Annotated in this window: 81 protein-coding genes and 1 pseudogene; 50 read left to right on the top strand and 32 right to left on the bottom strand. The window is 57.9% G+C overall.

Annotated features, from left to right (window positions below):
- Window positions 1-152 precede the first annotated feature (152 nt).
- From H9646_RS15470 to H9646_RS15415, 12 genes are all read right to left on the bottom strand, one after another.
- The gene (locus H9646_RS15470; protein WP_191724273.1) at window positions 153-290 is read right to left on the bottom strand and encodes a hypothetical protein; all 138 of its coding nucleotides are present in this window, start codon (window positions 288-290) and stop codon (window positions 153-155) included.
- Between the two features lie 141 nt (window positions 291-431).
- The gene (locus H9646_RS15465) at window positions 432-1,493 is read right to left on the bottom strand and encodes a porin (protein ID WP_191724272.1); all 1,062 of its coding nucleotides are present in this window, start codon (window positions 1,491-1,493) and stop codon (window positions 432-434) included.
- A gap of 242 nt (window positions 1,494-1,735) precedes the next feature.
- A complete protein-coding gene (locus tag H9646_RS15460) occupies window positions 1,736-3,424 on the bottom strand; it encodes an MFS transporter (protein ID WP_191724271.1) in 1,689 nt (562 codons plus the stop codon).
- Between the two features lie 206 nt (window positions 3,425-3,630).
- Window positions 3,631-4,272, bottom strand: coding sequence for a DsbA family protein (locus H9646_RS15455; protein WP_191724270.1), 642 nt, complete (start codon window positions 4,270-4,272; stop codon window positions 3,631-3,633).
- A 25-nt stretch (window positions 4,273-4,297) separates the two neighbouring features.
- Window positions 4,298-4,558 carry a DUF1289 domain-containing protein gene (locus tag H9646_RS15450; protein WP_318244933.1) on the bottom strand — a complete coding sequence of 87 codons (261 nt, stop codon included), beginning with the start codon at window positions 4,556-4,558 and terminating at the stop codon, window positions 4,298-4,300.
- Window positions 4,559-5,071, bottom strand: a complete 513-nt coding sequence (locus H9646_RS15445; RefSeq protein ID WP_191724269.1) for a YbaK/EbsC family protein — start codon at window positions 5,069-5,071, stop codon at window positions 4,559-4,561.
- Between the two features lies 1 nt (window position 5,072).
- A complete protein-coding gene (locus H9646_RS15440; RefSeq protein WP_191724268.1) occupies window positions 5,073-6,002 on the bottom strand; it encodes a hydroxymethylglutaryl-CoA lyase in 930 nt (309 codons plus the stop codon).
- A 32-nt stretch (window positions 6,003-6,034) separates the two neighbouring features.
- Window positions 6,035-6,955, bottom strand: coding sequence for a 2-hydroxyacid dehydrogenase (locus H9646_RS15435; RefSeq protein ID WP_191724267.1), 921 nt, complete (start codon window positions 6,953-6,955; stop codon window positions 6,035-6,037).
- A gap of 161 nt (window positions 6,956-7,116) precedes the next feature.
- Window positions 7,117-9,156: an acetyl/propionyl/methylcrotonyl-CoA carboxylase subunit alpha gene (locus H9646_RS15430; protein ID WP_191724266.1), complete on the bottom strand. Its 2,040-nt coding sequence runs from the start codon at window positions 9,154-9,156 to the stop codon at window positions 7,117-7,119.
- Between the two features lie 61 nt (window positions 9,157-9,217).
- Window positions 9,218-9,991 (bottom strand): DUF4126 domain-containing protein, encoded by a 774-nt coding sequence (locus H9646_RS15425; RefSeq protein ID WP_191724265.1) that lies wholly within the window; start codon window positions 9,989-9,991, stop codon window positions 9,218-9,220.
- A gap of 31 nt (window positions 9,992-10,022) precedes the next feature.
- Window positions 10,023-10,805 carry an enoyl-CoA hydratase/isomerase family protein gene (locus H9646_RS15420; RefSeq protein WP_191724264.1) on the bottom strand — a complete coding sequence of 261 codons (783 nt, stop codon included), beginning with the start codon at window positions 10,803-10,805 and terminating at the stop codon, window positions 10,023-10,025.
- 26 nt (window positions 10,806-10,831) lie between these two features.
- A complete protein-coding gene (locus H9646_RS15415) occupies window positions 10,832-12,439 on the bottom strand; it encodes a carboxyl transferase domain-containing protein (protein ID WP_191724263.1) in 1,608 nt (535 codons plus the stop codon).
- A gap of 97 nt (window positions 12,440-12,536) precedes the next feature.
- Between H9646_RS15415 and H9646_RS15410 the strand changes: the two genes are divergently transcribed.
- From H9646_RS15410 to dbpA, 4 genes are all read left to right on the top strand, one after another.
- Window positions 12,537-14,258 carry a Na+/H+ antiporter gene (locus tag H9646_RS15410; RefSeq protein ID WP_191724262.1) on the top strand — a complete coding sequence of 574 codons (1,722 nt, stop codon included), beginning with the start codon at window positions 12,537-12,539 and terminating at the stop codon, window positions 14,256-14,258.
- 155 nt (window positions 14,259-14,413) lie between these two features.
- Complete coding sequence (locus tag H9646_RS15405) at window positions 14,414-15,457, top strand: AraC family transcriptional regulator (protein ID WP_191724261.1); 1,044 nt, start codon at window positions 14,414-14,416, stop codon at window positions 15,455-15,457.
- A gap of 124 nt (window positions 15,458-15,581) precedes the next feature.
- Entirely contained in the window at window positions 15,582-16,535 is a 954-nt protein-coding gene (locus H9646_RS15400; RefSeq protein ID WP_191724260.1) for a cation diffusion facilitator family transporter, read from the top strand.
- Between the two features lie 44 nt (window positions 16,536-16,579).
- Window positions 16,580-17,986, top strand: a complete 1,407-nt coding sequence (gene dbpA / locus H9646_RS15395) for an ATP-dependent RNA helicase DbpA (RefSeq protein ID WP_191724259.1) — start codon at window positions 16,580-16,582, stop codon at window positions 17,984-17,986.
- 494 nt (window positions 17,987-18,480) lie between these two features.
- Here the strand turns inward: dbpA and H9646_RS15390 are convergent, their stop codons facing one another.
- From H9646_RS15390 to H9646_RS15365, 6 genes are all read right to left on the bottom strand, one after another.
- Complete coding sequence (locus H9646_RS15390; RefSeq protein WP_191724258.1) at window positions 18,481-18,975, bottom strand: GlcG/HbpS family heme-binding protein; 495 nt, start codon at window positions 18,973-18,975, stop codon at window positions 18,481-18,483.
- 91 nt (window positions 18,976-19,066) lie between these two features.
- Window positions 19,067-19,750, bottom strand: a complete 684-nt coding sequence (locus H9646_RS15385; RefSeq protein ID WP_191724257.1) for a response regulator transcription factor — start codon at window positions 19,748-19,750, stop codon at window positions 19,067-19,069.
- On the bottom strand, window positions 19,737-21,248 hold the full coding sequence (locus H9646_RS15380; protein WP_318244932.1) for a sensor histidine kinase: 1,512 nt from the start codon (window positions 21,246-21,248) through the stop codon (window positions 19,737-19,739). Before H9646_RS15380 ends, H9646_RS15385 begins: the two co-directional genes overlap by 14 nt.
- Before the next feature lie 204 nt (window positions 21,249-21,452).
- Window positions 21,453-22,232 carry a sulfite exporter TauE/SafE family protein gene (locus H9646_RS15375; protein ID WP_191724256.1) on the bottom strand — a complete coding sequence of 260 codons (780 nt, stop codon included), beginning with the start codon at window positions 22,230-22,232 and terminating at the stop codon, window positions 21,453-21,455.
- A 237-nt stretch (window positions 22,233-22,469) separates the two neighbouring features.
- On the bottom strand, window positions 22,470-22,778 hold the full coding sequence (locus H9646_RS15370; protein ID WP_191724255.1) for a hypothetical protein: 309 nt from the start codon (window positions 22,776-22,778) through the stop codon (window positions 22,470-22,472).
- A 23-nt stretch (window positions 22,779-22,801) separates the two neighbouring features.
- Complete coding sequence (locus H9646_RS15365) at window positions 22,802-23,704, bottom strand: MBL fold metallo-hydrolase (protein WP_191724289.1); 903 nt, start codon at window positions 23,702-23,704, stop codon at window positions 22,802-22,804.
- Window positions 23,705-23,912: 208 nt separating this feature from the next.
- Between H9646_RS15365 and H9646_RS15360 the strand changes: the two genes are divergently transcribed.
- The 5 genes from H9646_RS15360 (at window position 23,913) to H9646_RS15340 (ending at window position 26,136) form a co-directional block, all read left to right on the top strand.
- A complete protein-coding gene (locus tag H9646_RS15360) occupies window positions 23,913-24,110 on the top strand; it encodes a YgaP family membrane protein (RefSeq protein WP_191724254.1) in 198 nt (65 codons plus the stop codon).
- 120 nt (window positions 24,111-24,230) lie between these two features.
- Window positions 24,231-24,578 carry an ArsR/SmtB family transcription factor gene (locus tag H9646_RS15355; RefSeq protein ID WP_191724288.1) on the top strand — a complete coding sequence of 116 codons (348 nt, stop codon included), beginning with the start codon at window positions 24,231-24,233 and terminating at the stop codon, window positions 24,576-24,578.
- Entirely contained in the window at window positions 24,575-25,021 is a 447-nt protein-coding gene (locus H9646_RS15350) for a YeeE/YedE family protein (RefSeq protein ID WP_191724253.1), read from the top strand. The genes H9646_RS15355 and H9646_RS15350 overlap by 4 nt, the downstream gene beginning before the upstream one ends.
- Window positions 25,022-25,023: 2 nt before the next feature.
- Complete coding sequence (locus H9646_RS15345) at window positions 25,024-25,449, top strand: YeeE/YedE family protein (protein WP_191724252.1); 426 nt, start codon at window positions 25,024-25,026, stop codon at window positions 25,447-25,449.
- 90 nt (window positions 25,450-25,539) lie between these two features.
- The gene (locus H9646_RS15340) at window positions 25,540-26,136 is read left to right on the top strand and encodes a DUF599 family protein (protein WP_191724251.1); all 597 of its coding nucleotides are present in this window, start codon (window positions 25,540-25,542) and stop codon (window positions 26,134-26,136) included.
- Between the two features lie 84 nt (window positions 26,137-26,220).
- Here H9646_RS15340 and ybeY read toward each other — a convergent pair whose 3' ends face one another.
- Complete coding sequence (gene ybeY, locus H9646_RS15335) at window positions 26,221-26,682, bottom strand: rRNA maturation RNase YbeY (RefSeq protein WP_191724250.1); 462 nt, start codon at window positions 26,680-26,682, stop codon at window positions 26,221-26,223.
- A 64-nt stretch (window positions 26,683-26,746) separates the two neighbouring features.
- Complete coding sequence (locus H9646_RS15330; protein WP_191724249.1) at window positions 26,747-27,694, bottom strand: PhoH family protein; 948 nt, start codon at window positions 27,692-27,694, stop codon at window positions 26,747-26,749.
- A 51-nt stretch (window positions 27,695-27,745) separates the two neighbouring features.
- On the opposite strand from H9646_RS15330, the gene ruvA reads away from it, so the two are divergent.
- The 5 genes from ruvA (at window position 27,746) to H9646_RS15305 (ending at window position 32,779) form a co-directional block, all read left to right on the top strand.
- Window positions 27,746-28,324, top strand: coding sequence for a Holliday junction branch migration protein RuvA (ruvA, locus tag H9646_RS15325; protein WP_191724248.1), 579 nt, complete (start codon window positions 27,746-27,748; stop codon window positions 28,322-28,324).
- Between the two features lie 6 nt (window positions 28,325-28,330).
- On the top strand, window positions 28,331-29,476 hold the full coding sequence (gene ruvB / locus H9646_RS15320; RefSeq protein WP_191724247.1) for a Holliday junction branch migration DNA helicase RuvB: 1,146 nt from the start codon (window positions 28,331-28,333) through the stop codon (window positions 29,474-29,476).
- 66 nt (window positions 29,477-29,542) lie between these two features.
- A complete protein-coding gene (locus H9646_RS15315; RefSeq protein ID WP_191724246.1) occupies window positions 29,543-30,805 on the top strand; it encodes an efflux RND transporter periplasmic adaptor subunit in 1,263 nt (420 codons plus the stop codon).
- The gene (locus tag H9646_RS15310; RefSeq protein ID WP_191724245.1) at window positions 30,805-32,034 is read left to right on the top strand and encodes an ABC transporter permease; all 1,230 of its coding nucleotides are present in this window, start codon (window positions 30,805-30,807) and stop codon (window positions 32,032-32,034) included. Before H9646_RS15315 ends, H9646_RS15310 begins: the two co-directional genes overlap by 1 nt.
- Window positions 32,035-32,047: 13 nt before the next feature.
- Window positions 32,048-32,779 (top strand): ABC transporter ATP-binding protein, encoded by a 732-nt coding sequence (locus tag H9646_RS15305; protein ID WP_191724244.1) that lies wholly within the window; start codon window positions 32,048-32,050, stop codon window positions 32,777-32,779.
- Window positions 32,780-32,820: 41 nt separating this feature from the next.
- On the opposite strand, the gene H9646_RS15300 is transcribed toward H9646_RS15305, so the two are convergent.
- Entirely contained in the window at window positions 32,821-33,519 is a 699-nt protein-coding gene (locus tag H9646_RS15300) for a lysoplasmalogenase (protein WP_191724243.1), read from the bottom strand.
- A 181-nt stretch (window positions 33,520-33,700) separates the two neighbouring features.
- Here H9646_RS15300 and H9646_RS15295 point away from each other — a divergent pair, with 181 nt between their 5' ends.
- Together H9646_RS15295 and H9646_RS15290 are read left to right on the top strand one after the other, a co-directional pair.
- The gene (locus H9646_RS15295; protein WP_191724242.1) at window positions 33,701-35,329 is read left to right on the top strand and encodes a peptide chain release factor 3; all 1,629 of its coding nucleotides are present in this window, start codon (window positions 33,701-33,703) and stop codon (window positions 35,327-35,329) included.
- Window positions 35,330-35,479: 150 nt separating this feature from the next.
- Complete coding sequence (locus H9646_RS15290) at window positions 35,480-36,274, top strand: HAD-IIB family hydrolase (protein ID WP_191724241.1); 795 nt, start codon at window positions 35,480-35,482, stop codon at window positions 36,272-36,274.
- Window positions 36,275-36,403: 129 nt separating this feature from the next.
- Here the strand turns inward: H9646_RS15290 and H9646_RS15285 are convergent, their stop codons facing one another.
- From H9646_RS15285 to H9646_RS15275, 3 genes are all read right to left on the bottom strand, one after another.
- Window positions 36,404-37,393: a Bug family tripartite tricarboxylate transporter substrate binding protein gene (locus tag H9646_RS15285; protein WP_191724240.1), complete on the bottom strand. Its 990-nt coding sequence runs from the start codon at window positions 37,391-37,393 to the stop codon at window positions 36,404-36,406.
- Window positions 37,394-37,967: 574 nt separating this feature from the next.
- Window positions 37,968-43,886, bottom strand: a complete 5,919-nt coding sequence (gene uvrA, locus H9646_RS15280) for an excinuclease ABC subunit UvrA (RefSeq protein WP_191724239.1) — start codon at window positions 43,884-43,886, stop codon at window positions 37,968-37,970.
- Between the two features lie 163 nt (window positions 43,887-44,049).
- Window positions 44,050-45,381: an MFS transporter gene (locus H9646_RS15275; protein ID WP_191724238.1), complete on the bottom strand. Its 1,332-nt coding sequence runs from the start codon at window positions 45,379-45,381 to the stop codon at window positions 44,050-44,052.
- A gap of 421 nt (window positions 45,382-45,802) precedes the next feature.
- On the opposite strand from H9646_RS15275, the gene cyoA reads away from it, so the two are divergent.
- The 5 genes and pseudogenes from cyoA to H9646_RS15250 all read left to right on the top strand — a co-directional run bounded on the left by cyoA (window position 45,803) and on the right by H9646_RS15250 (window position 50,807).
- On the top strand, window positions 45,803-46,837 hold the full coding sequence (cyoA, locus tag H9646_RS15270; protein WP_191724237.1) for a ubiquinol oxidase subunit II: 1,035 nt from the start codon (window positions 45,803-45,805) through the stop codon (window positions 46,835-46,837).
- 64 nt (window positions 46,838-46,901) lie between these two features.
- Window positions 46,902-48,908 carry a cytochrome o ubiquinol oxidase subunit I gene (cyoB, locus tag H9646_RS15265; protein ID WP_191724236.1) on the top strand — a complete coding sequence of 669 codons (2,007 nt, stop codon included), beginning with the start codon at window positions 46,902-46,904 and terminating at the stop codon, window positions 48,906-48,908.
- Window positions 48,901-49,515, top strand: coding sequence for a cytochrome o ubiquinol oxidase subunit III (cyoC, locus tag H9646_RS15260; RefSeq protein ID WP_191724235.1), 615 nt, complete (start codon window positions 48,901-48,903; stop codon window positions 49,513-49,515). The genes cyoB and cyoC overlap by 8 nt, the downstream gene beginning before the upstream one ends.
- Window positions 49,516-49,938: pseudogene (gene cyoD / locus H9646_RS15255) on the top strand (cytochrome o ubiquinol oxidase subunit IV); the annotation flags it as partial. It lies immediately after the preceding gene.
- Between the two features lie 83 nt (window positions 49,939-50,021).
- Window positions 50,022-50,807 (top strand): SURF1 family protein, encoded by a 786-nt coding sequence (locus H9646_RS15250; protein ID WP_191724233.1) that lies wholly within the window; start codon window positions 50,022-50,024, stop codon window positions 50,805-50,807.
- A 124-nt stretch (window positions 50,808-50,931) separates the two neighbouring features.
- On the opposite strand, the gene cyoE is transcribed toward H9646_RS15250, so the two are convergent.
- From cyoE to H9646_RS15230, 4 genes are all read right to left on the bottom strand, one after another.
- Window positions 50,932-51,834 (bottom strand): heme o synthase, encoded by a 903-nt coding sequence (cyoE, locus tag H9646_RS15245; RefSeq protein WP_191724232.1) that lies wholly within the window; start codon window positions 51,832-51,834, stop codon window positions 50,932-50,934.
- Window positions 51,831-53,006, bottom strand: a complete 1,176-nt coding sequence (locus tag H9646_RS15240; protein ID WP_191724231.1) for a COX15/CtaA family protein — start codon at window positions 53,004-53,006, stop codon at window positions 51,831-51,833. The genes cyoE and H9646_RS15240 overlap by 4 nt, the downstream gene beginning before the upstream one ends.
- 378 nt (window positions 53,007-53,384) lie before the next feature.
- Window positions 53,385-54,065, bottom strand: a complete 681-nt coding sequence (locus tag H9646_RS15235; RefSeq protein WP_191724230.1) for an HAD family hydrolase — start codon at window positions 54,063-54,065, stop codon at window positions 53,385-53,387.
- Window positions 54,066-54,119: 54 nt separating this feature from the next.
- Entirely contained in the window at window positions 54,120-54,530 is a 411-nt protein-coding gene (locus tag H9646_RS15230; RefSeq protein ID WP_191724229.1) for a YchJ family protein, read from the bottom strand.
- A gap of 105 nt (window positions 54,531-54,635) precedes the next feature.
- Between H9646_RS15230 and H9646_RS15225 the strand changes: the two genes are divergently transcribed.
- The 10 genes from H9646_RS15225 (at window position 54,636) to H9646_RS15180 (ending at window position 64,396) form a co-directional block, all read left to right on the top strand.
- A complete protein-coding gene (locus H9646_RS15225) occupies window positions 54,636-55,055 on the top strand; it encodes a MerR family transcriptional regulator (RefSeq protein ID WP_191724228.1) in 420 nt (139 codons plus the stop codon).
- Window positions 55,056-55,123: 68 nt separating this feature from the next.
- Complete coding sequence (locus H9646_RS15220) at window positions 55,124-55,567, top strand: PaaI family thioesterase (protein WP_191724227.1); 444 nt, start codon at window positions 55,124-55,126, stop codon at window positions 55,565-55,567.
- A 50-nt stretch (window positions 55,568-55,617) separates the two neighbouring features.
- Complete coding sequence (locus H9646_RS15215; RefSeq protein ID WP_191724226.1) at window positions 55,618-56,799, top strand: isovaleryl-CoA dehydrogenase; 1,182 nt, start codon at window positions 55,618-55,620, stop codon at window positions 56,797-56,799.
- Window positions 56,800-56,850: 51 nt separating this feature from the next.
- Window positions 56,851-57,516, top strand: a complete 666-nt coding sequence (can, locus tag H9646_RS15210; RefSeq protein ID WP_191724225.1) for a carbonate dehydratase — start codon at window positions 56,851-56,853, stop codon at window positions 57,514-57,516.
- Window positions 57,517-57,553: 37 nt separating this feature from the next.
- Complete coding sequence (aceK, locus tag H9646_RS15205) at window positions 57,554-59,350, top strand: bifunctional isocitrate dehydrogenase kinase/phosphatase (RefSeq protein WP_191724224.1); 1,797 nt, start codon at window positions 57,554-57,556, stop codon at window positions 59,348-59,350.
- 44 nt (window positions 59,351-59,394) lie between these two features.
- Complete coding sequence (locus H9646_RS15200; RefSeq protein WP_191724223.1) at window positions 59,395-60,585, top strand: acetyl-CoA C-acyltransferase; 1,191 nt, start codon at window positions 59,395-59,397, stop codon at window positions 60,583-60,585.
- Window positions 60,586-60,686: 101 nt separating this feature from the next.
- A complete protein-coding gene (locus H9646_RS15195) occupies window positions 60,687-61,796 on the top strand; it encodes a hypothetical protein (RefSeq protein ID WP_191724222.1) in 1,110 nt (369 codons plus the stop codon).
- Window positions 61,793-62,431, top strand: a complete 639-nt coding sequence (locus tag H9646_RS15190) for a pyridoxamine 5'-phosphate oxidase family protein (RefSeq protein WP_191724221.1) — start codon at window positions 61,793-61,795, stop codon at window positions 62,429-62,431. Before H9646_RS15195 ends, H9646_RS15190 begins: the two co-directional genes overlap by 4 nt.
- A 79-nt stretch (window positions 62,432-62,510) precedes the next feature.
- Window positions 62,511-63,176 (top strand): SDR family oxidoreductase, encoded by a 666-nt coding sequence (locus H9646_RS15185; protein ID WP_191724220.1) that lies wholly within the window; start codon window positions 62,511-62,513, stop codon window positions 63,174-63,176.
- 89 nt (window positions 63,177-63,265) lie between these two features.
- Window positions 63,266-64,396 (top strand): acyl-CoA dehydrogenase family protein, encoded by a 1,131-nt coding sequence (locus H9646_RS15180; RefSeq protein ID WP_191724219.1) that lies wholly within the window; start codon window positions 63,266-63,268, stop codon window positions 64,394-64,396.
- 189 nt (window positions 64,397-64,585) lie between these two features.
- On the opposite strand, the gene H9646_RS15175 is transcribed toward H9646_RS15180, so the two are convergent.
- Complete coding sequence (locus H9646_RS15175; RefSeq protein ID WP_191724218.1) at window positions 64,586-65,122, bottom strand: ImmA/IrrE family metallo-endopeptidase; 537 nt, start codon at window positions 65,120-65,122, stop codon at window positions 64,586-64,588.
- A gap of 70 nt (window positions 65,123-65,192) precedes the next feature.
- Between H9646_RS15175 and msrP the strand changes: the two genes are divergently transcribed.
- Both msrP and H9646_RS15165 read left to right on the top strand, forming a co-directional pair.
- Entirely contained in the window at window positions 65,193-66,146 is a 954-nt protein-coding gene (gene msrP / locus H9646_RS15170) for a protein-methionine-sulfoxide reductase catalytic subunit MsrP (protein ID WP_191724217.1), read from the top strand.
- Between the two features lie 26 nt (window positions 66,147-66,172).
- Window positions 66,173-66,784 (top strand): protein-methionine-sulfoxide reductase heme-binding subunit MsrQ, encoded by a 612-nt coding sequence (locus H9646_RS15165; protein ID WP_225214234.1) that lies wholly within the window; start codon window positions 66,173-66,175, stop codon window positions 66,782-66,784.
- On the opposite strand, the gene H9646_RS15160 is transcribed toward H9646_RS15165, so the two are convergent.
- Window positions 66,774-67,607, bottom strand: a complete 834-nt coding sequence (locus H9646_RS15160; RefSeq protein WP_191724215.1) for an oxygen-binding di-iron domain-containing protein — start codon at window positions 67,605-67,607, stop codon at window positions 66,774-66,776. The two genes, H9646_RS15165 and H9646_RS15160, sit on opposite strands and share 11 nt — an antisense overlap.
- A 108-nt stretch (window positions 67,608-67,715) precedes the next feature.
- On the bottom strand, window positions 67,716-67,889 hold the full coding sequence (gene lptM, locus H9646_RS15155) for an LPS translocon maturation chaperone LptM (RefSeq protein WP_191724214.1): 174 nt from the start codon (window positions 67,887-67,889) through the stop codon (window positions 67,716-67,718).
- Between the two features lie 12 nt (window positions 67,890-67,901).
- Here lptM and cyaY point away from each other — a divergent pair, with 12 nt between their 5' ends.
- On the top strand, window positions 67,902-68,240 hold the full coding sequence (cyaY, locus tag H9646_RS15150; RefSeq protein WP_191724213.1) for an iron donor protein CyaY: 339 nt from the start codon (window positions 67,902-67,904) through the stop codon (window positions 68,238-68,240).
- A gap of 66 nt (window positions 68,241-68,306) precedes the next feature.
- Here the strand turns inward: cyaY and H9646_RS15145 are convergent, their stop codons facing one another.
- Window positions 68,307-70,688, bottom strand: coding sequence for a penicillin-binding protein 1A (locus H9646_RS15145; protein WP_191724212.1), 2,382 nt, complete (start codon window positions 70,686-70,688; stop codon window positions 68,307-68,309).
- Window positions 70,689-70,926: 238 nt separating this feature from the next.
- Between H9646_RS15145 and H9646_RS15140 the strand changes: the two genes are divergently transcribed.
- From H9646_RS15140 to H9646_RS15065, 16 genes are all read left to right on the top strand, one after another.
- The gene (locus H9646_RS15140; protein WP_191724211.1) at window positions 70,927-72,003 is read left to right on the top strand and encodes a pilus assembly protein PilM; all 1,077 of its coding nucleotides are present in this window, start codon (window positions 70,927-70,929) and stop codon (window positions 72,001-72,003) included.
- Window positions 72,000-72,620 (top strand): PilN domain-containing protein, encoded by a 621-nt coding sequence (locus tag H9646_RS15135; RefSeq protein WP_191724210.1) that lies wholly within the window; start codon window positions 72,000-72,002, stop codon window positions 72,618-72,620. Before H9646_RS15140 ends, H9646_RS15135 begins: the two co-directional genes overlap by 4 nt.
- Window positions 72,617-73,318 carry a type IV pilus inner membrane component PilO gene (pilO, locus tag H9646_RS15130; protein WP_191724209.1) on the top strand — a complete coding sequence of 234 codons (702 nt, stop codon included), beginning with the start codon at window positions 72,617-72,619 and terminating at the stop codon, window positions 73,316-73,318. The genes H9646_RS15135 and pilO overlap by 4 nt, the downstream gene beginning before the upstream one ends.
- On the top strand, window positions 73,315-73,863 hold the full coding sequence (locus H9646_RS15125) for a pilus assembly protein PilP (protein ID WP_191724208.1): 549 nt from the start codon (window positions 73,315-73,317) through the stop codon (window positions 73,861-73,863). The genes pilO and H9646_RS15125 overlap by 4 nt, the downstream gene beginning before the upstream one ends.
- Complete coding sequence (pilQ, locus tag H9646_RS15120) at window positions 73,863-75,932, top strand: type IV pilus secretin PilQ (RefSeq protein ID WP_191724207.1); 2,070 nt, start codon at window positions 73,863-73,865, stop codon at window positions 75,930-75,932. Before H9646_RS15125 ends, pilQ begins: the two co-directional genes overlap by 1 nt.
- A gap of 72 nt (window positions 75,933-76,004) precedes the next feature.
- A complete protein-coding gene (locus H9646_RS15115) occupies window positions 76,005-76,556 on the top strand; it encodes a shikimate kinase (protein WP_318244931.1) in 552 nt (183 codons plus the stop codon).
- 87 nt (window positions 76,557-76,643) lie between these two features.
- Window positions 76,644-77,777 (top strand): 3-dehydroquinate synthase, encoded by a 1,134-nt coding sequence (gene aroB, locus H9646_RS15110; protein WP_191724286.1) that lies wholly within the window; start codon window positions 76,644-76,646, stop codon window positions 77,775-77,777.
- Window positions 77,778-77,851: 74 nt separating this feature from the next.
- Window positions 77,852-79,018 carry a deoxyguanosinetriphosphate triphosphohydrolase gene (locus H9646_RS15105; protein WP_191724285.1) on the top strand — a complete coding sequence of 389 codons (1,167 nt, stop codon included), beginning with the start codon at window positions 77,852-77,854 and terminating at the stop codon, window positions 79,016-79,018.
- 148 nt (window positions 79,019-79,166) lie between these two features.
- Window positions 79,167-79,787 carry a DUF1415 domain-containing protein gene (locus tag H9646_RS15100; protein WP_191724206.1) on the top strand — a complete coding sequence of 207 codons (621 nt, stop codon included), beginning with the start codon at window positions 79,167-79,169 and terminating at the stop codon, window positions 79,785-79,787.
- Window positions 79,787-80,689 carry a class I SAM-dependent methyltransferase gene (locus H9646_RS15095; protein WP_191724205.1) on the top strand — a complete coding sequence of 301 codons (903 nt, stop codon included), beginning with the start codon at window positions 79,787-79,789 and terminating at the stop codon, window positions 80,687-80,689. The genes H9646_RS15100 and H9646_RS15095 overlap by 1 nt, the downstream gene beginning before the upstream one ends.
- Window positions 80,690-81,053: 364 nt before the next feature.
- The gene (locus tag H9646_RS15090; RefSeq protein ID WP_191724204.1) at window positions 81,054-82,571 is read left to right on the top strand and encodes a TolC family outer membrane protein; all 1,518 of its coding nucleotides are present in this window, start codon (window positions 81,054-81,056) and stop codon (window positions 82,569-82,571) included.
- Between the two features lie 88 nt (window positions 82,572-82,659).
- On the top strand, window positions 82,660-82,896 hold the full coding sequence (locus H9646_RS15085) for a hypothetical protein (protein WP_191724203.1): 237 nt from the start codon (window positions 82,660-82,662) through the stop codon (window positions 82,894-82,896).
- Between the two features lie 49 nt (window positions 82,897-82,945).
- On the top strand, window positions 82,946-85,141 hold the full coding sequence (locus H9646_RS15080) for a type I secretion system permease/ATPase (protein ID WP_191724284.1): 2,196 nt from the start codon (window positions 82,946-82,948) through the stop codon (window positions 85,139-85,141).
- A gap of 71 nt (window positions 85,142-85,212) precedes the next feature.
- Window positions 85,213-86,523, top strand: a complete 1,311-nt coding sequence (locus H9646_RS15075) for an HlyD family type I secretion periplasmic adaptor subunit (RefSeq protein WP_225214240.1) — start codon at window positions 85,213-85,215, stop codon at window positions 86,521-86,523.
- A 159-nt stretch (window positions 86,524-86,682) separates the two neighbouring features.
- On the top strand, window positions 86,683-87,180 hold the full coding sequence (locus H9646_RS15070; protein ID WP_225214232.1) for a response regulator transcription factor: 498 nt from the start codon (window positions 86,683-86,685) through the stop codon (window positions 87,178-87,180).
- 220 nt (window positions 87,181-87,400) lie between these two features.
- Window positions 87,401-89,205, top strand: a 1,805-nt coding sequence (locus H9646_RS15065) for a retention module-containing protein (protein ID WP_191724200.1), incomplete at its 3' end; no start/stop codon positions are given.

The following is an 89,205-nucleotide window of genomic DNA, read 5'->3' as shown; positions in this document are numbered from 1 at the left end:
GCAGGGGTTTTTGTTTTAGCGGTGAGGGAAAGCGTACTTAGTGCTCAAAAGCAAAATCACAAAAAATAAGAGCGCACGTAGTGCGCTCTTATTGAATTTCAGATAGTTATCTATCTAAAACTAAATGCAGGAGCGCGTAGAGCGCTCCTTTTTTATTTGGTTTCTGCGGGTGCATGAATGGCATCTGCGCCATGTTTCTCACCGCTCATATCTACTTGGTCGCCAAATTGCATGATCATATAAAGAGAAATGGCCGCAAAAATGGCGAAACCTACAGCAATTTTCCACATAACAGTCTCCTAAATATCGTATTTAAAAATTTGCGAGCAGGCCATAAAAAAAGCCCCAACTCGAAAGAGTTGAGGCTTAAACCTTGGAGCAAGCCCTGCTTGAATTAAACCAAGCAGGCATTGCAGAGAGCTTACGCTCGCTTAGAACAGGTGGCGAACACCCACTGCGATAGAGCGGAAGTTGTCACCGGCAGTGGTAACGCCATAAGCAGCATCATCACCATTGTTGATTTTGGTGAAGTAGCCGTACACCTTGGTGCGCTTGCTCAGGTTGTAGTTGTAGCCCAGTGTCCACTGGGTAGCAGATGTTTTGGCGCCAGACAGATCGCCCTTGTAAGCTTGTGCACGACCAACGTTGGCGTGGAATTCAGAAGCACCCAGGGTGTACATTGCGGCCAGGCGGTAGGCGTGGCGCTTGGTGTCCAAGTTGATGCCGGTAGCAGATGCATCAGCCTTGTAGTACTGGTAGTAAGCGCCCAGTGTCAGAGCATTGATGGAGTAGCTGGCACGCAGACCCAGTTGCTGCTCTTTCACATCAAAGGCACCGTCAGTCTTGGCACGGGTGTAGCCCAATCCCAGACCCAAGGGGCCGTTGTTGTAGTTCAAAGATGCATCAAAAGCGCCTTTGTGTTCGCCTGCCACTGCGAGCGTGTTTGTGCCATCGCCAGGCAAGGCTGTATTGCGGTTAGCTTTTTCACCAAAGCCGTAGTTGAATTCTGCAGTCATGCCACCGAATTCAGGCGAGCGGTAAGAGATTTGGTTGCCTTCAGGGAAGACATAGGCATACAGCGCATCAGCCGAAGTACCGGTGTCATGGTTGTGCATGCTGATGTAGTCTGCGGTGGCCAAATAAGAGCCAACGTTGAACTTGCCCAAACGCACGGTACCGAAGTTGCCGGACAGATTGATTTCGGAATGGCGTTGGAAGTTGATGCCTGCGCCAGTGCTGCCTGTGCCATCGTCGGAACCGAAGTTGCCTTCCAGTTGGAAGCCTGCCTTCAAACCGTTGCCAAGATCCTCAGTGCCGCGGAAGCCGATGTACGAGGAATTGCTGTTCATGACCGACTTGCTTTCGTCACCAATTTTTTGGTGCTCAACAGTGGTGTTGATACGGCCATACACGTTTACGCTGCTTTGGGCCAGAGCGGCCGATGTGCCGCAGACGGCCAGAACGGCCAACATCAGGCGAGTTGTCTTCGTCATGTTATTTCCTTGGGTGGGTTTGAAGGTAGCCAGTAACTTGGGTGTTAGACACATTCACCGGGCTAGACAAATTCTAGTTTTGTGCGACCTGATAGGGGTAATTCAAGTGAATATTTGATGACATGTGACGCATTGCAACAACAAAGCTGCTTGGCATGCACCATCAAGATTCAGTGCTATCAATAAAACGCCCCGCTAAAGAGCGGGGCGCACCAAAAAGGGTTGGCTTATGAGGTGGCTGATTAGTCGTCAGCGTAGATGTCTACATCCTTGGTGTCACGCAAGAAGAGTGTGCCAACGACGACGGTCACGCCGGCGATGATGATGGGGTACCACAAGCCGTTGTACATATTGCCGGTCTGAGCAACGATGGCAAACGACATAGTCGGCAACAAACCACCAAACCAGCCATTACCAATGTGGTAGGGCATGCTCATGGATGTGTAGCGGATGCGAGTGGGGAACATCTCCACCAGGATGGCAGCGATGGGGCCGTAGACCATGGTGACCAGCAGTACCAGGTAGAACAAGATGCCGATCATCAGCGGCTTGTTCATCTTGGCAGGGTCGGCCTTGTCTGGGTAGCCAGCAGCTTTGAGGGTTTCAGAGACGGCTTTGCTGAATTCGGCGCTCTTGGCTTTGACTTCGTCAGGGCTCAAACCGACGATGCTGTAGCTTGGAATGGTGACATCACCAACCTTGACGACCGCAGTGCTGCCTGCCGGTGCATCTTCAGCGTCATACGACACAGAACGGCTTGCCAGGGCTTGCTTGGCCACATCGCAAGAGCTGGTGAATTTGGCTGTGCCAGTGGGGTTGAACTGGAACGAGCATTCAGCAGGGTTGGCAATGATCACAACGTGCGAGTTCACTTGCGCAGCCGCCAGGTCAGGGTTGGCTGCGTGGGTCAGCGCCTTGAACACAGGGAAGTAGGTGAATACAGCCAACGCGCAGCCCAGCATGATGATGGGCTTGCGGCCAATTTTGTCAGACAGGGTACCGAAGACTACGAAGAAAGGCGTGCCCAACAGCAGAGCTGCTGCAATCATCAGGTTGGCCGTGACTGCGTCTACTTTCAGTTGCTGTGTCAGGAAGAACAGCGCGTAGAACTGACCGGTGTACCAGACCACGGCTTGACCAGCCGTCAGACCGACCAAAGCCAGCAGCACAATCTTCAGGTTTTTCCATTGGCCGAAAGATTCGGTCAGAGGAGCCTTGGAGGTCTTGCCCTCTGCCTTCATCTTCTGGAAGGCTGGGGACTCATGCAAGGTCATGCGGATCCATACCGAAATCGCCAGCAGCAAGATGGAGACCAGGAAAGGAATGCGCCAGCCCCAGTCAACAAACTTTTCTTCGCCCAGGCCAGTGCGTACACCCAAAATTACCAGCAGCGACAGGAATAGACCCAAGGTTGCTGTGGTTTGAATCCACGATGTGTAGGCGCCGCGTTTGCCTTGAGGGGCGTGCTCTGCCACATAGGTGGCAGCACCGCCGTACTCACCACCGAGCGCCAAACCTTGCAGCATGCGCAGGGCAATCAGAATCACCGGAGCTGCAACACCAATGCTGGCGTATGTTGGCAAGATGCCCACGATGAACGTGGAGATACCCATGATCAGGATGGTCACCAAGAAGGTGTACTTGCGACCAATCATGTCACCCAGGCGGCCGAACACCAGCGCACCAAAGGGACGAACGATAAAGCCTGCTGCAAATGCCAGCAGCGCAAAAATGAAGGCGGAGCCTGCATCCAAACCGCTGAAGAACTGCTTGGCAATAATGGCTGCGAGCGAGCCGTAGAGGTAGAAGTCATACCACTCGAACACGGTGCCGAGGGATGAAGCAAAGATCACTTTGCGTTCTTCTGGCGTCATGGGCCGGTGGGCGGCTGCGCCCTTCGGTCCTACGCCGTTTGCAGCGTTGATGGCCATGTTGTTGTCTCCTGAATGTGTTTATGTGAGCCGCTATGTGCGGGCAATCACATTTTTGGAGTCAGTACTGACCGGCTTCTGACGCGAATCCAACATGGGCTTGCGTCAAACTGACGCGGCTCTGACAATTTCAGGTCTAACCCGCGCTTGCCATTTCGCTATGTGGCAAACGGTAAATTGCCTAGAAGCAATGGCCGGATCTGAAATCAGGCCAAACCCGAGGAAATGGTGTTGGCGTTTTCCCATGCCTCGGATTGAAACCAGGGGCTGCCGCTTAAAAAATCGCGCAGCATGGGCAAGCTGTCCAAGCCCCAAAAAATCTGGCCTTTCACCTCGAATGCGGGGACCCCAAAGAGGCCCAGTTCGGAGGCTTTTTCGGTATTGCTGCGCAGCCAGAGTTTGGCTTGTTCTACCGCCTCTGGGGTTGGGGGCAATTGCGCTTGAAGCTGCGCTTGCAGTTGTTGCAAGCGTGCAGTGGAGATGGCATCGTTGCCACCTTCCCAGACATGGCGAAAGATGGTTTCAGTAACAAAACGGTTGGTACTGCCATCAGTGCTGGTTTGCAGTGCCAAACGCAGCAAGGGCAGGGGATTGAATGGGTGTGCAGCAGGCGTTTGCAGGGGAATGCCCATCTGCTGGCCCAGCCATGTTGCATGGCGGTAGGTCCATGCACGCTTTGCTGGAATTCCTACGGGGCCGGGATTACCGTGTTGCTGCAGTAAGGCTGCCAACAGTACAGGCCGATACTCCACCCGGTAGCTCACACCCGCCAGAGTCTGTGGCAACTGCTGAAAAGCCAGCCAGGCATAGGGCGACACAAAATCCAAGTACATGGTGATGTGGTGCATGTCGGCATTCCTCTCGGGTGATGGTTCAGACGGTTGGATAACAACGCTCTTTGATCTTCAGCCAGATCTGGCGCTGGGCGCTGGCGTCACTGCTGCCCCAGGCGCGCAGCTCTTCAAGCGTGCGCAGGCAACCTTCGCAATACTGCCGTGCAGCGTCCATGCGGCACACAGAGACGCAGGGCGACGGTGGTGCAACCGTTGCATCGGGTGCAAGCAGGCGGTTCAACTCGACCGTGCGTAGCTTGCGCAGCAATGCTTTGGGCGCAGGGGGGATGGCATGGGACACTTATACAGACTCCACCACAGGGGGTTGCACGATATCGACGATGGGCGCTTGGGTCAGTGATTGCAGATCCTGCAAGCTGAGCGCGAATACGGCATGGGGGTGGCCCGCAGCAGCCCACAGTACATCAAAACGCTCCAATGTGCTGTCAATCAAGGTTAAGGGTGGGTGCAGGTGCGCGACAGGACTGACGCCGCCAATCGAAAAACCTGTTCGTGCTTTCACAAACTCGGCGTCTGCACGACCAATCTTTCCGATCAAGGCTGCCAGCTTCTTTTCGTCCACACGGCGATCACCTGCGGCGATGACCAGTACGTGGGCCCCATCTTCCTTGCGTTTGAAGATGACGCTTTTGGCCACTTGCCCAACCAAAATGCCCAGCTGGTCTGCCGCCTCCTGGGCGGTACGTGCCGCGCCATTGAGCATCCGAGGGCTGTGAGGGTGGCTGGCCGTCTGCAGAAAATACGCAACGCGTTGCACACTGTCTGGCAAAGGATGCACTTCAGAGCCGCACATATCAAACGGTCTCGCACACCGCAGCACTGGTGCGCTTGGCCAGCAAGGCCTTGGCGACACGTGACTGGGTCGGGCGGCCCAGTGCCTGGCTGATGAACTCGCCGGCATCTACCAGCTTGTCTAAATCCACTCCGGTTTCGATACCCATGCCATGCAGCATGTAGACCACATCTTCAGTAGCAACGTTCCCTGTGGCACCCTTGGCGTACGGGCAGCCACCCAAACCTGCCACGGCAGTATCAAACTGCCAGACACCCATGGCCAGTGCTGCCAGGGTATTGGCAACAGCCTGGCCATAGGTGTCGTGGAAATGGCCTGACACGTCATTGATATCAAAGTGCTGCAAAGTGGCTTCCAGGGCTTTGCGCACCTTGATGGGGGTGCCCACGCCAATGGTGTCTGCCACGCCAATATGCTGCACACCGATGTCTTTCATGAGCTTGGCCAGATAGCCCACTTGTGCGGGGGCGACATCGCCTTCGTAAGGGCAGCCTACCGTGCAGCTCATGGCTCCACGCACATAAATGCCTGCAGCATGGGCGGCGGCTACCACTGGCGCAAAGCGTTCAATGCTTTCAGCGATAGAGCAGTTGATGTTTTTTTGACTGAATGCCTCGCTGGCAGCGCCAAACACCACGATTTCATCGGGTCGGGACAGCAGCGCAGCTTCAAAGCCTTTCATGTTGGGCGTCAGTACCGAATAGCGCACATCCGCACGGCGTGTGATGCCTGCCATGACCTCGGCGTTGTCTGCCATCTGAGGCACCCATTTGGGCGAGACAAAGCTGGTCACTTCAATCTCTTTGTGCCCAGCTTCTTGCAGGCGGTGCACCAGCTCAATCTTGACCGCCGCAGATACGGGCTGCTTTTCATTTTGCAGACCGTCGCGGGGGCCCACTTCAACCAGTTTGACGCGGGTGGGGTAGGACATGTGTGTTTCCTCCTGGGTATGCAAAAAAGTGATCAATAGCCGCGTTGGGTATCGACCATGCCCTGCACGGTTTCGCCACGGCTCATGGCGGCCACTTTGCCCACAATTTGCGCAATGCTTTCTTCGCGCAGGGTGCGGGCAGAGGTGTGCGGGGTCATGGTGATTTGCGGCACCTTCCAGAAAGCGTGGTCGGCAGGCAAGGGTTCCTTGCGGAACACATCCAGCAGAGCGCCCGCCACGTGGCCTTCTTCAATCAGAGCGATCAGGTCTGCATCGACCAAATGCGCGCCGCGCGCTACGTTGATGACGTAGGCACCGGGGAGCAGTTGCTGCAGCGTGCTGCGATTGATGACATTTTCGGTGTCTGGTGTCAGGGGCAGCAGATTGACCAAAATACGTGTGCCACGCAAAAACTCGGTAAAGCCCGCTTCGCCGCTGAAGGTGTGCACGCCATCGATCTGCTTGGCCGAACGGCTCCAGCCGCGCACGGGAAACTCAAACACGCCCAGTGCCTTGGCCACGCGCTCGCCCAGCACACCCAGCCCCATTACGCCGACGGGAAAGTCAGCACGCATCTGGGGCTTGCGAAAGGCCCAGTTGCCCGCTTTCATATCTGCCTCATAGCCATCCAGTTCGCGGAAATGGCGAATGACCGCTTGCGTCACATACTCAGCCATCTGAACCGACATGCCGGCATCGTCTAACCGCACCACCTTGGCATGGGCAGGTAGCTGCAGTTTGAGCAGTCCATCCACCCCGGCACCGATGTTGAACAGGCCTTTGAGGCCCGGCTGTTCATCCATGAATTGCTGGGGCGGTGCCCAGACCACGGCGTAATCTGCCTGTGGTGCGCCGGGCGCCCAAACGTCAACCTCTGCATGCGGCAAGGCCGTACGCAGTCCCTCCAACCAAGGTTCGGCCTTGGTGCCCGTGCAGCAAAAAGTGACTTTCATGGCCGCTGAGGGTACAGGCTGGTGCGCTCGCCGTCTGTCATGCTGGTTATGGTTTTCAAAAAAAGGAGCTGCTAGCGCTTCTGTTTCAAGCATTTCAGATGCATTTGTATTTGAAGATGGCTGTCATCAAGCGCTAGAAGCTCTCATTTTTTTAAGGACTCTCAGGCGGCTGCGGTGGCTTCAATGCGGATCAGCTCCGCTCCTTCGGTGACTTGGTCGCCAGGGGCGTACAGCAGCTCTTGCACCACACCATCGGCTGGGGCGGCAATGGTGTGCTCCATCTTCATGGCTTCCATCACAGCCAGAGGCTGGCCCTTGGTGACCGTGTCGCCAGCCTGCACGGCAAACGACACCACCTTGCCAGGCATGGGCGCTGTCAGGCGACCGCCTTCGCTGTGGCCTTCGCCGGCGTGGGCCAGCGGGTCTTGCAGCTCCAGCATTACCGCGCCACGGGGCGTAAAGATGTGGCGTGCGTCGCCCGCTACATGTACGTGTGCGCTGGTTCGCTCATCGGCAAACATGACTTGCAATCCGCCGCAGGCATTGTCAGTGGCCGCGCGCCACTGCAAATCACCTCGGGTGGTGTTGCCGCCCTCAGTCACCTGTAGTTGCAATGCGCCGTGGCGGCCATACGTCAGTACCGCAGACACGGTGGCGCTGCCATGCAACCATTCAAAGCCGCGCTGCACGGTGGCGTGCGGCTGCCAGCCATCGCGGCGGCTGAACGGGTCATGGCCTTGCAGCGCTTGTTCAGCCTGCAACTGGTGTGCCACGGCCACTGCTGCAGCCAGCGGCAGCGGCAAGGCGGTCTGATCGAACAAGGCGGCTTTCTCGCGCTCGATCAAGGCCGTGTCCAGCTTGGCCTGCGCAAAAGCGTTGCTCTTGACGACATGGCGCAAAAACTGCACGTTGGTGGCCAGACCCACGATCTGCGTGTGTGCCAGTGCAGTGTCCAGTCGTGCCAGTGCCTGCTCACGGGTGTCGCCGCGCACGATGAGCTTGGCAATCATGCTGTCGTAAAACGGGCTGATGGCATCGCCTTCGCGCACACCATCGTCCACGCGCACATCGCTGATGGAAAAACTGCTGCACGCCGGCTTGCGGTACACCTGCAGCGTGCCGGTAGCGGGCAAGAAACCGTTGTCCGGGTTTTCGGCACAAATCCGCGCCTCGATGGCGTGGCCGATGATTTTCAGCTCGGACTGCTGCTTGGGCAGGGCTTGCCCTGCGGCCACGCGCAATTGCCACTCCACCAGGTCTTCGCCAGTGATGGCTTCGGTGACGGGGTGTTCTACCTGCAGCCGCGTGTTCATCTCCATGAAATAAAACTGCATGGCATCGGGCTGGTCGTAGCCGCCGGGCTGCTCAACGATGAATTCCACCGTGCCTGCGCCCACATAGTTCACGGCCTTGGCTGCGGCCACTGCAGCGTTGCCCATTTTCTGGCGCAGCGCTGCGGTCATGCCGGGGGCGGGGGCTTCTTCCAGTACTTTCTGGTGGCGGCGCTGTACTGAGCAATCGCGCTCAAACAGGTACACGCAGTTGCCCTGGGTGTCGCCAAACACCTGAATTTCGATGTGGCGTGGGCGCAGCACGTACTTTTCCACCAGCACCGCGTCGTTGCCGAAACTGTTGATGGCTTCGCGCTGGCAACTGGCCAAGGCTGCGGCAAAGTCCTGGCTGTGCTCGACCAGTCGCATGCCCTTGCCACCGCCACCAGCGCTGGCCTTGATCAGCACCGGGTAACCCATGCGGTCGGCCTCACGTTGCAGCAGGGCAGGATCCTGATCGGCTCCGTGGTAGCCGGGCACCAGTGGCACGCCGGCTTTTTCCATCAATTGCTTGGATTCGGCTTTCAGACCCATGGCGCGGATGGCGCTGGCTGGAGGGCCAATGAACACCAGCCCTGCGGCCTGGCAGGCGTTGGCAAAGTCTTCGTTTTCGCTCAGAAAGCCATAACCGGGGTGAATGGCCTGTGCGCCGGTTTGCTGGGCCGCCTGCAAAATGCGCTCCCAGCGCAAATAGCTGTCTTTGGGCGCACTGCCGCCAATGTGCACGGCCTCGTCGCAGGCTGCAACGTGTTTGGCCTGGGCATCGGCGTCGGAATACACCGCTACGGTCTGGATACCCAGACGGCGTGCCGTTGCGGCAACCCGGCAGGCGATTTCACCGCGATTGGCAATCAAAATCTTTTTAAACATGCTTTGTCTCCGTGTATCTGTATTTTTGGCCTCTAACGCTGATGAAAAAAAGCGCTAGTAGCTATGTTTTGGGAAGGGCTGGAGGTGGGGGCGAATCGTTCGATCCCATCCAAGCTTTGAGCCTGCGAATGGCAGCTTTGAGAAAGCGCCACAGCAACCAAGTGACGATCCACATGGCAATGACGGTCACCACCAGCAGCACGGCGAACACCGCAGGGCTGGTCAGCGCCAGCCACACTGCGCCGACAGCTGCGGTGTCTTCTGCCAAGCTGGCGCCTACGTTGCTAAAGGGTTCGGGGCTGGTGTTGATAAGGGCGCGGGTGGTGGTCTTGGCCGCCTGGCTGGTAGCAGCCAGCGTGCCGCCCATCAGTGCGGCAAAGGTGGCCATGGTGGCGTTGTCGGCGCCAAATACGCCAGCGGCCAGCGCCGCACCGGCGGGTACGCGCAGCACGCTTTGCAGCAAGTCCCACAGCGAATCTACGCCCGGTATCTTGTCGGCGAAAAACTCCACAAACAACATGCCGCCACTGGCCACCAGCATCAGCGGATGCTCCAGCACATGCAGGCCACCGGGCAATACCATCCACCCCGTTGCACCCAGCATGCCAACGACGAACACCACCACATAGAGGCGAAAGCCACTGGCCCAGCCCAAGGCCGCTGCCAAGGCCAGCAGGCTGGCCACATCCATGCCACTGGCCGCCTGGCCAACGGTGGTTGCCACGTCGCTGGCGCTGTTGAGCACCGCCGTGCCCGCTTGCTCTACGGCTTCGCGGTTGGGGTGCAGGCCCACGCTGTGCAGCCATTGGAGGATGGAGTCCCAGACGTTGTTCATGGGGTGGTGCTCTCAGGCAGTTAGAACGCTTTCACGATAACCAAGCCGGCTTGCGTTTGCCCAGAAAAGCTTGCACACCCTCTTTGCCTTCATTGCTGGCGCGGATGTCGGCAATGCTCTCAACGGTCTGGCGTGTGAGCTGGGGGGTGATCTCGCGTTCTGCTGTCTCCAGCACCAGCTGCTTGCAAGCGCGCACAGCGGCTGGCCCGGCTTGCAGCAGGTGTTTGAGCAGGCTGTCCACCGCGTGGTCCAGCTCGTCAGCGCCTACCACCTCATGTACAAAACCCATGCGCAGCGCCTCGGCGGCGTCAAAGCGCTCGCCGGTCAAAAAGTAGCGGTGCCCGGCACGCGGGCCCATGGCACGCAACACATAGGGGGCGATGGTGGCTGGGATCAGGCCAATCTTCACTTCGCTCAGGCAGAACTGGGCTGTCTCCACCGCCACAGCCATGTCGCACGCGGCCACCAGACCCATGCCGCCGGCATACACATCGCCTTGCACGCGGGCAATCGTTGGGTGGGGGCAGGTGTAGATGGTGTGCATCATGGCGGCCAGCTTGCCGGCGTCCACTACGTTTTCTTCGCGGCTGTAATCCGCCATGCGGCGCATCCAGTTGAGGTTGGCTCCAGCACAAAAGGCCGGGCCTTCAGCGGCCAGTATCACGGCGCGCACATCAACATGCTGGGCCACGGTTTCAAAGGCGGCGGTGATTTCGGCAATCACTTCGTCGCTGAACGCATTGCGAATTTCAGGCTGGCTCAGCGTGATAGTGGCAGCGCCAGCGTTGATGGTCAGGGTGACGGGGCGGGTCATGGCTTGCTCCTGGTGGCTGAGGTCTATTACATGCGGAACACGCCAAAACGCGTGTCATCGATAGGCGCATTGCGGCTGGCAGACAACCCCAGCGCCAGCACGCGGCGAGTATCGGCAGGGTCGATCACGCCGTCGTCCCACAGGCGGGCGCTGGCAAAGTAGGGGTGGCCCTGATCTTCGTACTGCTGGCGGATAGGGGCTTTGAAGGCTTCTTCTTCAGCGGCTGACCACTGACCGCCTTTGGCTTCAATGCCGTCACGTTTCACAGTAGCCAGCACGCTGGCGGCCTGCTCGCCACCCATCACGCTGATGCGTGCGTTGGGCCACATCCACAGAAAGCGTGGGCTGAAGGCGCGGCCACACATTCCGTAGTTGCCTGCGCCAAAGCTGCCACCAATGATGACGGTGAACTTGGGCACCGCCGCAGTCGCAACCGCCGTCACCAGCTTGGCGCCGTGGCGTGCAATGCCTTCGTTTTCGTATTTGCGGCCCACCATGAAGCCGGTGATGTTTTGCAGGAATACCAGCGGAATCTTGCGCTGGCAGCACAGTTCGATGAAGTGCGCTCCCTTTACGGCTGATTCGCTGAACAGAATGCCGTTGTTGGCAATGATGCCCACTTGCATGCCCTCGATACGGGCAAAGCCGCACACCAGCGTGCTGCCAAAACGGGCCTTGAATTCGTCAAACACGCTGCCGTCAACCACGCGGGCGATGATCTCGCGCACATCAAACGGCTTGCGGGTGTCGGTGGGGATGACACCGTACAGCTCTTGCGCGTCAAATAGTGGCGCTGCTGGAGCATGATCTGATGGGTTGGCAGCCTTGTTCTTGTTCAAATTCTTCACGGCAGTGCGGGCCAGTGCCAGTGCATGCACGTCGTTTTCTGCCAGATGGTCAGCCACGCCGGACAGGCGCGTATGTACATCACCACCGCCCAGGTCTTCGGCACTGACGACCTCGCCAGTGGCTGCTTTCACCAGCGGGGGGCCGCCCAAGAAGATGGTGCCCTGGTTTTTGACGATGATGGATTCATCGCTCATGGCTGGAACATAGGCACCACCCGCCGTGCACGAACCCATCACTACGGCAATTTGCGCAATGCCTTGCGCACTCATGTTGGCCTGGTTAAAGAAGATGCGACCAAAGTGGTCACGGTCAGGAAAGACATCATCCTGATTGGGCAGGTTGGCGCCGCCGGAGTCCACCAGATAAATGCACGGCAGCTGATTTTGCTGGGCAATCTCTTGGGCGCGCAGGTGTTTTTTGACCGTCATGGGGTAGTAGGTGCCGCCTTTGACGGTGGCGTCGTTGCACACCACCATGCAGTCCACGCCACTGACGCGGCCAATGCCCGCAATCAGGCCTGCACCCGGAGCATCGTTGCTGTACATGTTCAGCGCAGCCAGCGGAGCCAGTTCTAGAAATGGTGTGCCGGGGTCCAGCAGTTGCTGCACGCGGTCGCGCGGCAGCAGCTTGCCGCGTGCCAGGTGCTTGGCGCGTGCGGCTTCACCGCCGCCTTGTGCAATCTGCGTGCAACGTGCGCGCAATTCATCCACAACGGCCTGCATGGCGCGGGCGTTGGACTGAAAGTCCGCCGAGCGCGGATTGAGTTGGCTGGTCAAAATACTCATGCTGTCTCCTGGTGTTTCCTCGGGTTTACCCGATATTTACCCATGGTCTTTGTGCCCGTCTGACACTGGCGCGCGAGTGCACGCCCAAAAATGTTCTATGCATACTGTTGAAACCGTCTTGCTCGTGCTGATGCTGGGGGCCCTTACGGGCATCGCTGCGCGCTATGTCCGAGCCATACCGCTGCCCCTGATTCAGATTGCCATCGGCGCACTGATCGCCTGGCCCCAAAAGGGTTTGCACATTGCGTTTGATCCTGAGCTGTTCATGCTGCTCTTCATTCCGCCGCTGCTGTTTGCCGATGGCTGGCGCATTCCCAAGCGCGAATTCTTTGCTCTGGCCAAGCCCATCTTGCTGCTGGCACTGGTGCTGGTGCTGTTCACGGTACTCGGTCTGGGCTACCTCATCCACTGGATGATTCCCAGCATGCCGCTGCTGGTGGCGTTTGCACTGGCAGCCGTGGTCTCGCCCACCGATGCGGTGGCCGTATCGGCCATCACGCGTAACCTGGGCATGCCGCACAAGACCATGCATATGCTGGAAGGAGAGTCGCTGCTCAACGATGCCTCGGGTCTGGTGGCCGTGAAGTTCGCCGTGGCGGCGGTGCTCACAGGGGTGTTTTCGTGGAGCAATGTTGCCAAGGACTTCATGTGGATGGCCCTGGGCGGCCTGGGCGTGGGCGCTGCCATGGGCTGGGGTTTCAGCTATGCCCGCGACACCATCACCCGCCGGGTGGGTGATGTGGCGGCAACCCAGATGGTGCTGCTGCTGGTGCTGCTGCCGTTTGCCTCGTACATCGTGGGCGAAAAGATTGGCGTATCGGGTATCTTGGCCGCAGTGGCTGCGGGTATTGCTACCAATTTTGCTGATCTGGATCGCTCCAACTTCATCTCGGAGCGGTTGCAGACCGAGGGCACCTGGAGCATGGTGGAATCCGCTTTCAACGGTGCCATCTTCTTGCTGCTGGGCTTGCAGCTGCCTTCCATCATGGGCACGACCATCTTGCACTCCGGTCATGAATGGTGGGCGCTGCTGGGCTATGTGGCGGCCATTTCGTTCGCGCTGCTGTTTGTGCGCTGGCTGTGGATTACCGTTGGCGTGCAGCGCGCACTGCGCAAGGCGCACCAAGAAGGAAAGATGGCCGAGGCCCCCTCCAAATTGCTCAATCTTGCCACCACCATGGCGGGTATTCGCGGTGCGGTCACGCTGGCTGCGGCCTTGTCTATCCCTGTAGCGCTGAGTGATGGCACCCCGTTTCCCGAGCGTGACTTGCTGATCTTTCTGGCCACTGGCGTGATCTTGTTCACGCTGGTGCTGGGTGCCATCAGCCTGCCCCTGATTTTGCGCTGCATGCCCGCGCATGAAGACACCGAAACGCAGCAAGAAGAGCGCTTTGCGCGCACGGCGGCGTGTAAGGCAGCGATTGTCAGCCTGACGATGACCGAAGAAGACTTGCAACAGCACGACGAGCAATGGGTGGCCCAGTACCAGGAGGTGGTGGGGCGCATCACGCAGGAATACCGCAACCGCATTCACTTGCTGGATGACACGGGCATAGCCAATTCCACCGAGGCCCAGCGCGATACGCCGGAAATGGTGCATGAGCGCCGCCATCGCTATGTGAAAGAGATGGAGCTGCGCCTGCACTGCATTCAGGTGGAGCGTGACACGCTGTATGCCGAGCGACAGGCACATCGCATCAACGATGAAACCTTGCGTGGCATGGTCAGTGAGCTGGACATGTCGGAGGTGTCGCTGCGCAAGCGTCTGGCCGTGTCGCGCAAAGCGGCAGGTATCCCTGCCGCAGATGCGGAGCACTGAGGCGGGGGGCGTAGCCATGACGGGGGCGCTGCACATAAACGGCGGTGTCTCCTGAGGATGGGGCGCAGGTTGCAAAACCTGCCGCCTTTTTTATGCCACCAGCTTAGGGCAAGTCAGGGGGCAGAAGGCGTCGCAAAGGTTGCAATAATTGCCACATGAGCACCCCTTTGCTGATTCCGGAAAGTGCCGGTATCCACCCCGCCGTGACGCCCATGGCCTTTGTGCATGCGGTATTACAGGCATATGCACAGCGCGGCATCGTGCCGGACGCCGCCTTGCAGGCGGCACAGATTGCGCCAGCCGCTTTACAAGACCCGCAGGCGCGTATTACCGCGCTGCAGATGGAGCATTTGTGCGGCACGGCAATGCGCGAGCTCGATGACGAGGGGCTGGGCTGGTTCAGCCGTCGTCTGCCCTGGGGCAGTTATGGACTGCTGGCACGGGCCAGCATCAGCAGTCCGTCGCTGGGGCTGGCGATAGCTCGCTGGTGCCGCCACCATGGTCTGCTGGCTGCCGACATCACCCTGCAGCTGCTGGTGGATGGCAGCCAGGCACGCATCACACTGCGTGAGGAGCGCGATCTGGGGGATTTGCGGGAGTTTTGCGTACTTTCGGTGCTGCGCAATCTGCACGGCTTTGCCAGCTGGCTGGTAGACAAGCATCTGCCAGTGCACCAGGCCAGTTTCCCCTACCCAGCCCCGGGACATGCCGATGTGTATGGGCGGCTGTTTGGGGCTCCGGTGCAGTTTGCTGCCCCAATGGCCTGCATTGAGCTGGATGCGCAATGGCTGCAACTGCCCGTAGTGCGCGATGAGGCGGCCCTCAACACCATGCTGCAGCGTGCCTTGCCACTGCAGGTACGCCCCTACAAGCCTGCACAACCTTTGGTGCAGCAGGTGCGGCAAGTGCTGGCCGCGCATCCGCAGTGTCTGCATACGGCGGCCAGTGTCTGCGCCCAGCTACACATCGCGCCGCGCAGCCTGCACCGGCAGTTGCAGGCGCAGGGGAGCAGCCTGCAGCAGCTCAAAGACGATGTGCGCCAGCACCGTGCCCTGCATTTGCTGCAGCGCAGCGACATGCCCATCAAGCGCATTGCCCAGTCCTGCGGTTTTGCAGGAGAGAAAAGTTTTATCCGCGCTTTTCATGGGTGGACGGGGCAAGCCCCGGGTGCTTATCGACAGGCGCAGCGCCGGCGCTGAAGCCTAAGGCTGCTGGCGCTATGCCACACTGAGGGCATTGGCCCCAAGAAAACCATAGCTGGTAGCAGCCGCTGCACCAGCACCAAAGGTCTGCAAGGCTTTCAAAATATTTGTTTGAGGTTGTATGCCCAACGTTGCCCCTGCCAGCGCTTTCTCCCACTGGCTCACACCGCGTAGCTTGCTGCGCATTTCTGTGGTGGTAGCGCTGATCACCATCGTGCTCAAGATGATGGCCTGGCAGCTCACCGGTTCGGTCGGTTTGCTGTCTGATGCGCTGGAGTCATTTGTGAATCTTGCGGGTGCCATGTTTGCGCTGGCCATGGTCACGATTGCCGAGCGCCCAGCCGATGACGAACACCCTTACGGCCACCACAAAGCCGAATACTTTTCTGCAGGCTTTGAGGGTTTGCTGGTGGTGGGGGCCAGCGTTGCCATCATCTGGGCCAGCGTTGACCGCTGGCTGCACCCTCAGCCGCTGGAGCGTCTGGACTGGGGGCTGGGCCTGTCAATGGTCAGCACAGTGCTCAATGGTGGGCTGGCTTGGTTCATGTTTCGCAGTGCGCGTGTGCACCGATCCATGGCTTTGCAGGGCGATGCCAAGCACCTGATGACTGACGTTTACACCTCGGTGGGCGTGGTGCTGGGTTTGGGTCTGGCCCATGTCACAGGCTGGGTCTGGCTGGATGCCGCTGTGGGCTTGCTGGTGGGCCTGAATATTCTGTGGCACGGAGGGCAACTGGTGTGGAATTCCTCGCAGGGGTTGATGGATGTAGCGGTGGAGCCTGCGCAGTTACAAGTGATTGAAGCCGTGCTGACACAGGAAGCGGTGGCGGCGCAGGCCGAAACCGGTGAGCAAATTGTGTTTGACAGCCTTACCACCCGGCAGGCGGGTGAGCGCAGCTTTGTTGACCTGCACCTGCACGTGCCCGGGGCATGGAGCTTGTCGTTGGCTGCCCGCTGGCGCGACCGCACCGAGGCAGCGCTGATGGCCCGCGTGCCCGGGCTGCGCGCCCGCATTGAGCTGCTGCCGCGTGGCGTAGACACCGTGTATGAGCGCCAGGAAAGTGCTGCCGATTGACCCAGCCCCAACGCGGCAAGGGCTGCCCCCGGATAATTGCACCCATGACTACATCGACCAGCGCCCCTAGCGCAAACTCCGGCGCATTCTCGGCGCTGACGCTGCTGCCCTCGACCCTGCAAAATCTGCAGGATCTGGGCTATGTGCAGATGACCCCCATTCAGGCTGCCAGCCTGCCCCTGACACTGGCTGGCCGCGATTTGATCGCCCAGGCCAGCACTGGCAGCGGCAAGACCGCCGCCTTTGGCTTGCCCTTGCTGGAGCGACTGAACCAGCGCTGGTTTGCCGTGCAAGGCCTGGTGCTGTGCCCCACGCGCGAGCTGGCTGACCAGGTGGCTACTGAAATCCGCCGTCTGGCGCGGGCGCAAGAAAACATCAAGGTTGTCACCGTTTACGGTGGCGTGCCCTCGCGCAACCAGATCGCCAGTCTGGAAAACGGTGCCCACATTGTGGTGGGTACTCCCGGGCGTGTGATGGACTTGATTGACCGGGGTGCACTCGATATCTCCAACCTGCAAACGCTGGTGCTGGATGAAGCCGATCGCATGCTGGACATGGGCTTTTACGCCGACATCGAAACCGTGGTTGAGCAATGCCCTGAGCAGCGCCAGACCCTGCTGTTCTCGGCCACCTACCCTGATGGCATTGCCTCGCTGGCCAAACGCTTCATGCGCGAGCCTGAGATGGTCAAAGTGGCCGCCCAGCACAGCGCGCACAAGATTGCCCAGCGCTGGTACGAAGTACCAGCCAAGCAAAAGATCGATGTGGTGGTGCAAATGCTGGCGCACTTTCGCCCTGAATCCACCATCGCGTTCTGCAACACCAAACAGCAGTGCCGCGATGTGGTCACTGAGCTGCAAGCACAGGGCATCAGCGCCCTGGCACTGTTTGGTGAGCTGGAACAGCGCGAACGCGACGAAGTGCTGGTGCAGTTTTCTAATAAGAGCTGCAGCGTACTGGTTGCCACCGATGTGGCCGCACGCGGGCTGGACATTGCCAACCTGTCTGCCGTCATCAACGTCGATGTGACGCCGGACGCCGAAATTCACATCCACCGCATCGGCCGCACGGGCCGCGGTGATGCCGAAGGTCTGGCACTGAACCTGGTCTCCATGGACGAGATGGTGTTCGTGTCCAAGATCGAGCAAATGCAAGAGCGTGCCTCGGAGTGGTTCCCGGTGCAAGAGCTGACGCCTGCAGAAGGTGGCCCGTTGCTGCCACCCATGAGCACCATCCAGATCATCGGTGGCCGCAAGGAAAAAATACGTGCTGGCGACGTCATGGGTGCCATGTGCGCGGACTTCGGCTACAGCCGTGACCAGATCGGCAAGATCAGTGTGAATGACTTTTCCACGTATGTGGCTGTGGATCGACGGATTGCTGCTGCTGCTTGCGACAAGCTCAACAATGGGCGGGTGAAGGGCAAGAGCGTACGTGCTCGGGTGCTGTAAAAATCTTTTCAGGTTTCGCTCGAAGGCTCATAACTTAGGTTGTGAGCCTTTTTTGTTTTATGACTGTCTTTGAGGTCTGGCGCTTATTTGGCTGTCGCTAGTGGCTCTGTTTTTATTGTTGTTGTGGCATTGCTGTTCGAGGCCGGTAGTCGACCGGCAGCGACCCGGTTTCTTTTGTCTTGCCAAAAGAATCCAGGCAAAGAAAAGGCGCGCCTTGCAGACGGCTTGTCCAGCAGAACCCACTGCGCGCTTGCAGCGCTGCGTTCCGGGTAGAGGTGTGCACTTCTTTTGCTGACTTTTCTTGCGCAAGCAAGAAAAGTCAGTCACCGCCGCGCGATAAGCGGTCAGTAAAATTTAAAACCAGCATAAGAGACAAATCAGCCTCTAATGCTTACGCAGAAAGCGCCGGCTGCTCATAAATCCATGAGCGCTGGCGCTAAGTGTGATTGAGCAAAGCCCCAGCCAAAGTCAGCACAGGGCAGGTGCTGAAAAAATTACTTCAGCAAATCCTGAACCTGCCCCAAAGCTGTCTGACCACATTGGTCATCCAGATGACCACCGGGCGCGCCGGCAATGCCTACGGCGCCGATCACTTCATTGCCCACTTTCACGGGCAAGCCACCTCCTAGCAGCAGATAGCCGGGAATGTGTACCAAGTTGGCGGCGCCGGGGTTTTTCTGGCTGCCTTCCATCATGGCCAGGGTGCTGTTCTTGGCGGAGGCTGAGGTGTATGCCTTCAGGCGGCTGCCTTCCAGGGTGTGGGGGCCAGCGTTGTCGGCACGCTGCACGGCGCGCACGGTGCCGGCGCGGTCGACCACGGTGGCGGTGACGGCGTAGCCGTTGGCGGTGCAGGCGGCCACGCTGCGGGCGGCGAGGTCGTTGGCCAGCTCCAGCGACATGTTCTTTTCAGTGCGCACGGCTTGCGCTTGCGCGGCGGTGCCCAGCAGGCACAGGGTGATGGCGATGGCTGTGGTGGAAATGCGTGGCATGGTAAAGCTTTCTACTAAATGGGGACGCGGGCCGGTTGCAGCGCCTGTGGGGTACTGTAGAAACATTGCGTGCCACGCACCATGCGTGCGGCTACGTGCGGGCTTGCGTAGAACTACGGAGTGGCGACGGCGAAGGGCTGGCGCAGCCGTTGTCAGACAGCGGGGCGTAGCGGCGGATGAGCCAGGCCAGCGATGGGGCCTCCAGCTTGGCAAACAGGTTGGCGCGGTGGGTTTCGACGGTGCGAGGAGACAGGTCCAGCGCACGGCCAATTTCCTTGTTGGTCAGACCTTGCACGATCAGGGCCAGCACTTCGCACTCGCGTGGGGACAGCTGGGTGTAGCGCTGCAGGGCGTCGCGGTCGGCCTGCGTTTGGGCGCGCAGGCGTACGTGCTGGCGCACGGCGGTCTGCAGGGCTTCGAGCAGAACTTCATCGTCCACGGGCTTTTCCAGAAACTCCGCTGCTCCGCTTTTGAAAGCGCGGCGGCACATGTCCACCGTGCCGTGGCCGGTGAGCATGAGGATGGGCTGGTCCACCCCCTGTTCCATCAATTGACCCAGCAGGGCCAAGCCGCCTACGCCGGGCATGCGCACATCGAGCACGATGGCACCGATGGACTGGCGGTCAAACTCGGCCGAGAAGGCCAGTGGGTCTGCCCAGGTCTGTACGCGCAGGCCCACGGTGCTGATGAGCAGCGAGAGGCTGTCGCGCACGGCCTGGTCGTCGTCCACCAAGTGAATCAAGGGGGACTGTTGCAGGTTTTCAGGGCTGGGCATGGGTGGTAGGTGCTGCGGTGATGCGGGCAGGCAGGGTCAGCTCAAAGCAGGCACCGCGCAGGGCGGCACGCTCTACGAGCCGCAGGTGCCCGCCCATGGATTCGGCCAAGCTTTCGCTGAGTGTCAGCCCCAGACCCAGCCCTTGGCTGCGTGTGGTGGTGAACGGGGTGAACAGACGATCGCGGATCTCGGGCGCAATGCCAGGGCCATTGTCTTGCACGCGAAGGTACACCCACGGGCCTTGCTGGGCTTGCTCAATTTCCAGCCGCCGCTCTGCAGGCGGAATTTTATCCATGGCCTGCAGGGCGTTGACCAGCAGGTTGTGCAGAATTTGCTGCAGTGCTACGGGGTCGATCTGCAGCGGTAGCAGCGGTGCGGGCACCACGTGCTGCACCTGGATTTGGTGCTTGCGCAGTTCGGCCTCCAGCAGGTACAGGGCGTCGTTCACGGCATGCTGCAGCGACAGCTGCTGGGTGTGGGCGGTGGTGTTTGGGCGCTCTACCAGACGCCGCAGTCGGCCTACAACGCCTGAGGCACGCTTGGCCTGCTCTGCCGCCTGTGCCATGGCTTGCCGTGCGGCGTCCAGATCGGGTTCGGTGTCGTCCAGCAGGCGGCGCGCTGCTTGGCTGTTGGAGAGAATTGCGGTTAGCGGTTGGTTCAGTTCATGCGCCATGCCTGCCGCCAGTTCGCCCAGTGTGTTCAGGCGTGCGACATGGCCGTGCTGCAGCAGTTGTTCGGCCCGCAGCCGGGCGGTGCGTTGCTGCCACGCGGCGCGCAGCCCGGCCAGCACCAGTGCACACAGCGCGGCCCAGGCCAGCATGGGCCACCACGGCAGCAGACGGGCGTGCAGCTTGTAGCGTTCGTGCAAGTCCAACGCCTGGCTGGGGGAGGCCAGGGTTTTGGTTTGCGTCCATGCCCAGCCATCGGTTGTGGCTTCAGCCTCGCCCGCCTGAAGAATCAGCGTTTGCTCACCTTGGGTGAGCCAGATGCGCACGGGGCTGCGGCTGGCGGGATAAGGCCATTCTTCAGCAGGAACGGTGGCAGGCAGGTGCAGTTGCAGTGCGTAGCTGGAAGGGGCGCCAGCCTGCACGAGAAACAGCGTGCCTTGTGCCAACTGGCTGGTGTCCATGTGGGCATGGCCGCTGGCACGGGATTGCTGCTCCAGCGTGGAAAGTGTCGCAGGCCAGTGCGCAGGCCAAGGCTGGTCAGGGCGGTGCTGGGCTACGCCCAGAATCTGCGGGTACAGGCGCGCCAGTTCGCTGGTGACAGCATTTGCGCTGGCATCGGCAGTCAGTGGGGGCTGCAGCAGTGCCAAGGTGGCCAAGATGGCGTCGTGCTGCACCATTTGCTGGCTGAGCAGGCGGTGGGCCACCCGGGCATTGGTGGTGAAGGCTTCGTGCAGCGCCTGTAGCCGCTGCTGTGCCAGCCAGCCAGCACCGGCAGCTGCGGTCACGATCCAGGCTAGCAGCCAGCCCTGCCAAGGCTTCATCCATGTCATGGCGGCGATTGTGGCATCACCCGTTGCTGCACATACACAGCGTGGAATTTCGATCGATGAAGGCGGCGTGGCGCAGCGTGTTTAGATCAAGGCTCAGACCCTGCGAATCTTCGATTTGCGGCTGAGATGAGACGCCAACCTGCAGGTTGTACGGGTGGCTGAAAGGGCGAGGTAACGATGTATCACGCGAGGTGCTGACGGCTCTTAGCCCTTGGCAAAGAACAGGGCTGCCATCACCAGGCCGGTCAGCACAATCGCCCAACGCAGGATGTGAGCGGGAATTTTGCGCGCCACTCGTGCGCCGCCATAGCCACCCGCTGTAGCCGCCACCATCATCAGCAATGCGTGTTTCCACTCGACGATGCCGCCTGCGGCGTAGATAGCCACGGCAATCGCGGTGAGCAGGGCCGAGACCAGATTTTTCATGCCATTCATGGCATTGAGCTGGGTTTGCCCCAGCAGGCCAAACAGTGCCAGGCACAAGATGCCCAAACCACCATTGAAGTAACCGCCATAGAAGGCGACGGCCAGCATGCTCAGCGCGGCTTTGGTGGGGCTGGCGGGGGCATGGGTGGCATTTTTACCTGCGGCCCAGGCACGGATCTGGGGGGCGAAAGCGAATAGCGCAGTAGCGGCCAGCAGCAGCCAGGGTACGACCTTGCGGAAGATGTCGTCGGGGGTAAACAGCAGCAAGGCAGCACCGGCAGCGCCACCCACCAGCGACAGGGCAATGGATTTGCCCATGGTCAAGCCCGGTGGTGCAGCCATGTCTTCTTTAAAGCCCCAGGCGCTGGCGGCGTAGCCGGGCAGCAGGGCAACGGTGCCAGTCGCGTTGGCGGCTACCGGGGGCATACCGGTAAAGACGAGGGCGGGCAGGGTCAGAAAGCTGCCGCCTCCTGCCACAGCATTGAGTGCGCCGGCCACAAAGGCAGCGGCCAGCAGCAAAGCAATGTGGGTCCAGGGGCCGATGCCTAAGATGTCCATGGGGGTGTCTCTCTCATGTTGTTATGTGTTCGTGAGGCTGACGCACCGATGTGGTGCAGCCATGGCGTGATCTTAGTGGTTGGCATGGGGTGTCTGGCACGCACAAAAAAGCAAAGCACCTGAGACATGAAGGTGCTTAGTGCGGGGAGCGCGAGCTGGCTGAAGGCCTGTGCAAGACGCAGACCTGTGCACGATGGGAAAGCAGCTCAGCCGGGGACTGCAGAGTCCTGTGTGCTTTCAGGAGCGGATGTAATTCCAGCCTTGTGTCTGCCAGCGCGCCAGCGCCAGTACGGCGGGCTCATTGAGCAGGAGCAAGGGAGTGCGGCATTCGCGCTGCAGGTTGGCGAGGGTGTTGGGGCAGACATGCGTCAATGCATCGGCCTGCTCGTGCGGTGTATCCAGCGCGACGGCGACGGCAGCTGCATTGGCAATGATGCGGACCTGGCAGCTAGGATCTGCCCGCAGTGCGTTAACAAGGTTCATGCGGGCGCGTTGCAGACCTTCTGCATCTGGGGCGTGAAGCAGGATATGAAGTGGTGTAGGCATGTGTCTTTGTAACCTGAAACAGCTTATGCCGCAGTCGCTTGGAATACCCCGTCAGGCGCGCCTGATCCGCGCAGGAAGGCGTTGATTGGTGTTTGCATATAGGTGCGGCCATCGTCTGCCGCGGGGGGCAGTTTGCCCGCACGCACATTCACTTGTACCGCAGGCAATATGAGGGTGGGCATGTCCAGTGTGGCGTCGCGGGCGGTGCGCATGGTGACGAAATCTGTCTCACTCACACCGGTGCGCACGTGAATACTGTGCTGTTTTTGCTCGGCCACGGTTGACACAAAGGCTGGGCCGCGGCTGGCAGGTGGATAGTCATGGCAGATGAACAGGCGGGTGCTGTCCGGCAGCCTGAGCAGGCGCTGGATGGAACGGTACAGCTGTGCGGCGTCGCCTCCGGGAAAGTCGGCGCGGGCGGTGCCAACGTCGGGCATGAACAGCGTGTCGCCAGTAAATACGGCGTCTTGCACGTGGTAGGCCATATCGGCAGGCGTATGGCCAGGTACGTGCAGGGCGGTCACGGTCAGCTTGCCCAGCTGAAACTGTTCACCGTCGGTCAACAGGTGGTCAAACTGGCTTCCATCGGGCACAAAAGCACGCTCAAAGTGAAAGATGCTGCGAAACATTTTTTGCACTTCCCGGATGTGCACGCCAATGGCAATCTGACCACCCAGATGGTGGCGAATGTGCTGTGCCCCCGAGAGGTGATCGGCGTGGGCATGTGTCTCCAAAATCCACTGCACCTGCCAGCCTTGGGCGCGCACGTAGTCAATGATGCGGTCGGAGGAGGCGCTGGTCAGCGTGCCTGACTTGGGCTCAAAGTCGAGCACCGGGTCAATCACGGCGGCTTGTCCGCTGGCAGGGTCGGCCAGCACATAGCTTACGGTGCCGGTGGTTGCATCAAAAAAAGGTTCGATGTGCATGGCGCTGACTTTCTGGCTGAAGGCTGAGGAATGGATAGAGATGGTGTTCAATGCAGTATTGATCTACTTTTTAATATAATATATAAAAACAGATTGTCTGCTGCGCTTTTTTGTTTTTATCAAACGATCAGACGTGGCAGGCGTGCGCATGGGGCGCAAGCCGTATCTGGGTTCTTGAATCTTGCAATCAGCTCCAAAGGAGAAAACCATGAAAGCTAATGTTGGTGGGATTGACCGCGTACTGCGTATTTTGGTGGGACTGGTGCTGTTGGTGCTGGCCGCATCGGGCACCGTGGGCTGGTGGGGCTGGCTGGGGGTGGTGCCGCTGGTCACAGGGCTGTTGCGCTTTTGCCCGTTGTATTCGCTGCTGGGTTTTCGAACCTGCCCGCTGGAGTTGCGCAAATAAAATCGCGCTGCCTTGAAGGCTTCGCTGCCTGGCGTAGTTGAAAGCAGCGATTTCGGATTTCGCTTTCTTGTCATGGGCTAGCGCATTGTTTGTCTGTCACTTTTTTCTGAATCCATGGTCATGACCTTGCACCCCACTCCAGCTGTCCAGTCTGCTGCCGAGATTGATATGGCCGCCATGCGCGCCCATGCGGGCGAAGCGGTTGCCATGCTCAAGGTGCTGGGCAATGAAGACCGTCTGCTGCTGCTGTGCCAGATTGCCCGGCAGCCACGCACAGTGGGAGAGCTGGAGCAGCTTACGGGTATTGGACAGCCCACACTGTCGCAGCAGTTGGGAGTGCTGCGGCGCGAGGGTTTGGTGAGCACCGAGCGCGAAGGCAAATTTATTCGCTATCAAGCCGCTGATGCGCGTGCACTGCAGTTGATGCAGGTGGTGCATCAGCTATTTTGTGAAGGAGCTCAGTCATGAGCATTGCGTGGGATGCATTTACGCCCTGGACATCGCTGGCCGGCGGTGTTTTGATTGGCCTGTCTGCCGCAGCAATGGTGGTGCTGCTAGGCCGTATTGCCGGTATCAGTGGCATGGTGGGCGGTTTGCTGCAAGCGCAGACGTGGCGCAGCGCTTCGCAGTGGGGCTGGCGGGCCGCATTTGTGATTGGCCTGCTGGCCGCGCCTTGGGTGTGGCAGTGGTTTGCGCCGCTGCCAGAGGTCACCATGCCCGGCAATCCTGTGTTGATCATCGCAGCGGGGTTGCTGGTGGGTTTTGGCACCCGGCTGGGCTGCGGCTGCACCAGCGGTCATGGCGTGTGCGGGCTGTCGCGCCTGTCACTGCGTTCGATGGCCGCCACCCTGGTGTTCATGGCCACGGGTGCTGTCACGGTGTTTGTGGTGCGCCACGTGATGGGAGGGTGAACATGACGGCTTTTGTTGCACTGGCGGCAGGCTTGGTATTTGGCCTGGGACTCATCCTTTCGGGAATGGGCAATCCGGCCAAAGTTCAGAATTTTCTGGATTTTTTTGGAGTGTGGGACCCATCACTGGTGCTGGTTATGGGCGGTGCGATTGCGATCGGTTTGATAGCCTTTACCTGGGCCAAAAAACGCACAACCTCGGTGCTGGGTGCCCCCATGCAACTGCCAACATCCACGGCACTGGATGCCAGATTGCTTAGCGGTGCAGCCATGTTTGGTGTGGGCTGGGGTCTGGCAGGCTTTTGTCCCGGGCCCGCAGTGATGAATCTGCTGACAGGGCACAGCGAGGTCTGGTTGTTTGTGGCAGCAATGCTGGTGGGAATGCTGGCACAGCATGGATGGGCGCGTGCCAGAAAGCAGGCTCAGTGAGGGGTGCTGATGCCTTTTGCATCAGGGCGGTGGGCATAAAAATATGCGACGTAATGAATGTTTGCGGGTGTAAGGATGGAGTGGGCGTCTATGTATGAATCTCTCTGGCCCATGTGGGTTACGCTGGGCTTGGTGCTGGTGTATTTTGTCAAACAGTGGCTGCATCCCGCGCGGGCCACACGCCTGCATGACCAGCTGCGGCAGGATTGGCTGCAGGCTGTCTCCAGCAGCAAAGGCACAGAAGTGCTGGCCGTGCAGACCATTCGCAATTCACTGATGTCCTGCACCATGACGGCCACCACGGCCACCTTGGGGCTGATGGGTGGCCTCACGCTGCTGCACAGCGGCTGGGGTGATGCGGTGGCCGCAGGCCGTGCCGATGTGCTGCAGTTGCACACGCTGGCGGTGCTGGTCCTGCTGGGGCTGTCGTTTATCAGCGCCATGCTTGCGGCGCGGCAGTGGCACCACGCAGGTTTTGTGGCTGGCATGCCGATTGACAGTCCTCAGCGGTTGCAGTGGCTGGACGTCGGGCAGCGCAGCATTCGCCGTGCGGGGCATTACTACGCGTTGTCAGTGCGTCTTTTGATGTGGTGTGTGCCCGTGCTGCTGGTTGGCATCTCGCCATTGGCAGGGCTGATTGCCGCCGTGGTGCTGCTGATTGTGCTGGCAACCGGCATTGATCGGTGAAAAGTTCTTTGCAGAACTGGCCTTCCGACGCCACCAAAAAAGGACTCCATAGGGAGTCCTTTTTGATGAATGAGAAAACACTTTTCAGTCTTTGGCGTAGGGGTCCGGGTAACCCAGCTCGGCCATGATGTCGGTTTCATACGCTTCCATCTCGTTGGCGTCTTCTTCACTGGTTTCGTGGTCCCAGCCTTGAGCGTGCAGGGTGCCGTGCACCAGCATGTGGGCGTAGTGCTCTTGCAGTGACTTGTTTTGCTCCTTGGCTTCGCGCTCGATCACGGGGCCGCAGATCACCAGATCGGCCATTACGGTAGGTGCTTGCTGATAGTCAAAGGTCAGCACATTGGTGGCGTAGTCCTTTTTGCGAAACTGCGCATTCAGGGCTTGCCCCTCTTCGGTGCCCACAATGCGAACCGTTATTTCGGCGTCCACAGCCAGAGCGTGTTGAATCCATTTGGTGACGGTAGCGCGGCTAAGCAGGGCGCGGTGCTCGGCCACGTTGTCAAAGCTGCCAAACTGCAAAGAGAGTTCAAGCTTGTTAAGTGTCATTTTTGGCTCTGGCGCCTGTTTACTGAGCGCTGATAGCTATAGGTATTGATGATTTGTGCCTGCCTTAGCGTGCAGAGCGGCCGCCGCTGCTGGCGTCGTAGGCATCCACAATGCGCGCCACCATGGGGTGGCGTACCACGTCGACGCTGGTAAAGCGGTTGATGGAGATGCCATTGACACGCTTGAGCACGCGCTCGGCATCAATGAGTCCGCTCATCGCACCTTTGGGCAGGTCAATCTGGCTGACGTCGCCGGTGATTACAGCCTTGGCACCAAAGCCAATGCGGGTGAGAAACATCTTCATCTGCTCGGGCGTTGTGTTCTGTGCTTCGTCCAGAATGACGAACGCATTGTTCAGTGTCCGCCCACGCATGAAGGCCAGCGGTGCAATTTCCAGCGCATTGCGCTCGAAGGCTTTTTGCACTTTCTCGTAGCCCATCAGATCGTAGAGCGCGTCGTACAGGGGGCGCAGGTAGGGGTCCACCTTCTGGGTCAGGTCGCCGGGAAGAAAGCCCAGGCGTTCTCCGGCCTCTACGGCAGGGCGGGTCAGCACAATGCGCTGCACGGCGCTGCGCTCCAGCGCATCAACCGCGCAGGCCACAGCCAGATAGGTTTTGCCTGTGCCCGCGGGGCCAATGCCAAAGGTAATGTCGTGCGCAGCAATGTTCTGCAGATACAGCGCCTGATTGGGCGTGCGTGCGCGCAGGTCTGTACGGCGGGTGGTGAGCTGGATGGCGTCGGGGTTGACCTCGATCATCTCGGCATCACCGGCCAGCATCAGTTGCAGCGTTTCTTCTTTGAGTGGGCGGTCGGCCTGCTCATACAAGGCTTGCAGCAGATCCATGGCTTGCTGGGCCTTGGCTTTGGGGCCGTCCACCTTGAACTGTTCATGGCGGTGTGCAATCTTGACTTGCAGGCCCGTTTCGATGGTGCGCAGGTGCGCATCGGCCGAGCCACAAAGGTTGCTCAGACGAAGGTTGTTGTGCGGTGTAAAGGTGTGGCGCAAGATCACGCTGATAATTCCCTTAAGGAAGACTGCCGCTGCTGGCGGCAAAGGATCGCAATGATAGGCAAATTGACTGGCACTCTGCTCGAGAAGAACCCGCCCCAAGTCCTGGTGGACTGCCATGGTGTGGGCTATGAAGTGCAGGTGCCCATGAGCACGTTTTACAACCTGCCCGGGCTGGGTGACAAGATCAGCCTGCTGACGCACTTTATCGTGCGCGAGGATGCCCAGTTGCTGTATGGGTTTGCTACCCCGCAAGAGCGTCAGACATTCCGCGAGCTGATCAAGGTCAGCGGTGTGGGTCCACGCATGGCGCTGTCGTTGCTGTCGGGCATGGGCATTGACGACTTGGTGCAGGCCATTGCGTTGCAGGAAGTGGCTCGTCTGGTCAAAGTGCCGGGCATTGGCAAGAAAACGGCGGAGCGTTTGCTGCTGGAGCTCAAGGGCAAGCTGGGTGATGCCGTGGTGGGTACGGCAGGCGCGCAGGTCAAGAGCGATGCGCAGTCCGACATCCTGCAGGCGCTGCTGGCGCTGGGTTATTCCGACAAGGAGGCCGCCATCAGCCTCAAAGCCCTGCCCGCCGATGTGGGGGTGAGTGACGGTATCAAACTGGCTCTCAAAGCCCTGGCCAAGTAAGCACCCATGAGCATTCACACCGAAGATTTCGGCGAGGGCTTTGCCGCAGCCCCCCAGCGCAAGCCGCGTGCCAAGGCGCAGCCCGCAGCGGCTGCGCATGATGCCCGTGACACGCCTGAAGCGGCCATGCGCAGCCCGACCATCTCCCCAGCACCTGTCAACAAGCACGAAGAAGTGATGGAGCGCGCACTGCGCCCCAAACTACTGGATGAGTATGTGGGGCAGGCCAAGGCGCGTGAGCAGCTGGAGATCTTTATCGGTGCGGCCAAAAAACGTGGCGAAGCGCTGGACCACGTCTTGCTGTTTGGCCCACCTGGGCTGGGCAAGACCACGCTGAGCCACATCATTGCGGCGGAGCTGGGGGTGAACCTGCGCCAGACCAGTGGGCCCGTGCTGGAAAAGCCCAAGGATCTGGCGGCACTGCTGACCAATCTGGAAGCCAACGATGTGCTGTTCATTGATGAAATTCACCGCCTGAGCCCCGTGGTGGAGGAGATTCTCTACCCCGCACTGGAAGATTTTCAGATCGACATCATGATTGGCGAAGGCCCGGCGGCGCGCTCCATCAAGCTGGATTTGCAGCCGTTTACGCTGGTGGGTGCCACCACGCGCGCAGGCATGCTGACCAACCCGTTGCGTGATCGATTTGGCATTGTGGCGCGGCTGGAGTTCTACAACACCGAAGAGCTAGCGCGCATTGTCAAGCGCAGTGCTGGCTTGCTGGGCGCACCCATTGATGCCGAAGGTGCGCAGGAGGTGGCCAACCGTTCCCGCGGTACACCGCGCATTGCCAACCGTTTGCTACGCCGTGTGCGTGACTACGCAGACGTGAAGGGGGACGGCACGATCACCCAGGATATTGCGCAAAAAGCCTTGTCCATGCTGGACGTTGACCCGCGTGGTTTTGATGTGATGGACCGCAAACTGCTGGAGGCCGTGGTGCACCGTTTTGATGGTGGCCCCGTCGGGGTGGACAACATTGCCGCCAGCATTGGCGAGGACGCGGGCACGATCGAAGATGTGATTGAGCCGTATCTGATCCAGCAAGGCTATCTGCAGCGCACGCCGCGTGGCCGTATTGCCACCAAGGCTGCCTACCAGCATCTGGGGCTGGTAGTGCCGCAAACGGAAGGCCATCTGTTTAACGAATAAAGCGCTTGTCTGGCGTGGGTGCAGCGCTGGCCTGTGCCATGCTGGGTGTGACCCCCAAGGATTTTTGTGAATCAGCCTGCATCAACTCCCGCCACCTCATCCGTCGCCCGCCGCCCAGCTCGGTGGTGGCTGGCCTGTGCTGCCGTGGTGGTGCTGGTGGGGGCGGTCTGGGGCGTACAAAAGTGGCGTGGCCCGCAGGTGCCTGCAGTGCAGGTGCATGCCCAGTCACTGGTGCGGACGCTGCAGTTTTCGGCGCGGGTGGAGACACGGTCTCGCGTGGGGGTGGGCAGTACGGTGGTGGGGCGTGTTGAGCGTGTGGCTGTGCGCGAGGGGGACGCGGTGGATGCGGGGCAACTGCTGGTGCAACTGGAGCAAACCGAGCTGCAAGCGGCACTGCAGCAATCGCAAGCCAGCCTGGAGCAAGCACAGGCGCAGCTGGCCAATGTGCGCACCAATAGCCGCATTGGCAATCAGGCACAGGTGGCGCAATCGCAGGCCTCAGTCATGCAGGCGCAATCAGACTGGATGCGCAATCAAAAACTGGTGCAGCAAGGCTTTTTGAGCCAGGCCACGCTGGACGAAAAGCGCAAGGCACTGCAAATTGCACAGGCGCAGTTGCAGGCAGCGCAGGCACAGGCAGCAGCCTCGGCCGATGGCGGCGCAGAACTCAAGGCGGCACAGGCGCAGGCCGGGCAAGCACAGGCCGCGCTGTCTGTGGCCCGTGCAAAGCTCGACCAAACCCGCATCACTGCACCCAGCCAGGGCAAGGTGTTGCTGCGCGATGTGGAGCCGGGGCAAATCGTGCAACCCGGAACGGCGCTGCTGCAGCTGGCGCTGGAGGGCCCTGCCCTGATCGTGGCGCAGGTGGATGAGCGTTTTCTGGATCAGCTGCGTGAGGGACAAAGCGCGCAAGTCGTAGCGGATGCGTTTGCTGATCAGCCATTGGCGGCCCGCGTGGTGTCGATTGCCCCCAGCGTGGATGCGCAACGGGGTGCGGTAGAGGTCAAGCTGGCGCTGGATGCTGCACCGCCCGCTTTTTTGCGCGAAGACATGACCTTGTCGGTGGCGGTGGAGACAGGGCGGGCTGCTCAGGCGCTGGTGCTGCCGCTGCAAGCCTTGCAAGGTGCGCGTGCCGGCAGTTTGCAAGCGCAGGTTTTGCTGCTGGTGGATGGCAAAGCCACCGCCCAGCCCGTGCAGGTGGGCTTGCGCACCTTGGAGGCGGCAGAAGTAACCCAGGGCCTGAAAGCGGGTGACACCGTCTTGCTGCCGCCTGCCACAGCAGACCAGCGGGTGCGCGCCCAACTCCAGTTGCAAGGCGGTGCCGATTGATGGCAGCCGTCCCCCTTGGTTTTGAGTGGCGCGTGGCTTTGCGCTTTCTGCGTGAAGGGCGCATGCAAAGTCTGCTGATTGTGGCGGGCGTGGCAGCGGGTGTGGCGGTGATTACCTACATCACGGCCCTTATCCATGGCCTGCAGGCCAACACGATTGCCAAAACGCTGGGCACGCAGGCACACATCAGCTTGCGCGCACCCGATGACGTGGTCACGCCCATTGCAGCAGACGCCAACTTTTCCGTGGTGCTCAGCGACACCCAGCCCCGTGCGCAGCGTCTGCGTTCGGTGGCCAACTGGCAGCAGCTGTTGCCGGTGCTAGAGCGCATGCCTGATGTGGTGGCTGTGTCGCCCATGGTGTCGGGCTCGGGCCTGGCGTTGAGGGGCGAGGCATCGCAGTCCGTGGCATTGATGGGGGTGGAGCTAGAGCGCTACGCGCGAATCGTGAACCTGCGGGACAAGCTGGTCTCGGGTGCATGGAGTCTGGCACCGGGTGAGGCCATGATTGGCATGGAGCTGGCGTCTGACCTGGGGGTGCGTGCAGGCGACCGGTTCACGCTGGATACAGGCCGCACCACCGAAACCTTGCGGGTGAGCGCCTTGCTGGACATGGGGGTGAAAGATTTAAACCGACGCACAGTGCTTGTGCCGCTGCGCAGCGGCCAGAGCCTGCTGGGCGTACCCGGCGGGGCGACGGTGCTGGACATGCAGGTGCGTGATGTCTGGCAGGCCGATGCCCTGACGCAGCAATTGCGCGCCCGCTACGACTACAAGGTGGAAAGCTGGCAGGACAACAATGCCCAGCTGGTGTCTGCGCTGAAGGCGCAAACCATCAGCACCACTGTGATTCGTGCGGTGGTGCTGGTCGTGGTGATACTGGGCATTGCCAGCGTACTGGTGGTGAGCGTGGTGCAAAAGCGCCGTGAGATTGGCATTTTGCGCGCCATGGGCACCACGCGCGGGCAGGTGATGCGCGTCTTCCTGCTGCAAGGCGCGGTGGTGGGTGCGGTTGGCTCGGTGCTGGGGGTTTTGCTGTCGTGGGTGCTGGTTGCAGTGTTTACGGCTTTTGCCCGCAGCGTACAAGGCGGTGCATTGTTTGAAATTTCCCTGACATGGCAAGACGCACTGGCTGCCGCAGTGACCGCAACCTGCTGCGGAGTGCTGGCGGCGGTCATCCCATCGCGCAGTGCGGCAGCGATGGACCCGGCGCAAGCCATTCGAATGTAAGGGCCGCAGCATCATGGCCACGCAACCCCCAACTGCATCCACCACCCCCAGTTTGCTGGCGCTGCAAAGTGCGCGCAAGTCGTACAACGTGGGGTTGGCAAGCGAGGTGGAAGTGCTGCATGGCATCGATCTGCAATTGCAGGCCGGAGAGTTTGTAGCGCTGGTGGGGCCATCTGGTTCGGGCAAAAGCACCTTGCTCAATATTCTTGGTTTGCTGGAGCCGATGACCGCAGGCCGCTACTGCCTGCAAGGTCAAGAAACCAGCCAGCTCAGCGATGAAGGTTTGACGCTGCTGCGCCGTCAGGCGCTGGGTTTTGTGTTCCAGTTCCACCATTTGCTACCGGCATTCACAGCGCTGGAAAACGTCACGCTGCCAGCCTTGATGGCCCATGGAGTGGTTACGGGGCAGGACAAGGCGCGGGCCACTGAGCTGCTCAAAGCCGTAGGCTTGGCGCAAGCGCTGCACAAAAAACCGTCTGAGCTGTCTGGCGGCATGCAGCAGCGTGTGGCGATTGCACGGGCCTTGGTGCATCAGCCACCCTTGGTACTAGCCGATGAGCCTACGGGCAATCTGGATACGCAAGCTTCTCAGGAGGTGTTCACGCTGCTGCGTGACATACACGCCAGCCAAGGCACCGCATTCTTGATCGTGACCCATGACCCGCGCATGGCCGAGCGCTGTGACCGGCTGGTGGAGGTGGTGGACGGGCTGATTGCCCGGGATACGCACACGCCGCATCCCTAGTGTTTGGGGCTGCTAACGCTGACCTGTAAAGCGCTGGCAGCTCATTGCTTGAGTGAAGCTGCGCGCAGGGTTTGCAGCATGCCATGCAAAATCAGGCACTGCGCCAGGTAGTACGTGCCCAGCACCCAGAGGTAGGCGCCCGCAATGGGCTGCACAAACCTGTCCAAGGCCAGAACGGTGTCGCTGACCATGAAACTGACCGCGCCCCACGCTACCGTGCGGGCCGCTGCGGTGTGCAGCACGGTGGCGCGCCCCAGTGCCTGGGCCGCCATCAGGCCAATCACCAGCACGTAGATGGCCACAGGGATGCGCATTGCCGTGGGCAGGCCATGCGTCCACAAATACCCATAGGCAACAGCCCCGGCAGCGATGCATGCGGCAAGGCCCCACCGGCTGGCCAGCCATGGCGCATCGCGCTGAAACAGGGCGATGTAGCAAACGTGGGCCAGTAAAAATGCCACCAGTCCTGCCAGAAAGCCTTGGGGCATGAGCAGGCAGACATCGCCCACCATGCTCAGTGCCAGCCCTGCCAGCAGCAGGTACATGCTTTTCTTCAGCGGGCTGCGGCCTGCGACGACCCCCACGCAGATCAGTGCCAGCACCATGGTCAGCGGTTTGAACAATGCGTAGGCCGAGAAGTAGCCCCAGTGCGCACTGAACATGGCCAGCACGCCGCATGCGGCCATGGCCCATTGCAGGGGATGAATACGGTGGGGGCTGAGCGTTGAGGAACTGGGCATGTTCTCAGTGTGTGATGACTGTGCTGACATGGGCATTGGTGCCGACCCTGCCCGTTCTGGCAAAGACACTGCACATCGCATTCTCTGGCGCCGGTGCGCTTTCGTGGTTTCCCTTAAAATTGCAGCCCTTCACCCTCTTGCAACGCGCGGCAGCAGTCGCGCCAGAACCGTCCCCCATCCAGTGTCATACGCACCAGAAACACGGCGTCGCCGCACCTTTGCCATCATTTCCCACCCTGACGCGGGTAAGACCACGCTGACGGAAAAGCTGTTGCTGTTCTCGGGAGCGATCCAGATCGCCGGGGCGGTGAAGGGGCGCAAGGCATCGCGCCACGCCACCTCTGACTGGATGGAGATTGAAAAGCAGCGCGGTATCTCGGTGGCCTCATCGGTGATGCAGATGAGCTACCGCGACCACGTGATCAACCTGCTGGACACGCCCGGTCACAAGGACTTCTCGGAAGACACCTACCGTGTGCTGACGGCCGTGGATTCGGCGTTGATGGTGATTGATGCGGCCAACGGTGTGGAATCGCAGACCCGTCGCCTGATTGAGGTGTGCCGCCAGCGCGACACGCCCATCATTACCTTCGTCAACAAGTTTGACCGGGAAGTGCGCGACCCGCTGGACATTCTGGACGAGGTGGAGCGCGAGCTGGGCATGCCTTGCTGCCCCATCACCTGGCCTGTTGGTCAGGGCAAAAGCTTCGGCGGCATCATCAACCTGCGCACGCAGAGCATGACGGTGTTCACCCCTGGCAGCGACCGTGGCCCCAAGGACTTTGAAGTCATTGCTCTGAGCGAAGCCGACCGTCTGCGCGCCCGATTTGGCAAGGCTTTTGACGATGCGCTGGAGTCCATGGAGCTGGCCGTGGGCGCATCGGCAGAGTGGAGCCATGAAGACTTTCTGGCTGGCAGACTCACGCCCGTGTTCTTCGGCTCCGGTGTGAACAACTTTGGTGTGATGGAAGTGCTGGATGCCGTGGTCGACATGTCGCCCCCGCCTGGCCCGCGCGTGGCTTTCACGGAAGTGAACCGCAACCGCGAAGAAAAGATCATTCACCCTGAAGACAAGAACTTCTCGGGCGTGGTGTTCAAGGTGCAGGCCAATATGGACAGCAACCACCGCGACCGCATTGCCTTTGTGCGCGTGGCTTCGGGCAAGTACACACCGGGCATGAAGATGAAGGTGCAGCGCACCGGCAAGGAATTGCGTCCCACCAGCGTGGTGACCTTCATGAGCCAGCGCCGCGAAGCCGTCGATGAGGCCTACGCAGGCGACATCATTGGTTTCACCATTCACGGCGGTGTGCAGCTGGGCGACTCGATCACCGACGGGCCCAACCTGCAATTTACCGGCCTGCCTTTCTTTGCCCCGGAAATGTTCATGACCGTGGTGCTCAAGAACCCGCTGCGTACCAAGCAGCTGCAGCAAGGTCTGATGCAGCTGGGTGAAGAGGGTGCGATTCAGGTGTTCAAGCCCGACGTTGGCGGCAACATGCTGCTGGGCGCTATCGGCCAGCTGCAGTTTGAAGTGGTGCAGCACCGCCTGAAGACCGAGTACGACTGCGACGTGCGTCTGGAAGGCTGCCAGTACACCAGCGCACGCTGGATTACGGCCGACAGCGCCGCCGATCTGCGCGAGTTCGAGAACGCCTATCCGCTGCGTCTGGCGCACGATGCGGCCGACACCCTGGCTTATCTGTGCACCAGCCCTTACGACGTGCGTCTGGCGCAAGAGCGTTTTCCCAAGATTCATTTCCACCCCCTGCGCGAACACGCCGGCCTGGCGCTGGGTAGCGCCAACTAAAGCACCCCCTGAGCGGCTTTGCCGCTTCCCCCTGTCTCGCTGCGCGGGAGGGGGGCGACGCCCTCACTGCGGGGCGGCCCTTGCTCGGCATCCCGCCGATGGGCTGCGCCCGGTGCAAGTGACATCTGCCCTGTACTTTGAGAGTTTGCTGTGAGCCAAGAATTTCTGCGTCCTTTGTCTGAGCTGCCCGTTCCTGCCAACTTGCTGGGCGTGCTGACCGATATTGATGACACGCTGACCACCGATGGTGTGGTGCCCGAGCACGTGGTGGCTGCGATTGCGCGCCTCAAGAATGCGGGGCTGAAAGTGGTGCCGATTACAGGCCGCCCTGTGGGCTGGAGCGTGCCGTTTGCGCGTGCCTGGCCTGTGGAGTCCATCGTGGCCGAAAACGGTGCGGTGGCGCTGCGCCGCAATGCCGAAGGCGGGCTGGACAAGCTGTACCAGCAAGACGACGACACGCGTGTGCACAACTTTGCCAAGATGCAGGAAGTGCTGGCGCAGATCGAAGCCACCGTGCCCGGTGCGCAGCGTGCCACCGACTCGCATGGCCGTGAGTGCGACATTGCGGTGGACCACAGCGAGTTCACCACCATGTCGCAAGCCCATATCGATGCCTGCGTGGCCATCATGAAGGCTGCGGGCATGAATGCCACGGTCAGCTCGATTCACATCAACGGCTGGTTTGGCGAGCACAACAAGCTGGAAGGTGCGCGCTGGATCGTGCGTGAGCTGTTCGACCTGGATCTGGACGCTACGCTGGGCCAGTGGGTGTATATCGGCGACTCCACCAACGACCAGTTGATGTTCCAGAACGTGCCGCTGTCTGTGGGTGTGGCCAATATTGCGCGCTTTGTGCCGCAGCTGCAGCACCTGCCCCGCTATGTGACCGAGGCCGAGCGGGGCGACGGTTTTGTACAGCTGGCAGACCATTTGCTAAATAAATAATAGCTGTTAGCGCTTATGCAGTAACGTTCTTAGGTATATTTATATCTGAAAACGTTGCTGGGTAAGCGATGATAGCTATTAAAAAGCCAGCAGGCATCGCACTGCTGGCTTTTTTTGTGGGCGCAAAGATCAATCCAGGCTGACGTTGGCCTTGGTGATCACGCCTTTGTACATGGCAGAGTCCTGGTCAATCAGCTTCTGGAAATCAGCCGGCGTGCTGCCAACGCCGCCAAAGCCCAGCTGGGTGAGCTTGGTTTTCACTTCGGGCGATTGCACGGCCTGGGCAATGGTTTTGGACAGCTTGTCCACGATGGGCTGGGGCGTGCCCTTGGGGGCCAGAATGCCCACCCACGAATTCATGATGAAGCCGGGAAAGCCCGCTTCTTCCATGGTGGGCACATCGGGCTCGTTGGGCCAGCGCTGCTTGGAGGCCACAGCCAGCACCTTGATCTTGCCGGTCTTGGCATGGGGCATGGGCACCAGCAAGGGGTCAAACAGCATGTCCACCTGGCCCGACATCAAGTCCGCCAAGATGGGCGCGCTGCCGTTGTAGGGCACGTGCTGGGCGTTGAGCTGGTTTTCCTGCGCAAAGCGCGCACCAATCATGTGGGCGCTGGCACCAGTGCCGCTGGAGGCGTAGTTGAGCGGGTTTTTCTTGCCGTATTCGGCCAGTTCCTTGGCATTTTTCACCGGCAGCTTGTTGGAGGTGAACAGGAACATGGGCAGATCCGCCACATGGCTGACCGCCACAAAGTCGCCGGGCTGGTAGGGCAGCTTTTTGTACAGCGACATGTTCACGGTGTAGGCCGCCAGCACGCTCACAAAGTTGTAGCCATCAGCGGGTGCGCGAGAGGTCTGTGCCACACCAATGGTGCTGTTGGCACCGGGCTTGTTTTCAATCACCACGGGCTGGCCCAGACGCTTGCTCACGGCCTCAAACACCGTGCGGCTGACGATGTCGGTAGAGCCACCGGGCGTGTAAGGCACGATCAGGCGGATGGGTTTGGTGGGCCAGCTGGCAGCGTCTTGTGCCACGCTGTGGCTGGCGAATGCCAAGGTGGACAGAGCCAGTGCAGCAGCGAAGGTGGTGCGGCGACCAAGGTGTGTGACGAAAGCCATGGGAATGTCTCCAGTTCTTGTGTTGTGCAGGCAGTCTGTGCTGCCTCTCCCAAAATGTCTTCTTGAATTAATCAAGGCGACATTTGCACCACTGTAGGAACGAAGTGCAAGCAGGGGGGTGGGGGCAATCCCTTGGGTGTTGTCGCTAGCGCGTCAGCGCCACGGGTTCTGGCGATGTGGCCCTTGCCGAGTGGAAGGCGCTGGAGCTTGTCTTTTCACGTGGCAGTGACAGCTGCGGTATGGCTGCGTATATCTGCTTAGCTGCTTAGCTGTTTAGCTGCTTCGGTAGATTGGCCGCGCCTTTGTGCTGCGTGAAGCCAGATGTCCATCCCCACAGCCAGTTCATCGCAAACTGGTAGTGCAGACGCTGCGCCAAGCCGCGCAGGCAGCGCAGGCCATGAGTAACGAGGCCGCGCGCAGTGGCGCTGAGAGCGGGCGCCAGCACCTCGCGCAGGTGAAGGGGAAAGGCAAAAAGAAAAGGACAAGTCCTGCACAGATAGTGGGCGGGTGGCCCGGGCTGCATCGCTGCAGCAAGGCCCTGCACTCCCAGCCTTGTGCAGGGCTTGCCTCAGATTCAGGTATTGCGCGCAAGCACCGGCTGGATGGCGCTGCCCGTGTGTGTGCCCAAGGCCACCACTTCTTCTGGCGTGCCTGCCGCCACAATCTGTCCGCCACCGGTGCCGCCTTCGGGGCCCAGGTCAATGATCCAGTCGGCTTCGGCAATCACGTCCAGATCGTGCTCAATCACGATCACGCTGTGGCCGGCGTCCACCAGACGGTGCAGTACACGGATGAGCTTGTCCACGTCGGCCATGTGCAGGCCCACGGTGGGCTCGTCCAGCACGTACAGTGTGTGGGGAGCCTTGTTGCCGCGTTTGGTGACATCGTCGCGTACCTTGGTCAACTCCGTCACCAGCTTGATGCGCTGCGCCTCACCGCCAGACAAAGTGGGTGAGGGCTGGCCCAGGGTGAGGTAGCCCAGCCCCACGTCTTTGAGCAGTTGCAGCGGGTGCGCAATGTTTTGCATGCTGGCGAAGAACTCGACCGCCTCGTCCACTTCCATTTGCAGTACGTCGCCAATGCTCTTTCCGCGCCAGCTGACAGCCAGCGTCTCGGGGTTAAAGCGCGCACCACGGCAGGTTTCGCAGGGCACTTTCACATCGGGCAAGAAGCTCATCTCGATGGTGCGCATGCCCTGGCCTTCACAGGCTGGGCAGCGGCCTTCGCCGGTGTTAAAGCTAAAGCGCCCTGCGCCGTAACCACGGGCTTTGGCCTCCAGCGTGTCGGCAAACAGCTTGCGGATCGTGTCCCAGAAACCGATATAGGTAGCGGGGCAGCTGCGTGGTGTTTTGCCAATCGGCGTCTGATCCACTTCCAGCACACGGTCGATACCTTCGGTGCCCCATACGGCTTCGCACCCCACCAGCGCTGGGGTGTTGCCTGAGGCCATGGCTTCACGGCCTGCCTTGGTGCTGCGCTGGCTGACGATGCTGGCCACATTGGCCAGCAGCACATCGCGTGCCAGGGTGGATTTGCCGGAACCCGATACGCCCGTGACGGCCACCAGCCGCTTGAGCGGCACGCTGGCCTCAATGTCCTGCAGGTTATGCAGGTTGGCGCCGTTAACGATCAACCAGTGCAGCGGGCCGGTGTCTTTGACCGGGTTTTGCAGCTCTGCATTCAGCGCTGCGCTGTCGGCTGCCAGTGCAGCGGCGGCATCGGCCGCTATTTGTTTTTTGGTGCGTTTTTTGGGCTTGGGGGCATCTTCCTGTACGGGGATCGATGCCGCATCTGCCACGCCATGCACCGGGCGGCGGGGCTGGAAGGGGTGGCGCATGGCATGCAGCAGGTAGCGGCCAGTCTGCGAATCTGGGGCCGCCATGATGTCTTCGGGCTTGCCCTGAGCCACCAGCATGCCGCCGCGTTTGCCTGCGCTGGGGCCAATGTCGATCACGTGGTCGGCACGGCGGATGGTGTCTTCATCGTGCTCCACCACCACCAGCGTGTTGCCCTTCTCGCCCAGCTTGTGCAGGGCATTGAGCAGGATGTGGTTGTCGCGTGCGTGCAGGCCAATCGTGGGTTCATCCAGTACGTAGCACACGCCTTGCAGATTGCTGCCCAGCTGTGCCGCCAGACGAATGCGCTGGGCCTCACCACCGGACAGCGTGGGTGCACCACGTTCGAGGGTGAGGTAGTTCAGTCCGACTTCTTCCAGAAACTCCAGACGCCCCAGAATTTCTGGCAGCAGATCACGTGCGATATCGGTTTCGCGCCCTGTGGTTGACAGGTTCTGGAACCAGTGGCGCAGATCAGTGACCGACATTTGTGCCAGTTGCGTGATGGCCTTGCCGTGGAACTGCACGGCCCGCGCACGTGCGTTCAGGCGCGTGCCCTGGCAGGTAGGGCAGGTGCATTCTTCCAGGTCTTCGACCTCGTTGGCGGTCAGCGTCAGCTCGCGCCCCCGGTTGTCTTCTGCCAGCGTGCTGTCGTCGTAGACCTTGCGCTGATCCTTGGTCAGTTTGACGCCAGTGCCTACGCAATCCGGGCACCAGCCGTGCTTGCTGTTGTATGAGAACAGGCTGGGCTCCAGCTCTGCGTAGCTGGTGGCACAAATGGGGCAGGCGCGCTGGGTGGAGTACACCTGCAGCGTGCCCACGCCTTTGCCCTGTTCGGGGGCCGCGATGGCGGCTTCCAGCGTGGCAATGCCTGACAGCACGTGCACCACGCCTTTGCCAATCTCCAGTGCCTTGGCCAGTTGCGCACGCAACTCTTTTTCGTTGGCAGCGCTGACCTTGAAGCTGGCCACGGGCAGCTCGATCGTGTGTTCCTTGAAGCGGTCCAGACGCGGAAAGCCGGTGGTCGGCAAGAAAGCTCCATCCACGCGCAAATGCGTGTAGCCCCTGGGGCGGGCCCAGTCGGCCAGCTCGGTGTACACGCCCTTGCGGTGCACCACCAGTGGCGACAGCAGGCCGATGTGCTGGCCCTTGAATTGCGTGAGCAGCTGCGCAGCAATACGCTCGGGCGTCTGGGGCTCGACGGCTGCGCCGTCGTGCACGCAGTGCTGGGTGCCCAGCTTGACGTACAGCAGGCGCAGAAAGTGCCAGACCTCGGTGGTTGTGCCCACGGTGGATTTGCGCCCGCCGCGTGACAGGCGCTGCTCAATCGCCACTGTGGGGGGGATGCCCCACACGGCATCCACTTCGGGGCGGCCCGCCGGTTGCACGATGGAGCGGGCATAGGCGTTCAGCGATTCGAGGTAGCGGCGCTGGCCCTCGTTGAACAGAATGTCGAACGCCAGCGTGGACTTGCCGGAGCCAGAAACACCGGTCACCACATTGAATTTGCCGCGTGGAATTTCCACGCTCAGGCCCTTCAAATTGTGTTCACGTGCATTGACGATCTCAATCGCATTTTTGCCTTCCTTCACTTTGCGTGCGGGCGCTGACAGCTCTTTTTTGTAGAGCATGGGGGCTACTTCTTCCACCAGCTGACCACCCACACCCATGGCCAGGTCGTACTCGCGCAGCGCCTGTGCCGTGTGTGAGCCGGGCACCTGGCGTACGTCTTCGGGTGTGCCCTGGGCAATGATCTGGCCTCCGGCGTCACCGCCTTCGGGGCCCAGGTCAATGAGCCAGTCGCTGGCGCGAATGACGTCCAGGTTGTGCTCAATGACGATCAGGCTGTTGCCCGCCTCCAGCAGCTTGCGCAGTGCGCGCATCAGCTTGGCAATGTCTTCAAAGTGCAGCCCTGTGGTGGGCTCGTCAAACAGGAACAGCGTGCCTTTGCGGGCAATTTTCTGTTTGGATTTGGATGCGGTTTTGGCGGCCTCGGCCAAGAAACCTGCCAGCTTCAGGCGCTGGGCTTCGCCACCCGACAGTGTCGGCACGGGCTGGCCCAGCTTGACGTACTCCAGACCCACATCCACGATGGGCTGCAGCGCGCGGATCACGTCAGCATCGTGTGCAAACAGCATGGCGGCTTCAGCCACGGTCAGCTCCAGCACATCGCTGACGTTGAAGGCGCGTTCGCCGCGTTCGATGGTGACTTCCAGAATCTCGTCGCGATAACGACTGCCATTGCAATCGGGGCAACGCAGGTACACGTCGGAGAGAAACTGCATCTCCACATGTTCAAAGCCCGAGCCCCCGCAGGTGGGGCAGCGGCCATCGCCACTGTTAAAGCTGAACTTGCTGGCGGTGTAGCCGCGCTGTGCAGCCAGAGGCGCCAGTGCAAACAGCTCACGCAGGCTGTCCCACGCGCCCACATAGCTAACGGGGTTGGAGCGTGCGGTTTTTCCAATGGGCGACTGGTCCACAAACACCACATCGGCCAGGTGATCGGCGCCCAGCAGGCGGTCGTACAGACCCGGGCTGTCCGTGGGTTTGCCAAAGTGGCGCATGAGCGCTGGGGCGAGGATGTCCTGAATCAGCGAGGATTTTCCGGAACCCGAAACCCCTGTGATCGTGACCAGGCGCTGCAAGGGAAAGTTCACTTGCAGGTTTTGCAGGTTGTGCTCGCGGGCACCTTCCAAAATCAGGCGTGGCGTAGCGTCGGTCACCATGCGCTTGACGCCAAAGCCCACTTGCTTGCGGCCACCCAGATAGGCGCCGGTCAGCGTGTCGGCATGGCGCAGTGCCTGCGGCGTGCCATCAAACACAATCTGTCCACCCCGTGCGCCGGGACCCGGGCCCATGTCGATCATGCGGTCTGCGGCAAACATGACGGCAGGGTCATGCTCCACGACCACCAGGGTGTTGCCTGCATCACGCAGGCGGTGCATGGCCTGCGTGATGCGCTCCATATCGCGCGGGTGCAAGCCAATGCTGGGTTCATCCAGCACAAACAAGGTGTTCACCAGCGACGTGCCCAGAGCCGTGGTCAGGTTGATGCGCTGCACCTCCCCGCCGGACAGGGTGCGGCTTTGGCGATCCAGCGTGAGGTAGCCAATGCCGACATCGACAAGGTATTTCAGGCGGGTGCCAATTTCTTCGTTAAGCAGTTTGAGGGCTTGCAGCTCACCGTCTGGCAAACCCGTCTGATTGGCCAGGTGCAGGCTTTCAAAAAAGCTGCGCAGCCGGGTGATGGGCAGGCGCATCAGGTCATGCAGGCACAGGCCGGGCAGGGCCTCCAGCTGGGCACGGCTCCATGCCACGCCCGCAGGCATAAAACGCTGCTCGGGCGGCAGCACGGCATCAGCCTGTGCCTTGCTGCCCATGCGCCACAGCAGGCTTTCGGTTTTCAGGCGTGCCCCTGAGCACGTCGGGCATTGTGTGTAGCTGCGGTATTTGGACAGCAGCACACGGATGTGCATCTTGTAGGTCTTGGTTTCGAGGTATTCAAAAAAGCGGCGAATGCCGTACCACTGCTTGTTCCAGGTGCCTTTCCACAGTGGCGAGCCGTGAATCACCCAGTGCTTGTGCTCGGCAGACAGCTTGCTCCAGGCAATATCACGCGGAATCCCTTCGGCCTCTGCGTGGCGCAAGAGGTCATCCTGTATCTCCTGCCAGGCCGGGGTCTGGATGGGCTTGATGGCACCCGTGCGCAGCGTGAGCTTGTCGTTGGGAATGACCAGCCCCCAGTCCACGCCAATGACCCGGCCAAAACCACGGCAGGCGTCGCAGGCACCAACCGCAGAGTTGAACGAGAACAGCGAAGGCATGGGCGCGGTGTAGCTGAGGTTGCTCTCAGGGCAGTGCAGGCCCTGAGAGAAGCGCCAGGTGTATGCATCGCCCTCTTCGGGCATGACATACACGGTCAGGTGACCGTTGCCGCGCTTCAGAGCCACCTCGATGGCTTCCATGGCGCGCGCACGTTCCACGCGGCTGAAGCGGAAGCGGTCGGCCACCACATCCAGCACCTTGATTTTTTCAGGCGGCGCAGCCTTTGGCTTTTTGCCCTTGACGGGCTCTTCAGTGGGTGCAGCACGTTCCACTTCGCGTTCGGCCTGTACTTTGGTAAAGCCGCTGGCGGACAGCCATTGCTCAACTTCTTGCTGAGATGTGTTGGCGGGCAGCTCTACCGGGAACGTCAGTGCAATGCGCGGATCACCGGCCTGCTCTGCGCGTTTTTGCAGCGCTGCAAAAATCGATTCGGCCGTGTCATGCTGCACCGGCAGTGTGGTCTGGCTGTCGAACAGGTGGGACGCGCGGGCAAAGAGCAGCTTGAGGTGGTCATTGAGCTCGGTCATCGTGCCCACGGTGGAGCGTGAATTGCGCACCGGATTGGTCTGGTCGATCGCAATCGCGGGCGGAACGCCTTCCACACGGTCTACTGCGGGTTTGTCCATGCGATCGAGGAACTGGCGCGCATAGGCACTGAAGGTTTCGACATAGCGGCGCTGGCCTTCGGCGAACAGCGTGTCGAATACCAGGCTCGACTTACCCGAGCCACTGGGGCCTGTGACCACAGTTAATTCGCCGGTGCGAATGTCCAGATCCAGGTTTTGCAGGTTGTGCTGGCGGGCGCCACGGATGCGAATCAGGCCTTGGGTCATGGTGTGCGGTGTTGGGTGCAAAAACAAAGCGGCCAATCATTCTAGGCAGGCGCACCCCGTTTGTCGGTCACTGCAGGGAATGTGCCTGCAGATATGCCGGTAAGCAAAAAAGGGCTTGCCAGCGTGGCAAGCCCTTTGGGGGAACTGGTGGCGCTGCGGATGGCTACTTGCGCGCTGTCTCCAGGGCGCGGTTAATGCCCAAAGCCACCAGCGTACAGACAGCGCCAGACAGTAAGTACCCGCCCACGGCGATAGGGCCAAAATGCGAAGACAGGTACAAGGCCACCAATGGTGCCATGGCCGCACCCAGCAGCCATGCCAGATCGGCTGAATAGGCCGCTCCCACGTAGCGGAAACGGCGTGAGAAGTTGGCAGTGACGGTGCCTGAGGACTGCCCATAGGACAGCCCCAGCAGTGCAAAGCCCACCAGGATGAAGACGTTCTGGCCCGCTGTGCCGCCACTGAGCAGCATGGGCGCAGCAAAACTGAACAGGCCAATCAGTACCGCCATGGCCCCCAGCGTGTTGCGGCGCCCAAACCTGTCAGCCATCCAGCCAGACAGCACCATGGCGGCGCAGGCGATCAGTGCCCCTAGCACTTGCACCCACAAAATGGCGGTTACCGAGGCATCGCCATACAGCGTCATCCAGGACAGGGGAAACACGGTGACCAGGTGGAACAGGGCAAAGCTGGCCAGAGCTGCCAGGGCACCCAGAAATACGTTTTTCCCTTCACCGCTGTGGATCATTTCAAAAGTGCGTGAAGGGGTCAGCTCCATGGTCTTGAACATGTTGGCGTAGGTGTCATCGGCCACCAGGCGCAAACGTGCAAACAGCGCGACGACGTTGATAGCAAAAGCGACACAGAAGGGGTAGCGCCAGCCCCAGGTGGTGAACTCTTCAATGGACAGCTGGTTGTAGATGAAGGCAAATATGGAGGCTGCAACCACAAAGCCGATGGGTGCACCCAGCTGGCCAATCATGGCGTACCAGCCCCGTTTTTCTTTGGGGGCACTCATTGCCAGCAAAGACGGCAGCCCCTCCCAGGAGCCGCCCACGGCAAGGCCCTGGGCAATACGCAGCCCGATGAGCCACCAGATTGCTATGGTCCCGAGGCTGTCATACCCCGGCAGCAACGCAATACCTACTGTGGCGCTGCCCAGCAGGAACAGCGCAATGGTCAGCTTGGGTGCCATGCCCCAGCGCCGCTGTATGACCATGCCCAGGGCAGTGCCCACAGGGCGGGCAATAAACGCCAGAGCAAACACCGCAAAGGCGGCGAGCATGCCGTCGAGCGTGGACAGGAACGGGAAGAAGACGTGCGGAAATACCAGCACGCAGGCGATGCCAAAGACGAAGAAATCAAAGTACTCTGATGCGCGGCCAATGATCACGCCCGCTGCAATTTCACCTGGGGTGACTTCTTCGTCACGATGGACAGCAGGGAGCAGAGGGGCGGCACCCGATACGGGGCCAGAGTGTGCAAGTCCTGTCATGGTGCAAATCTCCTCGAAGCGATGCACCACTTGTACGCGGCTTGATTCGTGTCAACAAGCGAGTTTTATCTGTCAGACTTGTAGGAAAAGGGTTTGTGGGGATGCTGAAGCTACACAAAAGTAGCAAAGACCACGGGTCAAGCAGGGTGTTGTGCTGTTGTTTAGCTGCCCCAATTTGGGGAGCTCTTGACATTTATCAAGAGGTTTCTCTTATTTCAGTATGTCCTGAAAAATCAAGGATTTAGGGGTTGTTTGACGGGTGTCAATTGACATGGGTGCGCGTTGAATGCCTACATAAAGACAGCACACGGCACTGTGTTGAGCTTTGATAGACAAGAAGAAGATGGGCGAGAAGAGTAAATTCGGCTGGTTTTGTAATCCGCGTTTACACCTAACAACGCGCGTTTTTCGCGTTAACAGCATGCCTACATCCACGGAAACCCGCGGGCCAGCCTGGCTCGCTGCGGCTGCTTTACTTGCGACCCTGACGGGCTGCAGTAAAGCTGTCGTACTCAATCCCGCAGGGGACGTTGCTGCTCAGCAAGGCGACTTGGTGGTGACAGCCACCTTGTTGATGCTGGTCATCATTGTTCCTGTGATCCTACTGACCTTGTTGTTCGCCTGGAAGTATCGCCAGTCCAACAACGAAGCTGAATACGATCCTGAGTGGCACCACTCGACCGCTCTGGAGCTGGTCATCTGGAGTGTCCCTCTGATCATCATCATTGCGCTGGGCACACTGACTTGGATCACGACCCATAAGCTCGATCCCTACCGTCCCCTGGACCGTATTTCTGAGACCAAGCCGTTGGATCCCAACGTGAAGCCTCTGGAAGTGCAGGTCGTTGCCATGGACTGGAAGTGGATGTTCATTTATCCAGAGCAAGGTATTGCGACGGTCAATGAGCTGGCAGCACCCGTGGATCGTCCGATCCTCTTCAAGCTGACTGCCACCAACACCATGAGTGCTTTCTACGTGCCTGATCTGGCCGGCATGATCTATGCAATGCCTGGCATGCAGACACAGTTGAATGCGGTGATCAACCGCGAAGGCGTGTTCCGTGGCCTGAACTCGCACTACAGCGGTGCAGGTTTTTCTGGCATGACATTCAAGTTCCATGGCCTGAGCAACGAAGGCTTTGACGCCTGGGTGCAAAAGGCCAAGGACGAAAACACTGTGCTCGATCGCGACAGTTATTTGAACCTGGTCAAGCCTAGTGAGCGTCACCCTGTGACCCGTTTCTCCTCTGTGCAAGAAGGCTTGTACGACCGCGTACTGAACATGTGCGTGGAAGAAGGAAAGATGTGCATGCACCACATGATGGCCATCGACGCTGCTGGCGGCGCGGCCTACATGAAGGCGGCGGGTTTGAACCTGCCTGACGATGTGTGCTCTGTCGAAAACGCTGACCAAGTCGTGGCCCTGATGGACCAACGCGCTTTGGCACAGCAGTAAGCAGTTTTGACGGAAGGAAGGCTGGCTGCGGCCGGTCTTTCGGCCATTTAGCAAGAGACTCGATATGTCTGAACCAACAACAATGCCCCACGATCCGCTCCTCGGGCGGATTACCTGGGACTCCATACCGATGGTGCATGAGCCCATCGTGCTGTGGACCTTTATTGCCGTGGTGCTTGGCGGTCTGGTGATGCTCGCAGCACTGACCAAATTCAAGCTCTGGGGCCCGCTGTGGCGTGACTGGATTTGCTCGATCGACCACAAGAAGATCGGCATCATGTACATCATCCTCGGTATCGTCATGCTGCTGCGTGGCTTTGCTGACGCAGTGATGATGCGTATCCAGCAGGCGATGGCCTTTGGTGATAACCTGGGCTACCTGCCTCCTCACCACTACGACCAGATTTTCACGGCGCACGGCGTGATCATGATTTTCTTTGTGGCCATGCCTTTGGTCACGGGTTTCATGAACTACCTGATTCCGCTGCAGATCGGCGCGCGTGACGTTTCCTTCCCCTTCCTGAACAACTTCTCCTTCTGGATGACCACCACCGGTGCCATCTTGGTGATGGTGTCCCTGTTCCTGGGTGAGTTCTCGACATCGGGCTGGCTGGCACTGTCTAACCTGGGCAATCAAAATCCCGGGGTGGGGCTGGATTACTACATCTGGGCGCTGCAGTTATCGGGTGTGGGTACGACGCTTTCGGGTATTAACCTGATCGTCACCATCATCAAGATGCGCGCTCCAGGCATGAATCTGATGAAGATGCCTGTCTTCGTATGGACTTCGCTGTGTACCAATGCACTGATCGTGGCTTCGTTCCCGATCTTGACTGCAGCTTTGGTGCTGATGTCCATGGACCGCTACTTTGGTACCAACTTCTTCACGAACGAGCTGGGTGGCAACCCCATGCTGTACGTGAATCTGATCTGGATCTGGGGCCACCCTGAGGTCTACATCCTGATCTTGCCTGTGTTCGGTATCTTCTCCGAGATCGTTGCAACGTACTCCAAGAAGCGCTTGTTCGGCTACACCTCCATGGTGTATGCGACCGTGTGTATCACTGTGCTGTCGTGGTTGGTGTGGCTGCACCACTTCTTCACCATGGGCTCGGGGGCGGCGGTCAATACCTTCTTTGGTATCACCACGATGATCATCTCGATTCCTACGGGCGCGAAGATCTTCAACTGGCTGTTCACCATGTACAAGGGCCGCATCGAGTTCAAGCCACCCATGCTGTGGACCATCGGTTTCATGTGTACCTTTGCCATTGGCGGTATGACTGGCGTGCTGCTGGCTGTGCCTCCTGCTGACTTTGTGCTGCACAACTCGCTGTTCCTGATCGCTCACTTCCACAACGTGATCATTGGTGGCGTGGTGTTTGGTCTGCTGGCTGGTATCAACTACTGGTTCCCCAAGGCGTTTGGCTACCGACTCAATGAGTTCTGGGGCAAGGTGTCCTTCTGGTGCTGGCTGGTGGGTTTCTGGGTTGCGTTCACACCCTTGTACATCCTGGGTCTGATGGGCGTGACACGTCGTGCCAATCACTTTGATGACCAATCCCTGCAAATCTGGTTCGTGATTGCTGCCGTGGGTGTGGCCATCATTGCTGCCGGTATCGGTGCTTTCTTGCTGCAACTGGTGGTGTCTTACTTCCAGCGCGACAAGCTGCGCGACAACAATGGCGACACATGGGGCTCTGGCCGCACGCTGGAGTGGGCAACATCCTCGCCACCTCCCGTGTACAACTTCGCCAAGACACCTGTGGTTCACGATGTGGACGCCTGGTGGGACATGAAAAAGCACGGCTATCAGCGTCCTACAAAGGGCTTTGAAGACCTGCACATGCCCTCGAACACAGGCGCTGGCTTCGTTATCTCGATGATCGCCATGGTGCTGGGCTTCGCGCTGATCTGGCACGTCTGGTGGCTGGCCATCGTGTCGTTCATTGGCGTGGTCGTGTCTTCGATCATCCACACCTTCAACTACAACCGCGACTACTACATTCCTGCTGCTGAAGTGCAGGCAACAGAAGACGCACGTACTGAACAGCTCGCACGCCATGTCTAATACATCTATTCAAGCGGGTCAGCGCGAGTACCATCCCGCGCACGAACCCCATCCAGAAAACGGCACCTCGCTGGGCTTCTGGCTGTACCTGATGAGCGACTGCCTCATCTTTGCAGCACTGTTTGCTACATGGGGTGTATTGGGTCGCAGCTACGCCGGTGGCCCCACTGGCGCTGAGCTTTTCAGCCTGGAGCTGGTGGCCATCAACACGGCCTTCTTGCTGTTGTCTTCGCTGACCTTTGGTCTGGCGATGCTGCAAAAGCAAAAGAAGAATGTGAATGGCACTTTGGGCTGGCTGGCCGTGACTGGCTTGCTGGGTCTGGCCTTCGTGGGCGTGGAAGTGTATGAGTTCATGCACATCTACCACACCGGTGCGACGATCCAGACCAGCGCTTTCCTGTCGTCCTTCTTCACACTCGTGGGCACCCACGGTCTGCACGTGTCTTTCGGCTTGATCTGGTTGGTCGTGCTGATGGTGCAAATCAAGCAAAAGGGCCTGATCCATGCCAACGTTCGTCGCCTGAACTGCTTGTCCATGTTCTGGCACTTCTTGGATGTGGTCTGGATTGGTGTGTTCACCTTTGTGTATCTGATGGGGGTGCTGTAAATGAGCGCACACGATATTCACGCTGGTCATGGTGACCACCACGAAGAGCATGACGACCTGCACGTCACTTCGGGTGACTACATCAAGGGCTTTATCCTGGCCGTTATCCTGACGGTCATTCCTTTCTGGCTGGTGATGGCCGATGTGATCCAGAACCGCACGACTGTGGTGATGGTGCTGGGCCTGTTTGCTGTGGTTCAGGTGGTGGTGCACATGGTGTACTTCCTGCACATGAACGGCAAGATCCAGGGCGGCTGGACCATGATGTCCACGATCTTTGCGATCGTATTCGTGATCATTACCTTGGCGGGAACGCTCTGGGTGATGTTCCACATGAACGCCAACATGATGCCGGCGCACAAGGACATTCCTGCACTGAGCCAGCCCGCAGCCCCTGTGGCCGCGCCTGTAGCACCCGCAGCGCAAGAAGCGGTGGCACCTGAGGCTGTGCAAGAGCAGGCTGCTCCAGCAGCACCTGCTGAGCACAGCGGCCACGCCAAGTAATGATGGTTGACACCCCGAGGGCACGAGAGCGCTCTCGCTCCACCTTCGTGAAGGCGGTGCTCGCAATAGCGGGCATCGCCCTTTTTTTTGCCTTCATCAGTCTGGGAACCTGGCAGGTGCAACGCCGCGCCTGGAAGCTGGACCTGATTGAACGTGTCAACGAGCGGGTGCACAGCCAGCCCGTGGCCGTACCGGCGCAGGCTTTATGGCCGCAACTGACACCTGACACCCACGAATACCTGGCCGTGCAGGCACAGGGCCAGTGGATGGAAGGGCGCAGTGTGCTGACGCAGGCCGTAACGGAGCTGGGTGCCGGATTTTGGCTGCTCACACCGCTGCAGCAGGCCGATGGCACGCAATTGCTGGTCAACCGAGGCTTCATCCCTGCGCAGGAGCGCAAAGCCGTGACAGAGCGTATAGCTGCAGCATCACCAGATGCTGCGGGCGATACCGTGACCGTGACGGGCTTGCTGCGTTTGAGCGAGCCCAAGGGGGGCTTCATGCGCGAGAACGCACCCAGTGAAGACCGCTGGCATTCACGCGATGTGCAAGCCATTGCACAGGCCAAGGGGCTGGACCGTGTAGCCCCGTTCTTTGTTGACCAGGGCGTGCCCGGTCAGCCGGTGGCGGCCACCTGGCCCAGGGCGGGCTTGACGGTGATTCAGTTCACCAACACCCACGCAGTCTATGCACTGACCTGGTATGGCCTGGCGCTGATGGTGCTGGGTGCTGCGTGGCTGGTGGTGCGCCATGAAAAGCGCAAGCAGGCTCGGCACGCTGAGGCTTGACCGCTGGTGCCGTGCAGCACATGCACGCAACAAAAAAGGCCACATCTGTGGCCTTTTCTATAGCTGATCACGCTTGCTGAATCTGGGTTGGAATCAGCGTGACGGTCTCTTGGCTGCTGCGGCGTTAGCCCACGATGTAGTGGTCAATCAGCAGGGCAGCGAACACGCCGCTCAGGTGGATCAGTGAGAAGCGGAAGGTCTTGCGGGCCAGAGCGTCTGAATAATTCATCCACAGGCGCAGCGCATACCAGCTAAAGCCCAGACACAGCACCGAGGCTACGGCCAGATACAGCCAGCCGCTCATGCCAAAAATGACGGGCAGCAGGCAGCCCGCGAACAGCACCAGGGTGTACAGCAAGATTTGCAGCTGCGTGTACTTGGGGCCGTGGGTGACGGGCAACATGGGCAGGCCGGACTGGCGGTAATCCTCGACGCGGTACAGCGCCAGCGCCCAGAAGTGGGGAGGTGTCCACAGGAAGATGATCAAGAACAGAATCAGCGCTTCAGGGCCGACATTGCCGGTCATGGCGACCCAGCCCAGTACGGGGGGCATGGCACCCGAGGCTCCGCCAATGACGATGTTCTGGGGTGTGGCGGGCTTGAGGATGACGGTGTAGATCACCGCATAGCCAATGAAGGTGGCCAGCGTCAGCCACATGGTCAGCGGATTGGTGAAGGCCAGCAAGATGGCGGCACCCGTCAGGCACAGGATGGCGGAGAACGCCAGCGCTTGCTGTGGCGACAGCTCGCCCTTGGCCGTGGGGCGCCAGCTGGTGCGCTTCATCTTGGCATCAATATGGCGCTCGACCAGACAGTTGAACGCTGCAGCTGCCGCCGAGACGAACCAGATGCCCAGACAGGCCACGGCCATATGGCCCAGCTGCGCCAGCGTTGGCAGGCCGGGCACGGCCAGCACCATGCCAATCAGGGCGCAAAACACAATCAGCTGTACCACGCGGGGCTTGGTCAGTGCGTAAAACTGGCTCCAGCGGGAGCTGGAAGACTCGCTCAAAGCTTGTGCATTCATGCAGCAACTCTCCGTGCGCCGTGGGGCGCTTTTTTATCTTCTTGCAGCGTGGGGACGCTGTCGGTGCGGGTAGCAGCCAGCGCCCAGGTCATCACGGTGACCAGGGCAGCAGCGCCGCCGGTATGTAAAACCGCAGCCACCAAAGGCCAGTCCAATACAACGTTGGACAGGCCGGTGATGAACTGCAGCGTGATCAGGCCCAGCAGCCACTGGCGCTGGCTGTGCAAAGCAGGCTGGCGGCGCATGGCGTACACCAGGGCCAGCATGGCAGCGACCACCACGTAGGCAGCCAGACGGTGCACGTAGTGGATGGCAGTTAACGCAGCAAAGCTGATGTGGCTACCGTCAGACAGCATGCCCAGAGGGCGCCACAGCTCAAAAGCCTGCGCAAAATTCATGTCTGGCCAGTAGCTGCCTTGGCAGCTGGGGAAGCTGGAGCAGGCCAGGACGGCGTAGTTGGTGCTGACCCAGCCGCCCAGTGCCACTTGTACAAAAAGCAGCGCAAAACAGGCCCACAGTCCCGCGCGCAGCCGGGCAGAGATGGGGGCCGGCGGCTGGCGCAGCACGGCTTGCTGATGGCCCACCGCCTGCATGCACAGCAGCACCAGCAGGAACAGGCCCCCCAGCAGGTGCAGGGTGACGATGGCAGGGAACAGCTTCATGGTCACGGTCAGCGCACCAAAAGCGCCTTGCACCAGGACCCAGAACAGCGTGAATGTGGCTAGGGCGGGGTGGCGCATGCCCTGCAATGGTGTTTTCCGGTGTTCACGCCATGCCAGCACCATCAGGGCAATGATGAGTACGCCCACCATGGTGGCCAGATAGCGGTGAATCATCTCTACCCAGGCTTTGCTGAGCGTGACGGGGCCTGTGGGCATGGCTGCCTCGGCCATGGCGATTTCGTGGGTGGCTCCAAAGGGGCTGGAGTTGCCGTAGCAGCCCGGCCAGTCAGGGCAGCCCAGGCCGGAATCCGTCAGGCGCGTGAAGGCGCCGAACATCACCAGATCAAAGGTGAGAAACAAGGTCAGCAGGCCCAGTGCCTGCAGGCGACGCGCAGAGCCAGCTCCACGGTTGCGCCTCCACACCCACAGCAAGGGTGCCAGCGCAATGACGGCGCCCAGCGCCATCAATTCAAGCAGCGGCGCTAAATCGTAAAGAGGCTGTTCGCCCATCAGCACTCCTCAAGCAATGGCTGAAACATGGTCCGACGAAAATCTGGCAGCCCTGTGCGGTGCTGTCAGGCAAAGTGTCTCCGAATGACCCGCGCTGCGGGCTAGGCGCTTTATCTGCTGCAAAGCGGCCGGATGGCGATCATTCAGCCGGAACAGGCTACAGATTTGCACGACGCCCTCTAAGCGCCTATTGGGCAAAACCTTGATCTTGCGCAGATTCTATATTTCGTGAGTGTGTTGTGCAGGCGAGGGGCGCAAAGCTGGCATGGCGCTATGAGGTCTTATCTATAAAAAAGGAGCTGCTAGCGTATGTCAGTCAATGTTTTCAATATGAAAACACTTTGAAAACATTGCTGGGTAAGCCTGAGCAGCTCTCTTTTAAGATGCTGTGTTGGCTGCGGCCAGCAGGCGCGGCAGATCAGCCATGTTGTCGAAGACAAACGTTGCCCCCGCTGCCCGCAATTGCTCGGGTGTGGAGTGGGCGCTGACCCGGGGGCAGTAGCCCCAGACAGTGGAGCCGGCGCGCACACCTGCGGTAAGGCCGGGTACCGAGTCTTCAATCACCAGGCACTTTTGGGGCGCAATGCCAACGGCCGCTGCGGCTGCCAGATACACGTCGGGCCAGGGCTTGGTGCGCGGCAGGTCGTGTCCGCTGAAAACAAGTTCACCAAAATAAGGCAGCATGCCCACCTTCTCCAGCTGCATGAGCACCTTGGGCTTGTCAGCCCCAGAAGCCACGGCGATGTTGCCGCGCAGCTGCGTGTGTACCTGGCGCACGGCGTCGAGCGCGCCGTCCACGGCCACCAGCTCGGCACGCAGGCGTACATTGCGCCGTTCATAAAACTCGGCCATCCAGGCATCGCTCAACGGCTTGCCGGTTTGCGCCTCTATGCGGGCGGTTTCGCTGCGTACGGTTTTGCCAATGAAGATGCGCATGCAGTCGTCTTCTGACAGTACCCAGCCGGACTCGTTGAGCATGGCGTGCAGCACGCGGTTGGTGATGAGTTCGCTGTCGACCAGAACGCCGTCACAGTCGAACAAGATGGCTTCAAATGGCATGGCTGTTCGTGCAGGGGGTGCCTGCGCAAAAAAGAGGAAAAGGGAGCGATAAATTCAAAACTGATCGCCGTCGACGTAGAACCAGCGGTTTGCTTCGCAGACAAAGCGGCTGCGCTCATGCAGACGAACGGCGCGGCCCGCCGCGCGAAAGCGGGCCACAAATTCAACTTCGGCAGTGCTGGCACCCGTGGTTTTGAAGTCTTTGACCTGCAGTCCCAGCCATTTGGCACCCGCTTCAAAGTCCAGCGCTGCAGGGCGCTGGCTGCTGTGCCAGGTGGCCAGCAGGTAAGCAGCGTTTTCCAGCACAAAAGCGCTGTAGCGCGAGCGCATCAGGTGCTCGGCATCCGGGGCGGGCGTGGTGTCAAAGTGCTCTACAAAGCGGCCACAGCAGTCTGTGTAAGCCACGGCTTTGCCCTTGGCAGTGGTGCGCCCGCAGGGGCAGGCGGCGCGGGGCTGCAAATCCATAGGTCAGAAATGAAAATCGGTGATGGGGCAATTTTGGGTCAAAAAATGCGGACGTGCTGCGACTGGGTTTGTTCGACGTTGACGTTCACGTCAATAATGCTGCGCATGAGTAAACCCATTCCCGCATCCACCACCTATTCGATCAGCGATCTGGCTCAGGAGTTTGACCTGACCACGCGCGCCATCCGCTTTTACGAAGACATGGGCTTGCTGCAACCTGAGCGGCAAGGCGCTGGAGGCCGCACCCGCGTGTACAGCCCGCGTGATCGAACGCGCTTGCGCCTGACGCTGCGTGCCAAGCGCCTGGGCCTGTCGCTGGTAGAGGCCAAAGAAATCATTGAGCTGTACGACAGCCCGCGCGACACGGGTGTGCAGCTGGAGCGTTTTCTGCAAGTGCTGGGTCATCACCGCCAGCAGCTGGAAGAGCGGATGGAAGACTTGCAAGTCACGCTCGATGAGGTGCGAGCCCATGAAAAAGAAGCGAAGTCACTTTTGCGCAAGCTTGCCAAACCAAAAGCTGCATAATTGACGTTAACGTAAAAGGAATCAAAGAATTCCACTTGAATGCAATGCAGGCAGGCAAAGGAGACAGCATGGCGGACCAACAAGCGCTGCAACGTGTGCGCGAAAGTTTTGTGCTGCAAGGGGCCATGACCACCTTGGGCGCGCAACTGACACATGTGGCACCGGGTGAGGTGGATATCAGTTTCGACTGGGCTGCGGCGTTGACGCAGCAGCACGGCTTTATCCATGCAGGCATGCTGTCTACGGCGCTGGATTCGGCCTGTGGCTATGCCGGTTTTAGTCTGATGCCCGGCGATGCGGGAGTGCTGACCATTGAGTTCAAGATCAATCTGCTGGCGCCGGCCAGGGGGCAGCGCTTTCGCTGTGAAGGGCGGGTGCTGAAACCAGGGCGCACCATTGTGGTGGCCGAAGGGCGTGCATATGCCATCAACGATGGCCAGGAAAAACTCTGCGCCACCATGCAATGCACGCTGATGGCGGTGCAGGGGCGCGAAAGTATTGCGGGAAAGTAAGGCTGCACAAAGACAGCTGGCCAATTCATAACTAACAAGGAGACAACAGCATGAACAATCTGCCAGGTTTGAACTTTCAACTGGGTGAAGACATTGATGCACTGCGCGATGCTGTGCGAGAGTTTGCGCAAACCGAAATCGCGCCGCGCGCTGCCGAGATTGACCGCACCGACCAGTTTCCGATGGATGTGTGGCAAAAGTTTGGTGAACTGGGGGTGCTGGGCATTACGGTGCCCGAGCAGTACGGTGGTGCCAATATGGGTTATCTGGCGCACATGGTGGCCATGGAAGAAATCTCGCGTGCCAGCGCCTCTGTGGGTCTGAGCTATGGCGCGCACAGCAATCTGTGCGTCAACCAGATCAACCGCAACGGCACCGAAGCACAAAAGGCCAGATACCTGCCCAAGCTGATCAGTGGCGAACATGTGGGCGCGCTGGCGATGAGTGAGCCGGGTGCAGGCTCTGACGTCATCAGCATGAAGCTCAAGGCCGAAGACAAGGGTGGCTACTACCTGCTCAACGGCAACAAGATGTGGATCACCAATGGCCCGGATGCGGACACGCTGGTGGTCTATGCCAAGTCAGAGCCTGAGATGGGCGCGCGCGGTGTGACGGCGTTCTTGATTGAAAAAGGCATGCCAGGCTTTTCGATTGCGCAAAAACTAGACAAGCTGGGCATGCGCGGCAGCCATACGGGGGAGCTGGTTTTTAACAACGTAGAAGTGCCGGCGGAAAATATTCTCGGCGGCCTCAACAATGGTGCCAAGGTGCTGATGAGTGGCCTGGACTACGAGCGCGCCGTGCTCACCGGTGGCCCGCTGGGCATCATGCAAAGCGTGATGGACAACGTGGTGCCCTACATTCATGACCGCAAGCAGTTTGGCCAGAGCATTGGTGAGTTTCAGCTCATTCAGGGCAAGGTGGCCGACATGTACACGGTGCTGCAAGCAGGACGCTCGTTTGCCTACACCGTAGCCAAGAACCTGGACATGCTGGGCACCGATCACGTGCGCCAGGTACGCAAAGACTGCGCCAGCGTCATTTTGTGGTGCGCCGAGAAGGCCACTTGGATGGCTGGCGAGGGTGTACAAATCTATGGTGGCAATGGGTATATCAATGAATATCCACTCGGTCGTTTGTGGCGAGATGCGAAACTCTACGAGATTGGCGCAGGCACGAGTGAAATTCGCCGCATGTTGATTGGCCGCGAATTGTTTGCGGAAACTTGCTGAGGCACAGACCGCCGTCCCGCGTCGTTTTATGAACGAGATAAGGAACGCCACATGACTACCAGCACCTCCATCGACGACCTGTTTGTCCACAACAAAGCGTGGGCTGCGCAGATGGAACGCGATCGTCCCGGTTTCTTCACCGGGTTGATGGCACAGCAAAAACCACGCTATATGTGGATTGGCTGCTCGGACAGCCGCGTGCCAGCCAACCAGATCACAGGTCTGGAGCCGGGCGAGGTCTTTGTGCACCGCAACGTTGCCAATGTCGTGGTGCCCAGTGATCTGAACTGTTTGTCCACCATTCAGTACGCGGTCGATCACCTGAAGGTGGAGGACTTGATGGTGGTAGGCCACTACGGCTGTGGCGGTGTGCTGGCTGCGCTGGAAGGCATGCGTTTGGGGCTGGTCGATAACTGGACGCGCCACGTACGTGATGTACGCGACAAGCACTACAACCTGCTCAAGGACACGCCGGTTCAGCACCGCCATGATGTGCTGTGTGAGCTCAATGCCATTGAGCAGGTGGTGAATGTGGCGCAGAGTACCGTGATGCGCGATGCATGGGCAAGGGGGCAAAAAGTCAGCCTGCACAGCTGGTGCTACAGCCTGCACAACGGCTTGATCACCAACCTGGAAATGACCGTGCCCGGTGTTGGTGGCCTGCACGAAATTCACCAGCGCGCGGTGCAGCTGGTGGCTGAACGCCAGCGTGATTGATCATGCCCAATAGCCTGTAGGAGCGAGAATTTCCGTCATGTTTCCTCAACGACTGGATGCTCCTCAGGCTTATGAGATTGCGCAGGCCATGATGGATGGCGTAAATCGTCACTATCAGCTATTTCGAGCCGCAACGCAGGCCGCAAAGCAGCGTTTTGAACAGGCCGACTGGGTGACGCAGCAGCGTGCTCAACGTGAGCGCATTGCCTTTTATGACCAGCGTGTCCAAGAGTGTGTGGCACAGCTTGCACAAGTTTTCGGCGCTGAAAGCTTGCCCATGGCGGTATGGCAACAAGTCAAGCTGCACTACATAGGTCTGATGGTGGGGCACTTGCAGCCAGAGCTGGCTGAGACTTTTTTCAATTCGGTCACCACCAAAATCCTGCATCGCACACACTTTCACAACGACTTTATTTTTGTACGGCCTGCGGTCAGTACGGAGTTTTTGGAAAGCCTGCATGAGCCTGCCTACCGTGCGTACTACCCAGGTAATTTAGATGCACTGCCAGCAACATTGGTGCGCATCATTGCGCAGCTCAATTTGGATGGCTCTTTTGAGGATTTGCCGCGTGATGTGGATGCATTGGCTGCGCGTATCCAAGAGCGTCTGCAAGGTCTGACGCTGCGAGCCAATTTCCAAATACAGGTGCTCTCCAGCCTTTTCTTTCGCAACAAGGCCGCCTACTTGGTCGGACGGATCATTACGGGCTACACCGAAGTGCCTCTGGCGGTTCCTGTCCTGCATGCGCAGGCAGGTGGCTTGATATTGCATGCAGCGCTGTTAACGGAAGACAATCTGCATGGTCTTTTCAGTTTTGCACGTGCTTACTGCATGGTGGATATGGCGGTTCCCAGCGCCTATGTGGAGTTCTTGCACGCGCTGATGCCGCGCAAGCCACGCGGTGAAATCTACAGTGCCTTAGGCCTGGCCAAGCAGGGCAAGACGCTTTTTTATCGTGAATTTCTGCACCACCTGCGCCATTCCAGCGACCAGTTTCGAATTGCGCCGGGTATCAAGGGGCTGGTGATGCTGGTGTTTGATCTGCCCAGTTTTCCCTATGTTTTCAAACTCATCAAAGACAAGTTTCCTGCGCCCAAGGAGACCACGCGTGCTGAGGTGAAAGGCAAGTACCTGCTGGTCAAGCAACACGACCGTGTCGGGCGCATGGCTGACACCATGGAGTACAGCCTGGTGGCTTTTCCGCGCGCGCGCTTCAGCCAGGAGCTGATTGCCGAAATTCAAGCGCACGCGCCCAGTCAGCTGGAAATCAGCGACCGCGATGGCGATGGCCAGCAGGAGGTCATCATCAGCCACCTCTATATCGAGCGCCGACTGCTGCCGCTGAACATGTTTTTGCAAGAGTGCTTTGATGCAGGGCTGGAGCATGATGGGCCGCGCAAAGCCATGGAGCGTGCGGTAGTTGAATATGGCAACGCCATCAAAGAGCTGGTGGCTGCCAATATTTTTCCGGGCGACATGCTGTGGAAAAATTTTGGCGTGACGCGCGGTGGCAAGGTGGTGTTCTATGACTATGACGAGATTGAATATCTCACGGACTGCAACTTTCGCAGCGTGCCCGAACCACGCACCGAAGAGGAAGCCATGGGCAGCGAGATCTGGTATCGCGTCGGCCCCAAGGATGTGTTTCCCGAAACATTCGGCCCATTCTTGCTGGGCCATCCTGCAGTACGCGAGGTGTTCATGTGCCACCACGCCGATTTGCTGGAGCCCGCCTTTTGGCAGGCGCACCAGGCGCGCATTGCGCAAGGCCACATGCACGACGTCTTTCCGTATGACCGCAGCCGGTGTTTGCAACCCGGCGCAGTGCACTGATTGTTTTTAGTTGACTGGTATTTACAAACCCAAAGGAGACCGACATGCCCCAACACCAAGACCCCGTAGTCATCGTCAGCGCCGCGCGCACACCCATGGGTGCATTCCAGGGCGATTTTGCTGACCTGGCCGCGCACGACCTGGGCGGCGCTGCCATCAAGGCCGCGATTGAACGCGCAGGTATTGCGCCTGAAAAAGTGGAAGAAGTGCTGTTTGGTAACTGCCTGATGGCGGGCCAGGGGCAGGCCCCTGCGCGGCAAGCAGGTTTCAAGGGGGGGCTGCCGCAAAGCACGGGGGCCGTGACACTGTCCAAAATGTGTGGCGCAGGCATGGAGGCCACAATGTTGGCCCACGATCAACTGATTGCCGGCAGCCGTGATGTGATGATTGCAGGGGGCATGGAAAGCATGACCAACGCCCCTTACCTGCTCAAGAAAGGCCGTGGCGGCTACCGCATGGGTCACGACAAGGTGTATGACCACATGATGCTCGACGGCCTGGAAGATGCGTACGAAGCCGGTCGCTCCATGGGCACTTTTGGTGAAGACTGTGCCGCCAAATACAGCTTTACCCGTGAGCAGCAAGACGCGTATGCCATGGCCAGTGTCCAGCGTGCACAGGCCGCAGCCCAAAGCGGTGCATTTGATGCAGAAATCACGCCAGTGACCGTCAAAACGCGCAAGGGCGAGGTGACTGTCAGTGCGGACGAAGGCCCGGCCAAGGCCAGGCTGGACAAGATCACCAGCCTGAAAGCTGCGTTCAAGAAGGATGGCACCATCACTGCAGCATCCAGCTCCAGCATCAACGATGGCGCCGCAGCCATGGTGCTCATGCGTGCGTCTACGGCCAAGCAACTGGGCTGCAAGCCACTGGCCAAAATTGTCTCTCATGCCTCGTTTGCACAAGCACCGGAGTGGTTCACCACCGCGCCCGTGGGGGCCACTGAAAAGGCACTCAAGAAAGCAGGCTGGACGGCACAGGACGTGGACCTGTGGGAAGTGAACGAAGCTTTTGCCGTTGTGCCCATGGCCTTGATGGCCGAGCTGAATGTGCCGCACGACAAGGTCAATGTGCACGGTGGTGCCTGCGCTTTGGGTCACCCGATTGGTGCCAGTGGCGCGCGCATTATCGTGACGCTGATTCATGCGTTGCAAACCCATGGCAAGAAGAAGGGCCTGGCGACCTTGTGCATCGGTGGTGGTGAAGGCACGGCCATGGCAATTGAGCTGCTCTGACGCACGGGCATGGCACATGCCTTGGCTTACAGTCAGGTCATGTGCCACCGGTTGCATGCACGCACCTGCACGCGGCTGCGACCTTTTGACAGGAGCTACGCATGAGCGCCAATACACACGAAAACGATCACGTTGCTGCAGCACCGCTGGGTGTGCCGCAGATCGATGCTTTCTGGAGCGATTTTTCAGATCAACTGGCCAGCTTGGAAACGCTGGAGGGCGCTGAGTTTGTCGAGCAGGCCAATGCGTTGCTGCAGCCTTACGCTCCCGAGTTGTCGATCGAGCTGGAAGGGCGACTGAAAGAGCCAGGGGGCAAATTGGTTATCACCGCCCACGGCAATATTGAGCAGTTTGAGAACGTACAGGCCTTGGTGCGCCATGCGCCACAGGGTTTGCCTTACGGTGTGCAGGCTTTCCGTAGCCGCACGCTCAATCCTGAGTTTTCAATGGGCATGCAAGGTTTCGAGCTGTCCTGTACGGATGTACTGGTTGCGCATTACGACGCGGGGGGCATTCTTGGGCTGCAGCTGTCATTCGGTAAAGACATCCCAGTTGATATGCAGGAGCATGCGCGCCACATGGCGTTCATCTTGCTTGACCATGTGCTGGGTGAGTGGGACTTTTCAGTGCGGGTAGGGCCCATTGAATTTGCAGAGCCAGGCGAGCAGGTGGATGGCAGGCAGCCGCTGTCGCTGTTTCCTCCAATCTTTGATGCTTTCCAGCGTGACACATTGGGGCGCAGCTATGACTATCCACAGCAAGAACACGATCGATGGATCTCGCTGGAGGTTCGCGCGCGGGGTGCCGATGAGGATGAGGTCCCCGACCTTTTAACGTTCCATGACAGCGCCAACGCACTGGCAACGCGCGCTGATCTGCCCCATTTCATAACTTGGCGTCTGCCGTTCTCCAGCCAAGAGACGTTGGACAGCGCGCGCGATGCACACGACGCACTGGATGCGGAGCTGCGACGCCTGCAGCGTGGCATACAGGCGTTTGCGCGCATGGAAGGCATGCAATCGCGCACTGTGGCGTTCTATGTGGATGACCCAGACTACGCCATGCAGTTGGCTAACCAGTTGGGTGCAGAGCATGCTCCCGGCCTGAAGGCCGAGCTGCAAGTGGCCTATGACCCTTCCTGGCGGGAGTATCTGGGGCTGTATGGTGCCATTCATCTCCATGAACGTGAATGGACAGAGGACGCCGCATGATCACAAACGAAACACAACTGCGCCAGCTGTATGCCATGCCGGGTGAGAGGGCTGTGCTCAAGCAGCGCACCGATCTGGATGCGCATTGCCTGCGCTTTATTGCGTTGTCGCCGTTTTGTGTGGTGGCAACGGGCGGAGCGGGAGGCAGCCTGATGGACGCTTCTCCGCGGGGTGGTGCCCCCGGTTTTGTGCATGCACCAGATGCGCAAACGCTGTGGATACCAGATGCAGGCGGTAACAACCGCCTGGATAGTCTGTGCAACCTGCTGCACGACCCGCGCATCGGGCTGCTGTTCATGGTGCCGGGTATTCAGGAAACCTTGCGCGTCAATGGGCAGGCCAAGCTGCGCGATGAAGGCCATTACACGGCACAGTTTGCAGGCCCGAATTTTCGCCCCAAGCTGGTGATCGAAGTGCAGGTGCAGGAGGCCTATCTGCACTGTGCCAAAGCCTTGATGCGCTCCAGGCTGTGGCATGCCCAGGCCCAGGTAGAACGCACCATGCTGCCCACCATGAACCAGATGGTGCATGCCCAGATCGGCCTGACGCCCCCCACCGAAACACAAGAGCAGATGGAGCAGCGCTACCGCACGCAAATTGCGTCAGAGCAGGCCGAAGGTGGCGCAGGCAGCTGAGGCAGCTGTTCCTCGTGCCTTGTTACTCAGCATTGAGGTGGCTGGGCACTGATATTTTTAGGTTTACACAGGAGCAGTCATGGCTTTGGTATTGATTATTGGCGCGTCGCGCGGCCTTGGTTTGGGGCTGGTGAAGGCTTATGTGGCAGATGGCCACCGCGTCATCGCCACCGTGCGTCAGGTGGCTGACAAGCCGCGGTTGCAGGCCGAAGGTGCTGAAGTGCTGGTAGTGGATGTGGCCAATCCAGCCAGTGTGAGTGGCCTGGCTTGGCAGCTAGAAGGTGAAGCGATCAACCTTGCCGTATATGTGGCCGGCATGTGGAGTGATCTGAGTGCCGCGACAGCCCCTTCGCAAGAAGAGTTTGACCGGGTCATGCATACCAATGTGCTGGGGGCCATGCAGGTGTTGCCTCAGGTCGCGCCGTTGGTTGCTGCTGCGGGTGGTGTTTTTGGTTTGATGAGTAGCGAAATGTCGCTGCTGCGTGGGGCAGAGCCAGATGCCTGGCTGTACCGAGTTAGCAAGGCCGCGCTGAACATGGTGGTAGCCGCTTCGCAGCCCCAATGGCCCGGAGCCACATTGGTGGCGCTGGACCCCGGCTGGGTACAGACAGAGATGGGCGGCTCTGCAGCCCCTTTGACGGTGGCGCAAAGCGTGCAAGGCATGGTGCAAACGCTGGCCAGTGTCACGCCCGCCGATGGTGGGCGTGTGCTGCGGCACGACGGTGTGCGCGTGAATATCGGGTGAAGCGCAGGAGCATGAGCTGCTTACGCTTGTGCACATTGCGCTAGAGGTTGAATGTATCTAAAACAAATTACATCGATTGGAGACAAGACATGCTGCTGACCCCAGATCAGGAAATGATTCGCGATGCGGTGCGTGACTTTGTGCGCGAACAAATAACGCCGCACGCCGCACGCTGGGACAAGGAGCACCACTTTCCCAAGGACGTACACCAGGGGCTGGCGCAGTTAGGCGCTTATGGCATCTGTGTGCCTGAGGAGATGGGTGGAGCTGGGTTGAACTACATCAGCCTGGCACTGGTACTGGAAGAAATTGCGGCTGGCGATGGTGGCACCAGCACGGTGATCAGTGTGACCAACTGCCCGGTGAACGCCATTTTGATGAAGTACGGCAATGCCCAGCAAAAAGAGCAGTGGCTGCGCCCGCTGGCCCAGGGGCAGATGCTGGGCGCGTTCTGCCTGACCGAGCCGCATGTGGGCAGCGATGCCAGTGCGCTGCGCACCACGGCGGTCAAAGAAGGTGGTGACTATGTGATCAACGGTGTCAAACAGTTCATCACCAGTGGCAAGAATGGCCATGTGGCGATTGTGATTGCCGTCACTGACAAGGCTGCGGGTAAGAAAGGTATGAGCGCTTTTTTGGTGCCAACGTCCAATCCCGGTTACCAGGTGGCGCGGCTGGAAGAAAAGCTGGGCCAGCACAGCAGTGACACAGCGCAGATCAATCTGGAGAACTGCCGTATCCCCGCAGCCAACCTGATTGGCGCCGAGGGCGAGGGCTACAAGATTGCACTGTCAGCGTTGGAGGGGGGGCGCATTGGTATTGCTGCGCAAAGTGTAGGCATGGCTCGCGCAGCCTTTGAGTGTGCACTGCAGTACAGCAAAGAGCGTGAGAGCTTTGGCCAGCCTATCTTCAACCACCAGGCGGTAGGTTTCAGGCTGGCAGAGTGCGCAACGCACATCGAGGCGGCCCGGCAGTTGATCTGGCATGCAGCCAGCTTGCGCGATGCAGGCTTGCCCTGTCTGAAGGAGGCTGCCATGGCCAAGCTCTTTGCCAGCGAAATGGCTGAGCGCGTGTGCAGCATGGCCATTCAGACCTTGGGTGGCTATGGCGTGGTGAGTGACTTTCCGGTAGAGCGGATCTACCGCGACGTGCGCGTGTGTCAGATCTATGAAGGCACCAGTGATGTGCAAAAAATTCTGATCCAGCGTGCGCTGGCCTGAATGCCACCAGCAGTGGTGTGCGGGTTTCAGTGTGCGCAATTGTCAAGCTTCATGGGCCTGCAGGGCGGGTTCGTGAAGCCGCCCGGTCAGGATCATCTGAGATGACCTGCCCCGTATGTGCTGATGATGAACGCACCATTTAAACGCCGCGCCCCAGTCCATGCGCTTGTGGCACCGTGACGCCGTGGCTCAATGATTGACGCCGTCCAGGTCAATTGTGAAGCCATGGCGTCGTCGCGACGGTGCGCGAGACAGCGCAAGACCTAATTCGGACAGACGCTGTTTGACAAACAGTGGTGGCACGGCAAATACGCTGGCAATTTCGTTTTCATTACGTGCCTGCATATCTTCTACGGCGAAGCGCAAGGCCGGCTCTGGCATGAGCAGGCGCAATGCAAAGTCATTGGCCTCGGCGGTGTGGTGCTGGCTAAAGTCCAGGCGAAAGTCACTGCCAATGTGTATCGGTTGCTCTCTGCCGGGTCGCAGATGGTGCAAGGCGACATGGGCCAGTGCATGGGCCACTACGTAGCGCTGGTGCACATTCGGCAGTTGCTGGTTCAGCACAATACGCGCCTGGTTGTCGCTGGAGATGGACAACAGCGCGCTGTAAGCCAAGTTGTTCTGCAATTGCAGGCGGACACCCATTTGTTTGAGGATGTGCGCGACATTCACAGGAACAGTTTGATCCCAGTGCAGCTTGAGAATACCTTCTGCTAAAAGTGCCATATGCCGCATTATCTCTGCGGTCTCAATTCGTTAGACAATGCCCGCATGGTCATGAAAGTAAGGTGCATGTATGACGATCAACAGCAGTGAGATCACATCGCAGTCGTTTTATGCCGAACGCAGGCAGTACCTGAAGTGGCTGGCAGGCGGTGCTGCCGGAGCCGGGCTGGGTGTATGGGCACAGCGCGAGGCATTGGCTGGTGTGCCTGCGCCTGCCCTGGCGCATGTGCCTTCAGCACTGCCTGGTACGCGTACGATGGAAAAGCTCACTCCTTACGAAGATGCAACCGGGTACAACAACTTCTACGAATTTGGCTTAGACAAGGCAGATCCTGCGCGCTATGCGCAGGAGCTTCCCATTGATCCCTGGTCTGTCGAAGTGGAAGGTCTGGTGCGCAAGCCTGGGCGCTGGGCACTGGAAGACTTGCTCAAACTCAGCCCCATGGAAGAGCGTATTTATCGTCTGCGCTGTGTCGAGGGCTGGAGCATGGTCATCCCTTGGATTGGTTATTCACTGGCAGAGTTGATTCGCAGGGTCGAGCCAATGGGCAGTGCGAAATTTGTAGAGTTTGTTACGGTTGCCGATGCTCAGCACATGCGCGGCTTGAAAAGTCGTGTGCTGCAGTGGCCTTATACCGAAGGCCTGCGCCTGGATGAAGCAATGCATCCACTCACGCTCCTGAGTTTTGGCATGTATGGACGTGTGCTGCCCAAGCAGAGTGGGGCGCCCTTGCGTTTGGTGGTGCCATGGAAGTATGGTTTTAAGAGCGCCAAAAGCATTGTGAAGATTCGATTTGTGGAGCAGATGCCCCAAAGCGCGTGGATGAAGTCAGCGCCACAAGAATATGGTTTTTATTCGAACGTAAACCCCGAAGTGCCTCACCGGCGGTGGAGCCAAGCCACTGAAAGACGGCTGGATGGTGGAGGGATTTTTGCGCCAAAGCGCAAAACACTGATGTTTAACGGTTACGCCGATCAGGTTGCGCAGCTGTACAGTGGTTTGGACCTGCAGCGTAATTTTTGATGCGCTTAGTTCGCCTTAACACATGGTTGTCTCACACCACGATCAAACCTGCGGTGTGGCTGTTGTGTCTGCTGCCACTGGCAACGCTGATCCTACGCGTGATGGCGCAAGAGCTGGGGCCTAATCCCGCTGAGACCTTGCTGCGATCCACCGGGGACTGGGCCTTGCGCGGATTGTGTCTAGTGCTGACGCTGACGCCTTTGCAGCAAGGCATAGGGCTGACGGCGTTGGGCCGCTTGCGTCGTCTGCTGGGACTTTTTAGCTTTTTCTATGCTGTGCTGCATGCCCTGATATACGCGTGGCTGGAGGTGGGCTGGCAGTGGCAGGAGATGTGGCAGGACGTATTGGAGCGTCCGTTTATTACCGTAGGCATGCTGGCGTGGCTGCTGCTGGCGGTGCTTGCCGCCACCTCGTTCCAGGCTGCCATCCGCACTTTGGGTGGAAAACGCTGGAAACGGGTGCACCGCATGGTGCACCTGGCGGCGTGGCTGGTATTGCTGCACTTTTACTGGATGCGTGAGGGCAAGAACAATACCCAGGAAGTCTGGTACTACGTGGCCGTGATTGCCACCTTGCAGGCCTGGCGACTGTGGCGCTGGTACCAGCGGCGGAGCGCGCAGTCAGCCGTCAGGCTGTAGCAGTTGCTGTAGATGAGGGCGCACGCATTTGTCGCGTGACAGGGTCAATGTAGGCCGACGGTACCTGGTAGTTTTGCTCGTTGAAGATGTCGATGCCGCATTCCAGATTTTCAATCCAGCAGTAAAAATCCTCGACAGCCTTCTTCCCAAGAATAGGGGCGCCATGCTGGGGCACTAACATTTGCACGTCAAGCTGGCGTGCCATCTTGGTCCAGAGGCGCAGGATTTTATTGGACACCATGTAGCGGCGATGAAAGGCTTCCATGCGCGGGATATGTGCTTGGATGTTGACCACGGGTTTGCGAGCTTCAGCACCTGTGGTCATCGAAACGGCCAAGTCACCCGTAAAGAGAATGCGGCTGACGGGATCGTAAAAATGGAAGTTCCCCTCAGAGTGCATGAAGTGAGCTGGCAGTAAAAGCAGTTCACTATTTCCGAGCGGCAGGCGCCCACCGGAGTCGGGAACACCTATCACACGGTTTTCAGTTTTCCCTACCTTGGTGAAATGGGGTGCAAAACGTTCCCATACACGTGAAATCACGAGCGATGCCTTGGTGCTGGTCATCCAGCGATCGAGAGAGGCAATGATGTCCGGGTCCGCGTGGGATGCGATGACGTAGGATAAATTTTTCGGCGGGAAATGCCGCGTCATTCCCATGAAGAGTTCATTGAAGGCCAAGTTCCCACCTGGATCAATGATGGCTCCTGTTCCGTTGTCAACGATGAGAAACTGGTTGCACTGAACAGCCTGCCCATCTTCCTCCATCAGGTCCGTGAACATCAGGCAAGCGTGTGTATTGTCGCGATAGAGTTCGATGGCCATCGAGGTATATGTCTCGTGAATGCAAACATGCACTGTAGAGGCGATGGTCAAGGATGCGCTTGATACAGCGCAAGCCGCTGGAGGTGCGGCTGTGGGGGCAGTTTTGTACTACTTGGCAGGGGTAGACATGGACGGGAGCACTGTATCGGGTAAGGTGGCGCGATCCTGGGCCGCCGGCTCTGTAGGCAAATACAGGTCACCACGTTGACCACAAGCACTGAGCGCCGCCGTACAAACGGCAAGGGCAATGCACCTGACTAGAATTTGGGAAACATTCAACATGAGTGGATTGTAATGACCGACCTTGAATATTTAGATAAAGCTGAACAACTGTTGCTCGCCGTTGAGCAGTGCTGCGACCGTCTCAATGACGACGTCGATGCTGACATTGATGCGCAGCGTGTGGGAGGCCTTGTGACTTTGGTTTTTCCCAATAAAACACAAATTGTGATTAACCAGCAAAAGCCATTGCACGAAATTTGGCTAGCAGCCAAGGCTGGAGGCTTTCACTATAAATTTGATGGTCAATGCTGGAAAGATACCAAGGGCAGTGGAGAGTTCTTCGAAAATTTAAGTCGCTTCGCCAGCGCGCAAGGAGGCCTTCCACTGACGTTCACAGCAAAGCTAACCTGAGCTAGCTGGTGGTAGCCAATGTCAAAAGTCCCAGTGTTTGATCACTGGGACTTTTTTTGTCATGGCCTAGTTGCGAAATAAATCGAGAATCCGGCTGCGCTCTTCCGGAGGGGGCGCTTCCGTTGGTTCTGCAGGGTTGAAACTGCTGTCCATGCCTATGCTGGTAACTGCAGACCCGCCTGTGAACTCATCAAAGAACCACTCACCGCCCATGTTCACAACACCTTCCGGAACGGGATATGTGGCAACAGGCACATCTTTCAGCGCATGCTGCATAAAACTGATCCATATCGGGAGGCTTAATCCACCACCGGTTTCTCTGGAGCCGAGGTTGCGAGGGTTGTCATAACCAATCCAGGTGATAGCTGCCAGGGTGGGCTGGAATCCAGCAAACCATGCATCTACGGCATCGTTGGTAGTTCCGGTCTTGCCATACAGGTCAGGGCGTTTGAGTGTGGCCTGCGCACGAGCGGCTGTCCCAGATTTTGCGACGGTTTGCAACATGCTGTTCATGACAAACGCGTTGCGAGGCTCAATCGCGCGTTGCTGCTGTTCCAAAGGCTTAGGCACATATTCAGACAAGATGCGGCCTTTGTGATCGGTGATTTTTGAGATCAGCCAAGGATTGATGCGGTAGCCACCATTTGCAAACACAGAAAAAGCGGTGGCCATTTGCATCGGGGTCACGGCACCAGCACCCAGCGCCATGGTCAGATAGGCAGGATGGCGGCTGGCATCAAAGCCAAAGCGTGTGATCCACTCTTGTGTGAATTTGGGCGTGGTGAAGTCTAAAATCCGAATCGATGGAATGTTCCTGGACTTGGCCAGAGCAGTCCGTACGGTCATGGGGCCTTCAAACTTGTTGTCGTAGTTGCGCGGCTCCCAGGGCTGTCCTCCTGTGACACCAGAGCCAAAGAACAAGGGGGCATCATTCACCATGGTGGCCGGGCCAACGCCCTTCTCTAATGCCGCAGAGAATATGAATGGCTTGAACGATGAACCAGGCTGACGCCACGCTTGTGTGACGTGGTTGAATTTATTTTTTTGAAAATCAAATCCACCCACTAGCGCACGAATAGCGCCGGTACGGGGTTCAACAGCCACGAAAGCGCCTTCAACTTCTGGCAGCTGCGTAGCTGACCATTTGCCTTTTGCCGTCTCAATGACCCGAATTACCGCACCTTGACGAATTTTGATGTTAGGTGCGGCTTTGTCGCTCAGTCCCGATTCCACGGGTTTGAGTCCATCACCTGTAATAACCAGCGTCTCTCCATCAGGCCGCTGAACTGTCAATGATTTTGCGCTGGCCTCCAATACAACGGCGGCCAGTACATTGCCATTGTCTGGGTGCTGTGCGAGGGTGTCATCGATGACATCTTCCCTGGCCTCTTTGTCATTGGGTAGTGCAATGAACTTTTCGGGGCCTCGATAGCGTTGGCGACGCTCATAGTCCATGATGCCCTTGCGCAAAGCTGCATATGCAACCTCTTGCTCGCTGGCGTTAAGTGTGGTGTAGACATTCAAGCCACGTGTGTAGGCCTCGTCTCCATACTGTGCGTAGACCAGTTGGCGCGCCATCTCCGCCACGTAGTCGGCATTCACTCTGTCGCTGTGGCTGGCGTTGCGAAGTTGAAGCGGCTCATCGCGGGCAACACGTGCCTGTTCAGCGGTGATGAAGCCGTTTTCTGCCATGCGCTCAATGATGTAGAGCTGGCGGATGCGGGCGCGCTTAGGGTTGCTGATGGGGTTGTAGGCCGAAGGAGCCTTTGGCAGGCCTGCAAGCATGGCTGCCTCGGCAATCGTGACATCTTTCAGCGGCTTGCCAAAATACACCTCGCTTGCAGCCGCAAAACCGTAGGCACGATGTCCAAGAAAAATCTGGTTCATATAGATTTCCAGAATTTTCTCTTTGGATAAAAGGTGTTCTAGCTTAAAAGTGAGTAGAACCTCATAAATTTTTCGGGTGTATGTTTTCTCGGTAGATAAATACACATTGCGCGCAACTTGCATCGTAATTGTGGACGCGCCTTGGCTTTTTACCTTGCCGAGGTTGGCCAAGGCAGCGCGTAGCATGCCTTTGTAGTCCACGCCACCATGCTCGAAAAAACGCGTGTCTTCGATGGCCAGAACAGCATCGACCATGACTTTGGGAATTTCATCAATCGGCGTGAGGGTCCGTCGCTCTTCGCCAAATTCCCCAATCAAGGCCCCTTCGGCTGAATAGACGCGCAAAGGCAGCTTGGGGCGGTAGTCCGCCAGCTCTGAGACGTCAGGCAAGTTGGGGTAGGCCATGGCAAGCGCTACAGCGATCACCATGGCTAAGGCCAACGCGCCAGCGACTGCAAGCCCTAGCAGCCAGATGATGGCGCGTAAAAGCCAGTGTTTACGGGGGGGCGGCGTTGAATTTTTGGAAGATTGCTTCGAGCTGGATTCGGGAGAGGTAGGCATGACGCTCCACTCAAATGGGGAATGGCATTATAGAAAATGGCCTGTTGTTCTGTCGCTCCAAGGGTGTGTGGCAGAGCGATGTGGGAAGAAGGGATGGCTGATAAGGATCAAGCCGTGTTCTTTTGACAACGATAGCGTGTGCAGAGGGTGTGAAGTCCACTTGGTCGATTTATATCCTTGCTGCTAGCATGTGTTGAAATTGCTAATTTCTATATCAAGATGAAACGGGAGGGGGGCTGTGATCTCTATAGGATCCCTTTTTAAGCGGCCGCCATCGCCGCTTATTGGTTTGGATATCAGTTCCTCTGCTATCAAGCTGGTCGAACTGAACCGGGATGGTCAAGGCACGTGGATCTTGGAGCGCTGTGCTTCAGAGCCTCTGGAGCTCGATTGGATTGTTGGTGGCAACATCGAAAAATTTGATGAAGTTGCTGAAGCACTCAAGCGATTGCTAAAAAGAAGTGGAACACGAACAAAGAATGTAGCGCTAGCGCTTCCACATTCTTCAGTGATTGCCAAAAAAATCGTTTTGCTAGGCAGCTTAAGCGAACAAGAGCTTGAAGTTCAGGTGGAATCGGAGGCCAGTCAATACATACCGTTTCCTCTGGACGAAGTCAGCTTAGATTTCTGTGTCATGGGCCCCAATGCAAAAAATCCGGGTGATGTGGATGTTTTGCTGGCCGCTACCCGCAAAGAAAAGGTAGAAGAGCGCAATAACTTGGCAGTATTGGTTGGTTTAAAACCTGTTGTCATGGATGTTGAATCCTACGCCTCGCGATTGGCCGCTGGCCGCTGGCTTGAGCAGCCGCACGTCAAAGATGAAGATTTGATTGCGCTGGTTAAAGTGGGGGCTCGTCAATTTAGCCTGCAAATCGTGCGGGGAGACGAAATACTGCATGACAGCGAGCAAGGGTTTGGCGGCGCGCAATTGACGCAATTGATTGCTCGGCAGTATGGCATCAGCAGTGAAGAAGCAGAGCTGAAAAAACGCACTGGCGATTTGCCCGCAGATTATGCCGATTCAGTGCTTTCTCCCTTTGTATTAAGCCTTGCACAAGATGTAGTGAGGGCTCTGCAATTCTTTTTTACCAGCACTCCTTATCACAGTGTGCAACATATCGCGATGTTTGGAGGAAGCGCGGGTGTGCAGGGGTTAGTGAAGGCGGTTCAGGAGCAGGCCGGTGTACCAGTGCATCTACTGAATCCATTTGATGGAATGAAGCTGGGTGCTACTGTGCACCAGAGTAAATTAAAAAATGAGGCTCCGATGTACCTGACTGCATGCGGTTTGGCGATGCGGAGGTTTTACTCGTGATACTGATTAATCTGCTGCCTCATAGAGAAGTTGCACGTAAACGACGCAAGGAAGCTTTTCAAGTCACGATGTTTGCTTCGGTGATTGCAGGTTTACTGGTTGCTGCGCTGGTGTATTGGTGGTTTCAGCTGCAAATTGAAGAACAGCAAAGCCGCAATGCTTACATGCAGTCAGAAATCACGGTGCTGAACCAGAAAATCAAAGAAATTGAAGGGCTTGAAGGCGAAATAACGGCCCTCAGAGAGAGGCAAAAAGCGGTAGAGGACTTGCAAGCCAATCGGAATCTTCCTGTGCATTTACTCAATGAACTCGTTCGGCAGTTGCCAGAGGGTTTATATATTACCTCGCTGAAACAAAATGGCTTGCTGGTGGAGATGAAGGGGGTTGCTCAATCAAATGAGCGTGTTTCGGAAGTATTGAGAAATCTTTCAGGTGGAACTCCTTGGTTTAGAAGCCCTAATCTCAAGGAAATTGTTGCCGGGTCTGTCGTATTGTCTCCCAAGGATCAGAGAAAGGTTGTGAACTTCACCTTGAATTTCTCCTTGGTACTGCCAGAGAGCACAATAAAAACAGAGGTTGCTTCTCCGCATGCAGTTAAAGGGGGTAAAAAGCAATGAATACCTCCAAAAAGAATATTTCAATTGACTTGATGGGGTACGTAGAAGCTCTCAAGGAGCAATTTCAAGACTTGGATCCGAAAGATCCTTCTCTGTGGCCTGTAATTCCAAAGGTTTTGCTTTGCGCTGTGATTTCATTGTTTACGGCGGGGGCTGCATGGTATTTTTATTTGAGTGGTTTTGAAGAAGATCTACAGCGTGAGCGTGGTGTCGAGGTTGCATTGCGAGCTGATTTTGAAAAAAAACTGCTGAAGGCTGTCAGTCTTGACGGTTTGAAAAAGCAGAGAGAGCAGGTGCAGCAGTCTGTGATTCAGCTAGAGAAGCAATTACCAAGCAAGTCGGAGATGGCTGCGCTGCTGTCCGACATTAATCAGGCTGGTCTGGGGCGTAGCTTGCAGTTTGAACTGTTTAAGCCTGGCACTGAAGCTGTGCAGGACTACTACGCTGAACTACCCATTTCGGTTCGTGTTTCTGGGAATTTTCATGATATGGGGCTTTTTGCTTCAGATATTTCCCATTTGTCACGTATTGTGACTTTGAATAATGTTTCTATTACTCCGAAAGGCTCTGATGGGACATTATTGCTGGACGCCACAGCCAAAACATACAGATATTTGGATTCAGAAGAGATAAAGTCCCAGAGTAAAACGCAGAAGTCTAAAGCGCAGAAGTCCAGGGCCAAAGGAGCTGCGAAATGACGCCTAGAAGTTCTTTGAGGTTTTTTGGCCTTTGCGTGTTGCTTGCGCTGACGGGTTGCTGGGGAGGTGATCATGATGATCTGAGGCAGTGGGTTGCTTCACAGAAATCAACAGCTGAACCGCGCATACAAACGCTTAAAGAGCCTTCTGTTTTCACTCCTCAAGCCTACATTGCTTCAAATGAGCTTGATCCTTTTAACATGCTTAAACTGACTCAGGTTTTAAGCAGAGAAGCAGCAAAAAATACATCCAATATGGGATTGTTGCTCGCAGAGCAGAGCCGCCGCAAAGAAGAGCTGGAAAGCTATCCGCTGGATAGCATGGCCATGGTCGGTAGTTTGCAAAAAGAGGGCCAAAATACTGCCCTGCTTCGGGTCAATCAACTCATTTATCAGGTGAAAGCTGGTAACTATCTTGGTCAGAACTATGGCCGCATTGTGCAAATTGGGGAAAGCAGTTTAAAGCTGAGAGAAATTATTCAAGATGCCACGGGAGACTGGGTGGAAAGAATAACTACGCTTGATCTGCAAGAGGGGAGTAAGTAATGCAGCATAAAAAAAATGGGTTGACTGTTCGTTGCTTGGCTATGGCGATTGCAACATTCTTCTCAACCATGGCTTGGGCTGCCAGTGTGCAATCGGTAACGGGCTCCATGCAAGGCGGAGGTGAGGTCGTACGCATTGAGCTCACCGAACCTCTGGCAGAGCCTATTACGGGTTTTGCGATTCAGTCGCCTGCAAGGATTGCCTTGGATTTTCCTGGTACGAGCAATGGCATGGGACAGTCTTTGGTAGAAATTCAGCAGGGGAATTTGAGTACTGCCAATGTGGTTGAGGCCTCGGGGCGAACGCGGGTTGTCTTGAATTTGAAGACTGCTACGACCTACCGCACTGAAATTAACGGAAATTCCGTATTGGTGTTTTTAGATCCAACGAAGCAAGCCTCGGCCATGCAGCCGCCGTCATCCTCAAACCGTCGCTTGATACCCTCTTCAGAGGAGCAGGCCGGAAACGTCGTTCTCAAGGATATTGATTTCCGACGAGGCAGCGACGGTGCAGGGCGTTTGGTTGTCAACTTGGGTTCTGCGATGGTGAATGCTGATGTTCGCCAAGAAGGCAAGGGCCTGACCATCGAGTTAATGAAAACCAGCTTGCCTGAGGGATTACGCCGGCGTTTGGACGTCATTGACTTTGCAACGCCTGTGCAGACGATTACTGCCAGTCAGAGTAAGGACAGGGTGCGGCTGCAAGTGGATGCCAAAGGCGATTGGGAACACAGTGCCTATCAAAGTGATAGCCAGTTTGTGGTGGAAGTACGTCCAAAGAAAGTTGACCCCAGTAAGTTAACCAGTGGGCCGGGATTTAAGGGGGAGAGACTTTCGCTGAATTTTCAAAATATTGAAGTGCGCTCACTGTTGCAAGTAATCGCAGATTTCACGAATTTCAACATCGTCACGTCTGATACCGTCGGCGGTTCACTGACCTTGCGGCTGAAAGATGTGCCGTGGGACCAAGCGCTCAATATCATCATGGAAGCCAAGGGCTTGGGGATGAAGAAAAGCGGCAATGTGCTGTGGATTGCGCCAAAAGATGAAATTGATGAGCGAACAAAGCGCGACTATGAATCTGCACGCAATATTGAACAGCTGGAGCCGCTGCGCACTCAGGGCTTTCAGATCAATTACGCCAAAGCGGAGGAGCTGAAAAAGCAGATCGCGGATAACAGCGGCAGCAGCGAAGCCAGTACGCGTTTCTTGTCTGCACGAGGTTCTGCCATTGCAGAACCTCGGACCAATCAGCTGTTTGTGACAGATACGCCAAGCAAGTTGGAAGAAATTGCCAATTTGCTTAAAAAATTAGACGTCCCTGTGCGTCAGGTGCTGATTGAGGCGCGTATTGTTGAGGCCCGTGATACGTTTGGGCGCTCACTCGGTGTGAAATTCGGTGGCGGCTATGAGCGTGCTGGCCGTGGCAGTGTGGGCAGTGGCTATGACAGCTTTGGTACAAGCAACAGTGCGCCTTTTGTCAATTTGCCGGCAGGACTTTCCACGGGTGGCTCAGCAAGCACGCTGGCCTTGAGTATTTTTAACTCCGGGTTGACGCGTTTCTTGTCCCTGGAGCTGTCTGCGATGGAAGCAGAAGGCGTTGGTAAAGTGATTTCAAGCCCGCGTTTGCTGACCGCAGATCAGACCCAGGCGGTCATTGAACAAGGTACGGAGTACCCTTACACACAAACAGCGCCCAATGGTGCAACCACTGTGGCGTTCAAAAAAGCTGTGTTGAAGCTGGAAGTAATGCCTCAGATTACGCCAGAGGGAAACATCATTTTGGATCTGGATCTCAACAAAGACTCTCGTGGAGAAACGACTCTGCAAGGTGTTGCCATTGATACCAAACATATCAAAACCCAGGTGCTGGTTGAAAACGGTGGCACGGTGGTGATTGGCGGTATTTTTGAAATGGAAGAAACCAATCAGGTGAGCAAGGTGCCTGTGCTGGGAGATATTCCAGTCATGGGTAATTTGTTCAAGAGCCGGACTCGCGAATCGACAAAGCGTGAAATGCTAGTCTTCATCACCCCCCGTATGGTGACGGATGCAATTGCTCGCAACTAACGCGGCGGTGTAGGCGACAATCAAAGACCGCCCAAGGGCGGTCTTTGTGTATCTGTGAATCAGGAAGTTGCTGTGCACTTTTCTCTCATTGGCCTTCCGGGGTCAGGAAAATCGACCATTGGGCGCCATTTGGCGCGGCTGTGGAAACTGCGCTTTGTAGACACTGACCACGTGATTGAGCAGCGCCTGGGTTGCAGTATCAAGGCGTTTTTTGCGGCGCAGGGTGAAGTCGCGTTCAGAGACATTGAGTCGCAGGTACTGGCTGAGTTGTTGCAGCAGGATCAGGTCTGTGTTTTGTCGACCGGTGGAGGTGCCATCTTGCGGGCCCAAAACCGAGAGGTGTTAAAAGCCCGAAGCACTGTGTTTTATCTGCAGTCCTTGCCAGAAGATATCGCTCGCCGTTTGCGCAATGACACCACGCGGCCGCTGATGCAGGGAGATGACCCGCTCAAGAGGTTGCACACATTGCTGCAAGAGCGTGGGCCGCTGTACTTGGAAACCGCGCACTATGCGATTGATGCAGCCAGGCAGAATGCCTCTCAAGTCAGCCGCAAAATTTGCATGCAGGCGGAGCTGGCTGGTTTACTGCCTGGACACGGGATCTGCAATGCAATCGAAGATTGAAGGTATAAATACGTGGAATGCTTGGATTTCCAAGCAATGATGAACCATCCCCCCCAAGGCCGTTTTCGGCCTTGTTTGTTTGCAGAGATGATTGCCGTGACACAACAGAGCCAAACCGTCCACATTGATTTGGGTGATCGTTCCTATCCCATAGTGATTGCTGCAGATTTGTTGGCGCGGTCTTCCACCTATGCGCAGTGTCCTCCTGCGGCACAGGCGCTGATTGTCACTAACTCCACCGTTCAGCCGCTCTATGCCGCGCAGCTCAAAGCCGCTTTAGAAAGTAAATACCAGCAAGTGCATACCGTGGTGCTGCCCGATGGTGAAGCACATAAAGACTGGCAGACGCTGAATCTGATTTTTGATGGCTTGCTGAGTAAAGGCTGCGACCGCAAGACGGTGCTTTTTGCTTTGGGCGGTGGTGTCGTTGGAGATATGACAGGTTTTGCTGCTGCCAGCTACATGCGCGGAGTGCCGTTTGTGCAGGTGCCAACCACGCTGTTGTCGCAGGTGGACTCCAGTGTCGGGGGCAAAACAGCCATCAACCACCCCTTGGGAAAAAACATGATTGGTGCTTTTTATCAGCCCCAATTGGTGGTGTGTGATTTGGCATCACTGGATACGTTGCCTGCGCGTGAAGTGTCAGCAGGTTTGGCCGAAATCATCAAATACGGTCCGATTGCGGATATGGAGTTTTTTGAGTGGCTGGAAGCACATATGGATGCACTGCGCAGCTTAGAGCCCGCAGCGCTCATGCACGCTGTCAAGCGCAGTGTAGAAATTAAAGCCTGGGTGGTCGGCCAAGATGAAAAAGAAGCGGGGCTGCGCGCCATTTTGAATTTTGGTCATACTTTTGGGCATGCTATTGAAGCGGGCATGGGCTATGGCAACTGGTTGCATGGTGAAGGTGTTGGGGCAGGCATGGTCATGGCTGCACACTTGTCACAAAGGCTGGGCTTGGTCGATGCCAGCTTTGTAGACCGGCTGACGCTGTTGATTGCACGTGCAGGCCTGCCCACCCGCGGTGCCGTGATAGATGCTACCGATAACGCAGGGGCATACCTGGAGCACATGCGCGTGGATAAAAAAGCACAAGCGGGTGAGATTCGCTTCGTGCTGATAGACGGCCTTGGCAACGCCACCATGCGCTCTGCGCCCGATAGCTTGGTGCGCGAAGTCATTGATGCCTGCTGCATGCAAGGCGTCGGTATTCAAGGCTGATAAAAAGATAGTTTCTTGCGCTTTTCAATCAGCGCTGGCGTGTTTTGTATTCAAAGAGAAAGCTGCCTGTGCAATTGCTTTTATCCCCTTGGGCTTGCCAACCGCAAGAAACACGTGGGCGCAGATATTTTGAGGCCGCTGCACCAACGCGCACGGAGCACCAGCGGGATCGTGATCGCATCGTGCATTCCAGTGCCTTTCGGCGTCTGGTCTACAAAACACAGGTTTTTGTGAACCATGAGGGCGATCTGTTTCGCACGCGGCTAACTCATTCACTGGAGGTCGCGCAGCTGGGGCGCTCCATTGCTCGCCCTCTGGCGCTGAACGAAGACTTGGTCGAAGCCATTTGCCTGGCACATGATTTGGGGCACACCCCTTTTGGGCATGCAGGACAAGATGAGCTCAATGCTTGCATGCAGGGCTTGGGTGGCTTTGAGCACAATTTGCAAAGTCTGCGGGTTGTGGATGCGCTGGAAGAACGCTATCCCCAATACGACGGAATCAATCTCACGTTTGAAACGCGTGAAGGCATCCTCAAGCATTGCTCACGCGCGAATGCACTGAAGCTTGAGGCGCAGGAGCCCGGCGGCGTTGCTGCCCGCTTCTTGAGCGGACAGCAAACCTCTCTGGAAGGGCAGCTGGCCAATCTGGCAGATGCGATTGCCTACAACGCCCACGATGTGGATGACGGCGTGCGCTCTGGCTTGATCAGCGTCGAGCAACTGCAAGCAGTGCCTTTGTTTGCACACTTTCATGCACAGGCCTTGATGGAATATCCACAGCTGGCTCAGCCAGAGGCGGACAGGCGTTTGCTGTATGAAACCATTCGCCGCATGCTCAGTGCGCAGGTGTACGACGTGATTGGCACGACCCGCCAGCGTATCGAGCAAGCCGGTGTGCAAAGCGCTGATGAGGTACGAGCCTGTGGACAGCGGCTGGTAAGTTTCAGCCCCGATATGCAGGCGCAGTCGCAAGCGCTGAAGCATTTCTTGTTTCACCAGCTGTATCGTCACGTGCAGGTCATGCAGACCATGGATGCTGCAAGACAAGTCGTTCGTGAATTGTTTGATGCCTACCTGCAGCAACCGAGCATGATGAAGCCGCGCTACGCGTTGCGTGCGCAGCAGGCGGGCAGTGCAGCCGCGCAGGCACGGGTGGTGGCAGACTTTGTGGCGGGGATGACAGACCGGTATGCCGCCAAAGAGCATGAGCGCATCACGGGCCAGCGTCTGCTGGCTTAAGCTGGGACAAGAGCATGCGCGAGAGAGAACTTGCGCTGGGGCAACAGCCAATCGCTATGTGGGCTGCAGCAAAGCCTGTGCTTGGCTAAAATTTGAAACACAACACAAAAGGGGGCATGGTGCCCCCATTTGTTTTTGGGGCCAATACATGACCGATACCACCACAGAACTTGCCTTTCCTGAAGACGTCGTCATCGCAGATACGGTGCGCTGGCTGGAGAAGGCCGTGATCGGCCTGAACCTGTGCCCATTTGCCAAAAGCGTACATGTCAAAGGCCAAATCCACTATGTGGTCAGCCAGGCCAGCGATGCTGAGGGCGTTGCCATTGATCTACACCGCGAGTTAGAGGCTCTGGCAGAAAGCTCGCCAGAAAAGCGCGACACCACGCTGCTGATCCTGCCGCAGGCCTTCGCAGAGTTCTTGGACTTCAACGATTTCACTGAGCTGGCCGACGACTTGGTCGAAGAGCTGGATTTGGGCGGTATTTTGCAGGTGGCCTCTTTCCACCCGTTGTTCCAGTTTGAAGGCACGGATGTGGACGACGTCACCAACTGCACCAATCGTGCGCCTTACCCCATCTTGCATTTGCTGCGAGAAGACAGCATTGACAAGGCGGTTGAAGCGTTTCCTGAGGCGGAGATGATCTACGAGCGCAATATGCAAGTGCTGGGAGAAATGGGCATTGAAGGCTGGCTGGATCTGGATCTGGCTGCGCGCTGCCCGGTCGCGCTGCGGGATGCGGATGAGGCCGCCACTGAGAAGAAATAATGAGTAAGCACAACAAGGCCGCCAAAGGCCAGACCGCCAGCGCCAAGCCCGCTGTCCAGGATATTGCAGCCCAGCTGGAGTTGAAGCCAGGTCAAAGCATTGAGTTACTGAAGGCGCTGCACATTCTGACGCGTGACGGCAAGCTCAACCAAGACTCGCGCCGCAAGCTCAAGCAGGTCTACCACCTCTACCAATTCATTGAACCTATCTTGCAAGAGTTGGGCAAAGAGGGGCAGGCAGTGACCCTGGCCGACCATGGCGCCGGCAAGTCATACCTTGGCTTTATCTTGTATGACCTGTACTTCAAGCCGCAAGGCCAAGGCAGTATTTACGGCATTGAGACCCGTGCGCCCTTGGTAGAAGCTTCGCAAAAACTGGCCGCTGAACTGGGTTTTGAGCGGATGCATTTTCTGAACATGTCGGTAGCCGAATCCACGCGCGCCGACTTCATGCCTGAACGTTTTGACGTGGTGACTGCCTTGCATGCTTGCGATACGGCAACCGATGACGCCATTGCATTTGGCCTGCAAAAGAAAGCCAAAGCCATGGTGCTGGTGCCGTGCTGTCAGGCAGAGGTTGCTGCTTGTTTGCGGCAGACCAAGGCGCTCAGCCTCACACGCACGCCACTGGCTGAATTGTGGCGCCACCCCATTCATACCCGTGAGATGGGCAGCCAGATTACCAATGTGCTGCGCTGCCTGTATTTGGAAGCGTGTGGCTACCAGGTCACGGTAACCGAGCTGGTAGGCTGGGAGCACAGCATGAAAAATGAGCTGATCGTGGCACGATACACCGGCCATAAAAAGCGCAGCGCTGCAGAGCGTCTGCAGCAGCTTTTGACAGAGTTCGGACTCGAGAGCTTGGCGCAACACCGTTTTTTGCTACCCGCACAAACGAGCTGAATTTATTTAAGTATAGCTTTAAGCGCTTAACTGGCTTGGTTTTCACTATGTTTATTAGTTGAAAGTCAAGACAGTTAAGCGCTTTTTGCTATGTAAATTAATTTTCCAACCCACCAAAGAGTGTTTAACAAAATTTATAGAAGTGTTGTTCTTGATGTTTTTTGTTAATCGTTGATTTTGCCGATTTCACAGGTAAGTGCCGTCTTGCACGAAGCGTCAAGAATTCTTAAGTCGCTCTAGGGTGCCATCCTATTTCATTGTGTATTTTTTGTGAGTAGATTAGTATTTATGTAGTTTTTCAATCCATACCGTTTATCGATTGAATTTATCTATTAATCGACCACTTACCTGTGCAGGTGCACTTATGAAAATGCGTAACCTTTCCAAAGTGATGACGACTCTGGGCATCACCTCGTTTGCAGTCAGTGCGTTTGCGCAGCAAGCGGCTCCAGCAATGGCTCCACAGGCAGCACCGACAACTGCTCCACAAGCGGTGCCAGCAGTGGCTGCGCAAGCAATGGCACTTGTCGGTTTAAATCAGGTCGTTGAGCGCGCGATCACATCGCATCCGGAAATCAATGCGCGCTACCAAGATTTTGTCTCTACGCTGGAAGATCAGAACATTGCACGTGCTGGCTGGCGTCCCAGCATTACGGCCCAGGCTTGGACGGGTCGCGAGTGGCGCAGCAATATTGAAAATGCACCCTCATACGACTGGAACCGTCCAGGCTGGAATGTGGAGTTGCGCCAACTGATTTTTGATGGTGGAGCAACATCGAACCGCATTCGCCAATTTGGCTTTGAAAAGCTGTCCAAATACTACGATTTGCACGCGACCTCCAACAACCTGGCCAACGAGGCGGTGGCCGCCTATCTGGACGTGCAGCGTTATCGCTCCATGCAAGCACTGGCTCAAGAGAATTTCTCCATGCACGCGGCCACGCTGGGCCAGCTGCGCGAACGTCAGGAGTCTGGCGTAGGCCGCGGTGTCGACATGGAGCAGGCCAGTGGCCGCCTGTCCTTGGCGCAGACCAACTTGATGACGGAGAGCAATAACCTCAACGACGTGACACAGCGTTTTCGCCGTGTAGTCGGTGAATATCCTGCAGCCCAATTGCCTGCTGTTCCAGAGGTCACCGGAGGCTTGCCGGTGATTGGCCAGACGCAAAATTTTGAAGAGTCACTGCGGGTGAATCCCGCCATCTTGTCCAAGCAGGCTTTGGTGCAAGCGGCGCAGGCGGGTGAAAAAGTAGCCAAGGCCGCCGGGTACGCGCCGACACTGGATGTGCGTGCCTCAACCGGGCGAGATCGTGAACAACCAGGCGCTTTGTATCGCGACGTGCAAAGCTCGCGCGTCCAGCTGATGCTGACTTATCCGATCTACCGCGGCGGTGCAGATTCGGCGCGTATTCGTCAGACTGCCGCACAAGGCTATGCGGCACAGGATGTTCGCGATTACACCTGCCGTAACGTGCAGCAGGAACTGTCGGTGGCATGGAACAACATTGTCCGCTTGCGCCAGCAACTGCCTTTCTTGCGTGAGCATGAGCTTTCCACTTCCAAGGTGCGCGTTGCCTACATGCAGCAATTTCGCATTGGTCAGCGCTCCTTGCTGGACTTGCTGGACACCGAAAACGAATTGTTCGATGCACGGCGAGCCATGATCAATGCCGACTATGACCTGAAGAAAGCAGAGTACTACTGGCTGGCTCTTTCCAACCAGGTTTTGCCTAATTTGGGGTTGGTACAACCCCATCGCGATGCAGAGCCAGAAGAGCAACAGGCGCTGGTCTTACCTGACGAGCCGTTGCGCGCCTGCATGGATACATTGCCTGACACAAGTAACTTGACACCTGTGGCTTTGAAACAAATGCCCAAATAAGGCGCGTGACCTGCGCAAAGTACGATTCACTGAAGCTCTTGTGTAAGCAAGCATGCAAGCATGGTTGCTTACCTCGAGGGAGGGCGGTATGGCTCATAAAGATATAAAAGACGAGCCTCACAAAGGCAAACAGAATTTTTCAGCACTTGATGAGGATTTCATCCGTGTGCTGGAAGATTTGATTGACGCATTGCTGACCAATGGGACATTGCGCCTGACGGATCTGCCCCCGCATGCCCTGGCCAAGCTCAATGAGCGCAAGAAGGAGCGAGATCGACTGCGCAACTCGCTAGACCTCATGCCCGACGATGACATTTTGATCTGACACGCAAGAGGTATCTATGAACGCACCTAAAGATGCGCCGTCGGGTTCAATGCAGTCTGCAGATGTAGCTGATGGTGGTTCGCCCGCCGCACCAGCGAACAACTTTCGTTTGCCGCCACACAGCACGCAAGACGATCCGTTGCTGATGTGTCTGGTGGAGCTAACGCGTATTCACGGAACGCCATGTTCGGCGCAAGCGCTGAGCAGTGGGCTGCCCTTGGTGGGCAATCGTTTAACCCCCTCCTTGCTTGAGCGTGCAGCAGCACGGGCGCGCTTTACGACGCGCATTGTGAGGCGTGAATTAAATGAGGTGCCTGCAGGGTTGCTGCCAGCGATCTTGCTGCTGAAAAATAACCGTGCTGCGCTTTTGCTGCAGCAGCTGGATGCACAGCGTTTTCTGGTGCAGTTTCCGGAGGCCGCCAGCCCTGTGGAGGTGCCAGCTGCAGATTTGCTGGAAATGTACTCGGGCTACCTGTGCTTTGTACGACCTCAATTTCGATTTGAAAAGCGTGCAGAGCAAGGCTTAAAAAACAGCAGTGAACATTGGTTTTGGGCTGCGGTACAGGGTAGCAAACGGTTTTATCGCGATGCCTTTCTTGCTGCAGTACTGATCAACTTGTTTGCACTGGCGATTCCATTGTTCAGCATGAATGTGTACGACCGTGTTGTGCCGAACAACGCAGTGGAAACGCTGTGGGTGCTGGCCATTGGTGTGAGCTTGATTCTGGGGTTCAACTTTGTACTGACCACAGCACGCGCCTATGTCGTGGATACGGCAAGCAAGCGTATTGACGTGGCTTTGTCCGCACAAATCATGGAGCAGGTTCTGGATTTGCGCATGGAAAGCAGGCCAGCGTCGGTGGGCTCTTTTTCTGCCAATCTGCGCTCTTTTGAATCGGTGCGCGACTTTATCGCCTCTGCAAGCCTTACCACCTTGGTGGACCTTCCATTTGTCTTGCTCTTCCTGGTGGTTCTGGCCTGGATATCTCCGTGGATGCTGATTCCGCCGATTGTGGCCATTTTGGCTGTGCTGCTGGTTTCTTTCTATGCCCAGGCGAGCCTTGAGAGTTTGACGATCAAAACGTTTCAGGCCGTATCGCAGCGCAATGCATTGCTGGTTGAAACCCTGACGAATCTGGATGCAGTGAAGACGCTCAACGCACAAGGCGGTGTGCAGCGACTGTGGGAAAGTGCCACTCAATACATTGCTTTTGTTGGCGGCAAGATCAAACTGATTTCTGCGGCCAACGTGAATTTTGTGCAGACCATGCAGCAACTGGTCACCGTAGCGGTGGTGATTATCGGTGTCTACCTGGTTCAGGCTACGGAGCTGTCGATGGGTGGAATCATTGCCGCGTCAATGATCTCCGGGCGGTGTATTGCTCCTTTGGGCCAGGTTGCGGGGCTGATGATGCAGTACCACAACGCCAAGACATCGCTGTCGTCGATCGACAACTACATGAAGATGCCTGTTGAACATGGCAAGGAGCGTGACTTTGTTTCACGTCCCGTGCTGCATGGGGGCATTGAGTTTCGGAATGTGAGCTTTAGCTACCCCAAGTCTGATCAGCTTGCCTTAAGCGGCGTGAGCTTTGTGATCAAGCCTGGTGAAAAGGTGGGCGTGATCGGGCGCATCGGGTCTGGAAAAACAACGCTGGAAAAACTGATCTTGGGGCTGTACCAGCCGCAAGAGGGCGCGATCTTGATTGATGGCGTCGATGTACGGCAGATTGACCCCATAGATTTGCGCCGCTCGATTGGGCATGTGCCCCAAGACCCCATGCTTTTTTATGGCAGCCTCAAGCACAACTTGCTCGTTGGCGCACCTTATGCGACAGAAGCTGACATGCTGCATGCCGCGCGCATAGCTGGGGTAGATGAATTCGCAGCAGAGCACCCGCAGGGCTATGAAATGCCGATTGGCGAGCGGGGTGAGTCTTTATCCGGAGGGCAGCGCCAGTCCATTGCGGTGGCCCGGGCACTGATTCAAGACCCGCCCATCTTGTTGCTCGATGAACCCAGTAGCAACTTGGACAACCAGAGTGAGGCTTTGCTCAAGACCCGACTGAAAGAAAGCAGCGGTGACAAAACGATTGTCTTGGTCACACACCGAACTGCTTTGCTGGAGCTGGTTGACCGCCTGATTGTCATTGATGCCGGCAAAGTGGTCGCAGATGGAGCTAAGGAGCAGGTGATTGAGGCGCTGAAGTCAGGGCGTATTGCTCGTGCAGGAGGTCGCTCATGAACAAGCCCGAGACCAGTAAAAAAACATGGCGAGAGCGTTGGGAAAATTGGTTGCTGCAAGGTGACTCCCAGATGACGGGCCTGCAGCAAGATGATTTGATTGCAGATGCGCAATGGGCAGCCGGTCAGCAGCAAGCCAAGGGCTCACGCCTGCTGCTGTGGGGTGCACTGCTTGCTGTTGTGGTGTTGTTGATCTGGGCGTGTGTTGGCCACATTGACGAAGTTGTGCGCGGCCAAGGCAAAGTTGTGCCCTCTCGGCAGGTGCAGGTCATTCAAAGTCTGGATGGGGGCATCGTCGAGGAAATCTTGGTTCGACCGGGGGAGCACATCGAATTGGGGCAGGTGTTACTGCGCATTGACCCTACGCGTTTTACATCTTCATTGGGCGAAAGCAAGGCAGAAGTACTGGCACTGAAAGCCAAGGCTGCGCGTTTGGAGGCATTGGCTACAGGTGATGTCTTTAAGGTGCCAGAAGATGTGATGAGAGACGCCCCACAGATCGTGCAGATGGAGCGGCGTTTTTGGGAAACCAAAACTCAGGAGCTTGACACCACCATCAGTATTGCAAGAGATCAACTGAACCAGCGGCAGCAGGAGCTGCGGGAAACAGCTGCCAACCGTGATCAAGCCACATCCAGCTGCAGTTTGACGTCTGAAGAGCTGGCTGTAACCCGGCCATTACTCAAGAGCGGAGCGGTTTCCGAGGTTGATTTGCTGCGCTTGCAGCGTGATGTGGCTCGTTTTTGTGGCGAGGCCAAAGCGGCAGGTGCGCAAATTGGGCGTATCCAGGCAGCGATTCAGGAGGCGCAGCGCAAAGTGCAAGAAGCGGAGCTCAATGTGCGCAACCTGGCTCGCGTGGAGCTGTCAGAGACAAAGTCCAAACTTTCTACCTTGGAGCAAGGGCAGCTTGCGCTGGCAGATCGGGTCAAGCTGGCAGAAGTACGCTCTCCTGTGCGTGGAACAGTCAATACCTTGATGGTCAATACCGTCGGCGGTGTAGTCCAGCCGGGCAAAGACATCCTTGACATCGTGCCCATGGATGACAGTTTGCTGCTGGAGGTGCAGGTCAATCCCAAAGACATCGGATTTTTGCATTTTGGACAGAAAGCAGAGGTCAAATTTACGGCCTATGACTTCGCCATCTATGGAGGCTTGACCGGCAAGGTAGAGCAAATTGGAGCGAACACCATTACGGATGAACGGGGTAACTCGTACTACATCGTGAAGGTGCGAACGGACAAGGTGCATGTGGGAGATAACTCGCGCCCGATCATCCCAGGCATGCAGGCTGAAGTGCATGTTCTGACTGGGCGGCGCACGTTGATGCAGTACTTGCTGAAACCTATTTTGAGAGCCAAAGCGAATGCTTTGACCGAGCGTTGAGCTTGTCTTCTTTATGCATGTGAGGAAAAGATGCAAGTACAGCCTATTTTGATCGTGACGAGGGATGCTGGCCTGTGGGAAAGATGGCAACTTTTGTCAGAAGCAGGAAAGAAGCCGTATCGAGGCGTTGATTTACAAGACGTCTTGCACTGGAAGTCCATGGGCAATCACCTGGTGATTGTGGATATGGCGTTGCTCAAGCAATCCAATGCCCAAGATGGGTGGCAACAGTATTTCGATGGTTTGCGTGTGCTGGTGCTCAGCGCCCACATGAGTGACGCTGAAGGGCAGATGGTGCTGGCAAAAGGTGCCTGCGGCTATGCGCATACGCATTTGTCAAATGACGCCTTGGTACTGATTGTCAACAGCATCGATACAGGTGCAATCTGGCTGGGCCGCAGTCTCTTGCAGAGAATGCTGCAAGACATTGAGCAGCGCTTGCCGGTGATCACCGAGAGTGACTGGGCTCGGTTGCTTTCAGTGCGAGAAAAAGAGGTGGCCCGCCTTGCTTCGACCGGGCACAGCAACGCAGAAATAGCACAGCAATTGCTGATCACCGAAAGAACCGTTCGTGCACATTTGTCTTCAGTGTTTGAAAAATTGCATGTGGATGACCGCCTCAAGCTGGCGCTCAAAGTGCATGGCATACAGCGCTAGCTGCTGGTGCTGTTTGTAGGAGAAAGCAGCTGCCTGATTGTGCGAATTGAGCAGCTTTGATTGTCATCTTTTGAGGGGAAATCCATAAAGAGCAAGCCTAACCGTCCAAGCGGTTGATCTATTGGCTTTGCCGCCAATAGCTTTGCAAGTATTCATTTCCTAATATTTCTCCAAGGGCGGCGCTTTGGTGCCACTAGTGTTCACCTTTTGGAGAGATGTGATGGCAAATACTTCTGCATTGATTACCAAGTTGGAAGGTCAGGCCTGGGTTCGCAATAGTGATGGCAGCTTGCAGCCATTGCGTGTTGGAATGCGCATCCCCATTGATGCAGACATCGTCACAGCGGCAGGAAGCCAGCTGTCTCTTCAGGGTAATGAAGATGGTGTTCTTCAGATTGCAGCAGATCAGCAGCTCAAGCTGTCTGAGGATTTATTTCAAGCAGCAGAGCCGAGCGAAGCGGCCATCGCCAATCCGGTAGATGCAGATGTCAATGCATTAATCACAGCGTTGAATGATGGGCAAGACCCTCTGGCAGAGCTGGACCCTACAGCGGCGACGCTTTCTGGTGGTGAAGGTGCAGGCAGCACCTATGTGCGGCTTGCCAGTGTGATCGAACGGACCACACCCTTAGCGCTGCAATATCCTCGCTCCATTTCCGCTGGCACAGAAGACTTCATCTCTGGTGGGGCGGTAGCCCAGGATGATGAACCAGCCCCTCCAGCCCAGGTCAGCATCGGATCAGATGCCCAGACAGTCTATGAGGCAGGGCTGGGTAATGAAGCGACAAGCGAAACAAGCAGCGGCACTTTCAGCGTAAGTGCCAGCGATGGTATTGCCTCAATCACCATCGGCGGTGTGAGCTACTCACTGGCTCAACTCAAGGGCAATGTGGCACTACTGCCCCCTGTGAACACACCTGACGGCACGATCAAAATCACGGGCTTTGTCTCGGATGCTGGCAACCAAAATGGCACCGTCAGTTATGAATACACGCTCACGGCAGCTCAGGCGCATGCCAGCGCTGATGGCAATAACACACTGACTGACACCATTGCTGTGGGTGTGGTGGGTTCGGGCGGTGTGACCAGTACGGGCGAAATTGTTATCACCATTGTGGACGATGTGCCGGTGGTGACGCTGTCTGGAGCGGTGACCGCGGTGGAAGGGGCAGCAGCCATCACCGGGGCGTGGAACCTGGCGGCAGGCGCCGATGGTGTGACACCGGCCAACTTCACGATCTCGATCGACGGAGGCGCTGCACAGACAGTGGCGTACGGCACGGGCATCAACACCGGCAAGGGCACGTTGACGATCAATGCCAACAACACATGGAGCTTTGTGCCCGCCAGTGGTCTGAACAACGCCGGCGGCGTGAACGTGAACTTCACACTCAGTGCCAAGGATGGCGACAACGACACCAGCAGCGCTACGCACACCATCTCGGTGACCGATGGTCCCGGCCCGGTGGTCTCGGGCCCCAACGGCGGGGTCATCACCCTGGCGCTGGATGACCAGAACCTGGCTGGCGGCAGTACGCCTGCCAACCCTGACTTTGCCCAAGATGCCATCACCTTTACGGCAGGCTCGGATGCGATTGCCTCGCTGAAGTTCGGTACGGACCTGAGCACTCTGTCGACGAGCGCAGGCCTGGTCTGGAGCCGTGTCTCGGACACGCAGATCGTCGGCAAGATCGGTGCGACGACAGTCGTGACGCTGGATCTGACGGCCAATGCAGGCAACACCACCGCTACCGTCAAGGCCACGCTCAACAGCAACTACACCGGGCACACAGCGCTGGGCGATGACCTGGCGGCACTGGGTTCGGTCAAGGTGGTGGCCACCGACACCGATGGAGATACGGCGCAGGGCACCGTCAATGTGACTGTCTCGGACGATATCCCTGTGGTGACGCTGTCTGGAGCGGCGAGCGTGGTGGAAGGGGCAGCCGCCATCACCGGGGCGTGGAACCTGGCGGCAGGCGCCGATGGTGTGACACCGGCCAACTTCACGATCTCGATCGACGG

Origin of the sequence: Comamonas avium (assembly GCF_014836675.1) — a bacterium.
Classification (GTDB): Bacteria; Pseudomonadota; Gammaproteobacteria; order Burkholderiales; family Burkholderiaceae_C; genus Comamonas; species Comamonas avium.
The sequence above is the reverse complement of the archived record's forward strand: the minus strand, read 5'-3'. Positions and strand labels throughout refer to the sequence as shown.

Coding starts and splice junctions, on each gene's coding strand:
- H9646_RS15470 (WP_191724273.1), bottom strand. CDS start 290: ATGTGGAAAATTGCTGTAGGTTTCGCCATTTTTGCGGCCATTTCTCTT.
- H9646_RS15465 (WP_191724272.1), bottom strand. CDS start 1,493: ATGACGAAGACAACTCGCCTGATGTTGGCCGTTCTGGCCGTCTGCGGC.
- H9646_RS15460 (WP_191724271.1), bottom strand. CDS start 3,424: ATGGCCATCAACGCTGCAAACGGCGTAGGACCGAAGGGCGCAGCCGCC.
- H9646_RS15455 (WP_191724270.1), bottom strand. CDS start 4,272: ATGCACCACATCACCATGTACTTGGATTTTGTGTCGCCCTATGCCTGG.
- H9646_RS15445 (WP_191724269.1), bottom strand. CDS start 5,071: ATGTGCGGCTCTGAAGTGCATCCTTTGCCAGACAGTGTGCAACGCGTT.
- H9646_RS15440 (WP_191724268.1), bottom strand. CDS start 6,002: ATGTCCTACCCCACCCGCGTCAAACTGGTTGAAGTGGGCCCCCGCGAC.
- H9646_RS15435 (WP_191724267.1), bottom strand. CDS start 6,955: ATGAAAGTCACTTTTTGCTGCACGGGCACCAAGGCCGAACCTTGGTTG.
- H9646_RS15430 (WP_191724266.1), bottom strand. CDS start 9,156: ATGTTTAAAAAGATTTTGATTGCCAATCGCGGTGAAATCGCCTGCCGG.
- H9646_RS15425 (WP_191724265.1), bottom strand. CDS start 9,991: ATGAACAACGTCTGGGACTCCATCCTCCAATGGCTGCACAGCGTGGGC.
- H9646_RS15420 (WP_191724264.1), bottom strand. CDS start 10,805: ATGACCCGCCCCGTCACCCTGACCATCAACGCTGGCGCTGCCACTATC.
- H9646_RS15415 (WP_191724263.1), bottom strand. CDS start 12,439: ATGAGTATTTTGACCAGCCAACTCAATCCGCGCTCGGCGGACTTTCAG.
- H9646_RS15410 (WP_191724262.1), top strand. CDS start 12,537: ATGCATACTGTTGAAACCGTCTTGCTCGTGCTGATGCTGGGGGCCCTT.
- H9646_RS15405 (WP_191724261.1), top strand. CDS start 14,414: ATGAGCACCCCTTTGCTGATTCCGGAAAGTGCCGGTATCCACCCCGCC.
- H9646_RS15400 (WP_191724260.1), top strand. CDS start 15,582: ATGCCCAACGTTGCCCCTGCCAGCGCTTTCTCCCACTGGCTCACACCG.
- dbpA (WP_191724259.1), top strand. CDS start 16,580: ATGACTACATCGACCAGCGCCCCTAGCGCAAACTCCGGCGCATTCTCG.
- H9646_RS15390 (WP_191724258.1), bottom strand. CDS start 18,975: ATGCCACGCATTTCCACCACAGCCATCGCCATCACCCTGTGCCTGCTG.
- H9646_RS15385 (WP_191724257.1), bottom strand. CDS start 19,750: ATGCCCAGCCCTGAAAACCTGCAACAGTCCCCCTTGATTCACTTGGTG.
- H9646_RS15380 (WP_318244932.1), bottom strand. CDS start 21,248: ATGACATGGATGAAGCCTTGGCAGGGCTGGCTGCTAGCCTGGATCGTG.
- H9646_RS15375 (WP_191724256.1), bottom strand. CDS start 22,232: ATGGACATCTTAGGCATCGGCCCCTGGACCCACATTGCTTTGCTGCTG.
- H9646_RS15370 (WP_191724255.1), bottom strand. CDS start 22,778: ATGCCTACACCACTTCATATCCTGCTTCACGCCCCAGATGCAGAAGGT.
- H9646_RS15365 (WP_191724289.1), bottom strand. CDS start 23,704: ATGCACATCGAACCTTTTTTTGATGCAACCACCGGCACCGTAAGCTAT.
- H9646_RS15360 (WP_191724254.1), top strand. CDS start 23,913: ATGAAAGCTAATGTTGGTGGGATTGACCGCGTACTGCGTATTTTGGTG.
- H9646_RS15355 (WP_191724288.1), top strand. CDS start 24,231: ATGACCTTGCACCCCACTCCAGCTGTCCAGTCTGCTGCCGAGATTGAT.
- H9646_RS15350 (WP_191724253.1), top strand. CDS start 24,575: ATGAGCATTGCGTGGGATGCATTTACGCCCTGGACATCGCTGGCCGGC.
- H9646_RS15345 (WP_191724252.1), top strand. CDS start 25,024: ATGACGGCTTTTGTTGCACTGGCGGCAGGCTTGGTATTTGGCCTGGGA.
- H9646_RS15340 (WP_191724251.1), top strand. CDS start 25,540: ATGTATGAATCTCTCTGGCCCATGTGGGTTACGCTGGGCTTGGTGCTG.
- ybeY (WP_191724250.1), bottom strand. CDS start 26,682: ATGACACTTAACAAGCTTGAACTCTCTTTGCAGTTTGGCAGCTTTGAC.
- ruvA (WP_191724248.1), top strand. CDS start 27,746: ATGATAGGCAAATTGACTGGCACTCTGCTCGAGAAGAACCCGCCCCAA.
- ruvB (WP_191724247.1), top strand. CDS start 28,331: ATGAGCATTCACACCGAAGATTTCGGCGAGGGCTTTGCCGCAGCCCCC.
- H9646_RS15310 (WP_191724245.1), top strand. CDS start 30,805: ATGGCAGCCGTCCCCCTTGGTTTTGAGTGGCGCGTGGCTTTGCGCTTT.
- H9646_RS15305 (WP_191724244.1), top strand. CDS start 32,048: ATGGCCACGCAACCCCCAACTGCATCCACCACCCCCAGTTTGCTGGCG.
- H9646_RS15300 (WP_191724243.1), bottom strand. CDS start 33,519: ATGCCCAGTTCCTCAACGCTCAGCCCCCACCGTATTCATCCCCTGCAA.
- H9646_RS15285 (WP_191724240.1), bottom strand. CDS start 37,393: ATGGCTTTCGTCACACACCTTGGTCGCCGCACCACCTTCGCTGCTGCA.
- uvrA (WP_191724239.1), bottom strand. CDS start 43,886: ATGACCCAAGGCCTGATTCGCATCCGTGGCGCCCGCCAGCACAACCTG.
- H9646_RS15275 (WP_191724238.1), bottom strand. CDS start 45,381: ATGACAGGACTTGCACACTCTGGCCCCGTATCGGGTGCCGCCCCTCTG.
- cyoA (WP_191724237.1), top strand. CDS start 45,803: ATGCCTACATCCACGGAAACCCGCGGGCCAGCCTGGCTCGCTGCGGCT.
- cyoB (WP_191724236.1), top strand. CDS start 46,902: ATGTCTGAACCAACAACAATGCCCCACGATCCGCTCCTCGGGCGGATT.
- cyoC (WP_191724235.1), top strand. CDS start 48,901: ATGTCTAATACATCTATTCAAGCGGGTCAGCGCGAGTACCATCCCGCG.
- H9646_RS15250 (WP_191724233.1), top strand. CDS start 50,022: ATGGTTGACACCCCGAGGGCACGAGAGCGCTCTCGCTCCACCTTCGTG.
- cyoE (WP_191724232.1), bottom strand. CDS start 51,834: ATGAATGCACAAGCTTTGAGCGAGTCTTCCAGCTCCCGCTGGAGCCAG.
- H9646_RS15240 (WP_191724231.1), bottom strand. CDS start 53,006: ATGGGCGAACAGCCTCTTTACGATTTAGCGCCGCTGCTTGAATTGATG.
- H9646_RS15235 (WP_191724230.1), bottom strand. CDS start 54,065: ATGCCATTTGAAGCCATCTTGTTCGACTGTGACGGCGTTCTGGTCGAC.
- H9646_RS15230 (WP_191724229.1), bottom strand. CDS start 54,530: ATGGATTTGCAGCCCCGCGCCGCCTGCCCCTGCGGGCGCACCACTGCC.
- H9646_RS15225 (WP_191724228.1), top strand. CDS start 54,636: ATGAGTAAACCCATTCCCGCATCCACCACCTATTCGATCAGCGATCTG.
- H9646_RS15220 (WP_191724227.1), top strand. CDS start 55,124: ATGGCGGACCAACAAGCGCTGCAACGTGTGCGCGAAAGTTTTGTGCTG.
- H9646_RS15215 (WP_191724226.1), top strand. CDS start 55,618: ATGAACAATCTGCCAGGTTTGAACTTTCAACTGGGTGAAGACATTGAT.
- can (WP_191724225.1), top strand. CDS start 56,851: ATGACTACCAGCACCTCCATCGACGACCTGTTTGTCCACAACAAAGCG.
- aceK (WP_191724224.1), top strand. CDS start 57,554: ATGTTTCCTCAACGACTGGATGCTCCTCAGGCTTATGAGATTGCGCAG.
- H9646_RS15200 (WP_191724223.1), top strand. CDS start 59,395: ATGCCCCAACACCAAGACCCCGTAGTCATCGTCAGCGCCGCGCGCACA.
- H9646_RS15195 (WP_191724222.1), top strand. CDS start 60,687: ATGAGCGCCAATACACACGAAAACGATCACGTTGCTGCAGCACCGCTG.
- H9646_RS15190 (WP_191724221.1), top strand. CDS start 61,793: ATGATCACAAACGAAACACAACTGCGCCAGCTGTATGCCATGCCGGGT.
- H9646_RS15185 (WP_191724220.1), top strand. CDS start 62,511: ATGGCTTTGGTATTGATTATTGGCGCGTCGCGCGGCCTTGGTTTGGGG.
- H9646_RS15180 (WP_191724219.1), top strand. CDS start 63,266: ATGCTGCTGACCCCAGATCAGGAAATGATTCGCGATGCGGTGCGTGAC.
- H9646_RS15175 (WP_191724218.1), bottom strand. CDS start 65,122: ATGGCACTTTTAGCAGAAGGTATTCTCAAGCTGCACTGGGATCAAACT.
- msrP (WP_191724217.1), top strand. CDS start 65,193: ATGACGATCAACAGCAGTGAGATCACATCGCAGTCGTTTTATGCCGAA.
- H9646_RS15160 (WP_191724215.1), bottom strand. CDS start 67,607: ATGGCCATCGAACTCTATCGCGACAATACACACGCTTGCCTGATGTTC.
- lptM (WP_191724214.1), bottom strand. CDS start 67,889: ATGTTGAATGTTTCCCAAATTCTAGTCAGGTGCATTGCCCTTGCCGTT.
- cyaY (WP_191724213.1), top strand. CDS start 67,902: ATGACCGACCTTGAATATTTAGATAAAGCTGAACAACTGTTGCTCGCC.
- H9646_RS15145 (WP_191724212.1), bottom strand. CDS start 70,688: ATGCCTACCTCTCCCGAATCCAGCTCGAAGCAATCTTCCAAAAATTCA.
- pilO (WP_191724209.1), top strand. CDS start 72,617: ATGAATACCTCCAAAAAGAATATTTCAATTGACTTGATGGGGTACGTA.
- H9646_RS15125 (WP_191724208.1), top strand. CDS start 73,315: ATGACGCCTAGAAGTTCTTTGAGGTTTTTTGGCCTTTGCGTGTTGCTT.
- pilQ (WP_191724207.1), top strand. CDS start 73,863: ATGCAGCATAAAAAAAATGGGTTGACTGTTCGTTGCTTGGCTATGGCG.
- aroB (WP_191724286.1), top strand. CDS start 76,644: ATGATTGCCGTGACACAACAGAGCCAAACCGTCCACATTGATTTGGGT.
- H9646_RS15100 (WP_191724206.1), top strand. CDS start 79,167: ATGACCGATACCACCACAGAACTTGCCTTTCCTGAAGACGTCGTCATC.
- H9646_RS15095 (WP_191724205.1), top strand. CDS start 79,787: ATGAGTAAGCACAACAAGGCCGCCAAAGGCCAGACCGCCAGCGCCAAG.
- H9646_RS15090 (WP_191724204.1), top strand. CDS start 81,054: ATGAAAATGCGTAACCTTTCCAAAGTGATGACGACTCTGGGCATCACC.
- H9646_RS15085 (WP_191724203.1), top strand. CDS start 82,660: ATGGCTCATAAAGATATAAAAGACGAGCCTCACAAAGGCAAACAGAAT.
- H9646_RS15080 (WP_191724284.1), top strand. CDS start 82,946: ATGCAGTCTGCAGATGTAGCTGATGGTGGTTCGCCCGCCGCACCAGCG.
- H9646_RS15075 (WP_225214240.1), top strand. CDS start 85,213: ATGACGGGCCTGCAGCAAGATGATTTGATTGCAGATGCGCAATGGGCA.
- H9646_RS15070 (WP_225214232.1), top strand. CDS start 86,683: ATGGGCAATCACCTGGTGATTGTGGATATGGCGTTGCTCAAGCAATCC.